The following is a 115,343-nucleotide window of genomic DNA, read 5'->3' as shown; positions in this document are numbered from 1 at the left end:
ACCTTGTTGCGCAATTCGTGGGTGAGTGGAAGCGACGATCGCGCACATAGAGAGTGCATTGCGGAGCTTCCCCTTCCAAATTTGCCAATGAACACTTTGCCGTGAACAGAGGTTCCCAAGGATCGTTCTTGAGGCGCGAGTCCCGCATGAGCAACCAATTGTTTGACGGTCTTGAAGCGCTTGATATCAACAATCTCTGCCAATACGAAATTTTGGTAATTTCGCACTCCGGAAAGGGTCGGGAGCAGCGTGCAGCCTTCGTTCACGTACGTGTTCAGAGGAAGCAAAAACCACGGGATGCGCAACGAGATAAACTCAAGTAAAGAGAAAAGAAAACGTCATCCCTTGAAGTCTTCACGTGCTTTCACATCTGGTGAGATGTGAAAGCACGTGAGCAGGGATCAGCTTTCCCGTTTAGCTAGCATGGAGAAGGGCTCATGCTGCGCGAAGAGGGCGGTAGAAGGTCCGCAGTTCCTCAGCTAGCAGTTGAGGTTCCTCCAGCGCAGCAAAATGCCCTCCCCGTGGCATTTCCGTCCAGCGCTCGATACGCAAACTGCGCTCCCCCCATTCACGTGGTGGAAGATTGGCTTCTTTGGGAAAGAGAGCTACCCCTGCCGGAACCTCAATGCGCTGCCCCGCTTGAAGTTTCGGAGGCAGGTGGATATTCTCGTAATACGTGCGAATCGAGGAATTGATTGTTTCGGTGACCCAGTAAATCATAATATTGGTCAGCAGTTCATCTTTACTGAAGCTCCGCTCAACCTCGCCATCGCAGTCGCTGAGCGTTTGAAACTTTTCCACAATCCAGCCAGCCAGACCAATCGGCGAGTCATTCAAACCGTAGGCGAGCGTTTGCGGCTTCGTCGATTGAATCATCGCATACCCACCTTCGCTCATCATCCACTGTTGAACGGCACTCAGATATCGCTGCTCAGCTTCCGAGAGGTGAGACTGGTCGGCGTGCAGAGTAGGAAACCCAAGGTAGGTGAGATGGATGCCGATGAGTAGATCGGGATGCGAGAGCGCCAGCAGCCGTGTGACACCGCTCCCAAAGTCCCCACCTGCGGCAGCGAACCGCTGGTAGCCAAGCTCGTTGCTCATCAAGCGCGCCCACAACTCGGCGGTTTTGGGGAGTTGCCAGCCACGCTCACGTGGACGGTCGGAAAAGCCGAATCCCGGCAGCGATGGCACGACCACATCGAAGGCATCGGCAGGGTCACTACCATAACGCGCCGGATCAGTGAGCAGCGGAATGATCTTGAGCATCTCGAAGAACGAGCTGGGCCAGCCGTGGGTAAGAATGATCGGCAGCGGGTTGGGTCCTTTGCCGCGCTCGTGGATGAAGTGAATACCCAGGCCATCAATATCTGCACGAAACTGCGCGAATTGATTGAGTCTCGTTTCCTGTGCTCTCCAGTCGAACTCATGCTGCCAGTAGTCTGCCAGTTCCTTGAGATAGTCCAGGTTCGTGCCATAGTCCCAACTTGCTCCCTCCACCTGATCGGGCCAGCGGGTTTGGCTCAAGCGTACGAGCAAGTCGTCGAGGGTTCCTTGGGGAATGGCTATAGTAAAAGATTGGATACTCATGAAACGTTTCTCCTTCGGAATCTTGGTTGTGATGAGGGACAACTTGTCCCTCCCGAGTGTTGTGAAGTGCTCTTGTGAAGCGCCCTTAGGCAAGCAGGCACATAGTCCCTTTCCTCCGCCCCTCTCTTTGTCTCTGGCATAAGAGCGCATCTCGCTTGACTCGCCTATGATTGAGAGTATAACCGAGAAGTGGGTCAGAATAGGCCCTCGTTTAGAAAAGATCCATTGAAAATTGCATGATGTGCAGAGCGTTCTCATGTGGCATTCAACCAACCGCGCCCGCTTGGGGCACCGACGCTTCCAGGGACTCCTCGCGCCGCGCGTGACGAGCACGGAGTATATCGAGGCACACCCGTGCGACTACTGTCATCAACCATGCGCCCAGGTTCGCGAGGCGGCTGGGATCGGAGCCGCTGAGGCGCAGCCAGGACTCCTGCACGGCATCGTCCACCTCGTCGAGCCGACCCAGCAGCCGATAGGCCACTGCCCGCAGGTGGGGGCGCTCGGCCTCGAAGCGCTGCGCTAATCAGGTGTATATTCGTCCATCAGTCACATTCCTTCGTTTTGTTTCGTCGAAGTAATGGCGAAGGAAACCCGGCCGATGTGACAGGGGAGACGCACTCCCCGATGACCCGCCGACTGGGCAACCCTGTCAAGATCAAGATGCGCCGATGGTGGGTGTTCTCCACCGGCCAGAGGATACACACAACGAACCAGGTGTAAAAGTGAAAGGAAATGTTCCCATGAAAGTAGCGATTTCCCATACCAAAGTGAAGCCCGACAAGCGCGCCGAAATCGATGCGGCGGGCAAGCGCGTGCTGGAGGCGCTTGAACGAGAACGACCGCAGGGCATTCTGTATGCCATCTGCCTCTTTAGGACTGCGAGCCCCAGGGATGTTTGTGGCACTCCTGAAGCGCACCGTTACAAGCACGGGCGGCACCCTGGTGGCGCGTCCCAACACGCACAACCGCATTGAGCCAATGGTGCCATGCTGTGGCAAGCGGGTGAAGAAACCGCTCTCAGAGTGGTGGCATCAGTGCTCCTGTGAAGGAGCTCATACAGAGGGGCTATGCTTCCTCAGCCGCATTTCGTGGAGACCTGCTTCTGGATCGACGCTTCTTTTTCCCCCTCTCAGATTAGGTATTTTTCCTGAAGAAAAGGGAGAGGTGCTCCAGTCACGAGTCGGGTGCGCCATTATCCTCTCGACATTGCGTATAAGCATTACATCCCTGCTCCGATCAGAAGGAGCGTAGCGGGCACAACGATCACGAGCATGCCATAGAGAATCAAGGCCAGCGCCGCGAATTGGGCGATGCGCGCTCCCAACGGGAAGCATTTTTCCGCGAAGATCAGGATCGAAAGCCCCATCATGGCTGCAATGTTCATGATTCCCAGGGGAAAAAGAAGGACGAAGAGCAACCAGTAACTTACCAGGCAATAGATGCCATACTTCAATCCCATCCGAAAAGAGGCGGAGTATCCTTTCCCGAGGATGAAATCCTGAGGTGCGCGGCATTTCGCCAGGCAGTCACGCTTGAGGGATGTCATCTGGTAGATTCCAGCAAGTACGAGGATGCCACCACCGATGCGGGCTGCGTTCATCATGATCCAGGGAACCTGCTGGGCCAGATCTGATGCGACGAGAGCGCCGAGATACGCGAGCCCTCCGAAGAGCGTCCAGACCAGCAAGTACGCGCCAACGAAGACCCACAGGGGCGCAAAGGCGGCTCTCTCGCTTCCCGTGTCACGCTGGACTCGTGCAACGGCCAGGATCACGGGAAGAGCAGAAGGAACCATCATGGCTGCCATCATCACGACCCAGATCGCCAGGAACAGCGCGGCCTCCATGCCCATGGTCAATCCGCCACCCATCCCCTGTGTTGTCCAGGACTGCCAGATCAGGATCGCCCACGATACGACAACCAGGGCCAGCAGCGTGAGGATAACAGTACGTTCTCGTTGCAATCTCACATTCTCCTTCCTCAAGGAACGCTGTCGCGCCTTAATGCACTTTAAAAATGGAATCAGGGATCATTTGTGTATGAACATAAGGGCGCGGCAGCTCCCAAACCAGTGTCTGTGTGCTCAGCTCTTGTATCTGTCGTGGTATCGAACCCAGGCCTGTGTGAATTCCAGGCCCTCCTCATCTCGCCCTTTCGGAACCAGATCGAGATAGTTGTAAGCAGCGTTCAGCATATCGATTCCCCGCGCGTGGCACGAGTAGGTGTGAAAGATCGCGCCGCTCTCGTCTTTGTAGAACACGCTGGCCCCCTCACGATCCAGGGAGCCGGGATTCGTTTTCACATAGTTGTAGAACGCCGTCCCACTGCTAGCTTCCTCCGAGGTAAATGACGCCTGATAGTCGTAGTTGAAATCGTTGTGGAATGAGGAAACCCATTTGAAGCTCCATCCCATTCTCTGTTTGAACGGCTCGATTTTGGTTAGAGGTGCCCTGGAAATGGCCACAAAGCTCACGTCCCGCTGCTTGAGGTGCACCACACTGCCATTGAACGAGTCGGCCCAGAACGAGCAGCTCTTGCACCCTTCATCCCATTCGGGAGCAAACATAAAGTGATAGACAATCAACTGGCTCCGTTGTTCAAAGAGGTCGGCCAGGGTCTGCTGGCCGTCCGGTCCCTCAAAGACATACCGTTTGTCCACCTTTTCCCAGGGAATGGCGCGCCGCTGCCGGCTCAATTCGTCCCGCAACCGGGTGAGCTCCTTTTCTCTGGCAAGCAGAGCTTTTCGCGCGGAAAGCCATTCCTCGTGTGAAACGATGAGATGATTTTTTATGTCGTCTGAATTGTTTTTCATGTCCTTGCCTTTTCTTGTTCGTGTCTGTCTTCTGTTCAGAAACAACGCCCCGGGCTCTCCAGGGGCATGTTCTGAACCATGCCCCTGGATCAACCTTTCATTTCTGATGACCGAAAAACGCTGCTCACCGCAATAACGAGCATACAACCGTATTTCAATACGTCCAGTCTACATGATGAACGCTCGTACGAAGTGGCGAACCGAATGCATATGCGTTGCATCAGGGAGACAGATCACGAGTTCCTGGATATCAGCGGCCTCATAGGCTGCTAGACGCTGGCCGATGGTCTCCACGCCATATGACCCACTATCTCCAGGAAAAACGTCACCTGCCCATCCTGAGATCTGAGTCCTGGCCCGCTCATCGGTCTCACCAATGATACAGAGTGTCAGGGCTGTCCGATGAATGCTCTCGTCGTCTCGCCGGGCGGGCTGGCAATTTACTCATGACTTGTCCCCCTCTGCAGCTACGAGGGTCGCATTCTGGCGCTCAAGCTCCTTGACCGCACCGCTGCGCCAGCTCTCTGCCAAGGACTCAGACATGGGGTCGGGAAAGATTTCTTCCTCTCCCTTCTCCACTCCGTCGAAGATAGCTCGCGCGACGGACTCTGGAGGGGCCTTCGGTATGTCCAGGGATCGGGACATCTCGGTATCTATGGGTCCAGGTAGGACGGCTTGAACGCTTACGCCCTGCCCAGCCAACAAAGCGCGTAGCGATTGTGTCAGGTTGAACGCGGCTGCCTTTGCGATTGAGTAGGGCGGAACGACCGGCAAGGCGGCCAAGGCTGCCACGGATAGGACATTGACGATGGCTCCCCGAGAACGAGTGAGAAGCGGCAGGAAGGCCTGGGTCATGTCGTATGTGCCGAAGAAGACGACGGCGAGATGCTGCTCGATCGCGGTCCGATCGCTCAAGTCGTCAGACAGCGCAATACTGGCATTGTTGATGAGGATATCAAGAGATTTGACCTTCTCGACAACTTCCTGAATCTGGGCCGCATTCGTTATGTCCAGGGTCAAAGGCGTGACACGCTTATCTGAATGTTCCATTGGTACACGCGCACTGGCATACACCTGCTTAGCGCCTCTCCTCAAGGCTTCCTCAACCAGTGCCTTCCCAAGGCCGCGATTGGTGCCTGTTATCAAAATTGTTTTGCCTGTGATGTTCATGAGATTTTTACTCCTTCTTTCCTCTCCCTCTTGAATACGGGATGGCTCATAGTTCTCTCCTTGCAAGTTGCAGCGAGATCTATTCTCTTGGCAGAGAAAGAAAAAACTTCTCCGACCTTGCTCTTTTCCAGGTACAAATGAGATCGTTCTATGTTGTCGTCCTGTGATAATGGTGTGTTGTAAAACATGGGTTCTTCCCTGCCCGAAAAGCTTGCAACAAGCTGATTGAGCAATATTCCATTACGACATCTCCTTTTGGGTATTCGCTCTGGCATTGGTTTCTTGCTCCTGCGCGGAGGATGTGCCTGGTTCCTCAAGCAGATAGCTCCGCAGAGCAGCAAGACGCTGATCCCATTGGGCTTCAATGGCCCCAATCCAGGTCGTGACGGCCTGCAATGCCTCTGGCCGTGGCACATACCGCCGCTCCCGACCCGTCTCGCGGGCCGTCACGAGACCAGCCTGCTCTAAGGTCACCAGGTGCTTGATAATTGCTTGACGCGTGATGGGCAAACGGGTGGCAAAGCTCGCTGCTGTCCCTGAACCTTCTTCGCATAATTGTTGAAGCAAGAGACGACGCGTGGGATCAGCCAGAGCAAGAAAGACTCGCTGTGTCTGTGAATCGGTCATCACCTGTTTCTCCTCTCCGTCTTCGCGAGATGCTCTTCCGCATCACCTCCAACAAGTAAGCATCTTCGGACCAGGACTACACGACTTCCTGGTTCTGGAGGTAGACATGCAACCCGTTCAGGCACTCTTGCCAGCCATCAGAATTGTCGCGATAGGCTTCCTTTGCCGGCACAGGCTGAGGCAGGGAAGCAAACCCCGACTCGACCAGCGTCAAGAGGGTCCCTTCGGCCCGTTCTTCCAGGGTAATTTCCACCAACGTACTGGGTGCGGTGGCAAACGTGAGCCTGGGATGGCTCACAGCATAGGAAGGCCAACGAAAGGCAAAACGCTGCTCTGGCTCAATGACCTCGATCACGCCAGGATAGGGGCATGGTTCATTTTCCCAGATAAATTGGATGGCACCGCCTACGCGAAAATCCATGTCACGCACCACCCCAAACCAACGGGCAAGCTGTTCTGGTTTCGTGACGGCATCCCAGACACGCTCACGCGGGACGGGCAAAAGCATGGTTCGTTCGATACGATCAGAAAGGGTCATAGGATCTCCTCTCAGGTGACGCAAAATGCGCAGTTTTTATAGGCAACTCTCAGGTTGCCTATAGGACAGTATACCAGAAAAAACCGCTATAGGCAACCAAAAGGTTGCTTTTTTTGGGGATATCAGAAACAAGAGCAAGATTCGAGAAGTGGTGGGAGCGGACCTTTGGAAGCGGGCCTACGATACCAGCTTGACCCCTGCACCAGAAACCAGGAACGCCTTTCCTGCTCTCTCTTGTGGATCGCTTGCACACTCGACCACCGCACGGGCGACGTCCTCTGTTGTCGGCGCCGCTCTCATGTTTTTGATAAAGTCGGCCGGTGAAATGCCCAGAGAGGAAGCGTAGGCTTCGACCCCCACTCTTCCCAGTTCGGTCGTAGGCATCATCCCTCCGGGCACAAGCGCCAGAAACCACAAACCAAGATGCAAGCGATCGGCTTCCTTCTGAGCATACTTCGCCAGAAACATCTGCATGCGCTTGGCTCCTGCATAGCCGCCTGAAAGCGGCGAATCCCCCATGGCCGCGCCGCTGGAAATGAGGATCACGGTCCCCCCCGCAGGCAGCGGTGAGGTCAAGGCGGCCTGAGAGAAGAGCAAGGACAGCTTCACATCGCTATTCCAGTTGCGGGAAAACTGCTCCCATGTTTGCCCCACCAGGGGCGCCATATGAGGGATAGCACCTGCGCAAATGATGAGGACATCTGGCGCAAGCGTCTCAAACACCTTTGCAGGAGCACCCTCCTCCGTCGCGTCCAGCGCGAGGACTTCTACACCCGGAAATGCCGCGGCAAGTTGCTTGAGCGGCTCGGCCTTTCGCGCAACGGCAAGCACCCGCGCGCCCTCAGCGTACACCGCAGCCACAATGCTGCGCCCCAGCCCCCTGCTGCCTCCAATGACGACCACATTCTTGTCCAGTAAACGCTGTGTCTGACTTGATTCATTCATAGCACACTCCTTTTGAACCTCCTGGTATCCCTTCGTAAAAAACACGTATGGGCTTATTATCCTTTCTCTCCCGGAGCCTCGCTCCTCTCGCTTGAGACGAGCGTCAGACCGAGCCGGGTTCTCTGACAGAGCCCCCCATGCAACGCAGCCTGAACGGGCCTCGATCCAGAAAGCAAGGTCGTTCCAGCAGCCTGATGCTCCATCAAGCGTCTATGGCCCCGACTTCACGACTCAACCACGTCAAATTCCGAAAAGCCCTCTTTTTGAGCCATTCTCTACGCTCCTCCGAAATGGCCCGATTCCCCGCGAAAATCGGCGGCATGGCGATGCGCAAACTCGGCGAAGGTGGTGGGACGAATGCTCAACGCGATGTGCGTCTCGGGATGCACCACTTCTTCACCATTGCCCTCCCGACGCAATCTTGACTGCACATCGAGCGCGTCTACGACATAGGCGGGAATGCCTGCCGCGAGCTGTGCTCGCTTCCTTTCTTCCGGAGAGATGTTGACATACCGTATAGTCTTGCCAATGGCAAGGGAGATCTGTTCGGCAACCTCTGTCATGCTCAGTGCTTCTGGACCCGAAATCATATAGGTCTTGCCCTCATGCCCTGGTGTGGTCAGCAGCGCAAAAGCGGCTTTCGCGATGTCCTCCAGATCCACGGGGGTGAGCTTTGCATCCTCGAAAGGAAGGAAAAACGCACGTTCGGCGACGATGGTGGGCACTTCCCGCAAATACTCCGTCATGAATTGGCTGGGACGCAAGTAGGTCCAGGCGAGCTCGGAGCGTTCGAGATAGCGCCCGATTTCTGCGTGCATCCGCGAAAAGAGAAAGGGCGAATCCAATGACGTCGTCACGCCGGAAAGCTTGACCATATGGCGAACGCCCGCCTTTTTGGCGGCATCGATGAACGTACATTGGGTCTCCACCATCTGCTGGTTGGGAGAGGAGATCAGCAAAACGCGGTCTATCCCAGAGAGCGCGTTTGCGAGCGTCTCAGGGCGCAGCATGTCACCTTCCACAAGTTCCACCGTGGGGGATGCCTCTAATGCCTGTGCCTTCGTACGACTCCTGACGAGCGCCCTGACAGGGGCGTGCACTCGTGCGAACTCACGAATGACAGCAGAACCGGCCAGGCCATTTGCACCTGTAACAAGAATCATGATATCCTCCTCGCCAGCAGGGTTCGCATGGTCTAGGAAGAGAGAAGTGCCTCTCGAAAAGCCCTCTCATGTGAACCATGCTCCCCTGCTGCGCTCTACTCTTGAAGAAGTAACCAGGTCACTGTTTCCTCCGCGCTGAGCCGCGGTCTCATGATCAGATCCCAAAGGTAGCGACTCTTGCGGGGTCAAGTGATCTTCTCGATAGGCAGAGTATACCCTTGAACGCTGAGGCAATCTATGCTAAATTGTCTTAAATAATTGTCTGATCGTCTCAAAAGAGGAGAATGGCATGGATGTGCTCACCGATGTGCTGAGTGTACTCGAACTGAAAGGGTGGATCTCTGCGCGCAGGGAGCTGACGCCTCCCTGGCGCTATGACTTTGCGGCCAGTCAAGATATGATCTTTCACTTGCTCGGCTCTGGGAGTGGCTATCTCTTTTTCAAAGGGGACCCTACGCCTCTGCGAGTCGAAGAGGGAGCAGTCCTGCTCTTCCCTTTCGGGCACGCGCACTCGATCTGTGACGAACCGGCTTCACCTCTGACGCAAGTCCTGCATGTGGACTATGACGAGCAACGCGAGTATCAGGGCTTTGCAGGTGCATCCGATGAGTCAAAGATGAGTGTCCTCTGTGGCGCGTTCCATGTGGAGCATCCCGGAGCTTTTCCCTTGCTCCACAGCTTGCCCCAAGTGATTCATATTCCCGCAGAACAGGGCCGCACGGTGCCGGGCTTCACCGAGATTGTGCAGTTGATCGCACGCGAAGCGACCACGCCTCGGCTGGGCACGCAGGTGATGCTCAGGCGATTAACCGAACTGCTCTTCATTCACGTGATCCGGGTTTGGGTTGAGCAACAAGCGGCATCGACGCCCGGATGGGTAGCGGCGCTCCGCGATCAGCCGATCAGCACAGCACTTGGCCTGATTCATCAATCGCCCGAACAGAGGTGGACGGTCGAGGAACTGGCAGAGGCAGTGGCCCTCTCCCGCTCAGTCTTCTCCGCTCGCTTTACCCGTCTTGTGGGTGAGCCCCCTATCACGTATCTCACTCATTGGCGCATGCACAGAGCAACCCGCTTGCTCAAGGACAACGTCGAGATAGAAAAGATCGCAGAGCTTCTCGGCTATGAATCGGCAGTAGCCTTTCACAAAGCCTTCAAGCGAGAAGTCGGCAAGACCCCGGCCAGGTATCGAAAGCTCGGGTAACCAGTCGTAACGCCCGCCTCGATCCCACTCCCGCGCGAAGCTTTCGCTTGATCGACCCCAGATGCGCAAGCGGGTCACCATGCGCAGGTGTTTGCGTTCATTGAGGATGTATGGGAGCGTACTCTTTGTGACACAATCCTCTGGATGGATGCGGGTCAGGGACGTCTTGGAGGGCGTTCATCTCGCCGCTCTTCTCCATCCTTCATGATTTATGTGTAAGTGTCAGTGCTTTAGCGCAGTATTTTCCTCGTTTTCATACATTTTTGATAACTGTCGACTTCTCCCCTTGATTTTGGGCGATGCCGCTATCCTATCATCCCTGCTGAAATAGAGGCGCAAGCGCGGCGTAGGTTGCACGGTAGCGCGCATAGCCCTCGTCATAGATGGCGCGCACGCCGGGATTGGGTTCGACGACCTGTCCGGGATAAACCATGGCCTGGCTGGCGGAACGCAGATCGGTGAACGCGCCCGCGCCAACCGCCGCGCAGATGGCACTGCCGAGGGCGACGGCATCAGGAACCATAGTCAGGGTAATCGGTAGGCCAGCGACATCAGCCAGGACTTGCAACCAGAGCGAACTACGTGTGCCTCCACCGCAGGCCACAATCTGCCGGGTTGCTACTCCCAATTCGTTCAGTTTCTCGAGAATATGGCGATTGCCGTAGGCGGTGCCCTCGTAGACTGCGCGCAAAAGATGGCCGGGGCCATGAGCGGGCGTCAGGCCCCAGATAGTTCCCCTGGCACGCGGATCTTTAATCGGCGTACGGCTGCCCTGCCAGAAGTCCAGCAGAACCAACCCTTCCGCGCCGGGCGAGATCGCCGATGCGGCGGCATCGGCGGCGGCGTAGCGCTCCTCGCCGACTGGTAGAGCGCCGCCCAGAGTGTCGAGCAGCCAGCGCACAGTCCCCCCGGTGCTTGCCTGGCCCGCCTCCAGCGTCCATTCTCCAGTCATTACCGCATCCTGAAATGGTCCCCACAGGCCGTTGTCGAAGACTGGCCGAGCAGATTGCGCGAGTTGGCAGGTTGAAGTGCCGGTGATCAGCGCCAGCTTACCCGGCGCCAGCACATTCAAACCAAGCATACCGGCATGCGCATCAATTCCGCTCATAGCCACAGCAGTACCTGCGGGCAAACCCAGTTCACCGGCAGCCTGCCGCGTCAGCTCGCCGGCCTTCGCGCCCATAGCAAGTGGTTGACCGGGAACTTTTTCAGGCAAATCCTCCAGACCAACCTCCACTAGCAGGCGCTCTGGCCAGCCGGTGGGAGAGTCCGCGTCGGCGGCGGTGCGATAGTGCCACTTGGCGGCGGCGCTATTCAGCGGAATCGCCAGGACGCCAGTCAAGCGATGGGTCAACCAGCTCATTTGTTCGACCAGGTAAGCAGCCTGCTCCCAGGATTTGAACCGCTGTTGTTTGAGCCAGAGAGCCTTGGGAACCGGCCACTCGGCAGGCACATCGCCGCCGCAATAGCGCAACACTGGATCGCCGGTCATACTCAGCATCTGAGCCTGGGCTGTGGCGCGCAAATCCATCCAGATCAGGCTCGCGCTCAGTGGTTCGCCGTTCTGATCGGTGAAGAGAATATTACATGGAGCATCGATCGCCAGGCCGATGACCTTCTCTGGCCTGGCCTTGCTAATTTCCAGGCAGCCGCGCACCACCTGAACCAGCGCCCTCCACCAGTCGGACGGCTGCTGTTCCGCCCAGCCCGGCTGTGGATACCTCGTGGGATAGCTCTGATCGCAAAAGCCACGCGGCTGACCTCGCAGATTAAAGAGGCCAGCGCGCATGCCAGCCGTCCCGGCGTCAATACCGATCACCAAGTCCTCGTTCATCTAGCAGTTCCTTTCATTCTATTACGCCTTTTCTCCATAGACACGTGCTTCGATGCACAATTGCTCTGCAACCTCGCGCAATTCATCTATCCAGTCGCCATCGACTGCGTGGATGTGATTACTGGCATAGGTTGCTAAGAACTCGTCAGCAAAGCAGGTATAACGAGCAAAGGCGTGGGGCCACTCCAGTGTTGTCTGCTTCATCAGTTCCATGTTCTTCTCGTCAGTGTAGCGCACAAATTCGCTGCACAGGATTGCCATAGCTGCCCTGCATAGTTGTGTTTTCATACCGCCACTATGCCAGAAGGACACTGCTACATATCTCCTTTGGGCAAGTTGACAGTACCACTTTAACTATGCTGCCGAAATATCACGTCGTCACGCAATAGGTGGTTCTGTGTACACTGCAAAGCGTATCCATCCTTTATCAACAAAACCGGAGAAGTCTGGTCATTCCGACTTCTCCGGTTTATATCATTTGGGGTCAGGGCGAACTAGGGTTGACTATAGACGTGGACATAATCAAAGTATGCGGGAATGGTATTGACAGGTCCAGAAGAGAAGCCAAACAGACCAATCTTGATGGGGTATGCTGACGATACCGGGTCAAGATCCCATGCATTTCCTCTGATCCAGTGAACGCCATCCACGCTGCTATAGGGCGTATAGGCATTCCCATTACGATAGACACGCAACCAGGTGGTTACAGTCGGCTTTGTCGCCGTACTACCATTCTGGGTCGGATGGGGATTTGAGAGGTAATCCCAACTCTCGCCTTCCAGCGGACATTGCTGCGTGGTATAGGTCTTGACAGCAATGTTGCTGGTGGGTGATGGCTGTACATCGCAGGTCTTTTGATCGCCTGGAGCGGGGTCCAGCGTTTCATGACCAGCGATGACTTTGTTTAACGATTCATGGTGCGTCACGCCAACTTTAATATAGTGGTCATCATCACTATATATGAGCAAGCCTGCTTGCTGGTAATTAGTATTTGGATCAAACGTGAGCTTGGTTTCCATCATATAGTTACCGGCAGGCTGATTCTCTAGCAGAAGATTGGTTGCACTGTTCTGATTGCGATAAAGATCACCATTGATGGTGATTGAGAGTTGTCCATTGACGAACGAGTGCCGGGCTGCATCTTCATGTGCCCATGACCACTGCGCTCCCAGTTTCCCGTTGAACTCGTCAGAGTACGGCGAGAGCAGGGTACCAGCCCGTGGTGCTTGCTGTGGTGGCGCGACATGATGATTCAAGGATGCGGTAGCAATATTGTCGAAGTCGGCCTGCGCATTCTCAGTGATAAAGCCAACCTTGCCATCATTCACACGGAAAGAAGCAGGTAGCGTTCGCTCCTGTACCGCGAGCGGATCGCGCTGCGTGTCAGAGAGCGTAAAACGGAAGCGCGCCTGATCTAACTGGCCGCTTTCATCATCGATGATCAGGTGATGCCAGTCTGAGGGATCGAAATTGGCAGGCAGCGGCGTGGCCTGCTCACCCTGGATAGCGTGTCCATTCTGATAGGGAACGGTCACCAGCGTATTGTGAACGGGATCAATGAAGGCCGCAATAAAGGCTGAATTGTTGTCCCCTTCCTCGCGATAGGAGACTACTCCTCCATAGCGCCCGGCAGGTCCAGCTTTTTCCAGACGGAGATCTAGCTCTGTACGGTATCCCTGGGGAATCGTCATCTGGCTGACGAGCAAGCCTTGGCCATTCTGCCCTGTTTGCGTGGCAAAACCGCCAGTGGTGGCATCTCCGGCATTGCTCTGCCAGTTTCCGCTCAGCCTATTCCAGTTCACATTCAAAGAGCTGTTCGTCACATTAAAGTTATCACCAAAGGTTGGCGTGGTAACTGGAGCAACATTGGTGAGCGATGGCCCCTTGCCATCGTTAACAATCGGCCAGCCATCCGCCGTCCAGTCTACGCGATCCATAAACAACTGACGGAATGAGATGCCTGAGCCTTTTACCCAGCCATCATTCTCATCGACACCATGATAGATGATCCAATCCTGCCCGGAGAGGTCCGTAATCATGGCGTTATGTCCAATACCTCGCCACTTGTTACCATTCTGCTTGAGCGTGGGGTAGCCACCACCCTGCGCTCCACTGTTGACGCCAGCGGGATCAGTAGAAGGGCGCTGAGTCGGTACAGGCTGTATGGATGGCGTCTCCATAGGATAGCCGTTCTGATCGACAAACGGTCCTAACGGCGAGGTGGCGCGGCTAACTACGACGCTATAGGGGCTTTCGGGGCCATTGCAACAATTGCCCGAGGAAGAGAAGTTGTAGTAATACGCCTTGCCGTTGACATCATGGCGTATCACATAGGTACCTTCATAGCGGTCCCAATGTCCAATCTGGTACGAAGACCCGGTCACTTGCAAACCGTCAGGTGCTAATTTCTGGACCAGGGTTCCGCCGAAAAAGCTGCCATAGTACATATAACGCTGACCATCGTGGTCGGTAAAGACGGCGGGATCAATAGTCCAGTAGTAGCAGTTAGGGTCGGTATTGAAGACACAGGCACGTGGGGGAACAATCGGCCCGTGCTGGAAACTTCCACCAGCCGAAGGGCCCGCGTCCTGCCATGGCCCAGCCGGGCTATCAGCCACCGCGACGCCTATCGAGCTGGGACCAGCCGCCGTGCCATACTTGGGCAAAGTCTTAGTATTCGACACAGTATAGTACATATAGTACTTATGATTAAAATACTGGATATCAGGTGCCCAGAGGCCAGCAGTGGGATCAACCCAATCGGGCCGAGTCGGGAAGGCATCGCCCACAAATTGCCAGTGAACGAGGTCCGTTGAGCGCTGGATGGGAAGAATGTGGAACGAACCATCGGACCAGAGATCCGAGGTCGCAACGACATAGTAATATCCATCAAGCCCCTTGGTAATCGTTGGATCTGCGGCTGTCTGGGCAATGATCGGATTGCTATAGGCATTGTTTACCTGCTTATTTGCTTGTGCCTGGGCGCTACGCGTTACGGAAGCGGCCTGGGCGCTGGCAGAAAGCGGAAACAACAGTAGCATGATCAGCAGAGCAATGCTATAGCGGGGGAAACGTTTAAATAGCGACGATTTCGCTATTGCAAATAATCGTGGCATGTGCAACTCCTTTGCCTGAGGATGCCTCCTTGCAAGTTTATCGTCTCCGTTTTACAACGTTGTAAACAAATGTAACATGCAAAATTTACCTTTGTCAATATATGTAGGAAGATATCCCAGGGCTTTTTGAAAAACAGAATTGCTGCAATGGCTTCCTGGTCGGTGAAATCGTCCGAATAGGCAGATACTCGATGACTCCAGTGTTGGTCGAGAAAAAAGCGCGTCTCGTCATCGGACAAATGGGTCCATCTGCCTCCACAAATTTGCCCTGGTGCGCAGATTGGCTGCCTCAACCAGATACGAAAGTGCAAGCATTCAAGGGGTGACTGGAGCCCGCTCTAAACCTTCATATGTACGCAGGAGGAGTCCAATGACTTCCTCTTCTGCGAGACGATTGAGGCCGAGGAGCCGATTACAATGCATATGTACATAGCTACTATAAAGTGATGTGAATGACTGAGAGAGGGCCTCTTGCGCATGGAGGGCAGCCAGCTGTTCAGCAACAGGAAGTACCTCTTCACGACGCTTCCCTAGTACCAGAAGCACCTCCCGACCACCTGCAAGCGTCGCCAGAAATGATGCTGGATCATTGAGCAACGAGCGCAATGACACACGTTTTTGCCGGTACGTTTTTCCCACCTGCTTCCTCTCTTTCACCCTTTGGCGATACCACTTCAGCCTCATTGGCCCGGAGGCTCCCAGGCTGGCGAGCAGATCATCAACACTAAGAGCAGCCAGTAGATCTTTTTCCAGTTCTAACGTGTGCGCCTGGCTGAGGAGAGCCACAAGGTCTGCAGCGGCGCGGCTATCAGCACCGAAGAGGCGCTCGGCAAGTCCGATGCCTGATAAACCACCATAGCGCTCGATCTCGCGGTCATAGGTATCGAAAGCAAAACGCAAACACGTGCCTCTCATCATGAGCGAGGAACTCCATTGGCAGACCAGGGGTAGTAATCTCTCTCTCAATATCCTGGGATCGCCAGAGAAGCGCAGGCGAATATGGGGATCGGGATCGCTATAGCGGATGAAGAACCAGTCCTGAGCAAGGCCTTCCTTGAGTGCGTCATGGGCAAAGGAGCGCAGTGGTCCAGCAATCAAATCTTCTTGCAGATTGAGGCCCACGTAAAGCTTTACAAACAGCCATTCACTGCCAGGCGCTTTAAGGCGCTGTTCGCGTAGTATCAGATTTTTTGACGCAGCAGAGTCGGTGGAGGCCGCTGTGCTGTGGCTGGTATTTGGCTTCTCGCGTCTGATTAAGGGAACCACGCACTCGGTGATATAGTGTCTACCCGGACCGTGGACCCATGCCTGATCCAGCGCAGGAAAGACTTCTTGCAAGATGAGGGCACCGTTTGGAGGCAGACTCTGTAGTTCTGTGCGGAGTTCATCGCATTGCTCCAGATTTTCAAGATCAAGCAAGAGGCGATTATCCATCATGCTCAGATAGACATAGCGAGGAACGTTCCAGCAGGTACGCCAGGTGGTGAGCGCCGCTCGAAATGTCTCGAGCGAGGAGGAAGAGAGTTCTCGATCACGCATATCAGTGCTGATGCGCCACCGGGCCAGCGAGAGTACCAGGCGATCCACCTGCACTCTGGGCAGAAAGGGAAAGGTAGCCGCGCCACCCCAATTGAAAGGAGTAAGCAAAGGGGTTCCATCAAGACCAATGCTCGTGAGGAGACGAATAAGAGGCGGCGCACTCGTCGAGGTAAGCATATGACTCACGCGTGGAATGACCTCAACGTCCTTCTGTGGCCAGCGCAAAAAGAACGTATCGTTACGAAGCCCAACGACCAGCTCATCGAGGGGAATCGTGCGCTCAAAAGCCGTTCCAGGAGAGGTTGCATAACAGAGCTCATGGGAATAGACGTTTGGACGAATGGCAACATTGCTTGCACGGCCCTGCTGTGGAAGATAGACCATCTCGGCCAGCAGTTTTCCTGAGGTCAACTGACTCACGCGAGTCGCCGTCTCACGAAGAATTTGCAACCCCTCGCGGGGATCAACCACAATCAGGCGGGCTCCCTTGTCGCGTGCGCGCCAGATCCATTGCATGGCAACGGGAAAACATTCCGCGACATTGGAACCAAAGATCATAATACATTTGGCCAGTTCGATGTCTGGTAGAGGAAGCGATGAGCGATCAACGCCAAAGGCCCTGCTATAGGCCACCGCCGCCGAGGACATACACAGGCGGCCATTGTAATCGATGTGGCGGGAACGCAAACCAGCACGGGCAAACTTACCCATGATATAGCACTTTTCGTTCGTCATGGAGGAGCCGCTATAGATCGAGACGGCATCGCGTCCATACTGCTGCTGAATCTGCTGCCAGCGGCCCGCGATATAGTCCAGGGCTTCATCCCAACTGACTCGCTCCAGGGGGCTTCCCTTCCCGCCCTTACGCATGAGTGGATAGCGCAGGCGATCAGGGTGATTCGCCTGCTGATAAGCGACAACCCCTTTGGGACAGAGTGAGCCACGATTATGTGGGTACAGGCGTGGTTCGACGCCAATAACCTTTCCATGGTGGACCTTGAGGTGCATCCCACATTGCACACCACAGAAGGAACAATGGGTGGGGACAAGATGCTCCGCCATGCGATCGGCCTCACTCCATTCCACCTCCGGGCGACCAACTGATTGAAAATCATAATTTGGCTTCCGTCCCACCTCAAAAATATCTTTATTGACAGACATGAATATTACCTTTCTCGCATACTCGTTCCACTACAGGAAGCGTTTCCCCATCATGTGATAATAGGCCTGGCCCCGCAACAGACGTTTGCAGGTTGGACAGTAATCGTGTAGCGAGTCGTGCTCCTTATTGAGGGTATAATCCTGCCCCAGGTCGCGAAGCACCCCCTTGAGGCCGGCAATAAATTGTTCGGAGGGCAGCTCATGGCCACAGCGTTTACACTGTCCGGTGCCTATTGTGTGCTTGTCATCAGTATGCTGCGCGTAGTGGTCAACATCCTGGTTGACTGTCTGGTAGAGCGTGACACCGATACTGGCGGGTCGCTGGATGATGTGAAAGAACTTGCCAAAGGGAAGCATGAGTAGCCAGAGGACGACCGTCATCTGGTGGGTCAACGAGATAAACCAGTAGAATTGTCCCCCCCACCAGAGAGAAGAGGCGGTGAGCCCCAGGCCAGTCACGCAGATCGCAAAGAGCAGGATCAGAGGGAGCAAGTCAAAACCGAAACGCTGCGTGAGGAAGAGCCCCGTCTCTTTTAAGCGTCGCCAGAAGGCTATCGCCAGCCCCACGATGAGCAGTGTTGCGCTAAAATCCAGCCCATGATAGATCGCAAAACCAATCCCCGTCTCTATGGGAAAGATAACGGTGGGAAAGCCAAAAAATCAGATCTGGTACTGGGCAGGCGACACCAGTGTAAAGCGTAACCAGCCAAAGGTGAGAGGAAAAGTGATCATCAATGAGATAATCACTCCCCAGAAGATGCACATATGCATGATCCAGCGCAAGAAGCTACGCTTCAGAATAAAGGTCTGGGCAAAGATATCCGTCCACCAGGCTTGGGGGATCAGGAGTGTATAGCGGCGAAAGTTGCGTAGCGACAGGAAATTGACCCAGCCAGCTTTAAAATAACGCCATGTAGGCGGACGACCAATCCAGAGTGTGTAGCGATACGCCAGCGCTCCAATCATAAAGACGGAGGAGACGGCGTAGCCAATGAGTGCAGCGTCAAAATCCCGTAGGCCACGCGAGCCAACCACGATAAGGACAATGAGGATTGCTGTGGCAAGCAGCGCGACCACCAGCGCCGAGAGGCGAGGGCGGCTCCCTCTCTCCTGTTTGATATTCCTCTCCATTCATTCGACTCATTTCTAGCAAAGCAGGGCCCTTTATAAGGGACAGGCTGTTTTTTTCCTCTAGTATAGGTAATTATCACGAATATCCTATCGTATCAAGGTACAAATTGCAGATAAGCCCTCTTTCTCTGATACCTGGCGCTGATCGTATCTCAGAGACGCAGAGAGAGACTCCTGCGCCTCTGAGATACTTGATTCACATGGTGTAGCTCTCCAGAGAATCCGTCTTATGCGGCGTGCCCGTTTCACCATGATGGAGCGGCGCGCGCAGGCGTTTGCGGAAAACCCAGTAGGTCCAGGCCTGGTAGGCCAGCACGATGGGAACCATGGTCAGGGCAATCCAGCTCATCACGGTCAGCGTATAGGGGCTCGAAGAGGCATTGTAGATTGTGAGATCCCAGGCATGATTGAGGCTGGAGATCATCACGCGTGGGTAGAGACCCTGGAAGATGGTCAAGGTCGAGAGGATGATGGTCAGGCTAGTCATACCAAAGGCCCAGCCGCTCTGACGGCGATAGACCAGCCAGCCGCATGCCAGCAGGGCCGCACCAGCTCCTAGCGGCGCGACTCCCGGATCAATACCCAGACGGGTAAAGATATCCGTTGTGACATAGCCCGCAATGACGAAAGCAAAGACCAGGAGCGTGACACTGAGCCAGAGTGTTTTTGCCATCATCTGGGCTTTCAAGCGTACGTCCCCTTCGGTGCGCAAGCTCAAGAAGAGAGCACCATGCAAGGTGAACAGGCCCACAAAGGCCATCCCTCCCAGCAGGGCATAGGGATTGAGCAGGTTCCAGAAACCGCCAACATAGTTCATGTGCGCGTCAATGGGTACGCCCTCCATGATATTGGCGATCGCTACACCCCACAGGAATCCCGGCAGCACGCTCCCGCCGAAAAGCATCCAGTCCCAGAAGGTGCGCCAGCGCGTCCCCTGGTCACGGTTGCGAAATTCCAGGGCGGCCCCGCGCAGAATCAAGGCCACCAGCAGCAGTAAGAGCGCCACATAGAAGCCGCTGAAAAGGGTCGCGTACCAGTTGGGGAAGGCCGCGAACATCGCACCACCCGCGGTAATCATCCAGACCTCGTTGCCGTCCCAGAAGGGGCCAATGGCATCAAGCATGATACGCCGCTCGTCATCATTCTTGCCGATGAAAGGCAGGAGGATACCTACGCCAAAGTCGAAGCCCTCCAGGAAGAAAAAGCCTGTGAAGAGCACGGTAATCAAGAGAAACCAGAGCGTATTCAGATCCATGACTAGTATCCTCCTACCAGAATGGCCGCGTCTTCGTCGACCTGTTTTGCATCCTCAGCGGCGACAGGATCAGCAACACGTGCGTACTTCAGCAACAGATAGCCATCGACAAGGGCAAGACCACCATAGAGAAGCGTATACACTACAAGGGAGAGGAGCACAGTTGGCGCCGTGACGTTTGGCGAGACCGCCTGGGCCGTTTTGAGCAGGCCAAAGACAATCCATGGTTGGCGACCAATTTCCGTCATAATCCAGCCAGCGCTATTGGCGAGGTAGGGGAGTATGGTCGCGGCGACGAGCAACCAGAGGAACCAGCGCGTCTGCTCAAGGCGTTTACGCCAGACCAGGAAGAGGGCCGCCAACGAGAGCAGGATCATGACCACGCCCGCCCCCACCATCAAGCGGAAGCTCCAGTAGGTAACGGCAACGGGCGGGACATAGTCGCCAGGGCCATACTTCGCTACATATTGCGCTTGTAAGTTGTTAATCCCCTGGATCTGTCCACCGGCTTCGTTGTACGCCAGGATGCTTAACAAATCGGGAATGCGAATAGCAAACACATCGCTGCGATTCTTCTCATCTCCAATCGTAAAGATGGAGAAGGCGGCGGGATCTTCGCTATTCCACAGGGCCTCTGCCGCGGCCATTTTCATAGGTTGTACGCGTACCATGTGCTGAGCCTGGGTATGGCCGACGAGAGCGACCAGGAAACTCCCCAACAGGGCCGCGATCAGGCCAATAGTAAACGAGCGGCGGAAAAACTCCTTGTTGCTGTGCTTTCTCAGAAGATGATAGGCGCTGATACCCAGGAGAAAGAACGCCCCTGTGACCACGCCGCTAAAGAAAACGTGCGGGAATTGCACCAACACATTGGGATTGGTGATGAGCGCGAAGAAATTGGTCATCTCGGCTCGCCCATTGTGCATGGTGTAGCCCACCGGCTCCTGCATAAAAGAGTTCGCGATCAGAATCCAGAGCGCCGAGATATTTGAGCCGAGAACAATCATCCAGGCACAGAGCAGGTGCAGGCGTGGCGAGAAGCGTCCCCAGCCAAAGTGCCAGAGACCGATAAAGGTGGACTCCAGGAAGAACGCGAGGAGAGCCTCGATCGCGAGTGGAGCACCAAAGATATCGCCGACGAAGCGGGAATAGTCAGACCAGTTCATGCCGAATTGAAACTCTTGCACCAGGCCGGTGACTACGCCCAGGGCAAAGTTGATCAGAAAGAGACGACCCCAGAACTGGGTCATCCGTTTATACATTTCATTGTGGGTACTGACATACAAGGTTTCCATGATGGCAACCAGCAACACAAGCCCTAGCGTCAGTGGAACAAAGAAAAAATGATAGATGGTTGTGATACCAAATTGCCAGCGAGAGAGAGCCAGGACATCCATACTTCCTCCTCCTTATACGTGCACAAGGCCGCTCTTTGATATACAGGCGAGCGTGCTCTTCTGGTCGTCGTCTATAACTCTTCCTAACAATAGCCTGCGCGTCTCTCGACGAAATCTCGGCTCTCCTGACCAGTATCACAAAGCGCTTACAGGTTGTCTTGTTGTCGTTCGTGAAACTTGCACTCCAGTCGCTGGAGCAAGACCAATATCGTATGGGCTATATAGAGGTGAAACCGATGTCCAGCTCAAAGCTGGTTTCTGCGTGAGGAGAGCGCAGCAGTTCCTGACGGGACGTCAGCGGAAGTGAGCCTCCCGTCACATTTGTAGCGGCTGTAATTGCTGGCACGCCAGATACCATCGCATGTCGTGATGACGCTGTGATATCCCCGGGCAAGAGCGAGAAAGGCGTGTGATATACAGCCTCTACACTCCTAGTGAAGCTCACTGTTAACATCTTGATGCCGCTCCTCAATGTGCGTCAAGGTCCGAGTGGATGAAGGAGATTACCTATGTTTCAACGCATGCTTATCCCGCTAGATGGCTCAACACGTGCTGAAGAGGCATTGCCCATGGCGGCATACCTGGCACGCGCAACCGGCGCCTCGCTGCTTCTGGTAAAAGTCATCGCGCCAGAGCTTCTCTATACCGGCCTCTATCCCACGGTACCCGGCTATATGGCTGAACAAGTTAGCACAACATTCATCAATGATGCTGAAACGTATCTCAAGCACATCATTCGCATCTCGAAAATGGAGGATATCTCAGTCTCTACAGAGGTAATTGTTGGCATCCCAGGTGCGACCATTGCGCAGGTCGCAGGAGAACACCAGGCAGACCTTATCGTGATGCGTAGCCAGGGGCAGACAGGGGTCGCACGCTGGCTCTTTGGCAGTGTCGCACAGTATGTTCTTCGCCACAGCCCGGTCCCAGTTCTGGTCATGCGCGATGGATGTTCTCCGTTGATGCTTCAGCCTGCTCAGTCATTCCATGTGCCCCGGGTATTGGTGCCGCTGGACGGCTCACCCCAGGCTGAGGCAGCCCTGGAGCCCGCGGCTGAGATGGCACGCCTCCTGGCGGGAAGCACACAAGGGCAGATCCATCTCACCTGTGCAGTTCGCTCCGTTACCGCTCATGAACATTTCACCATCGCCCAGGCGGAGCAGCAAAACAAGGCTGTGCAGGCGGAAGCGGAGGCCTACCTGGCCGCTATCGCCACGCGCCTGCGCACAGGCGAGTTCGCCTCATCGGCACTGACGACAACCTATTCCGTGGTAACGTATACGCGTGAAGAGGAGATCTGGAAACGCATTTTTCGCGAAAGCGAGTGCATTGGCGATGTCCCGGGATATGCGGGCTGCGATCTCATTGCCATGTCTACCCATGGCAGAACTGGTCTGCAACACCTCTTGCATGGGAGTATTACAGAGCATGTTCTGGATAGGACAATGGTGCCCCTGCTGATTGTGCATGCGCATACCGCGCCCAAAGAGTATACCCCGAGCGCTACGAAGGTTTCACATCAGCAGATATAAGAAAGAAACGTTTGCCTTAAAGGTATGCTAGTGGGATCTCACTGGAGTCACTGCATAGCAGGTCATCCATTGTGATAGTTTTGTGCGGAGGAGTGGGGCTCCTGTGATAAGGCGGTGAATATGCTGGTCTATGCTTGTGAAAGGCAGCAGGGAAACGTCTTTCACAGCCTTTTCCAGAGAACGGCAGTATATTGTAACCATTGTCACAAGGGAGGAGCGCACGTATGTTTCGCCAAATTCTTGTTCCACTCGATGGCTCCCGGCGCGCGGAGCACGCTATCCCTATCGCGGCCCAGATGGCTCAGGCCCAGCATGGAAGCCTTGTGTTATTACGCGTCGTCACGCCAGCGATTGAGTGGTGGCCCGCGTCTCTGGCGCTTCCGGCATCAGCTCAAATTGCGACGGCCTCCGCGTGTGAGGAAGCAAGCGCCTACCTGGATACCCTGCTCGCCTTACCCTGGTTGCAACATTGTCCAGTTGAACCCCTGGTCGTGGTTGGACCTGTTGTCTCAACGCTTCTCGATGTGGCGCGTACGCACGAATGCGATGCTATTATCTTGTGCACCCGCGACCACGAGTCTTTGTCTTACCGGGTGAGCAGGAGCGTGACCAGGGAGGTACTGCGCCACACAGCATTACCCGTCCTCATCTTGCATGAGCATGGACCACATCCACACATGGGACCTGACCAGACACAGCAACCATTACGCCTGTACGTGGCCGCGAACGAGCGAACTCATGCCCGCTCTGTGTTCCAGGCAACAGCGTTCCTGGCCAGGGTGCTTGCCGCCGGGAGGACGGTTGTTCATCTGGTGGGGACGGTGCAAATCAGCCCTGCCAGGGAGCCTCTGGAGAGACGGCTTTCCTCCGCGCAGGAGCACCTGCAGGCCATCAAGGACTCCATGTTTGATGATAGCGCCGGTAGCCATCTCCCCGTCACCTGGAGCCTTGATGTTGGCAGCGACATCACGGACCTATTGGTACGGCGCGCCGAAAACAGGGAAGCTTCAGAGAAAGCAAGCACAGCCGGAGCCCCTGATGCCATCCTGCTCCTCATGAAGGATGAGGCCTATGGAACCACGCCCTGGCCGATGGGTGATGTGATTGAACGTGTGCTGGTCCAGACGAACCTGCCCCTCCTCGTTATCGAGGCGAATGAGCAGCGATCAAAGGAGGGAAGGATCTGTGAGGGCACTGCGGCAAGAGGCGCTGTGTTGCAGGCATAGTAGGATAAGCGCTTGACGATGAGGGTCATCGTAGACCATGACGAAAAGCGAAGGGAAGAGCCTGTACTGCCTGATACCGTAGACAGGCGCTTTTCTTAACAATAAGAAGAAGGAGTTGTCTTATGATGAGACGGATTCTTGTTCCCCTGGATGGTTCAACGCGAGCGGAAGGCGCATTGCTTCCCGCGGCACAGCTGGCACGGAAGACTGGCGGATCGCTCTTCCTGGTGCGCGCGACATTGCTTCCTACGGAGTATGCGTGGATCTCTGCTGATACAACGATGATCCTGGCCGATGCTCTAGAAGCCGACCAGAAAAGCGCGCACGATTACCTCAATCAGGTCACGACCTTTCCCTGTTTGGAGGGCCTTGAAGTGGCCACGAGCGTTGTTCAGGGTGATCCCGCGACCGCGATTCTGGAGTATGTCCAGCAAGAGGAGGCGGACCTGATTGTCATGTGCCGTCACGGCAAAGGAGATGCGAAACGCTGGGAAGCGTCGCCCAAAAGGTCGTGCGCCATAGCCAGGTCCCGGTCCTGGTGTTCCATGAAGAGGATACCCTTGACATGTTCTCTACGAACCAGGAGATAGCGGTACTCGTTCCCCTGGATGGATCGGCGCTGGCTGAAGAGGCGTTGCAGCCGGCAATCGAATTGAGTCAAGCCTTCTCACTCTCGGGCACGGCCACGCTACATCTCTTGTGTGTCCTCCCGCTTTTTGTGCAATACGGCGTAACGGATAAAGAGGGCTCGCCGCTGATGCACGATGCCCAGCGCTACCTGAAAGAGCTTGAGGTGCGACTTCTTCGTGAATGTCCACCAACGATGCACTTACATCTGACCTCCTCACTACATTATGATATCGAGGTTGCCCAGGCCATCCTCGACGCCAGCGAGAAGGGGCACCTGGCAGACCAGAATACCCCTGGCTGTGAGTGCATCGCCATGGCGACCCATGGGCGCAAGGGGCTGGCGCGCTGGGCAATAGGAAGCATTACCGAGCTGGTGCTCTCAAGAGCCAGTCGACCACTACTCATCGTGCGACCAGCGAGCATACGCAAAGCCCATTCTGGTCCTCACGAGATACAACTGAAAAACGGAAAAACGCAAGAGGAGTGGCAACAACACCCCTTCGTGGGATTGTTCTAGTGCTATTAAAGGGGAGGCGGTGATCATAATCACCGCCTCCCCTTTTTCCCTCAAAGAAGTACACACGTGTGCTAGTGAACCGTGACAAGCGCGTGTTGGCGGACCTCTGTAATGGCAGAGCTGAGCGGGGATATGCCCACGTAGATGAACTTAAAACGCGGGCTTTACCTGTGTGAGATGGTATCTGCGGTATCCTGTGTTGCCAATGGAAGCGTCAGGAAGAAGGTCGTGCCCTTCCCTTCTTTGGACTCAAACCAGAGCCGTCCTCCATGTTGCTCGATGAGCGTACGACAGAGATAGAGACCCAGGCCAGTGCCAGTGATGCCAGCGGCCTTCGCATTATCGGCACGCATAAACCGGCCAAAGATTTGGGCCTGTTGCTGTTGAGGGATGCCAATACCAGCATCCTGCACGCAGATGTCGACCGATTGGGCTGCAATATTCGCTTCAAGCTGCACAATCACTGGCCCGCCTTGTGGACTATATTTGATTGCATTGGTGAGCAGATTCGTTAATACCTGTTCGATGCGCCTGGGATCGATAGGGGCTTCGAGGGTTGTGTGTTCTGTTCGCAATTCCAGGTGATGCCGGGTCGCCGTCTGACGGAAACGTTCCACAACCCGTTGTGCCAGGGAAAGCACGTTTGTCGGAGCACGCTGTAAGACAATCTGGCCTGCTTGCAAGCGAGTGACATCGAGAAGGTCTTCGGTCAGATCCGTGAGGCGATCAGTCGCATACTCGATATCCTGTAACATCTCCTGTTGCCAGTCAGCCAGTTGTGGACCATGACCACGTGCCGTTTGCATGATCATGCTACTCACGGATGTTTTGAGGATCGCCAGGGGCGTACGCAATTCATGGGCCGCGATGCCAATAAATTCGTCCTTGAGATATTCCGTCTCTTTTAATGCGCTGACATCCTGGTGAATGACCAGGGCCAGCGGCTCCTGTTCCTGGGGCTGACTTTCTTGCGTCTCTGGCGTCTCTACACTGTGCCAGTATGCTGAAGTCAGCGGCACGGCATTGACCAGAATAGGGAGGCTTTTCCCCGTGGGCTGACGAATAAATTCCTGATGTTGAAAGACGGTTTCCCCATGCAGGAGCGCGCGCATGGTCGCCCAGGCCTCAGAAGGGAACTGTTGTCCTTGCTGATCAACAATAGAAATAGTGTGCGTCTCGAGAAACGTCTGCATAGGCTGCTCGAGAGGCCAGACAGCACCCCAGATCGTGGCAGCCGCACGATTCGCCAGCACCAGGCGCGCATCCTTCCCATGGACGACATAGATACTGCTTGGTAAGCTATCGAGAATTTGTTGGAGAAAGGTGCGCTGGGATATGGTGGTAGCGTGGATCCGCGATTGGGCCTGTTCTACTTGCCTCCGCTCAGTAATGTCCCGGTTGATCTCTAAGATAGCTGTTGCTGATCCCTGTGGATTACGAATAAGAACCTGCCGGCTTTCTACAATCACGACATGGCCGTCACGATGGATATGGTGAAGTTCTCCCTCCCATCGACCCTCTCGCTCAAGCTGTGCATCAATGGTCGCTTGACTCCCTGAAAAGCGGGTTTTCAGCAAGGCGTGCGTTATGCGCCCAAGAACTTCTTGAGCCGTCCAGCCGTAGAGTTCTTCCGCTCCATGGTTCCAGGAGAGGATGCGATTAATGGGATCTCGTACGAAAATAGCGTCGCGCGAGAGATTGATGAGATCGGCTTGCATACGGAGACGCTCGGCTTGCTGTAGGCGCTCCTGCTCCAGAAGACGCTGGAGGGTCATATCACGAATCGCGCCAATGACATGCACTGTTTCTCCCACGAGAACCGGGCGCAGGCTAATATCCACGGGAAATTCGCTTCCATCTTTCCGCTTCCCAAACAGATTGAGTCCGGCTCCCATAGGTCGCATACCTGGTGCAGCAGTATACGTGGTGCGATGGGCGACATGTGCTGTCCGAAAACGTTCAGGAAGCAAGCACTCTAGAGGTTGACCAATCAACTCCTCTTGGCGATAGCCAAACAGGACCACCATCTGCTCATTTGCATGAATGATGGAGCCTTCATGACTGACCACAATCAATGCGTCAGGAGAGAGACGCAGCAGATCTCGTAACGTTGCCATCGTCGTACACTCAAAAGCACTCGCATCTTTCACCTCGATGAAGTGCGTTGCTTCTGCGGCATATATATCGCTATGCTGTTGGTGATGAGCGTGGCGATTCTGATTCATGAGCAAAAACCTCTTTGAGATATGGTTGATTGTAGTTTGGTCGCTCTCTTCACCCGTGACTTTTCAACTATTTCCCAGCTTTGCTGGAACGAGAGGTGCGTTTGTCATTTGTCAGCACCCCTGTCTATCTTTTTCTCTATACTACCACATGAGGTTAATTATTCGGTAGGGGATGATACATGGACAAGGTTTTCTTGGCCGAGTGCTGCAAGCCTATTCTGGCTGTGATGTGCTCGTAATCAACGGTGACAATAGTCGCTTTTTCGCGGACATATGTTGCTTATCCTTCTTTACCTGACAGGCAAATAGCTGGGTTCATCAGAAGTGAGAGAGGGATCTCACCACACAGCCTGCCCAGGGCAAGCTGTCTCTTTGTCACTGGTCGTTTACAAGGATCAGGCGACGTGCAGGCAATGTGAGGCTCGTATACTCATTGTGTGCTTGTGCCCCATTTTTTGTGAGTAGATCGTGTCATCACTGCGCTATCCTCTCTAGAGAACCAGTAATTAGGTAGACACATTTCACAAGGAGAATATGATGTCACTGCTTGATCCGGCATATCTTGATTTGCTCCATCGCTATTGGAATGCAGCGAACTATCTCACTATCGGACAAATTTACTTGCGGGAGAATCCTTTATTACAGGAACCGCTACGCCCCGAACATATCAAGCCGCGACTCCTCGGCCATTGGGGAACATCACCGGGTCTGAGCTTCATCTACGTGCACCTGAATCGCCTTATTAAAGAATATGACGCCAATATGCTGTATCTGGTCGGCCCTGGACATGGTGGGCCTGCGATCTTAGCGAATGTCTATCTGGAAGGTACGTATTCGGAGATCTATCCTCACATCACACAGGATGCTGAGGGCATGCGTCATCTCTTCCGCCAGTTCTCAACACCGGGGGGCGTCCCAAGCCATGTCAGTGTCCCAACCCCAGGCTCTATTCACGAAGGAGGAGAGCTTGGTTACGTGCTTTCGCATGCCTTCGGCGCGGCATTTGACAATCCGGATGTGATTGTCGCCGCTGTTATCGGTGATGGAGAGGCAGAGACAGCGCCACTAGAGGGGGCCTGGAAAAGCATCAAGTTTTTGAACCCGGCTCGTGATGGAGCTGTGCTTCCTATTCTCCATCTCAATGGATATAAGATCTCTGGTCCAACTGTGCTGGGACGTAGCAGTAACGACGAGATAGCCAGTCTCATCGCGGGTTATGGCTATGAGGCCCATTTCGTTGAAGGCGACGATCCTCTGCACATGCACCAGGTTTTTGCTGAGACGCTCGATACCTGTTATCAGCAGATCCGTTCTACGCAAGAGGAGGCGCGCAGGAATGGTGTCAGCATGCGACCAAAGTGGCCTGCCATTATTCTACGTACCCCTAAAGGATGGACAGGGCCGAAAGAAGTCGATGGTCTCCCCATTGAAGGGTCGTTTCGCTCACACCAGGTGCCGGTAGCGGAGGTCAAAACAAAGAGCGAGCACTTGCGTCTGCTTGAGCAGTGGATGCGCAGCTATAAACCGGAAGAGCTTTTTGACGAGCACGGGCGTCTTCTTCCCGAGCTTGCAGCGCTCGCCCCCGTAGGAGAGCGTCGCATGGGAGCCAATCCGCATGCAAATGGAGGGAAGGTGCTCGTTGACCTGGATCTTCCACGCTTTACGGATTACGCTCTTGAGGTGCAGCAGCCTGCACGTGAACGCCACGAATCAACCCGTCAGCTCGGCAAAGTAATGCGTGACATCTTTACAAGAAATGCGCAGCAGCACAATTTTCGTCTCTTTTGCCCTGATGAAACCAATTCCAACCGCCTTGGGAACGTGTTTGAAGTTGAGAATCGCTGCTCGGTTGAAACCATCATGGCCAATGATGATCATATCGCCGCAGACGGACGCGTCATGGAAGTGCTGAGCGAGCACCTGTGCCAGGGCTGGTTAGAAGGCTATCTGCTGACAGGGCGACATGGCATCTTTGCAACGTATGAAGCCTTCTCGATGGTCTCGGCCTCCATGACCATTCAGCACGCAAAATGGTTGGAGGAGCAGATCAAACTCCCCTGGCGCGAGCCAATTGCATCGCTCAACATTCTGTTGACATCAACCTGCTGGCGCAATGACCACAATGGGTTTAGTCACCAGGGCCCTGGACTCATCGATACAGTGCTTTCAAAAAAAGGGACGGTGGCGCGCATTTACTTACCACCGGATGCCAACTCGTTACTCTCTGTGGCCGATCATTGCTTCCGCAGTCGCAACTATGTGAACTTGATCGTGATTGATAAGCAGCCACAATTGCAATGGCTGAATATGCAGGATGCGGTCGCGCATTGCGCGCGAGGATTGTCGACCTGGCACTGGGCCAGTAACGATGACCAGGTCGAGCCAGATGTCGTGCTTGCCTGTGCCGGTGACATTCCCACGCAGGAAACGATTGCGGCAGCCTGGTGGTTACGTCGACACATCCCAGAATTGAAAGTGCGTGTCGTGAATGTCGTTGATCTCATGACGCTCTATCATCCCTACCTGCACCCGCATGGCCTGGATGAGGCGACATTTGCCGAGCACTTTACGCAGGATAAGCCAGTGGTGTTCGCTTTCCATGGGTATCCACGAGCGATTCATGAGATCATACACGGGCGTCCCAACACGCCTCGCTTCCATGTGCGTGGCTTCAACGAGGAGGGCACGACGACGACGCCCTTTGACATGGTAGTGCTGAATGGCATGAGCCGTTATCACCTCTGTATCGAGGCGATGCGACGTGCTCCTCGTGTGCGAGCGCTCACCCCTCCTCTTATCGCTGAGTGCAACGATCAGCTTGCTCAGCACAAAGCCTATGTGAGAGCCAATTTTGAAGATATGCCGCACGTACGTGATTGGGTATGGACTGACTGAGAGAGTATTCGCATCCACTAGGAAGACGCAATGCTTGTCAAGCCATGGAGGAATGGGTGGTCCTGGCAAGCATTGTTGTGTTCCGCTGGTAATCTATCCTCAAGGAGGAGCCTGGTGAATATCCTGGTGTTAAACGCAGGATCAAGTAGTTTGAAATGCTGCCTGTACGTTGTCTCTGGCAACTTGCCAGGTGAGCCACCGGCAGCAACGTGGGCCGCTCATCTGGAGCAGATGGGCAGTGAACAGATGCAACTGCATGTGGTAACCAGCGCTGGTCGCAGCTCTGAACAGACCTTTACGGACAAGATAGACTGGTCCCTTGCCGTAGCATATACTATCAGGACCCTGTGGAGTGGTCCTATGAAATCGCCATTGAGGTAAGCGAGCATTGGCGTGGGCTAGGTATTGCCCGGCGTTTGCTCGCCTTTGCTCTTGAGTTGGAGACAGTGGAGGATCTCATTTTATGCGCGCTGGGTCTCTCCTGGCACTGGGATATCGAAGGACTCCACACTACCCACCATCGCTACCGAGAAATGCTCGTTCACCTGTTCACTTCTCAGGGATTCACCGAGTTTGCGACCACGGAGCTCGATATCACGATGGATCCGGTCAACGTCTTGTTGGTGCGGATTGGCAAATGGGTTGATACGCGCGATGTTGAAACCTTTCGCCAGGTCGTCCAACGCCCCCTTCCGTGCCGGTGTAATGTATTTTCAGGAGAAGGAACCCGTTGTGCGATGTCGGTGTCGCGCTCTCACCACTGGAGAAGACAAGAACCATGAGCGGCCCGGCTCTTGCATACAACACAAGAAGAGGGTCCACGCGCCATCAAGGCTCCCTGATGGCGCGTGGACCCTCTTCTTGAAACAGAAAACCTTTTAGACATTGGGATGCGGCTCAGTAGGTGCCTGTGCCGTGGCATAGCTCACTTCTATAGGCACAGTCTGGATCTGCTGGGTATGCCATTCGCCAAGGAGCTCGAGATTCAGCTCGAGCTGGACCCCGCAGTGGAGCAGGACCTGGTGATGCGCCTTGACAATGAGAGCCAGGATATCACTCGACGTTGCCCCACCTAGATTGACGATATAATTGGCGTCTTTGGGCGAGATCTGCGCCTTGCCGTAACATGCACCACGCAGACCAACCTGGGCGATGAGCTCATCGGCCCGCCTTCCAGGAGGATCAATAAAGACTGAGCCGATGTGTCGCTGCTCCGGCTCCGCTTGCTGGCGCGCCTGCTTCTGCCTCTCAATGAAGGAACTGAGCACGCCAGAATCCTCTCGCTGGAGATGCAGGCCCAAGCGTACCACAATCTCCCCGGGCTCAATCAGTCCTCGCGGGATCAATACCAGGTGTCCCTCGGCGTCTATTGTGGCGCGGCGCTGCTGCCGGAAGCGGCTCGTGCGATAACCGAGCGCCAGTTCCGCATGTTGATAACGCCGCATAATAGCGACGGCATCTTCGCCTTGCGCCTTCAAATTACACCCGCGCGCATCCAGGACCTCTATCCAGTTCAAGACATCGCCGAGACTCTGTGTATGAGAGCCTGCGTTGCTGACGACGCCTCCACCCAGTGTTCCCGGGATACCCACGCCGAACTCAAGACCACCCCAGCCCAGAGAGGCTGTGCGCCTCAGCAAACGTTCCCAGCGGACTCCAGCATCGGCAAGCACAAGGGCCTCTTGCTCAGACAGAGGCTCAATGTCATAGGAGGATAGCCCCATCTCCGCAACAATACCACGGATCCCAGCATCAGCGTAGAGGATGTTAGAGCCTGCGCCGACTATCAGGAGCGGCCAGTTCTCTTTCGTACAGAGTTGGACCATTTTTGCGAGCTCTTCTCGCGTCTTCAGGGTGAGCCAGAGATCAGCGGTCCCACCTGTGCCAAATGAGTTATGCCTGGCCAGAGGCTCCTGCTTATGAATACGTTGCTGAAAATGGGGAGAAAGCATCTTATAGGAGTTGTCGATGTCAAACGCTCTCATCATGTGTCCCTTTCTGCCTCTCTGTCCTACAAATACGCTCTCCTTTGGGGTTGCGTGAGCGTTGTCTGATAGGGAAGAGCATATGTGGTGTACTGATCCTCTACCAAGCAGAGGCCATACCCCCTCACAGGAATGATACAGAAACCAACAAGAGATCAGGTGCCGATCACAAAGAGCACCCCCCCTCTTCCTGGTAGGCAGGAAGGATCACATGGACAGTGCTCCCCACGCCTAACGTGCTCTCAATCCAGATCAGTCCCCGGTGCTTATGAATGATATATTTACAAAGGGTCAGTCCTAGCCCTAGCCCGCTCACTTCACGTGTCAGACTCCTATCGACCCGGTGAAAGCGGTGAAAAATGCGCTGCAACTGCTGAGCCGGAATGCCAATACCATGGTCGCGCACACAGAGCTCGATGAAGGCTTCTGTCGTCTCATGCGCTTCCTGGGCGCTCCCTTGCGGTTCAAACCTGTCCCGCTCTTGCCCGAGCAGGAGAGTGGTGGGTAAGGGGTGACGCAGGAGAATCTCGATCTCGCCTCCCTGGGGCGAATATTTGACTGTGTTGTCGAGCAACATATCCACGACATAGCGCAGCCGTTGTGAGTCAGCATACACCAGCGGCTCCCCCAACGGGTCTTCATCCTCCAGGCGCAACGAGAAGCGAAGCTGCTGCGCATGCGCATACATATGCTGTTCCCAGCGTGACCGAGCCCCTAGCAGGGCTTGTTCAGCGACCGTCACCAGATTGGTAGGGCTAAACTCAAAAAGAAGAGTCCCCGTCTCCAGTTGGGAGAGCTCGATGAGCTGATCGACCAGGCTTGCGAGATGGCTGCTTGCCTCATCGATCTCCTGGAGAAACTCACGCCGTTCCTCAGGCTGAATACGGTGTTCATAGCGCAGCAAGGTATGGGTGTAGCCCTTGATTGCCGCAAGTGGGCTACGTAACTCGTGGCTGAGGGTCTCTTGAGATTCAGCCTGGATAAAATTCCCTCCAGAAGAAGATGTATGCAGACTAAAGAGTGCGAGAAACATCATCATAAGAGCGACTCCTGCGGCCTCCTGAATGCAGGGCGACAGTATATTGGAGGGAGTCGGCTCTATGATACGCTGCGTATCGCCCGTCGTTTGCATCATGAGCAACGTGGCAGAGGGTGGCAAATGGAAAAATGACGCTGGAACCGCTTCGCCGTGCTCATTCGCATGCTCACCCACATACGCCTCCAGCACAACATGAGAAGGCAGCGTGATTGGCAGAGGATAGGAGATGCTTCCCTCTGTGAGAGGCGTTGCCCGCATGGTGGCATCCTGTGCGTGAAGAGAAGGAAGTATCTGCAAGAGATGCTGCATACTAATCCCTGCAAGGACAGAAGATACCACTGCCCATGCGTAGTGAGACCTCCTATGAGTGGAAAGTGAAGCGCCAGAACATGGGCAACTTCGCGAGAGTGCTGCTCGGGTAGGCAAAGGAGAAGCGCTCCCTGGTGCTGAGGTGTACAACGCAAGAGCATGTGAAGCAGGCGCGCTGCCGCTGTGGCTGCATCGATTTCTCCGGCAAACACTTGTTTCCCTAGCAATCGTGCATACACCATCAGATCCAAGCATGAGGTTGTTGGTGTGGTCCCCAAGCTCTCTCCAGGCACAGAAAAGCAGCCACACGTTTGTAGCATTGGAGCATTCACGGCATTTCCTTTTGTTGGCTAGTAGATCGTCACTGATGTGACTGTAGTATAGCCCGGGGAGATACACAAGCACGTCACTCGCACATGACGAGATATCACAATGCTGACACAAACATGCCGGGTTTGATGGCATCCCTTCACAAAGAAGGAGGTGGGAAAGATGGGAGAGAAGAGCTGGAACTTATGTGGCAGACACGTTCTCGCCCTGCGACACATCCCCAATGGGAAGAGTCAGGAAGAAGGTTGAGCCTTTCCCTTCCTCTGAGGTGAACCAGAGGCGTCCCCCGTGTTGCTCAACGAGCGTTCGGCTGAGATAGAGACCTAACCCTGTTCCGCTGATGCCCGCGGCCTTCGCGTTGTCAGCGCGGATAAAGCGCCCAAAGATACTTGCCTGCTGCTGTTGGGGAATGCCTATCCCGGTATCCTGGACCTGAATCTCCAGCATATTCTCGGCTGGTCTGGCAGCAAAGCGGACAATCACTGATCCTCTTTGCGGGCTATATTTGATGGCATTTGAGAGTAAATTCGTGAGGACTTGCTCAATACGTTTCGCGTCGATAGTGACTTCAAGGGCCTCTTGTGCGGTTTGTAGTTCTATATGGTGCTGCGTTATCGTCTGGGCAAAACGCTCGACCACGCGCCGGGTGAGCGCGACAATATTGGTGGGAGCCCGTTGGAGGACGTTGCGGCCTGACTGTAAACGGGTCACGTCCAGCAGGTCTTTCGTTAAATCGGTTAAGCGATTGGTCGCCTGCTCAACATCCTCGAGCATTTCCAGTTGCCAGTCTTCGAGTGGGGTGCCGTGCCCACGCGCCGCTTGACGAATTAAACTACTCACGGCTGTTTTGAGGATTGCGAGCGGCGTACGTAGCTCATGGGCCGCGATGCCAATAAATTCATCTTTGAGATACTCGGCCTGCTTGAGCACACTCACATCCTGGTGAATCACCAGGGCCAGGCATTCTTGCTCGCATTGATCCAGGGTGTGATGCTCTGAGGGCTCCATACTGTGCCAATGAGAAGAAGAGAGTGGGACAGCGTTGACCAGGATAGGCAGGCGCTTCCCACAAGGTTGTTGGATAATTTCCTGATGCTGATACACCGTTTCGTCTTGCAGGAGTGCGCGCGTGGTTGCCCATGTTTCTGGAGGGAGGTGCCCCCCTTGCGCATCCAGAATTTCAATATGATTGGTAGCCAGAAAGAGCTGCATAGGTTGCTCGAGCGGCCATTGCGCTCCCCAGATAGTAGTCGCAGTTTGATTGGCAAGCAACAAACGCGCATCTTTTCCATGAACAACGTAAATACTACTGGGAAGCGCGTCCAGAAGATGCTGGAGGAAGGCGCGCTGAGCAAGGGTGGTCTCATGGGCGCTTGATTGTGCCTGCTCCAATTGCCGTCGCCTGGTAATATCCCGATTGATTTCTAGAACTGCGGTCGTGGTCCCCTCTGCATTCCGGATTACTACCTGGCGGCTCTCCACAATGACCACGTGGCCATTGCGATGGGTATGGGTCAGCTCGCCCTCCCAGCATCCCTCACGCTCCAGTTGGGTGTCGATCTCCACCAGGCTCACCGGAAAACGCGTCTGGAGGAGGGTGTGGGTAACCCGGCCGAGCGCCTCCTGCGCTGTCCAACCGTAGAGCTCTTGCGCGCCATGATTCCAGGAGAGGATGCGGTTGATCGGATCACGGATGAGGATCGCGTCGTGTGAGAGGTTGATGAGATCAGACTGAATACGCAGGCGCTCGGCATGCTGGAGGCGTTGCTGTTCCAACTCATATTGAATTGTCATGTCGCGGATGGCCGCGATGACGATATTGGTCTGATCGAGGCGTATAGGGCGCAAACTGATATCAAGAGGAAACTCGCTGCCGTCTTTTCTCCGGCCAAACAGGTGGAGCCCTGTCCGCATGGGACGCCGACGTGGAGCCGCCGCATAGGCCAAACGGTGAGTGAGATGGGACTGGCGGAAACGCTCGGGAAGCAGGCACTCCAATACCTGACCAGGCAATTCATCCTGCTGATAACCAAATAAGATTGCTGCCTCTCCGTTTGCTGCGGTAATGTTCCCATCCATGTCAACGACGAGGAGGGCATCAGGTGAGAAGGAGAGCACATCAGCCAGAGTCGTTGACGTAATCGTTGGCAAATCCGTCATAGTGGTCTCCTGCGTCCCTTGTCCCTGCTCTGCGACACTTTTTTGCGCTGTCTGCAAATCTTGCGCCCGGTGTTCGTGTGTCATTTGTCCCTGACCTCTGAAAGAGTCTACCTCTCCTGGCGTGTGTGAGAAGCACACCCTGTATAGATCCACACCCGCCAGGAAAGCGCCGCCTGGGGAGGCGCACCTGTATCCCTTCTTTATACTACCATATTTGGGAGGCAGACAGGAAAGCACTTATGAAGCGATTTTCTGCATGTGATGCGGCTGTGATACCACTTTCCCTGGCTGTGACGGGTGAGAGACCCCTACCGGATATGCTTATCACTGTCAGGGAGGTAACAACCGAGGGCGCCGATCTACTGGTACTGGTGAGCAAGGATTGTTCTTCTCTGGGGTATCATCCGTCTTCGTTCAATCGAGAGTACACATCGTTTCAGGGAGGAAACATCATGCAGATGTTGAAAACACTTCAACCACGCGCGTCAACTCAAATTGCCGAGCCGCCAGTGGCGCGGTTCCTGTTCGCGGACACACGCATGGCCTGGCTCTGGATCATCGTTCGCTTGTATGTTGGCTATGAGTGGCTCACCGCTGGCCTGGAGAAACTGACGGGCCGGTCCTTTACGCTCGACGCGTCTTTCGGCCAGGCCGTCAAGGGAGGAGCCTGGGTCTTCAGCGGCCACGATGGGGCAGGGCTTAAGGGCTTTATCGCAGGGGCGCTGGCCCAGGCAGGAGGCCCTCATCCAGCGGTGCAGGGCTGGTATGCTGCCTTTCTCCAACACTTCGTCCTGCCCAACACTGCCATCTTTTCCTATATAGTCACCTTCGGCGAAGTCTGCATTGGCCTGGGCTTGATCTTCGGAGTATTGACAGGTATCGCCGCCTTCTTCGGTGTCTTCATGAACCTGAACTTCATGCTGGCGGGCGCGGTAAGTATCAACCCCGTCATTGGAACATTGGCTCTCTTCCTGGTGCTGGCCTGGCGGATCGCAGGCTACTACGGCATTGACCGCTACCTGCTCCCGTTACTGGGAACGCCCTGGACAGGCTCGCTCGCGAAAAAACAGGCACCTCTTCCCAAGGTTGCCACAAGTTAAACAGAGGAATCACAAACACTCTCAACGAGGAGTTGCGTCGACGCTGGCCTGGTAGCAAGCCGCTACCAGGCCAGCGTCGACGCAACTCCTCGTTTGTTCATCACGTTGGTTCGCAAGCTCCCCTTTATAGCGTGGGCTGCGGGTCGACGAGGAGATAGCCAATGCCGATTCTGGTCAGGAGATAGCGTGGTTGAGACGGTGTTGGTTCGATTTTCTGCCGGAGGCGGTTCACATTGACCTGGAGCATGTGGCTCTCTCCCAGATATTCGCTGCCCCAGACATGTTCCAACAATTGATCATGCGTCAGGACGCGCCCAACGTTCTGCGCCATATAAGCAAAGAGACGATACTCGACAGGGGTGAGCACAATGTCCGTTGCCCCTCGCTTGACCAGATGTTGCGCGTAATCGATGGTCAGCTCGCCGATCTTCGTCGTGGCTTGCATCCCTTTCCCCTCGGTCGTCGCGAAGGAGGTACGCCGAAGAACGGCGCGAATACGCGCCAGGAGTTCATCGACACTAAAGGGTTTGGTCAGATAATCATCGGCTCCTAAATCCAGCCCGAGGACCTTGTCCTTGTCCTGGCCCCTGGCGGTCATGACAATGATGGGAACGGTGGAGAACTCGCGTATCCGCGTGCAGACCATAAAGCCATCGAGTTTGGGCATCATCACATCTAAAAGCACAAGATCGGGCATTCTGGTTTCCACAGCCTGAAGAGCTTGCTCTCCATCTTGGGTAGCAATGACCTCATAGCCCTCAAGTTCAAGGCTGCGTGACACGAGCCGCAGCAAACGCGGATCATCATCAGCAGTCACAACGGTGGTTTTCTTTGCAGCCATAGCTGTCTATCCTCTCGAGGCGGCGTTCCCATGAGAAGTAATCACGTGATGAACCATGTCCTGGGAACAAGCACAACTCATCTCTCTCTGGCACGAATGTGTGCCCTTAGTATATCCCACACCACTCATTAAAGAAAAGCCGTGCCCGTGCTGCCCTCGATCAAACTCAGCCACCACCCCTGCAAAGGTACAGGCTCCTGTCTTCGTTAAGAAACAGTTCTTTGTCCGTGCGGGTAATGAAACCAAAGAGGCTCTTGGACACATTGGTATTGGTGGCAAAATCCAGTGAACCTTGAGATTGACCCGTTTTGATGGAAGGTATTGTCAACTTAGCGAGAGAAAGGAAGCGTTCTCTTGAAAAGATGAGCAAACGGAGAGGGCCGGGCATCATTGTCCGGCAGGACCACAAGTGACCCCGCCATGTAAGGGACATGGGAAGGAATATCACAGATGAAAGGGAAGATGCCGGTGCTGCTCGCGACAAAGTGTGTAGTCGGCGTTGCCTGAGCAGGAAGGGCCAGGGCAACATGGAAGGCCGGGAGGACAAAGGTATGCGCATCATCTTCGGGATTCACAAAGACGATGTTGACGGTATCTCCTTGATAGACCGTCAAGGTTTCGGGCTGAAAGCGATAGACTTCTTTCCCTGAAGCACACCACCTTGAGCAAAATCCCTGGACAAATATGGGTAGATAGGGCGCAGTTCCTTGGTGAGAACCGGAACCATGATAATGGTAAAATTACGTGTTTGAGGCGTGTATGATACAGCTCCCGTTCTGAGAAAAGGCTGTCTTCCAAGCAAGAACGCGATGTTGCTCACAACTATCAGGATGGGGAACCATGTTTTCATGCGTTTCTCATTTCACGAATGAAGGATGCTCCTGGGCGTGCGAGCACCTTCCAAGGGGGTTCCTCCCTTGTCATCATCGTTCCAGCGATGCTATGATCATGTCACGAAACGATATCGGCAAACGTTTCTTGGCTGCAGGCGGAGCGATTGCAGGGAGCCTCCGACGTTGGTGTGTTCTTGCAACCAACTTGCAAGATAGAAGAGAAGAAACAAAGAAAAGCATACTAATGCTGATTGGTGATAACCGTTTGCATAGGAGCTTTGTTTCCCTTCACAAACATGCTCATGGACTGAGCACTATGCTAGAAAGCATATTGAAGAAAAGTGCGTCTCTCTGGTAATATCAAAGTGCGATATCGAGGAATGATACGATGTTGCGAGACTTTTTTTTAGGCTTTATCAAAATTCATGTGTTACATCACGCAGCCCAGGAACCCATCTATGGGGTTGCCATGATCGCGGAACTGGCCCGTCACGGCTACGATCTCTCACCTGGGACCCTCTATCCGCTGCTGCATAGCCTGACAGAGCAGGGCTATCTGACGCGGACGGAAAGGATTGTCGATGGTCGTATACGCAAGTATTACGTCATCACGGACGAGGGGCGTGTTGCCCTGCACGAAGCGAAGCACAAAATTGCGGAGTTGGTTCAGGAAGTGTTAGAAGACGAGGATGAGCGGGGACCTTCTCCCACGCAGCCTGGGTAAGCTAGAGGAAGGCCATTGGCAAGCGAAGGGAACAGCGCTGATGCACCACCGTGAAGCCAGTGCAGACAGAAGTGTTTTGCTGATGGAGACGCTCGCGTGTGTTTCTCGTTTGTCCATCTGGTGTCAGTGGCCCCGGTTGCTTCTTCCTATCCCATCGCAGGATATTCCTGGATCGCGCTCTACCGGAACCAAAGCGATGCCGAGAAAGGGAAAGCGCTGGCCCACTTGCTCTGGTGGATGGTGCATCAAGGGCAGGGATATGCGAAGCCGCTTTCGTATGCGCCGCTCCCAGCCGTGATGGTCAACCACGACGAAAGACAAATTCGCGAACTGACTTGTGGAAGCACCCATCAGTCCTGTTATCAGGGAACGTGAACCACCAATGACTGCACGCGCTGCGCTTCCTATCTTTCCTGAAAAGAGGAGGGGGGAAGCACGGCGCATGGGCTCCCCAGCCAATGTCAGTATGCGTCACCTCCCACGAATAAGACCTCTCTTGAGAGGAAAAATCTAGAGAAAATGGGAAAAACGTTTATGGAAGTACCAACAACAAACCCAGCCGTCCCTCCCCAGCCGCCCCCTTCCCATCACGCACTCAGGGAAGTCCTCTGGCTCTTTTTGCGCCTGGGCTTTACCGCCTTTGGAGGACCTGCTGCTCATATCGCCATGATGCGTGAGGAGGTTGTCCGGCGGCGCCACTGGATCAGTGATGAACGATTCGTCGATCTAATCGGTGTGACGAACCTTATTCCCGGCCCCTCGTCCACGGAACTGGCGATCTACCTGGGCTACCTACGAGCGGGATGGCCCGGCTTGCTGGTAGCCGGAGTCTGCTTTATCGGTCCAGCTATGCTGATTGTGCTCGCTTTGGCCTGGGCCTATGTTACTTATGGAGCCTTGCCTCAGATCGGCTGGCTCTTTTATGGCATTCAGCCGGTCGTTGTGGCTATTGTCGCACAAGCTATCTGGAATCTGGGACGAACAATTTTCAAAGGGCCACTTGCGGTGGGCCTCGCGCTTGTGGTGCTAGTCTGTTATTTCCTGGGCGTCAATGTACTGATCTTGTTGTTCGGAGGGGCCGCGCTCTATGGTGTGCTTCGTTTGCTCATCTCGCGCAAGCGCACAAAAACGCCTGTTGTGAGTGTAGCAGTCCCATTGCTGGCTACAAACCTGCGAGCTGATCTGCAGCCGCTCATTGCTCGGCTTGGTGCCGGAGCCGTTGCCGCAGCCCCCCCGTCAGTTTAGGTCTGGTCTTTCTGACCTTTCTCAAACTTGGATCAGTGGTGTATGGAAGTGGCTATACCTTGCTGGCGTTCCTGCGTACTGATCTGGTGCAAAACCTCCATTGGTTGACGGACAAGCAGTTGCTCGATGCGATTTCCATCGGGCAGTTTACACCAGGCCCGGTTTTCACAACGGCAACCTTTATTGGGTATGTCATCGGTGGGTGGCCCGCAGCCCTGCTGGCAACGCTGGCGATGTTTCTGCCTTCGTTTGTCTTGATTGCCCTCATTCATCCCGTGGCTTCGCGTTTACGCCAGGCAACCTGGACCGCCACACTGCTTGATGGGGTCAATGCTGCCGCGCTGGCGTTAATGACTGGTGTGCTTGTTCAACTGGGACAACATGCACTCACCGATATCTTGACGGTAGCGATCGCCATCCTCGCCTTTGTGATTCTGCTGCGTTTCAAGCTCAATTCCGTGTGGCTGATTCTGGCAGGAGCCGTCATCGGTCTGCTCCGGTTCTGGATTGTAGGGATGTGAAGAGAAGGGAGCCAGGGCTGAAGAAAAGGTGGGAAACCAACCTCTCTGGGTTGCTTCCCACCTTTTCTTCGGTCAGCACTGCAATGACCCTGGCCTGCTTCGAGCCTTGCATCAAAAAAGGATGCCAATGTACGAGGGAGGGGTGGAAGAAACAAGATCGGAATCGATTGCTCAGGCACGGTACTCGCCAGATCTCCATTTTAGGGCATCGCCTCCGTCCCTTTCATCACAAAAACGAACAGGTATGGGTTCTCCAACAAGTTGGGTGGAAAGCGTTGAGAGCAGCCAGATTGGCCCAGTGGCCTCCTTCTTAGTGCTGAGCCAGAAAATACTGTAACGGTTCCCGATATCGTCTCGTGTTCCTTACGAAGAGACAATGTATGGACAAAACATGAAAAGATGGTTCAGTCTTATGATCCTATCATGTTGTCTCTCACTGCTCATCGTATAGAGCGGGACAACAATCATACCAGCAACTTACACGTTGTGACGAGAGAATCAGACCATGACAATGCATAACCCTGTCACACCTGATGCCATTTTCCAGATTGCGAGTGGTTTTATGGCGTCGAAACATCTGTTTGCCGCCAGCGAACTCGGATTTTTTGAGCACCTGGCCGAGGGCCCCATGACATTAGAGCTTCTGGCGCAAAGGATAGGGCTTGCCTGCCGAAGACTACGTATCATTGCTGATGCAATGGTGGCTCTGGGTTTGGTCGAATGCCACAATCAGTGGTATCAGAATAGTCCAGTGGCTACTGCCTTTCTCAGTGGAGATTCCTCTCCTGATCTCCGCCCATTCCTGCGCTTCTGGAACCAGATCAGTTATCCGGCATGGCAGCAGTTTGAAGCACGTCTTCGTACCGGTCAGGCCACATTTGAACCTGCAGACGAAGAGGGGATCAGGATTTTCTCGGAAGGGGTGGAGGCCATCACCAGTGGGGCGGGCCAGGCACTCGCCTGCACCTATAACTTTGGTCGCCATCGCCAGGTGCTCGATCTTGGCGGAGGAACCGGATCGTTTCTGCTGGCGCTCTTAGGCCAGTACCCTGCCCTCAAGACCACCCTCTTTGAGCTTCCACGTGTGGCAAGACTGGCACGCAAGCGCCTGGAGACGGCCCCTGTAGTTGAGCAGATTACCATAGTTGAGGGAGATTTCTTTCAAGATCCCCTTCCACCTGATCATGATTGTGTTCTTCTTGCCCACGCTGTGCATATGTTCTCACCAGAACGGAACCTGACCTTGCTCCAGCGCATCCATGCCGCTGTTTCTTCTGGTACGCGCCTGTTGCTGGTCGATTTCTGGACCGATACCACCCATACCCATCCCCTGTTTGCCACGCTCATCGCTGGCGAGTTTCTGGTTGCCACTGGCGAAGGCGATGTGTATAGCGAGGAAGAGGTACGTACATGGCTGCGGCAAAGCGGCTGGTGCTACCTGACGCATCTGCCTCTCTCAGGAGCCTCCAGCCTCATCGTTGCCGAAGCACAACAATGAGTGGACCTGAGAAGAGCAACAGGTAAGCAGGACCTTGGGATACAACGCTCTCCTACACATCTAGGATGGGACTGCTTGATTCCTCCGAGCAGAAGCCGGTCTCTTTGTCTTTTTCCCTCTCGAAGCTCTCGAAAAGAGGCCTCTTTAAGAGAGAAGAATATCGAGAAACGAACAAAACTCCCCTATCTCGCCGTGATTATCGGAGCTGACCCGGTGGGCTGGGCCGCAGCGGCGCACCTGATGCGCAAAGGAGAAACACCGCTGCCATAGCCATGGTCCACGTCTCATCAGAAGGACATCGCTCAGTGCGTATCACTCTCTACGATGTGCCTCCTTCCCAGAGAGGAGATTTCCTCCTCGCCACAATGCTCCGCGTTTCCAGCTCTTATTCTTCTATGCGAAGCGCCTCTGGTTCTGGTTGAGGGACAGATGGCGCCAGGGAGGTCGTCATCGGCAGACGCAACCACTGGTAGAGGATAGCCCCTAGACAGGTACCAAGGAGAGGACCAAGCCAATACACCCAGTGTCCGTTCCAGGCACCGGAGAGGAGCGCGGGACCAAAGGAACGGGCAGGGTTCATTGACGCTCCGCTGATAGGACCTCCCCACATGGCATCGAGGGCAACGGTGGCGCCAATGGCGAGCGCGGCTAATTGACCCACGGCTCGGGTATCGGTCGCAACGGAAATAATGACCACCATCAGCACGGCAGACAGCAAGATCTCCAGACCAAAGGACTGCCACACGCTCCCATGGGGAAGCGTGGCACCAAGATCGGCCACCGGACCAAAGAGCAGACGGAGGGTTCCAGCTCCCAGGATCGCCCCCAGGAGTTGCCCACCAATATAAACGGGAACCTCTTTCCAGGCGAAGTGACGGGTCAGGGCAAAGGCAACAGTCACAGCAGGATTGAAGTGTGCGCCGGAAAGATGGCCCATCGCAGCAATCATCACGGTGATAATGAGTCCAAAGGTGAGCGCTACCCCAACATGGGTCAACGCGCCTGTGAGGCGATCCACCATGATCGCACCACAGCCAGCGGTCACCAGGGCATAGGCGCCAAGCAATTCTGCGCTGGCGCGACGTAGTAGCGATGTTGTCTTCATACACATACATCCTTTTGCAAAATAATAAGAGGAGAACCTCTCATGCCATCTCCAGTTTCGCCTGTTACGAAGCGGAACGGGCTGCAAGCAATTCTTCTTCGATGTGCTTTCGGAGAGCATCACGTACCTGACGATAGACGGCAAGTTGCTCCTCGTGGCTGCCAGTAGCTTGCGACGGGTCTGGCAAGGACCAGTGGCGTCGGTGCCTGGCATAGGGAAAGAACGGGCAGGTTTCAGCGGCGGCATCACAGACCGTAATCACCTCGTCAAATGACTCCTGCACATAGCGATCGAGCCTTTTGGAAGACTGGCCTGAAATATCGATGCCCAGTTCAGCCATGGCTTCTATCGCGAGCGGGCGCACAGCCGTTGCCTCTGTTCCCGCGCTATAGGCCTCGAACTGCCCCTGCCCCAATGCCCTGAGCAGTCCTTCGGCCATCTGAGAACGGGCCGAGTTATGGGTACACAGAAATAAGACACGTTGTGTCATGGGAGTACCAGTCCTTTCTCTCGTTCAAGAAGGGGAAGAAGGAAACGGAGACGGGTTGTCAGTTGCAGCGCGGTCTGCTCGAAGGCGGCGCGCACCTGTTCTTCGGTCCCTTGCGTCCTGGCAGGATCAGGAACGCTCCAATGAATACGCTCTGGATCTCCTGGAAACGTCGGGCACACTTCATGGAGAGAGTCGCAAACGGTAATGATGGCATCAAAGCGCTCACTCTGAAAGAGGTCAAGGTGCTTTGGAACTGCCAGGCTCATATCAATGCCCATCCTCTCCATACACTGCCGAGCCTGGGGGTGAATTTGCTCAGCAGGGGTGCTCCCAACGCTGAATGCTTCCACCATTCCGTGACTCAAGTGACGCAGGAGGGCCTCGGCCATCTGGGAGCGAGCGCTGTTTTCCGTACAGAGAAACAGGATACGCAATGGCTGGTGTGGTCTCTGCTTCTCGTTTGTGAGTGCTTGCTCTGGCGAAAGGGTGATCGCTGGATGCAGCATATCTCCAGCTTGCCAATACAGCTGCTGAAGTCGCTCAACCTCTAAGCGATAAAAGACTTCACGTTCGTCAGCACTACTATGGCGTTCACGCACCAGTTGTCCCTGGCGAAGCAGCTTTAGATGATACGAGATCAGATTTTGTGGTAGCTGTAATCTGTCCACAAGATCTTGCACACGGTAGTCGCTGCGAGCAAGGCAGCGAAGGAGATTCCAACGAACTTCATGAGCTACCAGTTTGAGCAGAGAAGGAGGTGGGGCCAAAGCATTTTCCATGCATTCTTCCTTTTATTGCATCAATATTATTTAAATCAAAATAGATTGATGCAATCATAACAAAGAAAAGGAGGAAATTACAAGCGATTTGACACTCCCCCGGATAAATCCAGGGGGATTCTTCTTTCATCCAGGCGACTTACTGACTCCCATTACTGAGAGTCAGTAGCGGTCTTCCTGTCCAGAAGCGTTTCATGCACTCACTGGTGCATCAGTTCCCATATGCCCTATAGTCGGGAGGGGATTTTTCAGAGCCTCATCGGGCTGGAAGACTTGACCCACATTCGCGAACGAACCAGGCGCAAGCGAGGAAAGAAGGCCAGCAAGAAGCAGCGGCGAGCCAACCGGCATGCCTCCTCGTGGGCATTCGCCGAGTTGCATGGGTATATCGCCTACAAGGCGCTGCTTTCGGGGAGCATGGCCATCAAGGTGGATGCCTACCACACCGGTCAGGCGTGTCCCAGATGTGGCCATACCTCTGAGGACAACCGCCCCAACAAGAGGTTGCTCTTTGTGTGCCATCTGGTGTCCTGCGTCATGTAGCGAGCCTGTTTAGGAATATTCCTTGTGATGGTTTTGTGTGGAGGAAGAGATGTCCTGTGACAAGGTGGTGAATATGCCAGTCTATGCTTGTTAAAGACGGCGGAGAAACATACTCCTCGGTAGGATAGCTACTTTATGCTGATGGTCATCGTGGTCCTGGCCGAAAGTAAAGGGAGTGAGCCGTACTGCGCCATAGCGTAGGCAGGCGCATTCCTCGATAATGAAGAAGGAGTTGTCTTATGATGAGACGCATTATTGTTCCACTAGATGGTTCAACGCGAGCGGAAGGGGCTTTGCTACCTGCGGCACACCTGGCGAGGTCGACAGGAGGATCGCTCTTCCTGGTACGTGCAACCATGCTGCCTATGGAGTATGCCTGGATCTCAGCTGATACAACGATGATTCTGGCTGATGCCATAGAAGCCGAACAGAAAGAGGCACAAGATTACCTCAATCATGTTTTAACCTTTCCCTGTTTAGAAGGTCTTGGAGTGAGCACCAGTGTTGTCCAGGGCGATCCCGCGACTGTGATTTTGGAGTATGCCCAACAAGAGGAGGGGGACCTGATTGTTATGTGCCGTCATGGCAAAGGAGAGGCAAAACGCTGGCTGCTGGGAAGCGTTGCTCAGAAGATTGCGCGCCATAGCCTGGTCCCTGTCCTGATTTTCCGTGAAGAGGATGCCCTTGATCTGTTCTCGACAAGCCGGGGGATGTCAGTCCTCGTCCCTCTGGATGGATCAGAGTTGGCCGAAGAGGCATTGCAACCAGCAATTGAATTGAGTCATGCCTTCTCGCCCTCCGACACTGCGGCACTTCATCTCTTGTGCGTTCTTCCTCTCTTTGTGCAGTATGACATAACGGATAAAGAGGAGTCTCCTCTGATGCACGAGGCCCAGCGTTACCTGAAAGAGCTTGAAGAAAGGCTGCTACGTGAGTGTCCGCCAACGCTGCATCTGCACCTCACCTCATCACTGCATTGTGATATCGAGGTTGCTCAGGCCATCCTCGACGCCAGTGCAAAGGGGCATCTGGCAGACCAGAACATCCCTGGCTGTGAATGTATTGCAATGGCAACTCATGGGCGTAAAGGCCTGGCTCGCTGGGCGATGGGGAGCATTACAGAGCGTGTGCTCTCAGAAGCCAAACGACCACTGTTCATCGTACGGCCAACAAGCATACGCAAGATGCATTCAGGTTTCCACGGATTTCACGAAGTAGACGCGAAAAACGGGAAAATGCAAGAGGAATGGCAACAACCATTTGTGGGATTGTTCTAGTGCTAGTAAAAGGCGGTAGAGCCTGAAATCAGGCTCTACCGCCTTTCTTCCTTTAAGCCCACAAAAGATGTTGAGTGGTTCATAGAGTGTCATTGCAATCCCCCTTTTCTCAGCTCATAGATGCTGCTAGATGGTTGGTATTGGTGCTGCTCTTTCACACATCGCGGACGGGAGATATGTGCATGCGATCCACTCAAACTGCAAGTCGTGCTTACACCAACATCAATACTTTCTTCCTAATACCAGCATAGGATCCTATGCTCACGATGGGATCACAAGCAGAGAAAAGACTTTGCTCAAAGCGATCACCATTCCAACCAACTTGTGGAAGGAAGTCGTGATACTAGAAGCTCTACTTTGATACATTTGTGATTGCAGATACCCATGCTCTACGTCAGGAATTTATCCATTTAACGCGTAGGACACAAATGTTGGATAGACAAAGCGCTGAATGGGCAGAAAAGGTTGCAGGGTAGCGCAGATCAGTAGCGCAAATTCCTGACCACAGCTAGCGCAGAAAAAGCCACCCTGATTATGACGTTGCCCTCCCATAGCCGTCAGATGGTGTTCTGCTGGTTTGCCGCACCATTCACAACAACGTCCTGGTGGCACCAGGTCAGTAGCGATAGCGCAAGAGAAATCTGTGCTCTTCATGACAAACACCTTCTCTCCTTCTCATAGCTACAATAACTTCACTGGATTTCTATTACTTTCATACTGCATGAAGCTCACGAACGGGTCTCGCATCCGCCTCTCTCTCTCTCAAGCACATAACAATAAGGAAGCTGAGCTTCTGGTTACGATTTGAGAAAGGTTTGTGAACTGAGGGGCAAGGGCCGTTATAGATACGTAATGTACACCACTGAACTGGCGGGCATTCCGCTTGAAACAGATATCGAGCTGGGTGCTACAACTCCAGCCATCGAATCTGCTGCACGCCTGGAGCAGGCCGATATGATTGTGCTATGCAGCCGAGGGAAAACATGTCTGGCAAGCTGGGTGTTAGGCAGTGTCGCACGCCGACTCACACGCCGCAGTCTCATCCCTATCCTGATTCTTAATGCGCATGGACGTCCATCCGTATTCCCCACAACCCCATCCTGGCGCATCACCATTCCCCTGGACGGCTCGAAACTAGCCGAGAGTGCTCTAGAGCCAGCACTCCAGTTTGCCGCTCTACTTTGTTCCACGACACCATGGGAACTCCATCTCGTCCAGGCTGTCGCTCTTCCACGCGTGACCAACAGCAAATGGAGACACCAACAGGTGGAAAAGGCGATGCTAGCAGCTGAAGACTATCTGCAAACGGTCATCGCGCGCCTCAAACAGAGTCTTCTCGCCTCTCAGCATGTACTGTTTACCACCTCTGTTCTAGGCGCTACCGACATTGGCTCAGCCATTGTTCAGCACGTGGAGCACACTCAAAGTCTCATTGAGGGTGAGTACGCCAACTTGATTGCCATGACAACACATGGCCGAAGCGGAGTCCAGCACGTCCTGCTAGGAAGCATCGCTGAAAAGGTTCTCAGTACCACAAAGTGTCCGGTACTCATTACCAGACCCATTACGCAAAACGGGAAGGATACATCTAAGCACAAAGAGCGCTCGATGCCCCGTCTATTCTAAGTCTTAGCCAGGTCTTAGAACCGCTTACTCGACGAATGCCAGGGAAGATGCACTAATGTGAGAAGGTCGTGTCAGCCAGGCCACCTTTGAGAGGTCTATGAGAGCCGTTCCTGCTACGCTTTACAGTAGGACTGTCAGGGATGATGACAACGTCTAGAAGTAATTGTTTTGAGACAACCCTTCTTGTAACTGGATGTCAGGAGGAATAGGTATGAGCGTACATACTTCTATACTGGCTAAACAGCCGTTTCTCGAACATATGGAGCAACGATATGTACGAATGATGAGCGATTGCGGGGTAATGCAAACATATGATGCCGGCACGCACATCTTTCAGAGCGGCGATCCTGCTACCCATCTTTATCTCATCACTCAGGGAAAAGTCATACTGGAGCTAGATGTGCCGCCACACAGTTCAGCACCTTTCGAGACACTTGGCCCTGGTGACATTCTTGGCTGGGGCTGGCTTATACCCCCTTATCGCTGGTCTTTTCACGCGTATGCACTTACATCTGCTGAAATCATTGCACTCGATGGAGAGTGCTTGCGGCACGAGGCTCAGGACGATCTGCATTTTGGCTTTGCCTTATTGGATCGCTTCACACGCATCTTGCTCAACAGGTTGGAGGCACGCAGCGAACGCCGCAAGCCGGGAGGGTGTAATATGTTGTGTTTTCAAGAGAAAGAACTCGTTATGCGGTAATGGCATTGTGCTATCACCGCCAGAGAGGAACAACTTATGGACACGTCTGATACATCTGCTGCTCCCACAATGCAAGAAGGAGCTTTTCCTCGTGAGGGGTCAATCGCGGAAAAACTCCAGTTCATCCTACACTATGCAGCCCTGGCTCCCTCCGAATATAACATTCAGCCCTGGCTCTTCCAGGTGCATAATAAAACGCTTGAGGTCTATGCCGACCTCAAGCGTCGCCTGCCAATTGCTGATCCCCAGGGACGCGAGGTCCTGATCAGTTGTGGGGCCGCCTGTATGAACATACGCGTGGCGTTACGCTACTTTGGCTTACAGGAGACGCTCACGTTTCTCCCCGACCCACAATGCGCCAATCTGGTTGCCAGAATGACGGTCATCTCTTCTTACGAGCCAAACGAAGAGGATCGGCGCCTCTTTCATGCGCTGCCATGGCGCCACACGTATCGCGGGGAGGTCTCCCCTAAGCCCATACCACGCTCATCCCTTGACAATTTTATCAAGCAAGCAGGTCAGGAAGGAACCTGGATACGATTTGTGGAGGGAGGGTTGCGCCAGCGCCTCATGGAGTTTATCCTGGAAGGAGATCGCCAACAATGGGCCCATAAGGACTTTCGCGCTGAGCTGGCGCAGTGGTTACGACCAGCCTCTGCCCCCGATGGTATGCCTATCTCGGCTCACCCACGCGGAGAAGGTCATCCCTTCTGGGTGCGAACACTGAATCTCAGCCACAGTGAGGAGAACAAAATACAGCATGCCTTGCAGCAAGCCCCTGCATTAGCGATCCTGGGAACCTTTGGCGACTCGTCGCTGGACTGGTTGCTGGCAGGCGAGGCCCTGGAGCGAGTCTTGCTGACAGCATGTGCAGAGGGGATCCAGGCCTCGTTTTTCAACCAGCCCCTGGAGATACCAGAGCTACGCACACGGCTACAAACGCTTTTAGGGCCATCCGACTATCCACAAATGATTATGCGCATGGGGTATACATTCTCCGCTACTCCCACGCCGCGCCGCGCCATGACGGATATGGTGCTCACGCAGGAGCCATGAGTAGCTCAGGTTCTCGCGTTTAATATATGAGGAGGGACCTGTTTGCCTTAGTGACAAACAGGTCCCTCCTCATAGCATAGCACCTTTTAGGGATGGATAGTTTCTTGGCATGGCGAACTCCATTGCCAGCATGTTGTCTATATACTTCGAGTATACTCCATAGCATGGCTCTTTCTTTAGTGCTTGGACAGGAACAGTTGAACAGACCTTATGGCGATGTCAAAGAACTGCCTGAGTCTGCTTGTGATGAAAGGAACTGGTGCGATGGAAGCATGCGTGTTTTGCCAGATTGTCCGTGGTGAAGCGCCCTGTCACCTGATATGGGAAGATGATGAACATCTGGCCTTCCTCTCTATCTTCCCCAATACAAAGGGCTTTTCAGTCGTTATTCCCAAGGTACACATTTCTAGCTATGCCTTCCAGGCGGAGGATGGAGTGCTACAGAAATTCATCCTGGCTGCGAAACAGGTTGCTTTGCTCCTGGATGGCAAGTTTGTTGATGTTGGGCGAACTGGACTGATCCTGGAAGGCTTTGGAGTAGATCACCTGCATGCCAAGCTCGTTCCAATGCATGGAACAGGGCATCTGACATCCTGGCAGCGACTAAGCGTTCCCCAGGACAAGTATTTTACGGTGTACGAGGGGTATATTGCATCTCATGATTACAAGCGCGCCGATGATCAAGACCTGGCAGATCTGGCTCAATATCTGCGCTCATAGCATCACTTTGGTACGCACAGTCATTCCCGTATAGCAATGTTTTGCAAGGGGGCAGGCCTCCATAGCACAATCACTGTTGGGCCTTGACCCACCATGCGGTATTCAATCGACCCCTTCTCTGTCTGAGCAAGCGTTTTCATCGGTTTTTCTCTTTCCAATGGCAAAGATGTGCTTGAACAAATAGCTCTTCAAATCGTCAACATTACGAGAAAAAACGTTGTGTGACACTCCGCATGGGCTCAAGCCCAGCAGCTTCTGACACAGCACCGTACGCGCCTGCGTGAGACCTGTCCCGTAGGGACTACTCAAAATGGAGGCGTAATGTGGTCGCTATATCGGAGAGGCGCGCACCCATCCGGCGCAATCCCCTCTGGGTGGTGCCAGACCCGTTGGCGTGATCTCCTTGCCTGGCTTGAGCAATAGATGGTTGCCCTTCGCGTTCGGCATCCTGGGAGATCCCAACACCTGGGTCTTTCGACCCCCTCGTCGCACGTCGCGAACGAGCATGTGGCTTTTCCTTCAAGGGTTCTTGCGTGCGCTCAAGCAAGCGCTGCCCGATTCTCAGACTGGCATTGCGGTCAGCATGGGTGTGCATCTGGCATCGTGGGCACAGACACAGTGGCGCTCCGGGCGTGTATCCCTCAACCGGCTCGCTCTCATTATAGCGAATGACGGGCGCCTGACAGCGATGGCATTCCCGGCTCGTATGGCGCGGATTGACACGGCACGTGATGATACCATCTGCATTCCACGCCTTGTACTTCGAGTACTTGAAGATGCGCCCTTTCATCCAGTAGGCGCGTTTGAGGTTGCTGCGGCGCGAATACCTCCCTTTTTCCGGGCGCAGGTTGCCCAGATGCTCGAAGACCAGGATGCTGGCTTGCTGCTCGATGGCGAACTGGACAATGCGGGCGCTCACCTGGTGCGCGATGTGCTCATCGACATGCCTGATCTTGCGCCAGAGAGCCACATTGTCCTGTTCCCCTTGGGCAATGATGCCTGTCTGAGATCGGTTGCGTGCAATTCGTCCGAGCAATCGCTTCCTAAAGCCCGCTATCGCTGTGCCATTTCCAATGAAAGAAGTGGCCAGGATGGTGCCTTCGACGGTCTGAACGGTGCACACGGCGAGATGCTGGTCGAGGTTGACATCGACCGCGCAGAGACGGGTTTGCGTGGAGGCGATCTGTTCAACCACTTTGGCGGGGGCCTCCAACGCTTTCTCGATGGGAGTATGCAACCACCAGCGGTTGCCCTTGCAAACCAGGGACGGGCTTGCAAGGGCATACCCCTCGGGAAGATCGCGAGGAAGCGTCCCTATTTTGAGCCAGGACCAGCACGAGCCAGTCCACACTTTGAGCATGATGGAGTGGCCCGTGCGTTCTTTCCACAAGCCCGCGTAGAAGGGCGCGGATCGGTTCCAGGTGCGCGGCGGGACCGGTGGGCGCTCTCTGAACGGCAGCTTCTTCTTGCCCTTTTTGCATGGTTTGGCCTCGTGCCTTTCTTTGCGAACGCGCCATGTGTTGAGCGAGGAGAAAAAGGCGCGAGCGGAGCCAAGGGCTGCATTGATGGCGGCGCGTCGGAACATCGCGGGGAGATCTGGAGCGAGATCGGAGAGGGGCACAAGGGGATGAGGGTTCTTCTCCGTCGCATGGGTGAGGTGCTCCAGGGCGGTGAGGGCCTGCTTGTTCTTGAGAGAGAGGAGGCCCTCATGGGCCTGGATGACCTCAAAGTAGAAGGTCACGACACGGTTGTAGAGCGCCTGATGCTCTGTAAAAGCGTGGGCGAACTGGGGTGGATACTGCAACGCTTGCCTGATGGTTTTCGTGGCTTTTGCCATGTTTCGTCTGTTTCTCTCAAAAAATATATTGTGTCTCTTGTAGAGTATACTCCAATGCGTTGGAGGTGTCAAACATACGTTCTACGTTGTGCTATGCAAGGGCTAAAGCCGGGACACGCCTCACTGCCGCCGTTGAAACGGCACAGCTTGCGGCGGGCTAAAGCCCGTTTCGTCATTTTCTGGAGTGGGTTACGTGGGGCACTTTCTCTGGCATTGGTGTTGGCGTTGCCAATGGAGATTCCCAATCGTTCAGTTTTACTGATCTCGACCTATGCCGTGGTCTTCTTTACACTCCTCATACAAGGAATTACGCTTCGCTGGTTGCTGAAACACCTGCCTTCTTTGCAACAATCTTCATCAACTGATGAGGACTCTCTCTCATCAAGCGAGTCTCTGTCAGAGACACCAGTGTAAAATAAGAAACACTTATGAGCTTCCCTCAGTTTGGGAGAGCTAGAGAAGATGAAATAGACTATCACTAGAGGCTGTTATGAAGAGAAAGAGCAGTGACTCATCAAGAGAGCAAAGCGATGATCGCAAAAGCCAGCAGGTGAAGACCAGCCAACGTCTCCGGCAAACGTTCATAATCGCGAGCCAGGCGACGAAAACGGGTCATCCAGGCAAAGCTGCGCTCTACCACCCATCGGCATGGCAAGAGCACGAAGCCATGCTTGGTTTCTGGCAATTTGACGACCTCCAGGCGCATCCCTTATTCCTGAGCCTCCTGAGCGGTATTCTCGCCCGTGTATCCTTGATCGACAAAGGCCACCTCCACATGCTGGCCTGTCACGTCTTGAACACCGGCGGTCAGTTTGCCAACCTGAGCCCGATTCTGCTCGTCGGCGGGCGTCACATGCAGTATCAGAAGCTGACCCAGGGCGGCAAGTCGTGAGGCATCATGCGCCATTGAACTCCCGTGCGCACGCGTCCCTCGCAAGCCGTTGAACACCTCACGCAGGTCGCGCTCTCGTTGGGACGCCTCTTCGTTCATCAAGGTCAGGTAGGGAGCCGACATCCGCCCCATTCTTCATCGCTTACATCACTGGGGTATGCTTTTCTTTCCATACTCCTCGTCTAACTATTGTTCATAACAGCCTCTAGGGAATGGATCCTGGTTATCAAGATCTAAAGACTTCTGCGTGTTATATTTTACCTTTGTTTATCTTATAATTGCACCAAACCTTTCTTTAGCAGTATGGGAACACAAGTTTTGCACTATTATTGTGCAGTGTTGTTTAGCAGAATACAATACTAAACTGAACACTCCAGGAAATTGATTGAATTTATGTATAGAAGATGAAAAACATTTATTTATTGCTACTTGTTCGTCTGATGGCGCCTTGGAGTTCCCCACGGCGTTCCTATTATTGTAGAGGTGGCATGTATCAAGGAGTCATTTTCATCCAGGCCTGATCAAGCTGTGATCTGTGAGGAAGACAAAGATCAAATTGCCCTCTGAGAGCCATTTGTGAGATGGTAGCCAACGCTGTGAGATGCCCGTGATCTTAAATAAGATATACTAAGAGCACACGTTAGGTGCCAGAGATTTGAGTTGTGCTCTCTCAAAGAGAATGATCACGAGGTTGATCATTTCTCTTTGAGAGAGCAGCCCCGAGAGGATAGACAGGTATGGCTGCAAAGAAGACGACCATTGTGACTGCTGACGATGATCCGCGTTTGTTGCGACTAGTTTCACGCAATCTAGAGCTAGAGGGCTATGAGGTAATCGCCACACAAGATGGCGAGCAAGCGCTCCAGGCAGTCGAAACCAGAATGCCTGATCTCGTGCTCTTAGATGTGATGATGCCGAAGATGGATGGCTTTACAGTCTGCACACATATTCGTGAGTTCTCTACTGTCCCTGTCATCGTTATGACTGCCAGGGGGCAGGACAAGGACAAGGTTCTAGGCCTGGATTTAGGAGCTGATGACTACCTGACGAAACCCTTTAGCGTTGATGAACTCCTGGCCCGTATTCGCGCTGTCCTCAGGCGTACCTCCTTTGCTGTGACCGAGAGTAAAGGAATGCAGCCCCCCCTGAGGATCGGGGAGCTAACCATTGATTACACACAGCACCAGGTCAAGCGTGGGGCAGAGGAAATTCTACTTACGCCAGTTGAGTATCGTCTATTCGTCTATATGGCGCGTAACGTCGGGCGGGTTCTGACACATGATCAGTTATTGGAACATGTTTGGGGCTCGGAATATCTCGGAGAGAGTCATATGCTCCAGGTCAACATGAATCGCTTGCGTCATAAGATCGAGCCGAATCCGGCTCAACCACGCTACCTCCTGACCAGGATTGGAGTGGGCTATACCTTCGTTGACCCACAGCCAACTCAGTCGGCTTCTTGATTCTGCATTTTACCAACGTCAGCATCCCCCCTTGCGCCACGCCACTTTATACTGCAAGCTGGCGAGCCAGGAACGAGAAGATTGGGTGGTTGGCAGAGAGAAACGTCCCTGGCAGAACATTGCTGCCAGGGACGTTTCTCTCTGCCAACCGAGGCTGTGTATGATGCCATTGTTTAGCTTGTAGCGACTTTGGGAAGATGGGCTTGATTTTTTCTGAGCGAGCCTGTCCAGGGTGTTCCCAGTAATGGAAGCAGGTAACGGTCTACGCCATAGTAGCCCGCGATACGCCAGGCCAGGACCAGGAAGAGGGCCAGGGTTCCAATGACGGGGTTGATACTCACCGCGCCCACCAGCAGGAAGTTCAGGTTCATGAAGAGTCCGAAGAAGGCGGCGACCCTGGCTACTCGCGCCTATCGTGCACTCAATCGCGTCTGCCTGGGCAAAGCCACACGCGTGCGCTTTAAGAGCCGAGGACGCGGCTTCTCCAGTCTCGAGAACAAGCGCAACGATACCAGCCTGCGCTTTGTCCTTCAACCACCCGAAGCCGGAAACGCGGGCTTTCTCCTCTGGAGATGAGCTGAATGCTTTGCTCTCATCAGAACCGGTTCCCTCAACGAGGGTAGTGGAAGGAAAACGTCAGGCTCTCGTCGCGGAACGAACGTTGCAAGAGGCATTCTACGCATGCCCTCCCTCTGCACCGGGCACCTGTTTTGATACAGACGGTCTCCCCCGCCTTCCACGCGAACGAGTGCTTTACATCTATCTTCCACGAATGCAACAGGCCCATCTGGTCTCTCTTCTCCTGGCACACCACGTGCTCATTCTGACGCTGCCAGAAACGCAGCCACGGGTGTTCAACGGTTGGACACCCGTGGCTGCGTTTCTCAATTACTCCATAAATTCAGCCGTCCGAATGTTCTGCTCCTTGCCCTCAGTACTCTCATGGAGCGCGTGCAGTGCTTCCCTGATGCCATAGTAGACGATGACCAAGGACGCGAGTGGATCAGCCCACCACCAGCCAAAAAGCGCATTGAGGACCAGGCCCAGCAGCACTGCTCCCGCCAGATAGGCATCCACCAGCGTCACACGCCCTTCCGTGAGTAACACCTCATTCTTCAATTGCCGTCCCGTGACCCGTTTTCCAAAGGAAAGCCCCAGCATGACGATGAAGGTCGCAGCGATCCAGACAATACCTCCGACCGAAGTCGCTGCACGCGTGCCAGTCAGAAGCGTGAAGAGCAGTTGGGCCACAATGTAGATCACCAGCGCAATGAAAGCGATCCCGATGAGACGAAGTGCCATCCGCTCACGCTGCTGGTTGACGCCCCGCAGTTGCCAGATAACCACCACGGAGGCAAAGATTTCAATGAGCGAGTCGAGGCCAAAACCAGCCAGAGCCACGGACCGTGCGGCATAGGCTGCTATAATAACGATAATCACTCCAACCACATTCCATCCCAACGTGATATATTCGAGCCATAATCCTCGTTTGAGAAGCGTCGTTTGTTGCAAAAAGACCTCCATATATTTTCTTAGAAAAACTTTTTGTGTACATTTCACCTGTCGAGATGTCACTGCCGTGATCGTGATGCCTCTTGCTCGGGTAGGAGCAGATCATCATCATCGATATCAACCGATCCACTCCGATCCTTGAGCGGCTGCGTCAGTGTCCGTGACGTTCTCCTTCCCGGTTGACGTTGCACCCAGTGGAGACACCATTGCCCAAGCCAGTCGCCAAACAGAATAACGGCACTTCCTCCTGCCATACTCACGATAAGATAGAGGAGCGCTGGTAGCCATGCATCATGGGTCAGGAGTAAGACATCGCCCATGGCCAGGCTGCTAAAGGTCGTATAGGCACCCAGGAAGCCAACGTTGACAAAAAGGCGCCTGGTGGGGCCAAGTAAGAACGTCGCATCTGCAGGGTCTCCTGGAGAAGCGCGCTCTGGTATGTCGTTCGCTGTTCACTCGACGTTCTCCCTTCTCTCCTATGAATACACCCCTCGATTGCCTGCACAGATCTGGGCCGCGCGTCGCCAGGCCGTCATCTCCTCCCCGCGCGGCTCCTCCAGGAAACGATAATCATGTTTCCGAATCTGCTCCTCGACCTCCTCTTGCAACCGACGCAAGCACCCTTGCTGGCATAAATCTCATGATAGATGAGGGCCAGTTGAAATGCATTGTTCTTCTCGGCCAATTGCCAGGTATGAAGAGGGCAAAAACCCTGGTCACGCCGCCATTGCCGGCGTAATTGCCCATCGCTAAATCCTTCATAGTTCCAGCCACCCATGACACGAGCCATCCCTTCTCCAATGGCCGCACAGACAGGGCAACCTTCGTGACAAGAGGCCTGCACCAGCGCATGCTCACTCGCTGAGTGTGCTCGCAGGTGCGTATGCGGTTGCATCATTGATCCCTCCGTGACGTGCAGACAAACAAAAAGCTTCTACCATGTCTCACACATCGTCATCTGCTCTTAGCGCGTGTGGAAACCAGGTAGAAGCTATTAGCCAATATCGGCGTTACGCGAGCCTCATCGCGAGAATACATGCTTGTTTTCTTGCTCGTAGTATACCCAGGAACAGAAAGGGACGTCAAGCACAGGTGGTTCACACGTGAGGCGATGATGGTGGCTCAAGTACGTCATCCTCCTCAACGCGAGCACCGACTACCATCTGTTCCTCTCTGGTCGTCTGAGCAACAGAGCGAGGGAGAAACCAGGCTTGCGCGATCATCGTTGGGATTAAGGCCGAGCCAATGACCACGGTGACAAGGATCGTGTATTGCGTCTGGGTGATGATCCCATGCGTGAGTCCATACAACGCGGAGATGCTGCCAAAGGTAAGTCCCGTGGACATAAGCAGTGTTGTGTAGTTACCCTCACGCACGCTCATACGGAACAACCGCGTCAGCGGCCAGACGCCCACAAACTTGGTCGCAATTTTGAGCGCGAGGAGCATCACAATAAGCAGCACGCTCGCCAGGAGTGGTGGCAAAGAGCACGCCCAGTGCCAAGACGGTGCAAAAGTCCGTGACGAAACAGGCCGCGAGAATGAGTTTCCCTAGCTCGGTACCATTAAGACCTGTTTCAATCATGACCGCATACACGACCGCAACAGAGGTCGTTGAGAGGGCAATACCCGCTATCTCCGCCGCGTGCAGCGGCCAGTGCAAAGCCCAGATTGACTTTCTTCTCTTCTTATGTTACCTTTTTCCTTAGGCGATGTGTCAGAACTCCATCAATGCTTTTTGTACATCGTTTTCCATGTACCTTCACACGCGGCTCCTCTTCTAATGTTATGTTGTATTTTCAGGAGGACTTTGCATGGATGCGTTTCGTCGTGGGCGTGGACGCTCACTCGTTCCCTTCTCGCTTCTACTTGTCTGTTTGCTCGCGCTCGCCTTTCCACAGCATGCCAGCGCAGCCACCACCCTCGTTCAACTCAGTTCCGATCCAAAGCACAAGAGCTTTCTGGCTCGTTTACGGTAAAGAGACTTCCTTCCCACTTCGTCAGGTTTTTTGTCTTTTCTCACCTTTCGCGCACCCTCTCCTCCGTTCACCCGTGCAGCAAAAACAGCACAAATACATATATATTTTATAAGAGAATTTTTGTCTGTAGGGACCTCGCCAGCGAATAGGTAACGCCATTAGTCAGTGAGAATGGCAGATACCATTTGAGCGTCAAAAATCTTTATCTTCTCATATCGGCTATCCACATGGCGCTAGCCCCCCCGCTGCCTTTCCGCATAACTCGACCCCCAGGTCGCCTACCCGCATAGCGCTAGCCTCCTCGATATCGCCTATCCTGGGTGGACTCGCTCCCATCATCGTCTATTTTGGCTACAGCCCATCTATCGTCTATCCTGGCTACAGTTCATCCATCGTCTATCCTGGCCACAGCCCTTCCATCGTCTATCTATAGAGCGGTCCTTCCGCAGACATCGCCTATCCTGGCTAGAACCTATCCATCATGTATCCAAACGGCTAAAGACTCCTCCCTTTGCCTAGTCTTACACGAGGTTGCATATCCTGCTCTTGCTGAGCACCACTTCTGCGGGAGAGCCGTATATCAGGTACCACAGACATCTCAAAAGAGGTTCATTATCCTGTCCATGACGTCGCCGGAGGCCAGTTCGCTATCACAGATTCTCAGGGCAGGCGACGCGGAAATGAGCCGGCAATGAGCGCGTTTGTGTTCCCACCCGCCACCTGTAACGTTTAAAAGGACAACGGCATCCCGATCTATATGACCGGCCCGTAGCTCACTCAAAAGCGTGGCAAACGCGACTCCAGCGGCGGGATCGATATCAATTCCTTCAGCCGTATAAAAAGTGTTCATGGCCTGCTGTATTTCTTGATTATTGGCCACCAGCATATCGCCCTGGCTTTCTACCAGTACATCAAACACTCCACCACGTACCGCGTATGGTGGCTTCTGATTCGAAAGTACTTTCGAAACAATGCTTTGAATCTGGCGTTTGCCTTCATCACTACTAAACTCTATTAAACTGCTTCGCTTCGCCTTCCAGGAATGATAGATAGGCGCGAAGGGCTTGTTTTGACCCAACATTAAGCGAGGATACCGATTGCCAAAGCACAATACGTTAATGAGGTATTTCCTCTTCCTCCCTTGAAGTAAATCTGAGATGAGGGAATAATCCCCAGAAGGTGGCTTGGCGTACCCTGTTCTGCATTGGACGGCTTCGACACGATTACCTAGCCTCTCATCAGGGCGCGCCAGCCAACTCGTACGATCATCCCTGTTGCCAGTAGCTATTGTCGCTACCGGCAACAGGGCGCGCCACGCGCAACCACCGGTCATCCTCGACGCCATCACGAAATAATCTAACCTGAGATAGAGGCATAATCCAACCTGAGATAGGCCCGTTTGATCACGCCCTCGGTTATACTCTCCGAAGACAACACAAAAACAATAAATCAGGCAAAACACACGATAGCGAAACGCATCCTTTACACGGCTTTATTATCCTTAGAAAGGATCAAGCTCATGTCCATTGTCGATAATGGCCCTACCAATTATCAGCTACCTGGTTCACCGTTAATACAGGTTGAACACCTTACGCGCATCATCACCAATCGCACACAAAAGACGACCCTTCTTCATGATGTTACGTTCGCAGTGCCAGCCCAAAAACTCTTAACCATTAATGGCCCATCGGGAAGCGGCAAGTCTACCCTGCTGAATATGCTCACCGGTATTGATAAACCAACCGAAGGGCGCGTGGTCTTTGCCGGACAGGAATTAAAAGCCCAGGGTGAAAATGCCCTGGCCCGCTGGCGTGGCCGCAACGTGGGTATCATCTTCCAATTCTTCCAACTCATCTCAACACTTACTGCCTTTGAGAATGTCCTACTCGCTCTGGAATTGGGTGGAGGTGGCGGGCTACCTCGTAATGCCTGGCGTAAGCGCGCACAGGACTGCCTGGAGATCGTGGATCTCGGCTCATTTGCCCATCGCTTACCCAGTGAACTCTCTGGCGGCCAGCAGCAACGCGTGGCCATCGCCCGCGCGTTAGCCAACAATCCGCCCGTGCTCATTGCTGATGAGCCAACCGGTAATCTGGACTCTAAAACGGCATACTCCGTCTTCAATATCCTGGCCGGACTCACCGAGCAGGGAAAGACCGTGATCTATGTCACCCACGATTCCCAACTCGCTTCATACGCCGATGCTCGCATTAATCTGCTCGATGGTCGTATTGTCAGCGCGCACGGAACCCAGGCCATCGTTACGGCCAAACAGGAAGAGGTGCATTCATGAGCGCAGGCATGAAGAAGATCATAGCTGACATGAAAATGAGGAAAGGCCGCACGCTGCTCGTTATCATCGGCATTCTCATTGGCGTCTTCGGCCTGACGGGCATCAATTTCACGCAGGATACGCTCTTCTCGGCCTTTTCCTACACCATCGAAAGCCATGATACACAGCCCGATATCACGATGATTGTGGACAAATTAGACCCCACACTCGTGCCCGCCTTGAAGGATGTGCCGAATATAAAAGCGGTACAAACTGAGACACGCGTTTCTGCCCTATGGCGCATTAATAAGGCACCAGGATACACGACAATTAAAATCGTTAGCTATCCAAATTTACAGACTCCCTCGCTCGCTCCATTCGAAATTGTCAGCGGTCGCTATCCTCAAGCGGGCGAAATCGTAATGGAATACGGCGATATTGCCCTGGCGGATGTCAAAATTGGCGATACGGTCAAGCTTGACACAACACATGGGCAGGTACCACTACGCGTCGTGGGTATGGCTCGGACCGCTGGTGTCGATCCCGCGACCTCAGGCAAAGCGCAGGCCTATATGAGTGACGAGGGCGTCCGTCAATTGGATGTGCTTACCAACACCAACGAACCGAATCATCCAGCGCGCCAATTCATGATCCACTATAAAGTGAATCGCATCGGCCAGGTTGACGCAACCGCCAAAGCGCTACAGAAAGTGCTAAAAGACAAACACATACAGATCTTCGCGACAGCCTTTCCTGGTCCAGGCATCGTCCCCCTGCAACAAATCAGTGGTATCTTTGCGCTACTCATAGTGCTGGTCTTTATGGCGGTACTCATGAGCGCCATCCTCATTTTCAATACGGTCACGACCCTGATTACAGAGCAAACGGCTGTCATTGGCACCATGAAAACGCTAGGAGGCACGCAGTGGCAGATCATGCGCAGTTACCTGATCTTTGTGCTCATTTGTAGCTCGCTTGCGACTATCCCTGGCCTGATACTGGGCATTGCGGGCGGATATATAGTGGCCTCGACGCTGGCTCCAACCATTCCGCTGGCCTTGGGACCATTCACCCTGCCACTAAATCTGATTCTTCTCGGCTTGCTCGTTGGCTTTGGTGTACCCCTACTCGCGGCTCTCCTCCCATTGTGGAATGGCACGCGCATCACCATTCGCGAAGCCCTTTCCGCCTATGGCATCAGTACGGGAAGAAGAAATACGGCGCTCACTCGCTTCGCCCAGCGGATCACCTGGGTTTCGCAGACCGTATGGCTGGGACTGCGCAGTTTCTTCCGCAAGAAATGGCGAGCCACCTTAACCATTTTCATGCTTAGCATTGCAGGCACAAGCTTCTTAATCGTACAAACCCTCACCACCTCGGTGAATTCTACAGTAAGCTCGGTCTTTACAAACTTTGGGGCCGATGTAGAGGTTGACCTCGGCCCACAAATGAAGTTGAGTCAAATTAAGATGGATCTGAGTACCATCAAGGACATTAACGTCCTTGAGCGGTATGGACAGGGTGGGGCAAATACGCAGTGGGGACGCCTGGCTCTCTGGGGTATCGAGCCTCAAACCAAAATCTACCACCACCACATGGTCAGTGGGTACTGGTTCCAACCAGGTGACACCAATGTCGTGCTCATTAGTAGCCATTTCGCGGAGAAGACAGGGCTGCAAATAGGCAATAACCTCGAAGTCAACAATACCAACAACCAGCCCACAACCTGGCGCATCATCGGCATTATTGATGAGAATGTCAATGGCCTGGGTCAAATGGGAGCCGCCGTCGTCCCCGTGAATACCCTCTATCAGTTTCAGGGCATACCTGAGAATGCCGTACAAGATGCCGCGACACGTGTCCTACTGCAAGCAAAGGACCACTCGGCGGCGACCACGCAAACAATCGTACAGCAAATAGGCAAAATCGCCCTCGACGCAACCACGAGTGGTTCAGTGGAGCGTGGTGGAGGCATTGTTAATACCTATATGGTACAGGACGAGGTGCTTCGTCACCAGCGTAGCTGGTTTGTCTCCTACATATTACTCTATAGCGTCGCGATCATTATCGGTATCGCCGCTATTATCGGGCTGGCTAATGAACTAACGTCCTCAGTCCTCGAACGTCGCCGTGAAATTGGCATGTTACGAGCAATGGGAGCGAGCTCCTGGCGTGTGGCGCAGGTCTTCTGGGTCCAGGGGCAATCGCTAGGTCTTATCGCCTGGCTGCTTGGTGCCATTCTGGGACTCCCCCTGGCGTATGCCTTCCTACGCCTCTTCAGCCAGTTTGTGATGCCAGTTGATTTCGTCATAGACCCTCTCGCCTTCGTAGTGATGCTCCTGGCGCTGCTGGGAATCGCGACACTCGCCAGTATTACACCGGCGCAAAACGCGGCCCGCTTACGCATTGCTGACTTGATGCGCTACGAATAACCATATACCCATCCCTCTAGAAGAAGAAAGGATTTAATATCATGAAAACGTCTGCACGACAGTCAAAGGGCTTCTGGTCGCTTCTTGGCCTCGTAATGGTTCTCACCAGCATAGCCTTTACTGCCTGTTCATTCGATAACTCATCCAGGCCATCGGCCCAATATACCACACCCAATCCTCCAACCGCGCTTCCGGCTGAGTACTACAAAACGGTCAAAGAGCAGGTCGCGAAAGCCCTGCGGCTCAGCGTATCTCAGACGGCGGACAAGATTAAAACAGATCCTGATGGCCTGTTTGGAGTCGCAAACCACCAGGGGATATCACAGGAACAATTCACCAAAATCCAGCTTGACGCCATGCAAACAGCGGGCAAGCAAATGGTAACCATAGCGAAATGGACACAACAACAGGCGGATAATGACTTTAAATACTGGCAGGCGCGAAGCGAGAAAGCCTTAAATGGCGACATTAGCACCTGGTTCGTCGATAACAAATAGCGCCAGTTCTCACTGGCAACATACGCGTAACAAACATATAATGGAACGACAATACAACACTGTATACTCACCGTAAGGAGCTAGACACCCATGCAGGCAATACGTTGGCGCTTTGGTGGCCTCTTCTGGCGACTCACCATGTCGTACTTGATGGTCACCCTCATCGCTGCCCTGGCAATTGAGTGCGCAATCACCCTCATTCCATTATTGAGGGATCTTCAGCAAGCCAACGTGTCGCCACTGCAAACAGTAGAGAAACAGGGAGCTACACGAATAGCTCCCTATATGGACAATATATCAACCACATCGGATGCGCAAGCCCTCCGCTACGCGCTTGCCATCCCGCTTTTTGATGAGATAAGCCATGATGATCCCCGGCTTACGTTTGTTGCTATTCTCAATCAAGCTGGACAGCCTCTCACTTCAACATCTTGCGCAAGCTCCCAATTGCTTTCTCTGGGCACGCAAAAGTGCGCGCAACAAACGCAGCAGAAGCTCACCACGCTGCAATCCTACGAAACAACGCAACGCACAATACGCGAAATAACCAGCCCCAATCGTTCTTCAACGCAGGTCATTCATAGCCTTCCAACTGGCGAGTCTCTTATTGCCGTCTCCATACAGAGCCACGGCAAGCAAACAGCAGTCACACTCCTCGTCGTGATCAATGGCCCCGTCGTCACGCAAAGCGCACGTACCATACAACTACAACAGGTCATTTCTACATTATGGCATTACTGGCAGCCCACAGGCTTTTACTTCATCTTTTTATCTACCGCCCTGGGCACAAGCGCTGGCATGCTTATCTCGCATAATCTTACCCGTCGCTTGCGTCGTATCGCTCAGGCAACAAAAGAGTGGAGCCGGGGAGAATTTCAGATGACCATCCATGATCACGCTCACGATGAGGTAGGGCAATTAAGCAAAGACCTCAATAATATGGCGGAACAACTTCAGATGCTACTTCTGACCCGGCGAAAACTGGCTATCATGGAGGAGCGCACACGTTTAAAACGGGACTTACATGACGCGGTCAAGCAGCACCTGTTCGCGGTCCAGATGCAGCTATCAGCGGTACGGGTACTCTTTCCGAAAGACGCGAATACCTCTTATCGTCACCTCGTTGAGGCTGAAAAGCTGGCCCTGCTAGCCCAACAAGAGTTAGCCACGCTGATTGAAGAGCTACGTCCAGCGGGGCTGGCAAATAAGAACCTTGCTCTTGCTATTGAGGAGATGAGTCATGATTGGTCACGCCGCACGGCCATCGCTATCTATGTGCGTATTGAGCAGGAACATCCTCTCCCGGTCGAAATTGAGCAGGCACTCTTTCGCGTCACGCAGGAGGCTCTTTCCAATATCGCCCGGCATAGCGGAGCACGTACCGTGAACCTTGAGCTGCTAGGCCAAGTACACGCGATCACCCTTACCATAAAAGATGATGGACACGGCTTCGACCTCTCCGTTGCTCGTCAGCAGAAACACAGCATAGGACTACGAAGCATGTATGAACGCATTAAAGACGTCCATGGTATATTCTCCCTTGAGAGTACAGCTAACGGAACGTCTATCAAAGCGTATGTTCCAATACCAGCGACAGCAACAGCAATAGTAGCAGAATAAGAAAGAGGAGAATGTCATGGAAGAGGTAATTCGGGTGTGTATTGTGGATGATCATATCGTAGTTCGCCAGGGGGTGCAGGCTTTCTTAGCAACACAGCCCGATATTGAGGTGGTGGGGGAGGCAGGTTCGGGCGAGGAGGCTATTCAATTGGTCAGAGAGCTGGCACCAGACGTTCTTCTCCTCGATCTTGCCATGCCAGGATTAGATGGTGTGGAGACGACGCGCCGCGTGAAGCAGGTCAGCCCCCAAACACATGTTGTGGTTCTCACCTCGTATGTACAGGATGAGTATATCTTCCCTGCCATCCGCGCTGGCGCGCTTTCATACCTACTCAAAGAATCCGGTGGGGAAGAGATTGTTAACGCGATCCATAAAGCCGCTCGTGGTGAAGCTATTCTCCATCCACGTATCGCTTCACGCGTAGTACAGGAATTGCAAGAAAAACGTCAGACAGAGATCAACCCATTTAGCGAACTCAGTGAGCGCGAGATGGAAGTGCTGCACTTGATTGCCAACGGATTCAATAACGCGGCAATCGCCGAACGCCTGGTTATCAGCGAGGGAACCGTGAAGAGCCACGTCAACAACATCCTGAGCAAACTCCACCTCACTGACCGAACACAGGCCGCGATCTTTGCCTGGCGCGAAGGCATCGTCAGAAAGTAATGATGAACTTTAAATAGCATCCTTCGATCTGCTATGCTTTCGCCTGGTACAACGCCAGAGATGTTTCGGGATGAGGTCTGCCGCTGGCCTTGATAAGCTCGATAAGGCTCCTGACGTCAAATGGGACATGAAGAAATTCTATATTGTTCCGCCCGCCTTCAGAGGTAACAATAGCATACTCAGCCCAGGGGTCGGCATGAAAGGTGTCAGCCGGAAGCGTCCAGTTATAAGCCAGGCCGACGCTACCAGGATTGACATACCAGGCATCTCCCAGCCGCCTCAATTGCTGGGTATGGGTGTGTCCTCCGCTGAAAAGAGCCGCCTCAAAACCTCCCAGGAGTGTTTGCAAGACCTCTTCAGAGGTATTCGGCAAAATAAGATCATCAAACGAACGAGGAGAGCCATGGAAACAGAGCAACTTTTTGTCAGTCTCCAGCGCGATCTCCACTGTGGGGGCGAACTGGCCGATAAATACCCGGTCATCCTCTGATAATTGCGCCAGGGACCACTCCCTGACAGCCATCTGTTGAGAAGAGACCTGTTCATGCGGGCTGGTTTCTTCACCTGTGAGCAGCCAGGCATCTGCATTGCCCATAACCACCGGACAAGCCAACTCGCGCAAACGTTGGAGTGTCTCGGCTGGCTGAGGTCCTCCCTGGATAGCATCTCCCAGGCAAACAATCTGATCAATAGAACGCAGACGAATATCTTCCAGGACAGCATCAAACGCAAGACAGTTCCCGTGGATATCAGAAATAATGGCAATACGCATGGCATCTCCCTTTCTTACTCGGGAAACCGTTGGAGCTTCAGAAATAACAAAGAGGGAAACACTTCCCGGTTGCCCTCCCGAAGCACTGTGGTTGTTGCATCTAGGTGAATGATAAAAGAGGGTACCTGGCCCTTCTCGCCCGAAGTAGGCGAGTCAAAGCGGTGCTGTGAGGATCTGGCTTCCATACCATCATATTGCATGTGTCAAGAAATACGCATCGTCCATTGTGCCGATGTTTTTTCGTTTCTGCTAGGGTATGCTCTGCATATCTTCTGTTTCTACCGACTCTTTCTGGTCAAAGGAAATGCGCATGCATATACCATTTCATGCCTATGCTCATCTATTACATACCTCTCTTGACATAATTTTCGCATCTCAGTATACTTCTACTTAGCTAATTCGATATACATCAAAACAGCAAGAGAGAGAAGCATGGGACAGGAAGAACTCAAGAGAATGCTCGATTTCTTTAAAGGGCTGGCAGACGAGAATCGGCTCAAAATGTTAGGGCTACTCGCCAATCAGGAATACAGTGTGGACGAGCTGGCAACGCTCCTGAATTTAAAGCCCCCAACCGTTTCACACCACCTGACGAAACTGAAGACATTGGAACTCGTCGAGATGCAGGCCGAGGGGAATACGCATTTCTACCGCCTCAACACCTCCACATTAAGTGCGGTTAATAAACTGCTTCTCACTCAGGAGAGAATGGCCTCTCTGGTTGATGGTATCGAGGGTGATGAGTGGGAGAAGAGAGTCATTCGAGACCTGTTTGATGGAGCGCGCTTGAAGGCTGTTCCTACAAACACGAAGAAGCGGGCCGTCGTTCTGAAGTGGTTCGCCAGCCAGTTTGAGTATGGGATGCGCTACCAGGAAGCTGAAGTCAATGAGATCATTAAGCGTCATCACCCAGACTGGGCATTCTGGCGCCGTGAGTTAGTAGGCGCTCGGCTCCTGGCACGTGAGAGAGGCATCTATTGGCGCATACCGGAGGAAGGGAGCAAGTCTTAAGCATGAATCTTCTAGGAAATAATCTTACACTTATCTCTGCGGGTGTCGAGTCAGCGGAGGAACTCCTCCCGGCTTTTAATGGCGATGCGCAGTTTCTCCGTTGGAGTGGGTATTCGTCCGGAATGATGTCACTTTCCCAGGTGCGAGACGATATTCAGGAAACGTCTGCCTTGCCAGGTGGTTCCACCTGGCGCATTGCTGATCGAGAAGGAAGGCTTATCGGCGTCGCTGAGACAGCTTTTCATCCTTCAGCGAGCATAGGTTGGATTGCTTTACTGATTATTCGGCGCGAATTTCAGGGACGCGGATATGGACGCGAGGTCGCTGCCCTGCTGAAAGACCACCTGTTTTCCTCCCCGGAGGTGACAGAGATTGGGTTGGGAGTATTGGTACAGAATACTCCAGCCCAGGCTTTCTGGAAGAGCTGCGGCTATGTCCGCAACGCACGTCACCGCGATGCCCATGGTAATGACTGCTACATGTACCGCTTCCTTCGTACTACAGCTGTAACATAGCTCATACGTAGATGAAGCCAAGCGATAACTCGGCATATTCATGTGACAATATCTCATAGCAGCATGACTTTCAGCCCCCTCTATCAAGTGGACTCTTGCCAATCCGAGCTTCGCGGGTAGTGACTTTTGTGCGTTCATAGACCTCGGCCTCGGTCCGTAATTGACCGATATCACGACCAAGGATGGCAGAAAGCGCCCAGTCTACCACGAGACGTATGCGCTTCACCCATGATGGATTGCGCACCAGGTACGCGAGGTGCCACAAGAGAAACGCCACGACGCCATCAAAAGTCCAGGGACCAAGTTCAGCAACGCCTTTGTAGTGACCAAGCAAAGCCAGGTGCCCAAGCGTGGTATAGCGGAAGGCAGGCACAGGCTTCCCGGATTCTTCCAGGGTGATAGCCTTACCTACATAATCTCCCTGATGAGAGGCAGCCTGAGCCGTGGCTGGAATCGGAGCACCCGTGGTTGAGTCATAGGCCCAGGAGGAATCTCCGATCACATAGACCTCTGGAAATCCAGGAATACGTAGGAAATTATCGACCTTAATAGCACCATTCCTCGCTTGCGGCACGGCCAGTTGACGTACCACCTCTGGAGCAGTGATGCCTGCTGCCCAGAAGAGGGTGCGAGCAGGAATGGTTTCGTGAGTTGTCTCTACCGCCTTTTCGCTTGCCGCCGTAATCGAACGTCCGGTCAGTACAGTGATGCCTTCCTGTTCAAGTACAAAGTGAATCAGGCTGGAGGTCTGGGGCTTACTGGTGGGAAGAACACGTTCTGAACGCCCAACGACAACAATACGTACTGAAGCATCGACAAGCCAGGGATATTCTCTAAACAATCCAGCATGCAGGTAGTCATGAATAATCGCCGCCAGCTCTACCCCGGTATCTCCCGCACCTCCAACGACAAAGGTGAGCCAGGACTGACACTCAAAGGGGTCAATGGTGCGATGAGCAGCCTCTACCGCATCCACCAGGCGATTGCGCAATAGTAAGGCATCTGAGGGGGTGTAGAATGGAATTGCATGGGCGCGTAAGCCGGGCAAATCAGGCACAGAGGTAGAACTGCCCAGAGCAATCACAAGCCTATCATAAGGACGAATACCAGCGGAGGTGTGCACCTCTTTGCGTTGAAGATCGATGCGCTCAATTTCGGCATGCAGAACATGAAATCGCCTGCCCCGCTGAAAATCTCGAATGGGGACCACCACATTATTAGGGCTGATGCGGCCATTGGCCACTAACCACAGAAGCGGCGTAAAAAGCATATCATTGTCACGATCCACGACCAGAACACTACACGTATCTTGTTGTCCAAGTTCCCTATCAAGCCGAAGAGCGGTCGAGAGTCCACCAAAACCACTTCCCAGTATGAGGATGCGCAGACGTGCCTGGCGATAAGCATCCTCCGTCTCACTTATATGGATACGTTGATTTTTACCATGTCTCCTCCAATATCTGCCCGCGAAAACTGCTCCAGCGGTTATAGCTGCAATGAGATTTAGATATTTTCGCATTTTCAACTCCTCAGCATACACTCAGCAGATGTCTATTCCAGCTTTCATCTTACGTTTACGCCACACCACAAGCTGAAGTGAGACGATGGTGTAATCATGGCCCATCTTTGTGGAGTTGATGTCAAGAGAGATAAAGGAGTGGAGGCAACTCGCAAGTTTGCCTATGCTTTGAGCATAGAATTTGCCTTGTAAGTTATGCAGAGAGCAGTTTATTCTAAAGAGGAAACCACACACTTTTGTTATATCTGAAATCAGGGGAATTTCATGCCTGCTCGTTCTTCTGTCGTCGAATCACGCACTAACAACGGTGACTTCTGGAAATTCTGGACGGGACAAACGATCTCGACCTTGGGAAGTTCGTTTACCAGCTTCGCTTTACCTTTGTTGATTTTCAAGCTCACCGGTTCTTCTCTTTTCCTCGCCTTGACACTCACTGCCACTACTCTCCCGTATCTTCTCTTCGGTCTGATTATCGGAGCCTGGGCGGATCGAATCGATCGCAAACGCTTGATGATAGTGACAGATATCATTCGTGCGCTCATGGTTGCTTCTCTTCCGTTTGGTGCTCTCCTGGGATTCCTCTCCGTTTGGTGGATCTATGTCGTCGCATTTCTTCAATCTACCATGAGCATCTGCTTTGATGCCGCAAATTTTGCCGCGATCCCGAGTCTCGTTTCTCAAGAGGATCTTGTAACAGCCAATGGACGTATTCAAGCTGGATACTCGACAGCCAAAGTTATCGGACCGCTTTTGGGGGGTCTGTTGATTGTTGTTGTTCCTCTTCCTCTACTCTTCTGCATTGATGCCGCATCGTTCCTTCTCTCTGCCGGTTCTCTTTTGCTCATCCGCACCAGTTTTCAGAACAGTCCTAGTGAGCAGAAACCTCCAACAAGTCTACGCCAGGACGTGATCGAGGGTCTACACTACGTGTTGAAACATCCAATCTTATCCTGGATCACACTCCTGCTTCTTCTGGTCAACTTCATCCTTCCAACGTCGAGTGCGCAATTGGTGCTCTTTACCAAGCAATGGTTTGCTGCAAGCGATTTCCAGATTGGACTGTTGTACGCAAGCGGAAGCCTTGGGACGGTTATTCTCTCGTTAACAGCAAAGCACTTTCATAAGCGCTGGTCCCTCGGAGCGATTGCTCTGGGAGCACTCATGATAGAGGGAGGATTGACAGCTCTGACGGCTCTGACACACTCGTATTGGGCCTTATTGCTGTTATGGACATTGCGTGGTGGTGCAGATATTCTCTTTCTGATCCATGCATACAGCCTGACACAGACAACGGTGCCTCATCGGTTGCTTGGCCGTGTTATTACCGTGACTAGAGTCTTGACCTGGTCAACGGCATCACTAGGAGCCTTGCTTGGTGGCTTCGTCATTGCACAAACTGGTCAGGTTGCTCTGATCTACGCAGTAGTTGGTTTGCTCATCCTTGGCATTGCATTCACGTTCTTCTTCACCCCTTTGGGGCAGAGCGAACAGTACCTTGCAAAGGATACAGCCTCATAGAAGCAGAGAGAGGGACACAGATTACCCCTCATTATCGACAAAAAATTTAGGCATCGGAAGGACCGGGGAACCACCCAGTAGATGTAGGTGTGGGCGGTGGCCATTATAGCAAGCTTCTAGCCAGCCGTTATATCGGGCAAAAGTAGAAGGAGAGCAGAGCCAGGGAAAGATAATCCAGCGCTGTCGGGCTGCCTTTCCCTGGCTAATAAAGAAACGGATTGGTATAGACTCATCAGGCTTGCAAGGCGAATCTAAGGGGTTAAGTATTTTAAAACCTGTGGCTATGCGATATACTGAAGTATCAATGCATGCAAATGTTTGATTATGGAGTAGCCGCGTACGCAAGGAGCGAGCTCGCTCCTTGCGTACGCGGCTACTCCATACCAGAGCGAGCGCCGCAGGCGCGAGAAGTCACGTACAGTATGTGCATATCGCATTATCTATCCAAGGAGCGAAAACGTTGGCAGACCTATCTCACATTCAGCGCATCCGCGAGCAGTTGCCCGCGACATCAAGCAATATTTATCTTAATACTGGCACCTTTGGTCCCCTGCCCACTCTGTGTATCCAGGCCGTTCAGGACCACTTTGAGCGCGAGTTGCGGGAGGGACGTATTGGAACCAAAAGCTTTGAGAATACGGGCAACACCTATAAGCGGGCGCGCCAGAATATCGCGCGCCTACTCAATGCCGATGAAGAAGAGATCGCTCTGACCGATAACACTGGTGAGGGCCTCAACATCGTCGCCAATGGCATTAACTGGAAGGCGGGCGACGAGGTCATCACCACCGATCACGAGCATATCAGCGCCCTGGCCCCACTCTACCAGCTCCGCGACCGCTATGGCATTACCATTCGCTTCGCGGAACTGGGCCTGCACGCCGACCGCCCGGTCGACGAGGCTATCGCACCGCTCATCAACGAGCACACACGCCTGATTCTCATCTCACATGTGACCTGGACCACGGGTGCCGTGCTCAATGTACGCGCCGTCAATCGCCTGGGGCACGAACACAATATTCCCGTGCTCATCGATGGTGCTCAGTCCGCCGGGGCCATTCCCCTGGATATGCAAGAACTTGAGGCCGATTTCTACGCCATTCCCATGCAGAAGTGGCTCTGCGGTCCCGAGGGCACGGGTGGTCTCTTCGCCAGCCGAGAAGCGCTCAAGCATATCACCTCAACCTACGTCGGCTACTGGTCGGCCAAGAACTTTCACGGCGATTGGGCCTTGATCGAGAGTGCGCAGCGCTTCGAGCTGGGGGGCAGACAGACGGCGGCCATCTCAGGCCAGAGCGCTTCCCTGGAATGGTTTGAAAAGGAAGTCGGACATCAGTGGATGTTCGAGCGCATCAGTCAGCTCAATATCTACGCCAGCCAGGCCCTGCAAAGCATCCCCGGCCTGATCCTGCTCACACCCACGCCCGGCGCCAGCGGTCTCCTCTCCTTCACTATCGAAGGCAAGTCCGACGAAGAGATCGTCACCGCCCTGCGCGAGCGCAACATCTTGATCCGCAACATCCCCGAAACCCGGTCCCTGCGCATCTCCACCGGCTTCTACAACACCGAAGAGGAGATCGACACACTGGTTAAAGCGTTGCAGGAGCTGTAGAAGGGCGCTACTGACGTACGCACCCTACGCCATTGTTGCCTGGCAAATGGGAGACTCACCCATACCTGGGGTCCCACCAACATTTTACCGAAAATATACGCTAAGCCCTGAATCGAGTCTGGCTTGGCGTTTTTTCTTACTCTAAGCTGAAACAGAGCGAAAATTCCACTTTAAGGAGAGCAATATTACATTCCTTCGACGGTTCTGGAATTTTCCTCTACTTTCACAGACATGTAAACGTCTATGAGATCCTCACTTTCAACTTTAAAACCAAACCGTTCATAAAGACGTCTAGCAGAACTTCCTTGTAAGACATTTAATGTTACACGTTTTCCTTTTACATAATTTTGTTCAAGCAGATTTTTTAATACTTGACTACCGACCCCTTTACCTTGGTAATTGGGATAAATATAAAAATGTTCCAATAAATAACCATCTAACGTCGGTTTAAAAGCTATGCAGCCAACAAAAGAAGAATCTGCCTCAATGATCCAAGTATGAACTGAGTCAAATGTATTACGGAAGCGTTGGCGAACCTTCTCTTCATCAAACCGTCCTAACCTAGTTAAATCATTACGTAGTACAATCGCCCGTAAATTAGCAATTGTCTCAACATCGGAATTTTGGGATTGGCGAAGAGTAATCTGTTTCATCTGACGTAACAGCTCCTTATTCTTTTTTTAAGACAATTGAAATCATTTATTCTTACCTCTAGTGAAATCCAGCATAGAGGCATACGTCGGTAGAACCCGGCTCACATTACCTGGCCTTTACTAGTTCAGACCTGGTCGCGTGATGCCTTTGGTTCGCCAGATACTGCTGCTACAATTTCGTCAGTTGAGCGGATGCGACCCATTCTCGGCAAGATATAGGTACAAGTATGCCTATGTTCTTCTTCTGAATACGCATTCATAGCATCGGTTGCAAATACCTGGTTGTAGCCATGCTGATAGGCTTCACGAGCGGTGGTCTCAACGCCAATATTGGTCGAGATACCACAAAGGACAATCGTGTCGATATTCCGACGACGGAGCTGAAGATCCAGGTCGGTACCAAAGAATGCTCCCCATTGATGTTTCGTCACCAGATGGTCCAATGGGTGAGATCCCAGCGCTGGAAGAATATCTGACCAGTCCTCCGGTTCTTCAGCCAGTGCATGGGGAAGCAGTGTGCTGGGTAGAGGATCAGTAATCGGATCTAGAAAATCTTTACCATCAACTGAAGCAACACGCACAAGAACGACAAAACTTTCTGCCTGTCGAAATGCATTGACCAAACGCGTTGTTTGACTCACTACTTCCTGGATGGGATGGGGCTGACTTTCCCAGGAGAACACTCGTTTCATTATATCAATGACAACCAATGCTGTCCTGTTCGAGTCTAACTCAAAAGACATGGAAAAATCTCCTTCGCGTTTCTTCGAGACCGATTACGTCGGCCTCGAACTCTTGTATTGTAACATGAAAGAGGGAGCATTATGGATGAAGGTAAGGGCTAAAACTTACCATTTCTAGCACCTAGAACGTCAGATGGAACATTTCAATGAATGAAGTTGTTTTTTTCAGACCGCCATCACCAGGATATTATGAACCCAAAGCCCTATTAGAGGCTGTTCGTTTCAGCGTGGCCTGGCGGCTTGCGTGGTTCTTCTCGCTCCTGGCAAAAGACACGACAAACGAATGGGTTCAGGGTGCCTTGAGACGCTGGCAGCGCTGGTATGCCATCAGTGAAGATATTGCACGCCTGGCCCATGAAACTATAGGCCGGAGTGGTTAGCAGATTTCGTACAAAGTATTTCTGGTTTAAGGTGTGGGGCGTCCTGCCAGCCCGCAGGCTGGCAGGACGCCCCACACCTTAAACCAGAACAGGTTATTTAGCGTTCGTGGACAGCGACGGCCTCTTCGAGGCGGATGGAGAGCATGCGCGAGACGCTGTCGCGCATGGAGACGCCATAGATGACCTGGGCTGCGGTCATGGTGACGCGGTTGTGCGTGATGACGATAAACTGCGTCTTCTGCGCCAGTTGTCTGAGAATGTCGCAGAAGCGCGCGACATTGGATTCGTCGAGCGCGGCATCGACCTCGTCGAGAAGACAGAAAGGCGGCGGATTGATCTCCAGAAGGGAAAAGAGCAGCGCCGCCGAGACCAGCGCACGCTCACCACCCGAGAGCAGCGAGAGGTCCTGCACCTTCTTTCCAGGTGGCTGGACAATTACCTCGACACCAGCGGGCATGCTCGTGGGCGGGGCCGAGCTAGCGCCCTCCTCTTCGCTGCCCTTGGTGCTGATCAACTCCAAGCGGGCGCTACCACCGTTGAAGAGGGTGGTAAAGTGCTCGCGGAAGCGGGCGTTGACGGCCTGGAAGGTGGCCTCAAACTGCCGGGCCATGGTGGCGTCAAGCTGATCGATGATGGTGCGGAGCTGGAGCGCGGCCTGGTCGAGGTCCGTGATCTGCGAGGTCAGGAACTCGTAGCGCGTCTTCGTCTCCTCGTAGAGTTGAGGGGCATTCTCGTCACAGCCGCCCATGGCTTTGAGACGGCTGCGCAGGGCGTCTACGCGCCGCCGTAGCTTGCGCAGGTGCGCCTCCTCCTCTTCGGTGAGACTCCCATCTGCCTCTGGCGCGGCGGGATGGCTCCCGTTGGTGCCTGGCGTAGACTCGGTCTCGATGCTCTCGATACGCTCGGCCTGCCGCGCCAGTTCCTGGGGATCTTCGATGCCCATCTCGTCACGCAACTGTTCGAGTAAGGTCTCGATGGCATCGCGCGCCTTCTGGCTGTCGAGCAGGGCCTTACGATAGACGCCCTCTTGCTCACTCATCTCGCGCTGCATACGATTGCGCTGCTGCTCGATACTGGCGATCTGTTGCTCAACCTGGGCCAGTTGTCCCTCGACCTCATGTAGCTGTGTCTGCTGCGCCTTGGCCTGGATACGGGCCTGCTCCAACTGCTGGCGCTGGCCCTCGATGCTCTCACGCAACTGCTGCTGGCGTTGCTCAAGCTCTTTGGCGCGCGCCACCTGCTGACCAATCTGCGCCTTGAGATCCTGGGCCTGTGTGTTCTGCTGCGCGAGCTGCTGGCGCAGGGCCTTGGCCTCCTGGCGCTTGACCGCGAGGGCTGTGCGCGCCCGGCCTAGCTCATCCTGCTGGCGACGATAGGAGGTGGCCCGCTCCTCCATCTCGTACTGTAGCTCCTCCACCAGGCCAGACATCTCACGCTGCTTCTTCTCATGCGCTTGAACACGTTCCTGGCCCGCGACGACCTCTTGCTCCAGGCCCGCGACCTCGGCGGCGAGCTGCTGCTCAATGGAGGCTGAGAGCCTGATCTCGGTCTGCGAGCGCTCCTGATCGCGCTGTGTGTTCGTCACAATCTTATTCTGCTCATTAGCGCGAGCTGAGAGCTTCTGGAGCTGCTTATCGAGGGCGTTCTGCTCGACACGTCGCCCCTCCTGGGCGCGCTGCACCTCGCTGAGCGAGGCATTAAGGCCATCGAGCTGCTCCTTCTGCTCATCGAGTTGCAGGGGAAGCTCGCGCAATTCGCGCTCATAGGCAAGTAGCCCTTGCTGCGCGCCGCCCTTGCTCGCACCACCGGAGAGCCAGCCATCCACGTGCAGGACATCGCCCTTCAGCGTGACAATGGAGGTAAAAGGAAGGTCACTGACGGAGGAGAGACTCAGGGGGAGCGCCCAGTCCAGGAGTTCGCGCGCGGCATCGAGGTCCTGCGCTATGACGACGCCACGCAGCAGACGCGCAAAGAGGGGCTGGTAGCGTGCCTCACACTGGACCAGTTTCGCCGCGAAGCCCTTGACGCGCGATTGCAACTCGGGCTTCTGCGCCAAAAAGCGCTGTAAAACAGCCTCTTCAACCTGGCCCTGGATGCCGCTGACCTCCAGGCCTCCCTCGTCTTCACCATCGCGCTCCAACCAGACGATCATGGCTTTACCACTATTCGAGCTTTGCAGGTACTGCTGGCAACCCAGGGCATTATCTAACGTCTCGACCACAACGGCCTGCATATAGGGTCCCAAAGCGGCCTCCAGGGCCTGCTCCATCCCCTCGGGGACAACACCCAGTTGCGGCACCGGGCCAAGCATGCCATTGAGCTTGCCAACGGGGGCGCGCAGGAGGGCACGGACGCCATCGCTATAGCCACTCAGGCTCTGGCGCCAGTTCTTGAGCATGTTCAGGCGGTCGGAGATCGTGCGACGCTTGCGCTCGGCGTCCGCGATCAAGCCTTTGAGCCGCTCCATCTCCTGCTGCCCCTCGGCGATGGATTTGGCGATGCCCTGCTTCTGCTGCTGGACCTGCTGCTCTTCGTCGCGTACGGCCTGCAGACGCGCCCGCTCCTCGACGAGCTTTCCTTCAAGAGTACGCAGCGTCTGCTGGGCCTCGGCGATGGTATTGCGCCGGGCGGCCAGGGTCCGGTTGCGCTCGCCCACTTGCTTCTGTAAGCGTCCTAGCTCGGTCTGGCTGGAGCCCAGGCGTGCCTGGACCTGGACGAGATCGTTCTGCGCGGCCCGCAGACGGCGCTCATCCAGCTCATACTCCTTCTGCGCACGCGAGACTTTCATTTCCAGGTCGGCCAGTTTCGCCGAACCCTCGTCAACCGCCTCGTCGGCCAGGTCGCACTGCTCCTCAAGGTCGATAAGCTGCTTTTGCAAGGTGATCAGGCGCTCACGCAGGCGGCGCTCCTCCTGCTGCATATCACCCCGTTGACGCTCCAGGCCCCCAATACGTTCCTCATTGACCGCCAGGTCTCGCTCACTACGCTGGACGACCTCGTTGGCCTCGTTCCAGGCCCGGCGCAGTTCCGCGATGCGGGCCTGGGTCTGCTGGCGCGTGGCGCGATAGCCCATGCCCTGGTCAACAACGAACTGCAAGGACTGCTCCAGTTCACGTACCTTGCGTGCCTGCTCCTGTTCTAGATGCTCCGTGCGCTCGCTGTTGACGCGCAGGCGCCGCCACTGCAAGGTATACCAGGCCAACAGCACCTCTTGCAGTTCGGCACTGACCTGCTTATACTCCACGGCGCGCTTCGCCTGAATCTCCAGCGGCCCCAGGCGCGGCTCGATCTCGCTGACGATGTCGCGCACGCGGTCCAGGTTCATCTCCGTCTGCTTGAGACGGTTATCGGCGTCGGTGCGCTGCACCTGAAAGGGGCGAATGCCTGCCGCGTTCTCAAAGAGTCCACGCCGCTCCTCGGCACGCAGGCTCAGCGCGGCATCGATCAGGCCCTGACCGATAACGGTATAGGAATCGTGTCCGATGCGGGCCTGGGCCAGCAGTAAGAGGACATCCTTGAGACGTACCTTCTGTTTATTAATTAAATACTCGTTCTCGCCCGAACGAAACGAACGGCGCGTGACCGTAATCTCGCTATAATCTGAGGGCACCCAGCCCGTGCTGTTATCAATGGTTAGTGATACCTCGGCCATACCCAGCGCCGCCTTCCCCTGTCCACCCACAAAAATAATATCGTCGCTCTTCTTTCCACGCAGCTGGCGCATATTCTGCTCGCCAAGCACCCAGCGCATCGCGTCGGCGACGTTCGACTTGCCCGACCCATTGGGTCCCACCACCGCCGTAATCCCTGGACTAAACTCCAGAACCGTACGCGAGGCAAAACTCTTGAAGCCAAGCATTTCCAGGCGTTTTAAATACACAACGCGATCCCTTCCTCCAAGAAAAGACTCTGAGAATTCACGTCGATCATACCATAGCCCGTCTATTACCGCCAAGTGCTCAAAAAAATACCAGAAAGAGAGAAGAGGCGGGAGATCTTCCCTCTTTCTGGCATTCGCGGAAAGTGAGGCAAACAGTCACAGTACATGAGTGATGGGCAGGTCATCTATTGCATACCCTTACATAGCAAGCATACCCCTCCAACTAAATCATTCATCCACCTCTATACATACTGCCTGTATACTCAGTAGCGCCTCTATCAAACACAACATATTCCTGATCGATCACACTCTTCGCGAGATCGTCATCTTACTCTGATGTTACTACTATTTTAAAGCGACCAAATAGATCCTTGATATTTACCTTTTATGTGAGGCTGGCATATGTGGTCAAGACTCTTTTCCGGCAGAAGCACATTGGTAAGGAAGGTGAAGAGAATGGTACAATTATCACGCGACCAGGAGATTGTCAAACGCTTCCACTGTCGGGCAGATTCCCCACTTGCAAGAGTTCTATCAGCTCTATCTCGGCGGCGTTTTTGCTCTGGACGAACTCTTTACGCAAAACCCAGACCTCACATACCGAGCCTCGATGGGCCAGGGGAAAGACGGGCTGGGACGTGGTTGGAGGAGAAAGCTTGTGAGGTGGATTTACACAGTTGCTTGATGTCTTTTTCGCGAAAGGATCTTTTCTCATGGGACTCACACTGAGAGGCGGTTCTCAATCGGCAAAAGTGGTTGCCATGCGCGCTGCTTCATCCCTACGTGCCAGCATCACCACCCTCCTTCGCCGCGCCGACCTCGCTCCCGCCGTGCTGATCATCGCTGGCATCTCGTTTCTGGCCCATATCCTGGTCGGCGACAATTACGGGTATTTCCGGGATGAACTCTATGTTCTGGCAATGAGCCAACATCCCACCTTTGGCTATGTGGATGTCCCGCCGCTAGTTCCCTGGATCACGCTGATTCCCCGCTTGCTCACCGGCAATGCCCTCTGGGCCATCCATGTGATCTCGGCCCTGGTCTGTGCCGGGACGATCATCCTGACCGGACTGATGGCCCGGCTCCTCGGCGGCACGAGGTGGGTCCAGGGACTCGCTGCCCTGGGATCGGCGACGGCCCTCGTCCTGATGGCAAACGGCTCAATCTACACTTACGATGTCTTCGATGTATTCTGGTGGTCGGCTTCTGCCACCATCCTCATCGTCCTGCTGCGCGATGAACGCCCCCGCGACTTCCTCGCGTTCGGCCTGGTGGCTGGCCTGGGATTATTGACGAAGGAGACCATCCTCTTCTGGGGGTTCGCACTGATCCTCGGATTGCTGCTGACCCGACAACGCAGCCTGCTGTTCACTCGCTGGACGGTGTTTGGGGGCCTGATCGCCTTCGCTCTCGTCTTGCCATTCCTGATCTGGAATGCCACGAATGGCTGGGCGTCGGTGCAGTATTGGGCGGGCTATTCCCAAAATCACAGTGCAGGTGGGTCGCCCCTCGATTTCCTGATCAACCAGATCCTCGGCATGAATCCCCTCTCGGTGCTCTTGTGGGGGGCAGGACTGTGGTACTTCTTCTCCGCACGCGGTGCGCGCTTTCGAGTCTTCGGGTGGGCGTATCTCATCCTCTTCGTTCTCTTCAGCGCGATTCAGGGGAAAATCTATTTTCTGGCACCAGCCTATCCACCTTTGTATGCTGGTGGGGCGGTGCTGCTCGGTCAGTGGCGGGTGCGCTGGCCAAGGTGGGTCGCGGCCTACCCCGTGCTGCTGGTCGTGAGTGCGGTGCTGCTGGCCCCCGCGGTGATGCCAGTGTTGCCACCCGCCGTGTATGGACATATTTATGGCAAGGGTGGCAACGCAGGGTCGCAGCAGGACGCAGGTGATATCGACGGCTTGCCACAAGCCCTGGCGGATCGCTTTGGCTGGGAGGGACAGATCGCGTTGATTGCTCAGGTATATCACAGCCTACCAATGGATGAGCAGCGGGTTGCCTGCATCTTTACCTCCAATTATGGTGAGGCTGGTGCGCTCGTGCAATTCGGTGGGCGCTATCATCTGCCCCCACCGATCAGCGGACACAACGCCTTCTATCTCTGGGGACCGCAAGGGTGTACCGGCCAGGTCATCATCACGATCAATATTTCTCCCCAGGACGCTGCACAGGGGTTCAACTCGGTGACATTGGCCGCCAGGACTTCCTGCGATGATTGTGTAGACTTTGAGAATCATGCTCCTATCCTGATCTTGCGGCAGCCGAAGGCGAAGGTACCATTCGCGGTACTCTGGGCGCAGGCTAAGCATTACGATTGAGGCCAGGCAGGGTTGGGGGCGCGACAGTTTTTCCTCGCGCATCCAGGCTTCAGTGGAGTTGTTTTCCTGGCAATAAGCCGTGCGCGAGCGCTATGGCTACCTGACCCAGAAGATGCGGGTAGAGTATAGTGGTCGTATGGTATGATGCTTATATATGCAATCATTGGAGGTCGGCTGTGAAGAACATCTTGAAGTACCGCCAACGCATCATCCTTCTTCTCATCCTCCCATTTCTCTGCCTACTTTCGCTGGGTCTCTTGCTCTATACAGGTCTGCTCTGGCCAAACGCTCTCTTCGCGTCCAGTTACCAGGTGCGGGGCTTAGATGTCTCAAGCTACCAGCAAAAGATTGACTGGAAACTCGTGTCACAGACTGGCACCTATACATTTGTGTTTATGAAGGCGACCGAGGGCAAATATTATAAAGACCCATTCTTTCAAACCAACTGGCAAGGCGCCAGGACATACGGCATCCTTCGAGGCGCCTATCACTACTACACCGAGTATCGAACTGGTGCTGAGCAGGCTGATAACTATATCAGCATGGTGCCTAAAGAGGCAGATATGCTTCCACCTGTACTGGACCTGGAGGTATCTGGCCCGGACCACGCGATTATGCTGAAGGAAATCAAGGTCTTTCTGGACCGTATAGAGGCCTACTACGGGGTCAAGCCCATTATCTATACCGATCACACTCGCTACGACGAGTATATCAAAGGCAACTTTACAAATTATGCCATCTGGATACGCGATATCCTTATGCCAGCCCAGTGGAGCCAGAAGAATGGCTGGACCTTCTGGCAGTATAGTAGTCGCGGGCATATTCCCGGCGTCCCCGGCTTTGTTGATCTCAACGTCTTCTTCGGTGATAAGGCCAAACTGCAAGAACTCACCAGCAAAAATGACAAAAGCCGCTAGGAGAGGCCGAAGAGTGAGGCAAGCGTGTCGGCATGCCTGTTGTCTGCCTGTTTGAGTACAGCGAGATAGCGGCCCGTGGTGGCTAGCGATTCATGTCCCAGGCGGGCCTGGATCTAGCAGAGAACAGAGGTTCTTGTCTACGTGGGTGCATATTTCTCAGCTCGATCCAGAATCATGGTGATCTCCTGGACATGAGGAATAGCCCGCAATTGATCCAGCGCTTTTGTCATATGCAGCGTCCCTGGTGCAATGCATTCCAGGTGCACCTGCTGGCCTGCTTGCTGCTGCTGAAGATGGAGCATCTTCAGCTCTATCTTCTGTTGAGCACAGATAGAATGAATAGCATTTGCCAGATTAGAGGTATCGGTCTGGGCGGAGAACGTCATATCAATAGTGTAGTTTAAAGGTGCCAGGCCCAGAAGATGTGTTCGCTCCAGGTAGCGCAGCGCAATCAAGACAAATAAGGCAATAACGGTTGCCACAAGGGCTTCCCAGAGCATACCCACACCACAGGCCATGCCAATCGCGGCGACTACCCAGATTGCGGCGGCGGATGTCAGCCCTTTGACATGTTGATGATCCTTACTGATATAGATCGCGCCGCCACCCAGAAAACCGATGCCCGCAACCACGTAGGAGGCGATACGCGTTGGGTCTAGCTGGATATGTTGTCTATTCAGCAGATCATAAAAGCCATAGCCAGAAATAAGGGTAAAGAAGGCACAACCCAGCCCAACCAGGGCATTCGTGCGCATCCCGGCAGCCTGACCTCGATTCTCGCGCTCCCAGCCGATAGTGGCTCCCAGGAGCAAGGCCACACAGAGGCGTAAGATGATGAGAGGGAATGGAAGCATAGACTGTTTCCCTGCCTTTTCTAGCAACCAACTATCGCGCTATTCCCTATAGATAGGTGCATTGCGCTCTTTACTATAGAGCAATTCTCAGAGAATGCAAACTGCACAATTTCCGTTTCACCCCGAGCGCATTGGCACACTCTTTCTTGTATATATACACGATTGTGAGCGAGCGAACGATGAAGTCCGGACGACAATTGTGATATGCTACCCGTAACGGACAGGTGGCGGCGCAGAATGAGAAGAAGATCGCCAGTTATCAAGCCTGAAAGTTCCCTCATTGGGGAATGAGGGTCATTATTGTGTTTTTGGAAGAGGAGATGAGAACTCATGGAACGTTTGCGGTTCGGCATTATTGGCTGCGGTGTGATTGGACAGATGCATGCAGAAGCCATTGCCTCCTTGCCCGACGCGCAATTAGTAGCGGTCGCGGACACCATTGTCGCGAGTGCGGAGAAGCTCGGAGCAAAATATGGGGCGACCCCCTATGCCGAGTACCAGCAGATGCTGGCAGAGGCACCCATCGACGCGGTGTGTATTTGTACACCTAGTGGGCAACACGGACAGCCCGCCTGCGAGGCCATGCGGGCTGGAAAACATGTGGTGGTAGAGAAGCCCATGGAGATACGGCTTGAGCGTATTCAGGAAATGCTAGCAGTCCAGCGCGAGACCGGACGCAAGCTGACGGTTATTAGCCAGCATCGCTTTGATGCCGCGTCTCAGCAGGTGCATCAACTGGTCGAGGAGGGTGCGTTTGGACGTCTAGTACTTGGCAATGCAGCGATTCCCTGGTGGCGCTCGCAAGCCTATTATGATAGTGGCGCCTGGCGCGGCACCTGGGAGTTAGATGGAGGTGGGGTCTTGATGAATCAGTCTATTCACTCTATCGATCTCCTTCAATGGTTTATGGGGCCGGTCAAGAGTCTGCAGGCCTATACCGATACGCTGGCCCATACGATGGAGACCGAGGACGTTGCCGTGGCTATTTTGCGCTTCGCCAATGGCGCGCTAGGTACTATTAACGCGACCACGGGTGCCTATCCTGGTGTAACCACGCGTATCGAAGTATTTGGCGACCGGGGTTCGGCCGTCATTGAGAATGACAAACTGCGCTTCCTACGCCTGGCTCGCGACGAAAAAGAAGAGGTTGGTGCCTATGGGAGCGCAGGGTCAAGCCATCCGGAGCCAGAGGATAATGGCGCCGGGGCCTCCGATCCTACAAATATCCAGACCTCAACCCATGCCGCGCAGATCGCGGACTTTATCAACGCCATCCGCGAAGATCGGACGCCTGCTATTGATGGGTATGCCGCGCGCCATCCCGTGGAAATTATTCTGGGTATCTATGAATCGGCGCGTACCAAAAAGGAGGTCTCCTTCTCATGATTCGTCTCTCAGCCTTTGCCGATGAAATCTCGCCCGACCTGGGAGAGCAGATCGCGGTTCTCCAGGAAGAGCAGATCCACTTCATTGATTTGCGCGGGGCCTGGAATAGCAATGTGCTCGACCTGAGCGATCAGCAGCTCCAGGAGGTCAAGCAGGCACTTGAAACGGCTGGTATTGGGGTGGCGGCGATTGGCTCACCGATTGGAAAAGTTCCGATTACCAGCGATTTTGCGGAGCACATGCAGCGCTTTGAACGTGCTCTGTATGTGGCAGAGTACCTGGGATCCCCCTATGTACGTATCTTTTCCTTTTATCCGCCTACTCTGAGCGAGGCCCTCCACCAGGATCAACAAGACGAGCCTGGGATCGATGCCTATAGAGCAGATGTGCTCCAACGCTTGTCAGCGCTCACTGAAAAAGCAGCCAAAGCTGGTATCACACTGGTGCATGAGAATGAGAAGATGATTTATGGGGATACAATTGCGCGCAACATTGATCTCCTGCAAAGCGTCAATCATCCACGCCTGCGCGCGGTCTTTGATCCCGCGAACTACCTTGAGTGTCAGCAGGTGCCATATCCCCAGGCCTATGAAGCGGTGAAGCCCTGGCTGGAATACGTGCATGTGAAGGATGTGAACGCGCAGGGAACGCTCGTGGTCGCTGGCGAGGGAGAGGCCCGCTGGCCAGATATCCTGCAGCGGCTGCGTAGCGATGGGTATGATGGCTTTCTCTCGCTTGAGCCACACCTGGCGGCCGCGGGCCAGTTCCAGGGTTTCAGCGGGGCGGATCGTTTTCGCCAGGCCTCCCAGGCGCTCCAGCGTCTGCTGCGCGAGATCAACTGGGAATACGCATAAGTAGATACAAACAAAAAAGTGCTCGGGGGTAAGACCCGAGCACTTTTTTGTTTTTCTTACCGATAAGCAGTGTGTTCTTTTTGCTTGTTTCCAGTCTCTCCTCCACTCCTGCGCACACGGAGCACCGAGGCCACAATCGCCAGAGCCAGAACGATGGCGATAACTAAAAGCGAGAGCGCGGTTGGAATATGAAAGATGTCCGCTAGCAGCATCTTCACGCCGACATAGGTCAAAATGACGGCCAGTCCTGCTTTCAGGTAATAAAACTTATGAATCACGTTGGCAAAAACGAAGTAGAGCGAACGCAGGCCCAGAATAGCAAAGACGTTTGAGGTATAGACAATAAACGGGTCATTGGTAACCGCGAAAATGGCGGGGATGGAATCAACCGCGAAAACGAGGTCGGTTGCCTCTACCACAATAAGCACAAGCAGCAATGGTGTCGCGAGAAGCCGTCCATTGTGGCGGGTAAAGAAGCGGCCTTCATCGTAGTCCTGTGAGACGGGGAGAATGCGTCGCAGAAGCTTAAGCACGGGATTACGCTCCGGATGCACCGCCTCATCTTTCTGTAGGCCCATACGAATACCTGTAAAGACCAGGAAGGCCCCAAAGAGGTAGATGATCCAGTGGAATGTCTCTAACAACACTGTGCCAACGCCGATCAGCAGGCCGCGCATTATGAGTGCGCCTAACACGCCCCAGAAGAGAATACGATGTTGATGCCTGGGAGCAACGGCAAAGTAGGTAAACAGTAGAACGAAGACGAATATGTTATCGACGCTCAACGACTTCTCGATGAGATAGCCAGTCAAAAATTGCAAGGCGAGGTCTGGCCCCTGAAAGATGTAGATACCCAGGTTGAAGGCCAGAGCCAGGCCAATCCAGACCGCGCTCCAGATCAATGCCTCTCTGGTTGAGACGGTGTGTGAGTGACGATGAAAGACACCTAGATCTAATGCCAAAAGCACCACAACAAAGGCGTTAAACAACACCCATGGCCAGATCCCCTGTGTAAAGAACATGCTTCTCTCTCCCTAATTAACCCATATATAGCTTTGTGCGTGACTTCTCGCGCCTGCGGCAGCCAGCATCCACCACACTCACTACCCAAAAACAACGTAACATATGGGCATAAGGTGGGGCTGTGAGGAGGCTGAATCGCAGGTAAGAAGCTTGGATCTACACAGCGAGTGGGAGCCAGACATAGAATGTGCTGCCTTCTCCGGGCTGGCTCTCAGCGGTAATGCGCCCATTCAGCTGCTCTACCAGGGTGTGTGCTATCGCCAGGCCTAAGCCAGTGCCCTCCCGAGAGCGGGCGCGATCCGCGCGATAGAAGCGCTCGAAGATATGGGGGAGATCACCAGGTTCAATACCAATGCCGTTATCTCTTACCTGGAGAAGAGCTTCCTGGCCTTTTCGCTCTAACGAGACGGTAATGATACCGCCATGCCCATTTTCCTTGGCAGGTGCATATTTGAGCGCGTTATCAAGCAGGATCAGCATGATGCGGCGGAGGTTTTCTTCATTGCCATAGACGCGCACAGGCTCGATATGGCTCACTTTGAGCTGGAAACTCGACTGATCCATAGCCAGTCGTCCACGCAGTTGACGAACCAGTTGCAAGAGAGAGTGGTCCAGCTCGACTGGTTGCTCACGGAGGTTTCCGCGTGGCGCGGCCACCGCTGGTTTCTGTTCCTGCTCAATAGGAGGAGGCGGGACGATGGTATCGGCGCTTACGTCCGCGCGTGCCAGCAGAAGGAGTTCGTCGACAAGACGTGCGAGGCGCAGGGTTTCGCTGTGGGCGTCCAGGAGCATTGTTTTGCGCTCTTCGGCGGGCAGCTCATCGCTATGCCGCTGGAGAAAGGCCAGGTTTCCCTGGATGGTCGTCAGTGGGGCACGCAACTCGTGTGAAGCGTCTGCAATAAAGCGATGTTGGGCCGTGGTAGCCTTCTCCAGAGCGGCCAGCATCTCATTAAAGGTATCTACGACCTCGACCATTTCATCATGCCCCTTCGGGCGTTGGACCCGCTGGTGCAAATTGCCCACATGCACGCCACGGGCCTCATTCGCGATATCACGCGCGGTCTTCACCATATCGGAGAGCGGATGTAAGACATTGGTCGTAATCCCCCAGCCGATGCCCAGCGCTGTAATCAGCACCAGAGCTCCCGTGGTACAGAGGAGAAAGAGCAATTGGGTTTTGGTGGCCTCCTCCGGACTGAGCGACCTGGCCACCAGGAGCATGCCAATCACGGGACCCGGCTGGCCCCCTGGGGCGACCTGGGGTTTATGAATTGGTTCAACCAGAATGCGCAGAGATTCCTTATTCGGGCCGGATACCGTATATGGTTGGGGATTGTCTGCATTTTGCAGGGCGTGCTGATACATCTCTGCTGTAGGCGTGATATTAAGAGGCTCGTTCTTCGAGGCATATTGTAAGTGATGCGCCTGGTCGAAGACCTTGACGGTGATCCCTAGCGTATCTTTAGAGAGGCTATGGGTATCGATCACACTCAACGAGAGGGGAGTGGGCCAATCGCTGTCTGCATGCAAACGTTGATGGCGCAGGAGTTCGGCACGAATGTTGGCCTGGGCAGCTCCTGCCTCTGCGCGTAGAGATGCGTCCACGCTATTGGAGAGCGACTGTGAGGTTAACAGGAAAACGAGCACACCAAAAAAGAGGAGCGAAACCGCGACCAGTCCTCCATACCAGGTAATCAAGCGCAGCCGTAACAGCCGAGGACGCTTGTTGGGAAAAGGAGAGACAGTGTCGTCACTCTGCTGCTTCTGGCGTAGCGATGGGTTATTATTCTTTAAAGACATAGCCAATACCACGAATGGTGTGAATCAGGCGCGCCTCGCCATCTGCTTCGAGCATGTTTCGCAGATAGCCGATATAGACCTCAAGCACATTGGATGACCCCTCGAAGTCCAGTCCCCAGACACGATCCATGATGACATCCCTTGTCAATACCTGGCGTGGACGACGCAAGAAGAGCGCCAGGAGCTCATATTCCGTAGGTGAGAGCTCTATTTCACGGGGTCCACGGTGAGCGACACGTGTTCCTGTATCGAGTTGCACATCGGCATAGTGCAAGATCTCGTGTCGCTCAACCTGATTTCTTCTCAGCAAGGCCTTGATACGCGCCACCAGTTCTTCGGGGGCAAACGGTTTGACGACATAGTCATCAGCGCCAATCTCAAACCCCTTCACACGGTCCGCGACGGTATCGCGTGCCGTAAGCAGTAAGATAGGTACATTATCTCCTGCTACGCGTAAACGCTGTACGACCTCCAGACCGTTGAGTCCTGGAAGCATGACATCTAAGACGATAAGATCCGGCGCACGCTCTAATGTCCTCTTGAGCGCATCATCACCACTGGTAGCGACGGCAACACTGTATCCTTCATAGGCCAGAATTCGTCGCAATAAGTCGGTAATGCGTGGGTCATCATCAACAACCAGTAAATGTGCTTTCATTGTTGTATTCTCTTCTCCAGTTTGCAAAGGGGTATCGCCGCTAGAATTGCGGCAAGGGTGCCCTCGGCTTGAACCGTAGGGAAAATTGCCACCAATGCCACATAGAAAATTGGACACCACACCAGTTTAGTGGTAAAATGCGTGCATGCTGATACAACGAACCGTTCCCATTGTGATAGAGCCTGACAGCGATGTTGAGCGCACCATCGAGGTGTTTCGGGAGGTTCAACATGCCCTCTCTGAACCATGCTTCAATGGTGGGAAACCTCTTGGTGCTCTCGCGTTGCAACGGGCTTGTTACCACCAGGTGAAGGGTTCGCTCTCGGCACAAATGACGATCTCCGCTATTCGCCTTGTCTCCGCTGCATATGCTTCTGCCAAGTCCAACAAGAAACCTGCTCAGCGCCCCTTCCTCTTCAAGAAAGCGCGTGCTCTGTTCCTGGTCGGCAAACGTGAGCGTGATGCTGACTTTCGCAAGGATGGCACCCTCTCCATCTGGACTGTCGCAGGGCGCAAACACCTCACCTATTCCATTCCTCGAGATTTTGAGACAACGTTGAAGAACGCCACTGAGATTGACAGCCTCACCATTCTCAAGCGCAACGGCAAGCTCATTGGGCGTGTCACGCTTACCCTCGACGCCCCAGAACCTCAAGGCGTTCTCCCGGTCGGCATTGATCTGAATGAGACAAATGCCCTTGTCGCCGTTGACCCCGATGGGCACACCCTCTTTGTGAGTGGAAAAGACATCAAAGTCAAAAACCGACGTACCGCCAAGACGCGCGCTCGTCTCCAGCGTAAACACGCGACCCGTAAGGCAGAGAAGAAAGATACACGCAGTCTTCGGCGTCTTCTCAAACGGTTAGGTCGCACACAACGCAACCGCACACGCACCTTTGCACAGCAAACAGCGAAACAACTGATCACCTTTACCCCTGAGAAGGCCGTGCTCGTCTTTGAGGACTTGCATCTGCCCAAACCAGAGAAGGGCAAGCTCAAAGGCAAGGCACTTCGACGTCGAATGTCGCTGTGGCAACGGCGTCTCATTCGTACCTGTGTGGAGAATAAAGCCCAGGAATGCGGGCTGACGGTCACACAGGTGAACCCTGCCTACACGAGTAAGAATTGCTCTCGTTGTGGCTTGCGTGGTGTGCGCAAGCGTCATGCCTTCTCCTGTCCTCACTGTGGTCACACCGACCATGCTGACAGAAACGCGGCGGTAAACATTCGCAACCGCTATACTGCCTTTCGGGGTAGTGGGCTGCTGTCAATCAGCCCTGAAGCCCAGTCCTAGGATGTGGGCAAGCCCTTGCATGTATGCGGGGGTTATTGACAGTAGTATATCACTGCACACTGATACCTGACTAAGAGAAGTCTGAGACCAGACTGAGAAGTTTTTCCCCTTCCATCAAGGCAAGGCTATGTTGTAGACTTAAAAGGCAAAGGGGGGGAGAAGTTCTCATATGCCATGGGGCATGAAGAGCCCACCTTGTTCACTCGTATCAAGCCGAAGATACGCGTATGACTGTAACATACATGACGGAGGTCCGTTCTTGGGAAAAGTAAACGTAGGCATTATTGGTTGTGGCGCGATTAGTTCTATCTATCTTGAGGCGCCAGAGAAATTTGATATCTTAAACATCACTGCATGCGCAGATATCGATCTTGAACGTGCCCAGGCCCAGGCCGCGAAATACCATGTGCCCAAGGTCTATACGGTCGAGGAATTACTGGCAGATCCAGAGATCGATATTGTACTCAACCTGACGATTCCCAAAGTCCATGCGGAGATCGCACGGGCGGCCATCGCAGCAGGGAAATCGACCTATAGCGAAAAGCCGTTAGGCATCAACCGCACAGAGGCGGCGGCGCTGTTAGAAGAGGCGCGCGAGAAGAAGTTGCTTGTGGGGTGCGCTCCAGATACCTTCCTGGGTGGGGGGCTTCAAACATGTATTAAACTGATTGATGATGGAGCTATCGGTGCGCCTATCGCGTCCACGGCCTTTATGCTGGGCCATGGTCCGGAGAACTGGCATCCCAATCCAGATTTTTATTATCAACTGGGCGGTGGTCCCATGTTTGATATGGGTCCATACTACCTGACCGCCCTCATTGCCATGATGGGACCCGTGCGCCGCGTCACTGGCTCCACTCGCATCACCTTCCCAGAGCGCAAGATTACCAGCAAGCCCTTCTATGGACAGACGATCACTGTTAATACGCCTACCCATGTGACGGGAACGCTGGACTTTGCCAGCGGCGCGATTGGCACGATTATTACCAGCTTTGATGTCTGGTCGCATCGCCTGCCCCTGATTGAAATCTATGGGACAGAGGGGACACTGAGCGTTCCTGATCCAAATACATTCGGTGGTCCCGTTCGCGTACGCCGCTTTGACGATAATGAGTGGAGAGACGTCGAGCTAACGCATGGCAATACCGTGAACTCCCGGGGCATCGGTATTGCCGACATGGCGCATGCGCTCCAGTCTGGTAGCTTCCCGCATCGCGCGAGTGGCGAACTGGCCTATCACGTGCTTGACATCATGCAAGCTATTCATGATTCCTCTAATGAGGGGAAACACATTGAGCTTAGCAGCCAGTGTGAGCGTCCTCTGCCCTTGCCAGTTGGACCCAAGCTCTGGTAATAAAGGCTATCCATTCTATCTATCATTGTAGAGTTCTTATTCCGAAACCCAACATCACTCTCGTGGCTAGCGCTTCCCCCATTTGGGGACAAGCGCGCTCAGGATTTCGGATAAGAAGATAGTAACCAATGGAGGGAAACGATCAATGTCACAGATCAAAGGACCTGCGATATTTCTTGCTCAGTTTGCCCAGGATACGGCGCCTTATAATACTCTGGCAAACATCAGCCAGTGGGCAAAGGGCCTGGGCTACGCAGGCGTCCAGATTCCAGCCTGGGATGCGCATTTTATTGACCTGGACAAAGCCGCCGAGTCAAAGCAATATTGTGAGGATCTCAAGGGTCAGACCAATGGCCTGGCGATTACCGAGCTTGCGACCCACTTAATTGGGCAACTGGTCGCGGTTCACCCTGCCTTCGATATCATGTTTGATGCCTTTGCCCCTGCCGAGCTGCATAACAATCCCAAGGAGCGTCAGAAGTGGGCAACCGGGCAGATGATCAAAGCCATCAAGGCCTCGCGCAACCTGGGCCTGGATGTCCTGCCAACCTTCTCCGGCGCGTTGCTCTGGCATACCATGTATCCCTGGCCACAGCGTCCCCAGGGCCTGGTGGAGCTAGGCTTTAAAGAGCTGGCGAAGCTTTGGGAGCCAATCCTCAATGTCGCCGATGAGTATGGCATCGATCTCGCCTATGAAATCCATCCCGGCGAGGATCTCCATGACGGCGTCACCTTCGAGCGCTTCCTGGCCGCGACGGGGAATCATTCCCGTGTGCATATCCTATATGATCCCTCACACTTCGTGCTCCAACAACTCGATTACATCGGCTACATTGAGTACTATAAGGACCATATCAAGGCCTTCCATGTCAAAGACGCCGAGTTTAATTCCTCACCTCGCTCGGGTGTCTACGGTGGTTACCAGGACTGGCAGGATCGCCCTGGTCGCTTCCGCAGCCTGGGGGATGGCCAGGTTGACTTCAAGCGCGTCTTCTCCCAGCTCACACAGATTGGCTACTCCAGTTGGGCTGTGCTTGAATGGGAGTGCTGCATTAAGGACTCTGAGCAGGGCGCACGTGAGGGCGCGGAGTTCATCAAGAGCATGCTGATCGATACTCCCACCAGGGCCTTCGATGACTTCGCTGGTGGCGCGGCCGATGATGCGACCAATCGTCGTATCCTGGGTCTTGACTAGGTTCTTATTCCGAAATCCAATGTCACTCTCGTGACGAGCGCTCAGCGCTCAGGATTTCGGATAAGTAGTAGGTAGAAGGAGAGAGAAACGATGGCTAGAGAGGTTGCCAATCGCAGGCTACGAGCCGGTATCGTTGGCGGGGGCCAGGGGTCCTTCATCGGCGCGGTCCATCGTATCGCCGCCGAGCTTGACGGACAGGCCGAGGTCATCGCGGGTGCGATGTCGACTAATCCTGAGCGCGCCCGTGCCTCTGCGGCAAGCTGGTACCTGCAACGTTCATACGATAGCTATGAAGAGATGGCACGCGCAGAAGCACAACGCGCCGACGGCATCGATTTCGCGATTGTTGCCACGCCGAACCATATGCACTTTCCCGTAGTGAAAGCCTTCCTTGAGCAGGGCATTCACGTCGTCTGTGATAAGCCTATGACCTTTAGCCTGGAGGAGGCGCAGCAGCTCGTCTCCCTGGTAGAGGGGAAGCAACTGGTCTTCGCTCTCACCCATAACTATACCGGGTATCCTACCGTGCGTCATGCGCGTGACCTGGTACGCCAGGGGGCGCTAGGTGAGGTTCGCAAGGTGCTCGTTGAGTATGTCCAGGACTGGCTGCTCGACGCACTCGAAAAAGAGGGGAACAAGCAGGCTTCCTGGCGCACGGATCCAACGAAATCGGGTATTGCGGGTAGCGTCGGTGATATTGGAACGCATGCCGAGAACCTGCTGGAGTTCGTTACCGGGTTAAAGATCACCTCGCTCTGTGCCGACCTGACCACCTTTGTGGAGGGACGTGCCCTCGACGATGATGCCAACATGCTCCTGCGCCTGGAGAATGGTGGCAAGGGCTTCCTGACCTGCTCGCAGATCGCGGCTGGCGAGGAAAACAACCTGACGCTTCGTGTCTATGGCACAAAAGCGGGCCTGGAATGGCACCAGCAGGAGCCGAATACGCTCATCTTCAAGCCCCATGGTCAGCCGCAGCAGATCCTGCGTACCAACCAGGGGTATATGAGTGATGAGTCCAAAGCACTCTCGCGCCTTCCTGGCGGGCATCCCGAGGGCTTCTACGAGGCCTTCGCCAACATCTACCGCCTGGCAATCGCCGACATCCGCCGGGCCGAGTCAGGTGAGCAGACGCAGGGTGGGTATCCCAATGTGTATGATGGCCTACGCGGTCTGAACTTTATCGTGAAAGCGGTGGAGAGCTCACAGAAGGGTGCCGTCTGGGTCGAACTGTAGAGTAAATACTCGACAGGCACTATAGCACAGGCATCCAAAGGGTCTGGATGAAGCGTTTCAACAGAGCGTTTTATCCAGACCCTTTCTAGGAGGAATACACAATTTATCTCTAGAAAATGAGCACACTTTTATCGACTATAAGAATCAGTGTTTCTCCTGGCCAACATGATGAGATAACCTCTGCTTCTCTGTTTTGACGACGGTTGTGCCCACCGCCCTCCCTACTAATAGAGGTTCCGCGAGCACGTCTGCCGCTGAGGCGCCGATGTCGGGACGGGCCGCGATCACTTTATAGGCCTCAAATTCCAGGCGGCGAGATGTCTTGCCGATATGCGAGACACGCCCTTTCACCTCTACAAAATCTCCTGCATAGAGCGGCGCGAGAAATTCCACATGCTCATAACTTACCAGCAACCCCTCATCCCCATCACAGAGGATGGCCAGTTCCGTCGCGGCATCACCAAATAAAGATAACATGTGGGCCCCATTTACCAGTTGTCCCCCGTAATGGGCATCATGGGCGCTTAAACGCACACGCAGCAGTGAAGTATACTCAGACGTGACAACCATGGATGGCTCCCTTCACGATATATCTAACAAACGTTTGTTAGTATCTAGGTCCAATATACCTCAGCAAGAAAAAGTATTTTTGCATAGCTAGTGTCCATTATGTACAAAATTTACTTAGAAAGCAAGAGTTTGAAAGATATCCCTTTTGCTTCTTTGCACCTGTGACGCTCGACATACCTTACTTAATATTGATACTGCAACCCTTTTAAGACTATAAGAAATGCGTATATGATACAATACAGAGGAATACTTTTATTTGGGAGTTATGTTTATGCTAACCTATACTCATGCGCCACAGCTTACGGGCGCCTATCTTGGCGAGGTCTGGGAACGCCTCCCTCCTGCTCTACGCTCCACCTTCTTTGTAGCCGATCCCACGCTCTCGCAGCAACTTCGCTGCGAAGTGACAATTGTGAGCGAAACCTTTCAGTACACGGGCAGCTTTAAGTTTCGTGCAGCCTATAACCTGCTCGCCAGTATTCCTCATCAGCATGTGATTACGGCCTCGTCAGGCAATTTTGGCCAGGCGGTCGCCTATGCAAGCAAGTTGCTTGGAAAAACCTGTACCGTTGTTATGCCAACAACATCAGCTCAGGTAAAGATCGAGGCGGTACGCGCCTATGGCGGGACGGTCGAGCTTGTGGACGTGCGCCAGGTCAGCAGGGCCGAGCGTGTCGCTCAGTTAATGCAACAACATCCAGAGGCCTTCCAGGCCCCCGCCTACGATGACTTCCGCGTCGTCGCAGGTAACTCGACGCTCGGGATGGAGATCTTTGCGGCCCTTGATCCCGATGTTATCCTGGTACCCGTTGGCGGCGGCGGACTGAGTTCTGGCCTGGTGATTGCTCGGGACTATTTGCAGAAAGAAACGGAGATTCTGGGAGCTGAACCCTTATTGGGCAATGATGCCGCGCGCTCACTACATCAGGGGACGCTTATAAGCAATACAGATGAACCCACGACGGTGGCCGATGGAGCACGCACACTTAGCCTGGGCCAACTTAACTGGGAAATCTTGCGCCAGGGCATGAGTGACATCCTTGAGGTACCAGATACAGCGATCCTGGCAGGACTCCGCCATAGCTTCCGTTACCTAAATCTGAAGGTGGAACCCACAGGTGCACTCTCCCTGGGGGCACTCCTAAGCGAGCCAGGGCGCTTTGAGGGGAAACGCGTCTGCTGCGTCGTGAGTGGTGGCAATGTTGATCCGCGACTCTATGCTCAGTATCTCACCGCAGAATAAAGAAGAGGGGCGCGAAAGAATCGCGCCCCTCTTCTTTATTCCACACCTCGCCTCCTATTGAGGAGGAAAGATTGCAAGATTCGTAAATTGTGCCTCAGCCCCTGGTTTTGTCTTGGGCAGGTTCGAGACAAAGAACGCGATAGAACCACTTAAGTAGCTGTTATCAGAGATCGTTTTAATGGTCTGTCCATTCACAATGAAAGTCATCGTGGATCCCTTGGCCTTCACCACAATCTGATTGGTCTTACCCATCGGTTGAATAGCCGGATTCGCGGCATTAGGCACAAGCGTTTGAGCCTCAAGTACCGTCGTCTGAGCCACGTCAGACTGGCCCTTGAAAATGGTATAGGTGCCATCGCCATACAACTCAAGGCGATAGAAGGTCGCCAGTGAGCCGTTTTGCACCGCTGTGGTGCGAATAACCACACCATAGCCACCACCACCCGACTGTGGATTCGGGTCGCCTTTGCTAAGCGTTGCATTCACAAACAACTGGAAATCCCCATATGGCTTGCTATCGGGTAGTGTCTCGGTGAAGAGCTTATTATCGTTGTCGTTCAGGGTAAGAGCGCCGTTGCTCAGAGACGTTGAAAACGCGCCTTTGGCATCCTTTTCCAGGTGCCAGCCATTATTATTGTTTGCGAACGTGTCGGCAAACAATGGCTTACCGGTCGGGGTGGGTAATGGCTTGAGTGTATTGACCGTCGCGGTACTCTTGTTTGTACCGGTATTGCCCCCATGAGAGAAAATGAACACGCCACCAACACTTGCGATAATCACAACCAATACCAGCACAACTGCGCTAATAATCATACCCCAGCGAGGACGTTTCTTCTGCTCCGAGAGCGCAAAGGGATCAAGAGCGGGCGAGAAAGGAATCGCGTTCCCGGTATGACGCTCACTGCCTTGATTTCCAGCGAAAGGAGAACCGCTCTCCATGCCGTTCTGTCCCCACTGGGTCCCAGTGCTAGCGTTAGGAGTCTGAGGCTGTCCCCACTGCATACCTGATCCAGTGGGTACCTGGGGCTGTCCCCACTGTCCGGAGCCCATTGGCGTTTGGGGCTGGTTCCACTGTCCAGAACCCATTGATGTTTGGGGCTGATCCCATTGTGTGCCTGAACCAGCGGGCGTTTGGGGTTGGTTCCACTGTCCAGAACCCATTGATGTTTGGGGTTGGTTCCACTGCATTCCAGAACCTGTTTGGGGCTGCGCCTGGTTCCATTGTGTGCCTGAACCGGGTGCAGCGTTAGCAGGTGCTCCCCATGGCGCATTTACATTCGCTGGTTCCTGCGCCGGGGCTGATTTTCCCCATTGAGGGGGCGCAAATTGTCCCCCCAGGGGACGCGAGGCCCCGCTCTCTGGCAGTGAAGCGGGTGCATTTGTCGGTTGATTCCAACCCGGGCCACCTCCCTGGTTGAGTCCAGGCATTGAAGGAGTAAAATTATTTCCAAATGGTGACCCACCGTTCCCTTGATTTCCCATCGCAGGTCCCGATTCAAAGAGCAATCCGCAATTTCGACAACGCCCCTCATTCATAGGCGATGCCGCGCCGCAGCGTGGACATTGACGTCCTTGTATATTAAATACCGACGAGGACATGGAAACCTCCAATAACAACCGACATGCTTAACGCTGAGTATCGCATAGATCCACAAGAAAGTCCAACACACTCCTGAAAGATGGTATCTTTAGGTCGATTGGCGAATTCTACACAATTGATCTGCTGTATCTACTCCGGACTTCTCGCCACTCCGTGGCTCGCAGGGGTTAGAGGGTGCGGTGCCAGCCTAGCACCGCACCCTCTAACCCCTGCGAAGCGTCGCAGACGCTGAGAACACCTCGCAAAGAGAGGAACTGAGTAGTTACAACCTGCTTTATAAAGGACTTATATACATAGAGAAATACGCGAGAAAGCCAAAGAAGTGTGTATGCTTACCAGAGATAAGCGCGCAACGAGCGTAGGTTATACTTATAGCAATGCGGTCGATACTACAAAAATCGTACAAAAAATATCCCTTTAACGCAGGAAATACAACAATCCTCCGTAAAACATTCTTCCTACTAGAAATATATCGCAAAGGCAACCAGATATATTACAAATCTAGGAAAAAAGGCACGGTAGCTGGGCACACGACAACTAATCAGATTTTTTCGCTTGGGCTTATAGTATCATAAAGTCAGCAATAAGTGGTATCTTTTCGCCAAAAAAGTGGGGTGAGAGTGGGACGACGCTGCTAAAGCACGCGTCTACATATAACAATCATATGTAGACGCGTGCTTTAGCAGCGTCGCACCTTCCCGCACTACCGCTAATTGCTTGCTTCCTAGCGCATACTGAGCACTGGTATCTCTCGGCGGATCTCAAAATGGAGACAGCGATGCGCCTGCCGCAGTGCCTCCTCCACCTGGACTGGAGTTTCACCGCGCGCGAAGATAAAACCCAGGTAGCTGGCCCCCTCTGGCAATGGCACCAGGGGATGATGCACCTTTGCCGTGATCTCGACGCCTGTAATCAAGGGAACAGCAGCCGCCTCTTCCACACCTGTCACCCCTTTGAGTATGCCCGCGGAGGGAATAGGAATCATCATCACGCCAGTCGCGTGCGTGTCACGTTCAAGCGTTTGAATTTCTTCGCCGATGGCATGCCGCAAAATCAGCTCTTCAAGGCACATGCCTGAACCAAACTCAAGGATGGTAGAACAGAGACCCCCTATCGAGCGGCCAGCAATTTCGAGCATCCAGGGTCCGGACTCATTGACACGAAGCTCGGCATGCACCGGCCCATGGCGCAGCCCCAATGAAGATGCAGCCGTCGAGACACAGTCTGCGATGGCTTGCTGTACCTCCAGAGAGAGACGCGAGGGCGTGGTATAGATCGTCTCCTCGAAGAAAGGGCCATCCAGGGGATCTGGCTTATCAAAGAGTGTCAGGACTTTGAGCGCCCCATGCGTCAGGATACCTTCAAGCGCGACCTCGACCCCGGGGATAAAGTCCTCCACCAGGAAGGTCGTCTCTTCCTCTGCATATCCCTCACTCAGCACGATCCGCTTCAGGCGATAAAAGGCCTGGAGAAACTCCGCTGGATTATTGGCACGTATCACCCCACGGCTACCGGAGAGGCGACGTGGCTTCAATACGCAGGGATAACTTACGCGTTGCGCGATCTCTTCCGGCGCTTCCTGTAAACTAAAATCGCGGAACGCCGGGCAGGGCGCGCCCCCCTCCGACATCAGGCGTCGCATCAAGAGTTTATCACGCGCGGCTTCTGCCGCACCGGGCGAGTTATGAGGAAGCCCCAGGGCGGCACAGGCTTGAGCGGCCAGCTCGCTGGCGCTATCATCCACTGAGAGTATGGCGGTGATAGGGTGCTCCCGCGCATAGTCCGTAATGGTACGCACCGATGTTGGAGTATCGGAGAAATCAATTCCCAGCGGCACATGCCAGTAGTCCGCCAGCGATTCAGGAAGATCGATCCCTACAACCACCTCCAGTTGTAACTGTTGCGCGGCGCTCAAAAACGCACCAGCGCGATAGGTTGAGGGCGACATAAGCAAGAGAACACGCTTTGGGGCCTCTTCTCTTGCATACATACTACGTACATTGCTCATAGACGTTACTCATCCTGCTCTACATCTACAACAAGACCCTTTGATTTCAAGGCAGCCGCCAGCCCGAAGAGGCGCGCATCGCCGCGCACCGTCCAGAGGAGTTCCTGGGAGGACAACGCCGATTTCTGGCTCTCCTCCCAATGACATTCATAGGCCCCCTGCCAGTTCCTATGCTGCACACGTCCCTGGTAGTGCCAGGGCGCGGTCATCGGGCGACGATGGTTAAAACCCAGGCCAGCACCATCAATGCTGGCAAAATCTTTACTGCGAAAGATGACCTTCATGCTTCCAAACCTCGTGCGGATTCCTATGCTTAGCTTATCATAGCAGCAACCAGCTCTTATGAAAACAATTTCGCGCGCCAAAAGCTGTCATCTATACACCACATTATTACATTTTCGTAGTAGAATAGTTCCAAAAACCATGGCGTTTTGTAGCGAAAGAGAGGGTGCCTTGGTCGCTTGCTTGCGTTCCTCTTGTCCTTCAGTGTATCGCGCGATATCCTGGATGACAAGAAGGATGCTGAACGCGCTTGAGTCGGAAGAACTTCAGCCCCCATTGGCAAGAAGGCCAAGCATCCGCGCATGTGCCACCGCCTGGGTGCGATTGGTAACGTCGAGTTTGGTGAGGATATTGCTGACATGATGCTTCACCGTGTCGATGGCAAGCACCAATGTTTCCGCAATCTTCTGGTTCGAGGCACCACGTGCGAGCAGGTATAACACTTCCTGTTCCCGCGCGCTTAACGGGTCCAACAATATCGGAGATGGCTCGCTTTCCGGATGGGGCGGTTGGGTCTCCGGCTGCTGGCTGAACGCACGCACCAGCGTCTCCAGATACGGGAGATCTTCCTTCTGGGGCTGCTGTTCTCTGAGTTGGGAGAGCAAACCAGCCATGAGTGGTCCTTCGTCCACAAAGCGACGGATGTAGCCTTCTGGGGCCCCCAAGTGCACAGCCTGTGCCAGCAGCGCCAATGCTTCTTGCTGTTGCTGAAGCAGGTGATATGCCTGCACCTGCAAGAGCCACATTTCCAGCACATAGTACCTCCGCTGCGTGGCCGTTGCCCGTTTCACGAGGGGGAGAAGCAGGTGCAAGGCATGCTCTGGTTGGGATTCGGCCAGCAACAGGCGGACGAACGCAACGCTCTGGCGCTCCCGCGCCAGAGGAGAAACTAGCGGCGCTTCCCGCTCCATATCGCTCACCCAGCGTCGTGCCTGCTCCAGCTCGCTACCTGCCAACCAGAAGCGCATCTGATCGACACAATCCCAGAGCGCTGCGCGACACGGCGAAGAAATTATTCGCCAAACGTATTCCAGCTGTTGAGAGACTTTTTGGGCCTCCTCCCATCTCCCTTGCGAGAGGGCAATTCGCAACAACACGGTATATGTGAGGGGTAAAAACGCCAGGATTTCGGTCTGTTCGCCCAGCTGGATCGCCTGCTCGACCAGGTGTTGGGCTTCTTCTAACCTGTCCCACTCGTGCAAGATTCCGGCCTGGAGCGTATAGGGCCAGCAGAGCAGAGCCGACTGGTGCCCTCCAGGGTTTGGAGCGCGTCGATCGCCTGCTGGCTCCATTGCCATGCCTGGTGCAGTTTCCCCGCCATCGTTAGCTCCTGTGTTGCCTCACACAAGTAGAGATTCTCGAGCACATGATCTCCCTCCGCTTTACTCCGGCTCCATCCGGTCTGCACGTACTGCATCGCACGCTCGAAATCTCCCTGAGAGAAGCTCGCCCGAGCCTGGGCAAACGTCACCTGGAGCTGTGCTGCCCATTGTTGCTCCTCCAGATGGGTCAGCGCATCCTGACAGAAAGCATGCGTTGCTCCTGCATCCCCATGACAGAGACTCGCAATGGTCGCCTGTAATGCTGCGATTTCCCCCAGCAGAGAGGTTGGTGCTTCTGGTTCGTGTCTGCCTCGCACGCTGCCGGCCTGTGCTTCCCGCTGATGAACGTGTGTCCAGGCGTTTCTGGCATCGCGCACCCAGCGTTCTGTGACCACTGGCGGAGTATTCCAGAACAGGCTCTGGGCCGAGGCCAGGCATAAACGAGGACGCTCACGCACGACCTCGCTGGGAAGCTGCTCAATCCAGGATAGGAGCAACGGGTCTTTGCAGCGACCCCAGATGTGCTGACTGGGGATCTGTTCCAGAAGCCACGCGGCCCAGGACCACTCGTGCGCCTGCAACGCGTGCTGGATCGCTTCGCTGGGCATCGGACGGGCCCCATACCAATACCACTGACTGGCCCGCAGATGTAGCAGCGGCACCTCGGTGGGAGCAGTCTGCTCCAACTGATAACGCAGGGCCGAGGCCCAGAGGGGGTGGTAGGCATACCATTGGTGCTCCTCATCCAGGGGATTGAGAAAGAGATTGGACCGCTCTAATTCCTCCAGGAAGCACTGACTATCTTGCCGCTTCAGGACCGCATTACACAGGGAGTTGCACAGGTAGGGGAGGATGGACGTGTGCAAGAGGAAGCTCTGCACCTGCTCTGGTTGGCGGTTCAGCACTTCCTGCACCAGGTACTCGAAAAGGACGGGCTGGGTTCCCAGGGGCGCTTGCAGCAGACCTTTCGGAGGTGCCTTTGCCTTGAAGGCGAGCGCTGCCATTTGTAGGCCCGCCCACCAGCCCTGGAGGCGTGTGTCCACGTCCTGGATGCTCTGCTCGGATAGTCGAAGATCCATCACGTTGTGGAGAAAGGCAGTCATTTCCTCTCTGGTTGCACGCAACTGCTCGGTGTGTAATTCCAGGATCTGTGCCTGAGCGCGTAGCCGAGCAAGAGAAAAAGGAGGGTCAGTCCGTGTCGCCAGCACCACACACAAGGTGGGTGGTAGGCGATTGATCAGCGAGGCAAGCAGGGCATGGATCGCTGGCTCCGTAATCTCCTCATAATTATCCAGCACCAGCACCAGGGGTTCGCTTTGCCGGGCGAGGCCATTGATCAGTTCCGTGAGCATTGCTTGCCAGGAAGGTTGCGGGGTATCGTCCAGGAAAGCGACTTGGAGTGCCGCAAAGGGAAGCAGCGAGAGTCCAGGTTGGCACTGCTCCAGTGCCGTCAGCACATAGGTCCAAAACTTCAAGGGAACATTGTCGCCCGCATCAAGCGACACCCAGGCCACGGGCGGGTGGCCTGGAGCAAACGAACGAACCCAGTTGGCAAGCAGCGTGGTCTTCCCAGAGCCTGCAGCAGCGGAGATGAGCATGACGCGTCGGTGGAGGCCAGCATTGAGCAGGGCCAGGAGACGAGGGCGAGGAATGATCTCGTGGGAAGATGTCGGGAGAAGGAACTTGGTCGCAAGCAGTGAGCCTATGATGGGATCAGGCGCGTTGCTGTGGTGCCCATGGTTTTTAATGTCCATGATGGTTCTTCCTTTCTTGCATCTCCTTTGCTTTTTGTCACAAGCAGGTCAATCTTTTGCGAAAACGCCTTGCCACCACACAGGAAGGTGATCCCTGCGCCTTGTCGCTCTCGCGTCGTTCTCCTGATGAGTTGTACCGCCGCGTATTTGCTTCAGTGGACAGCGATCGCTAGCACTTTCGTGTCGGTTTTCAGCGATCATTGCCCCCTGAGAATAGCTCTTTCTCGCCATGATTTTCCCTTTTCATTCCAGTATACTCCGGTTGTCGTTGAACGGAGACGTTCGAGAGATCGGAAACTAACCCGTCAAGTGACTCATCTGAAATATATCAACACACAGGAGAACTCTTATGGACACCCAAATTAATACAACAATACAGACTCAGTCCGCCATTCGTCCCTTCCGCATCAACATTCCCGAAGAGGAACTCGTCGAGCTGCGCCGGCGCATCGCGGCCACACGCTGGCCCGAGAAGGAGACCGTCGCAGATCAGTCGCAGGGCGTGCAACTCGCGACGATTCAGGAACTCGCGCGCTATTGGGCGACAGAGTACGACTGGCGCAAGGTCGAGGCGAAGCTGAACGCCCTCCCGCAGTTCATCACCGAGATCGATGGGCTCGACATTCACTTCATTCACGTTCGCTCCAAGCATGCAGATGCGTTGCCGCTCATCGTCACGCACGGATGGCCCGGCTCAGTCGTCGAGCAGCTCAAGATTGTCGAGCCACTGACCAATCCCACGGCCCATGGCGGCAGCGCATTGGACGCTTTCCATCTGGTGATCCCGTCGATGCCTGGCTACGGTTTTTCAGGCAAGCCGACCATGACCGGCTGGGGCCCCGACCGCATCGCACGTGCCTGGGTCGAGCTGATGAAGCGCCTTGGATACACGCAATTTGTGGCGCAGGGCGGCGATTGGGGTGCGATTATCACAGAACTCATGGCTGTGCAGGCGCCTCCGGAACTGCTTGGCATTCACACCAACATGGCTGGCGTGTTTCCACCCGACGTTGCAAAGACGTTCGATGTGTTCCAGCCCAGCAATCCGCCATCCGGTCTCTCTGCCGACGAAAGACGCGCGTATGAGCAGATGGACTACTTCTATAAGCACGTCGGCTACGCAGTCATGATGGGGACACGCCCGCAAACGTTAACCGGATTGGCGGATTCCCCCGTCGGCCTGGCAGCCTTTATGATTGACCACGACACGCGCAGTTACGAGTTGATCGCACGTGCCTTTGCCGGAAACCCCGGCGGCCTGACACGAGACGACGTGCTCGACAACATCACGCTCTTCTGGTTGACGAACACGGCTATTTCTGCGGCTCGTCTCTACCGGGAAAATAAGTTCGGCTTTTTCGACGTCAAGGGCATCACCATCCCTGTTGCCGTGAGCGTCTTCCCTGACGAGCTCTATCAAGCCCCGCGCAGTTGGGCCGAGCGGGCATTTCCCAAACTGGTCCATTACAACGCGCTTGACAAAGGCGGGCACTTTGCGGCCTGGGAACAGCCGCAACTCTTTGCAGAAGAGGTTCGCGCGGGCTTCAGATCCCTGCGCTAGTTGTGGAGGGGACGGCGGGCACGACGTGTGCCCACCGTCCCACACCACAGGGCACCATTGCTAGCGCATCCACCTGATCTAAAGCGGCACAAAACTATCAAGGTGAAAACGAATAACAAAAAGGGACTACCGATGAAACAAGAGAACGAGCTATACAGCAGGACGTCTGTACCTGCAACCATGGTGCTCAAGAAGACCATCGCTCAGAAGAGAGAAGGCAGAATGCACGAGAACAGACACATATAGCAAGAGGAGATGAAACAGGAGAGGCTCAAGATGGATCTCGGCAGGCATAGTATCAGCTTGTCTTACGAATATATAGTTGAGGAGGACATGTTCAAAAAGCACCAAAATTTCGGGAGACCCGGCATCATGTGAGTCGATGTCTTGCCCCCCTTTACGTAACATTTGACCGGTGAGATAATGTGATCGAAGTACGAGATTCAACCTATCAAGTTCTCATAGGGACTTGGTTTATGGCTGAAAAACTGTTCTCGAATGCTGGAAAATGCTGTGTTTCGCCATATTTCCTGGGACATAGTTTTGTATACATCAATGAAAGACGAATGACCTGCCTGATCACTTATCGCAACAGAGCGTCTCAAAGGCCATTGCTTTCTGTCCCGGCTCGCAAGCTCGCCGGAGGGAGGAGGGATGGGTGTGTGGCACGGGTGTTTCGCCCGTGCCACACACCCATCCCTCCTCCCCCTGAGTGCAGTAGGCACGAAAACATATGAACGATTGTGCGATACACGTGTCAGTAGAAGAAACGAAAGAGATTCCCATGTCTACACTTACATTCTGGATAGATGTTGATAATACCCTCATTGATAATGACAGGGTCAAACAAGATCTTTTTGATCAGCTACAAAATCTTCTCGGCGAGAAACTCAACACACGTTTCTGGGAAGTCTATGAAGAGGTGCGCGAGGAGAAAAGCGTCGTTGATATCCCACTTACACTGGAGCGCCTGCGTGAAGAGACACCTCTTACAGAGATGAACGCCGAAACCTATAAACGCGCACATGCCATATTTGACGACTATCCCTTTGACGAGCGGCTCTATCCTCATACGTTGGAGACGCTGGCCCACCTGGGCTCCCTGGGAACAACGGTCATCGTCTCAGATGGCGACCAGGTGTTTCAAGATAATAAGATCCGCCAGAGCGGGCTGGCCCAGGCCGTTGAGGGACGCGTCCTCATCTATGGGCATAAACAGAGGCACCTCGACGAAATCATTGCGCGCTACCCGGCGGACCACTTTGTGATGATCGATGATAAACCCCAGATTCTGCATGAAACGAAGGCCATTCTAGGCCAGCGCCTGACGACCGTCTTCGTCCAGCAAGGCAAGTATGCACATGCCAACCCACCCGAGGGCTTTACACCAACCATCACGGTCTCCACCATCGCCGACCTGCGCACCTACACTACAGAACAATTCCTAAAGAACTAGGTCCCCTGTCGGGTCCATGCAAGCGTGGACCCGACAAGAAGGCTTTATGCCTCGGGGGAGGTCAGATGGACGCGGAAGGTTTTAATCTCGAAGGGGCGCACGGCGAAGGACAGAGTCTTGCCTTCATACTGTGCCTCTCCCTGTGGCTTCTCCAGCAGGTTACACTCCTGCGCGGAAACGATGGAGGAGGCAAAGCGCAAAGTGGCCTTTCCACGCCGATTGTGTGCTTCATAAAGACGCACGATGAGACCATCGCCATCCTCTGCAGGCTTGACCGTCTCCACAATAATATGTGGGCAGTCGGTCTGCAAGAATGAAGCCGACGACGTTGCTCTGGCAGCAGTGGGCTGGGTCGTCCCCTGCGCCAGCAGCACCGGAACATTTAGCTCATACGCACGGCGCTCCACACCCGCTTCGCGCCAATCTCCCTGGTGTGGCAAGAGGCTATAGGTGAAGCGATGCAACCCCTGGTCAGCCTCTGGATCTGGACTGATGCCAGATTTCAAGAGCGTCAGGCGCATGACATTATCATGCACATCATGGCCATACTTGCTATCGTTCAGCAGGCTCACGCCATAGCCGCTCTCGCTGAGATCAATCCAGCGATGGGCGCAGACCTCGAAGCGCGCCATATCCCACGAAGTATTGCGATGCGTCGGTCGCTGAATATGCCCAAACTGGATCTCATACGTCGCCTGGGCACTGTTAATCGCTACGGGGAAGGCGGCTTTCAGGACGGTCTGGTGTTCATGCCAATCAATCTCTGTCACGAAATCGATACGCGCCGAGTGGCGCCAGAGAGAGATGCGCTGGGTGACACGTGAGGCCATGAAGGGGCGCACCACCTCAACCGTCGCCCGGATGGGACCCTCCTCGATCACGCGCACGCTCGCCGCCTCCAACAAGGGATAAGGCTTCTCTTCATAGAAGAGATCGATATCCCAGGCATCAAAGTTCAAGGGACGATCCTCAAACGCAATCAACTGATTGCCCGTTTGCCCCTGCGCCAGCACATCGCGCTCAGCCAGTTTATCATAGAGGCGCTCAATCTCGCCGTTTGCCGTCAAGTTCAGCTCATAGTAGGCGTTCTGGAGGGTAATCTGTCCATTGGCATCCACAGAAGCCCGGCAGGCGCTCTCCGATACCCCAGTTTCAGCGGCCTCAAGCGTGGCAAAGCCCATTGAAGGGACCTTAACCGTATCAAGTAAGAGATACTTCTGGCCGTCCCAGTCTTCCACCTGCTGTCCCTCTGGCAGCGTCTCCGCGTCGACAGCAGTCAGCACGATCTGGACGGGATCGGTGCGCTCCCAGGGAAGCGTATTCAGTAAGCCTGGTTGTGCCGCCCTCCAGCCCAGGGAACTGGCCAGGCATGTGATAGCCTCGTCGCGTACCTCGGAGGCAATCGCATGCGCCTCCTGATAGAGGCGCAAGGCGTCCTCATAGACCTCGGCAATCGACGAGCCGGGCAGGACATCATGGAACTGATTCAGTAGCACCAGTTTCCAGGCCTCATTCACGCGCTCCTGGCGCGTTTGCATGCCATAGAGGCTTCCCCAGGCATTGAGCAGTTCAACCTCGCGCAGATAGAGTTCGGCCCGGCGATTGCCCTGCTTGGTGCGTGCCTGCGAGGTATAGGTTCCCCGGTGATACTCAAGGTAGAGCTCGCCCACCCAGTTTGGCAATTCGGGATGCTCCCAGACGCGCTCATAGAGATCATCGAAGTAGCGATCCACGCGTCCCATCTCCACCGTGGGGAAGCCTGGCAAGTCACGAAGTACAAGCGAGCGCTCAAGCTGATGCTCTTCGGGACCACCACCACCATCACCCCAACCACAGAGGTAGAGTAATTCGTCATTGATCTGCTGCTGGCGATAATTCTTCCAGGTCCCCCAGATATCCGAGGCGCGGAAGGGACCATTATAGGTATAGTAGGTGCTGACCGTTGAGACGTCGGGCGCGGTCACAAAGTGCGTCAGCACCTCTGTCCCATCGATACCACGCCAGCGGAAGGTATCGCATGGCATACGGTTAAATTGGTTCCAGCTGATCTTCGTGGTCATAAAGACCGGGATATCACAGCCGCGCATGATCTGAGGCATTGCCGCGCTATAGCCAAAGACATCCGGCAGCCAGATATAGCGTGGCGCATAACCAAATTCCTCTTCCATAAAGCGCGTGCCGTGCAGCACCTGGCGTACCAGCGATTCGCCCGAAGTCAGGTTACAATCGGCCTCAACCCACATGGCGCCCACCAGCTCGATCCGCCCCTCCGCAATACGCTGCTTCACCCGCTCGTAGAGCTCAGGCAGATCTTCTTTGACCCATTGCAGCGCCTGGGGCTGGCTATGGGCATAATAGTAATCGGGATAGCGCTCCATCAAGCTCAGCACATTGGCGAGCGTATGGGAGATCTTCTGGTGCGAGCGCCAGTACGGCCATTGCCAGGCCAGGTCCAGGTGCGCGTGTCCTGTAACGATCATATGGGGGCGCGTCCCCGCGTTCAAGCCGTCCGCGAGCTGCTCCTGGAGAAGCTTCAAGGCCTCTTGAGCCGATTGAATGAAGCGCGCACTCGCATACCCTTCGCGGAGATCAAGCAGCGTATGCGCCTGATTTAAGCGTTCAGTGAAGGTGTGGCGCACAAGGTCATTTTCGTCAAGCGACAGCGCCGCTTCAAAGACTGTGTGCAGCGTATGGTAGAGTTGCCATACTGTTTCGTTGCGCGCATGCAACGTCAAGCCCTCAAAAAGCAGCGGGATATAGGTATAGACCTGGATCATGAGCTGGTGCGCTTGCCCATCACCCACCTGCTCAGGCAGCAGCAACTGCCGGTGGCGCCAGTCAAAGGCGCCGATGGCCTGCCCATCCAGAAAGACTGTCGCTTCCAGGCGCAGTAACAGAGCATCATCCTCCGACTGCGGCCAATGCAACTGTAGCACGAGGGCCTGGCCTTGCCACGAGTCAGGAGCCTGCACGGAGGTCTGTAGCCAGGTTGTCGCGTGTTTACGTCCCCACACCTGGCCGAGTTCTAAAGGTTGCCACGCCGCATCATCTGGAGGGGGGGTGGCGTCATTGGGCCAGTAGCCGGGGCATGCAGAATGGGTTGGAGTTGACGGCGCGGTCCCTCCATCGCTTGAGCCATACGCTTAATCGCAGCCCTTAGCTTTTTCTCGGTAAGCGGCATAAATATTTTCTATCCTCTCTTTCCCATTGCTTCCTTTCGAAAACCTGAGCGCGCTTGTCCCCGAATGGGGGGAGCGCTAGCCACGACAGTGGCGCTGTGCCCCGAATGGGGGTTGGCTTTCGCATAAGAAGGATTTGGGGTTCCTGTGCGAACATTGTAGCATCGAGTCCCGCAAGGCAACAATTAACGCTTGGTCGATATGCTATAGTATCTGTGCTATTGCCTTTAAAAGGACAAAGCTTTCATCAAACGGATATGCGCTCGCTATGTGGCATTTGCTATTAGAAAAGTAGTAGAATCAACACCATCATGAAAAAGCAGCAACGTTCTTCCCATACCCATATCATCCTCAGCCAGGAGGCTCGGGAGGAGATATATCAAGATGTGCATCAGCGCGCACATATTGAAGCCTGTGGTGCCCTCCTGGGGATCATGGATGAGGAGGGCAACTGGTGTATAGAACACGCGCATCCACTGGCCAATACCGCAAACTCGCCTGTCTACTTCGAGTTTGATCCTCAGGAACTCTTAACAGTAGAGATGAGCTATCCGGGACGACTCATTGGGGTCTACCACAGTCACCCAACAGGCTATGCTCAGGCCAGCAGTACGGATAGCGACAACATGCGCCGCGTCAACGCTGAACAGGGCATTCCCTGGGCCTGGCTGATTGTCTGCGGACCCTTCAACCAGGCCCAGGAGTTGGCAAACGAGAAGCTGCTAGGCTATTTTCACTATGAACGCGAGGGCCTGCAACGCCTGGAGATCATTTTCCAATAACAAAGCATGCTTATGCGAGCTGGAACATCTTGCGCGCAAAGCGATATTTCTCTTCATCGTGAATGACGCTCCCACCCTCATGGCCATTAAACGGGTAGACTTTGAGCTCTTTCTCACCACCAAGATGGTTATAGACGGCGAACCCGCTTGAGGGGGGCAGATCGTATCCAGCAGGGCAATGGAGAGTAAGACCGGGCAGGTGATGCGCGGCGCAAAGTTCATCCCATCGAAATAGCTCAATGTTTGATAACTCGCTTCGACCGTGTGGGGGCGCCGCTTCCAGAGGTCCACAAGTTCGTGATAGGGACCCGCGCCGAATACCTCGATAGAGCGCTGGAAGTGGCAGAGGAAAGGCACATCTGGCATAGCCGCGACAATCCCTTTGTTCTGAGCCAGTGCCGCCACCGCCAGGGTCAGGCCGCCCCCCTGACTTCCACCCGTGATGATAATGTCGCCAGTCTCGGGCAGCGAACGCACAACATCAATAGCACGCACACAATCGATATATGCATGCCGGTAGTAATACTCACGCGGATCGCTGAGACCCTTGGTCATAAAACCAACGAAGCCACCACCAGAATAGGGGTAGTTATCGGGCGTCTGGCCGTCCTGGCCACGCGTATCGACCGTCAATACCGCGTAGCCCTGTAAGGCCCAGTGCAGATATGATGCGATATGTCCCCGACCGCCAGAATACCCATGATACTGCACAATCGTCGGGATTTTGCCATCTTTCTCCAGGCGATAGCCTTCGTTCGGCACAATGTACCATCCTGCGACACGCGTCCGCTCATCATACGCGTTGTAACGCACATCATAGGCCGTTACCCGGTCGACGACATAGGGCTGGACTTCAAACTGGGCGTCCAGGGGCCGGGCATCGCTTTCGGCCAGCGTCGCCTGCCAGAAGGCGTCAAAATCGACTGAGGCGGTGAGCGCGGGACGGTACTGCTCAAGTTCCGCGAGAGGCATATCAACGATCATGTAAAGATCTCCCTCTAACAAATACTATGTGGGCATGACATAGATGCCTGCATCGATGACAGGCAAACATTTTTCCAGTATACAATACGTGGGAGGCTTTATGGAGTGCGGCGTTGCCTTTGGCGTATTCATTCTTAGGCATGGGGTTAAGAGGGCTCAAAATAAATATAAATTATTCTTCACCGAAACCGCCGCAGGATGCCCCTGCCCTTTCAGGCATGGGGAGGAATGCGGCGTTCCTTTGTCGGTGGCTTGGGTGAGAGACACCGTAGACATTCTTTCATCTGCTCCTTTTCTATTGACAGGTAGATGAAAACTATGATATGCTCTAAAGCATGAAAACGGTGTTAACAGCGAAACTCAAATTGAATACAACACCCGAGCAATTCAAGGCATTACGTGAGACACAACTGGCATATCGTGATGCTCTCAATTATGTCAGTACATATGCCTTTGAGAATGGCAAGATGAGTAATGCTGTTCGTCTGCAAGATGGCACGTATGATGAGATTCGCCTCCGTTTTCACCTTCCCTCACAAATGGCCTGTTCTGTTCCTCGCCAAGTCGGAGCCACTTATAAAGCTCTCTGGACAAAGGTGAAGAACAATGCTGCCCATCGTAAGGCAAAGACGACCAAAAAGCGGTACAAAGGGCTTGATAAGGCTCCTACGTTTCTCTCCCCCACGTTGACCTACCAGTATAAGAAGGACTACACGTTCAAGAAAGAGCAGCAGGTGAGTCTCCTCACTCTTGAGGGACGGGTCAAGGTTCCCTATACTGGCTATGACAAGCACGTGGCATTGATCCAGCGTGGTACGGAGATAGGTGCATCGAAACTTTGGTATGACAAGCCCAAGAAGCAGTTTTACTTGCTCGTCACCCTGGAAGTGGAGACGGCTGATCCTACCCCAGAAACGCACAAGCAAGTCGTTGGCGTGGATGTGGGGATGCGATACCTTGCCGTCACGGCGACGATGCAAGGCGATTGCACCTTCCATGCTGACATCTCTCCTATTACCAGGTCTCACCACTACGCACGACTGAGAAAGCGTCTGCAAAAGAAAGGCACTCGTTCCGCGACGAGAAGGCTCGTCGCCATCAGTGGACGAGAGAGACGGTTGAAAGCCAACGCCAATCATGTAGTGAGTAAACGGATTGTTACCCACTATTCTCAAAGCTTGATTGGACTGGAGCATCTGACAGACATTCGAGAGCGGACCACACGACGGAAAGGCAAACAAGCCAGTGCCAAACAGCGAAAAGCCAATCGTACCTTCTCCAAATGGGCTTTTGGTGAGTTGCACGCGATGATCGCCTATAAAGCGCTCTTGCATCAAAGTATGGCAATCAAGGTGGATGCCAACTATACCTCGCAGTCTTGCCCCAAATGTGGGCACACCTGCAAAGAGAATCGCCCTCACAAGGGCTTGCTCTTTCTCTGTCAGAATTGTCAGTACACGCTCCATGCCGATCTGGTTGGTGCAAGAAACATTGCGATGCGAACGCTTCTTATCCGGCAAGACTGGATAGGAACGGGCCTCTTGTCAGTACGCCCTGATGTGTCGGACGATGAAGCCAAAGCAGCACGCCTGAAAAGGTATGCTGAGTTGCGGTGGAGTTCAGACACAACTCCAAGCCCTCGGCTTTCGCCGTAGGGTACTGACTGCAAATCAAACACAAAGAACACAAAGAAACACCTGGTTACTGCAACAAAAACAGAGCGTGCGCCGAAAAGCCTTTACAGCACAATTTCTCTAGAATTTCGCGATTTCATGTATTAGAATCTCATATTTTTCTTGCACTATCTATTTGAGATGGTTGACAAACTGAATAAATAAATGTATACAATATATATGAGAAATATATTGTAGTGTATCCTGGTATCGTCCCTCTAGATTCTACTGGGCGAGGCATGAAGCACACTACCAATACACTAAGCATTCTCACGGCTTCTCAGGCTGCAACGCAGCCTATCCCACAATATGTAAGTCTCAATTATGCGGATTTGTTTAAGATCCAACATATCCGCAATCCCTTCGTTCTCAATCCCGTCAGCTACTCAACCCTGGCCTCTTACCTGGAGTGTCCTTGCTGCTCCCTCGAACAACGTCGTAAACGGCGACCTAAAGAGCCTAGGCAGTTTACCATGGTCCGCCAGCAAGGCCTTTTTTCAGGTGGCGAACCTGATCCCCGCCTGGTTGGTACCCTTCTCCATACACTCATCAACCTGCTCCATGAACCCAAAGGCACACTCTCCGAAGAGCAACAGGCCTCCCTCCTCACCCACCCCTCCGAACTCGTTGATTTTCTCCATACCGAGGCGCTCGGCGCGCTACAGGCAGCGGGCAAGCTCCGCCTGGCCATGTTTTATGCAGAGCTTTGCGCGCATGAAGGGCGCTTCTATACACTTATCATCCATCCCCTTTTACTCTATCAACGCGAACTCGCGATCACTGGCGCCACCGTTCTGGCAACATCGGAACGCTTCCAGCTAAAACTGCTCTCAACCAGGCATACCTTCGAGGGCCATACAGATTGGGGAGGCCATGTAGGGTTGGTCGGCGAGTTCGACCAGGTACGCATGCAACGCCTGGAACAGGGCGGATCTGTAAGCCAGAGGCCCGCCATCATTGAGTTTAAGAAGGGACTGGGGGTGCGTAAGCGAAAAGACGAGCCGCTACCAGGCCTCTTTGCGGGTCTGGCTGAGAAGCAGGAGCGAGACGAGAAATACGCCGCGAACGCGCAGCCAAACGAGTTTCATGCCATGCAATTGATGGTCTACTGGCTCGCATTCCAGACCCGCTGGAATGTGCTTGACTATATCAAAACCGAGAAAGGCATGCTTGAGGACATACGAATGTCCTTGTATCAGGAACTAGATCTCATCATTTACAACCTCAATGATAGTTGCCAGTACCGTCTCTGTCCAACAAACTTTCAAAGCGCGTTGCAAGCCATGACCAATTGCATTTTCTATCTCGACTGGGCACTTAAAAGCGGCTATGCTGTGCAAGCGCCAGATCATGACTGCGCCAAAACAAGCCCGTTGGCGGTCCCCAACCCTCGCATACAGGTTGGGAACGCCATGCTCACCTCGGAAGAATGCTACACGCATGCCCAGGCCTCGTTCGCCGCCTTCAAAAATACCATTCAGTGGGAGGCGTTTTCATTCAGGTAACGCTTTTCTACCGTCTTCTCGCTAAAAAAATAGTCGGGATAGCGCAGGCGTAAGACATCTTCAGCCAGCTTTGCACTGAGCTCCTCTTCGACCCAGGGATAGAGCTGAGGCTGCTCATAAAACACCACCATCATGGCATGCTCTTGCTCGAAAGCGAGAAAGTCATTCCAGGGCATCCCAATACGACATGCCCTGGTACTGAGCAACGCTTGCGCACGCTCCTTCTCTATCAGGAGACCACCATGTATCGCCGTTGTAACCCAGTATACGCCCTCATCAAGCTGCTGTTTTGTCTGGGCTTTTCCCCATGGGGTGTGCATTGCATCTTTCCCTCATCAACAAATAAATAACATCACAGTCTTCGCGCCCTTCATCATAAACCTTGCAAGTAAGCTGTATTTAGATAGCAAACAGAAATAAGGCCATAAAAAGCGTCTTACACAAAGAACGGGGGAACTGCTCTATAGTCTAGCATATCCAGCACAGTTTTGTTGCTAGCAGCAATGCCATTGTACAGATGAAAGCAAATACGCTATAATGAGCGCCAAGAATACCCGGTCCAAATTCAGAGAATTCCAGGAGCGAGGATATCACCATGAGATGTTCCAGGTGTGGCAATGAGGTAAGCCAGGAGGAGGTCTATTGTGGACAGTGCGGGGCAGCAGTGAGGTCCAGTGCGACAAGATTGACAAATTCCAATCCCTCAAATGCAAACCACGATACATACCACACACAACTGCCATTTGAATCAAACCCCTCCCAACCATTGCGTTCGGGATTACTCTCGCAGTCCGGTCTACGGCCCACACCACTACCATCAACACCGAATTCAGCCTCTGGATCCGGAATTCCATATCCCCCTGGAACTGGGGCGCTACCATCGCCAGGACAACAGCAGCAGCAGACGGGCTTCTATCGCGATGCCACGGAGGCCATGTCAGCGCTTCCGGGGCAGGAGTACCAACAGCCCGTTCCCCACACACCAATGTTCTTAAGTGGGCAATCAGCAGCCCCAAACCCTACTCAGCCCTATCCTGGCTCTCACCCATCTCAGTTTCGCCAGCAAAACTCTACCCATTTAGGGGGGGCGAGCAATCCCGGAAACTATCCAGAGCAGCGTAGTGGCGGTTACTATGCAAATCAGACGCAGTTCAATCCAACGCCAGCACTGCCCCCACGCACGGGTAACAGCAATACACCACTGTTTATCGCCCTGGCCTGCGCGGGACTGGTACTTGTCTGTATTGTTGGGCTTATAGCCGTTTTTGCCAACCAGGGGGCGCATCCAGGTCCAAGCGCACAAGTAACAGCGACGGCGACAAAGGCACCCACCCCGACACCCAAACCGTCCCCTACACCCAGCCCAAT

95 protein-coding genes and 9 pseudogenes (2 of these 104 running past the window's edge) are annotated in these 115,343 nt (G+C 54.1%); 49 read left to right on the top strand and 55 right to left on the bottom strand.

The window, feature by feature from the left end:
* From KTE_RS49745 to KTE_RS26485, 3 genes and pseudogenes are all read right to left on the bottom strand, one after another.
* A protein-coding gene (locus KTE_RS49745; RefSeq protein WP_374226826.1) for a transposase crosses the window boundary here: on the bottom strand, window positions 1-227 show its 5' portion. It extends 16 nt beyond the left edge of the window; 227 of the gene's 243 nt are visible here — the first part of the coding sequence; the start codon lies at window positions 225-227; its stop codon lies beyond the left edge, outside the window.
* A 208-nt stretch (window positions 228-435) separates the two neighbouring features.
* Entirely contained in the window at window positions 436-1,587 is a 1,152-nt protein-coding gene (locus tag KTE_RS26490; RefSeq protein ID WP_201386323.1) for an epoxide hydrolase family protein, read from the bottom strand.
* Between the two features lie 286 nt (window positions 1,588-1,873).
* Window positions 1,874-2,080, bottom strand: a pseudogene (locus tag KTE_RS26485) (sigma factor); the annotation flags it as partial.
* 377 nt (window positions 2,081-2,457) lie between these two features.
* Between KTE_RS26485 and KTE_RS47765 the strand changes: the two are divergent.
* A pseudogene (locus KTE_RS47765) lies at window positions 2,458-2,634 on the top strand (AAA family ATPase); the annotation flags it as partial.
* 175 nt (window positions 2,635-2,809) lie between these two features.
* On the opposite strand, the gene KTE_RS26475 reads toward KTE_RS47765, so the two are convergent.
* The 7 genes from KTE_RS26475 to KTE_RS26445 form a co-directional block, all read right to left on the bottom strand.
* On the bottom strand, window positions 2,810-3,559 hold the full coding sequence (locus KTE_RS26475; RefSeq protein WP_201386320.1) for a DUF2182 domain-containing protein: 750 nt from the start codon (window positions 3,557-3,559) through the stop codon (window positions 2,810-2,812).
* 114 nt (window positions 3,560-3,673) lie between these two features.
* Window positions 3,674-4,402: a thioredoxin family protein gene (locus tag KTE_RS26470; RefSeq protein ID WP_201386318.1), complete on the bottom strand. Its 729-nt coding sequence runs from the start codon at window positions 4,400-4,402 to the stop codon at window positions 3,674-3,676.
* Window positions 4,403-4,846: 444 nt separating this feature from the next.
* On the bottom strand, window positions 4,847-5,572 hold the full coding sequence (locus KTE_RS26465; protein WP_201386316.1) for an SDR family NAD(P)-dependent oxidoreductase: 726 nt from the start codon (window positions 5,570-5,572) through the stop codon (window positions 4,847-4,849).
* 240 nt (window positions 5,573-5,812) lie between these two features.
* The gene (locus KTE_RS26460) at window positions 5,813-6,199 is read right to left on the bottom strand and encodes a helix-turn-helix transcriptional regulator (protein WP_201386311.1); all 387 of its coding nucleotides are present in this window, start codon (window positions 6,197-6,199) and stop codon (window positions 5,813-5,815) included.
* A 76-nt stretch (window positions 6,200-6,275) separates the two neighbouring features.
* The gene (locus tag KTE_RS26455; RefSeq protein ID WP_201386310.1) at window positions 6,276-6,737 is read right to left on the bottom strand and encodes an SRPBCC domain-containing protein; all 462 of its coding nucleotides are present in this window, start codon (window positions 6,735-6,737) and stop codon (window positions 6,276-6,278) included.
* A gap of 177 nt (window positions 6,738-6,914) precedes the next feature.
* The gene (locus KTE_RS26450) at window positions 6,915-7,682 is read right to left on the bottom strand and encodes an SDR family oxidoreductase (RefSeq protein ID WP_201386306.1); all 768 of its coding nucleotides are present in this window, start codon (window positions 7,680-7,682) and stop codon (window positions 6,915-6,917) included.
* Window positions 7,683-7,957: 275 nt separating this feature from the next.
* Window positions 7,958-8,845: an SDR family oxidoreductase gene (locus KTE_RS26445; protein ID WP_201386303.1), complete on the bottom strand. Its 888-nt coding sequence runs from the start codon at window positions 8,843-8,845 to the stop codon at window positions 7,958-7,960.
* Window positions 8,846-9,134: 289 nt separating this feature from the next.
* Between KTE_RS26445 and KTE_RS26440 the strand changes: the two genes are divergently transcribed.
* Window positions 9,135-10,049, top strand: a complete 915-nt coding sequence (locus tag KTE_RS26440) for an AraC family transcriptional regulator (RefSeq protein ID WP_201386301.1) — start codon at window positions 9,135-9,137, stop codon at window positions 10,047-10,049.
* A 313-nt stretch (window positions 10,050-10,362) separates the two neighbouring features.
* Here the strand turns inward: KTE_RS26440 and KTE_RS26435 are convergent, their stop codons facing one another.
* The 8 genes from KTE_RS26435 to KTE_RS26400 form a co-directional block, all read right to left on the bottom strand.
* Window positions 10,363-11,883, bottom strand: a complete 1,521-nt coding sequence (locus KTE_RS26435) for a ribulokinase (RefSeq protein ID WP_201386299.1) — start codon at window positions 11,881-11,883, stop codon at window positions 10,363-10,365.
* A gap of 21 nt (window positions 11,884-11,904) precedes the next feature.
* Entirely contained in the window at window positions 11,905-12,171 is a 267-nt protein-coding gene (locus tag KTE_RS26430) for a hypothetical protein (RefSeq protein WP_255552989.1), read from the bottom strand.
* A gap of 206 nt (window positions 12,172-12,377) precedes the next feature.
* Window positions 12,378-14,999, bottom strand: coding sequence for a family 43 glycosylhydrolase (locus KTE_RS26425; RefSeq protein ID WP_201386295.1), 2,622 nt, complete (start codon window positions 14,997-14,999; stop codon window positions 12,378-12,380).
* Window positions 15,000-15,314: 315 nt separating this feature from the next.
* Window positions 15,315-17,699: a thiopeptide-type bacteriocin biosynthesis protein gene (locus KTE_RS26420; protein ID WP_201386287.1), complete on the bottom strand. Its 2,385-nt coding sequence runs from the start codon at window positions 17,697-17,699 to the stop codon at window positions 15,315-15,317.
* Between the two features lie 30 nt (window positions 17,700-17,729).
* Window positions 17,730-18,266 (bottom strand): hypothetical protein, encoded by a 537-nt coding sequence (locus KTE_RS26415; protein ID WP_201386278.1) that lies wholly within the window; start codon window positions 18,264-18,266, stop codon window positions 17,730-17,732.
* Between the two features lie 93 nt (window positions 18,267-18,359).
* Window positions 18,360-18,830, bottom strand: coding sequence for a hypothetical protein (locus KTE_RS26410; RefSeq protein WP_201386276.1), 471 nt, complete (start codon window positions 18,828-18,830; stop codon window positions 18,360-18,362).
* A 196-nt stretch (window positions 18,831-19,026) separates the two neighbouring features.
* A complete protein-coding gene (gene cydB, locus KTE_RS26405; RefSeq protein WP_201386273.1) occupies window positions 19,027-20,085 on the bottom strand; it encodes a cytochrome d ubiquinol oxidase subunit II in 1,059 nt (352 codons plus the stop codon).
* Between the two features lie 2 nt (window positions 20,086-20,087).
* The gene (locus tag KTE_RS26400) at window positions 20,088-21,482 is read right to left on the bottom strand and encodes a cytochrome ubiquinol oxidase subunit I (RefSeq protein WP_201386272.1); all 1,395 of its coding nucleotides are present in this window, start codon (window positions 21,480-21,482) and stop codon (window positions 20,088-20,090) included.
* 509 nt (window positions 21,483-21,991) lie between these two features.
* Here KTE_RS26400 and KTE_RS26395 point away from each other — a divergent pair.
* The 4 genes and pseudogenes from KTE_RS26395 (at window position 21,992) to KTE_RS26380 (ending at window position 25,387) form a co-directional block, all read left to right on the top strand.
* On the top strand, window positions 21,992-23,014 hold the full coding sequence (locus tag KTE_RS26395; RefSeq protein WP_201386271.1) for a universal stress protein: 1,023 nt from the start codon (window positions 21,992-21,994) through the stop codon (window positions 23,012-23,014).
* A 224-nt stretch (window positions 23,015-23,238) separates the two neighbouring features.
* Window positions 23,239-23,607: pseudogene (locus KTE_RS49740) on the top strand (universal stress protein); the annotation flags it as partial.
* A gap of 755 nt (window positions 23,608-24,362) precedes the next feature.
* Window positions 24,363-24,830, top strand: a complete 468-nt coding sequence (locus KTE_RS26385) for a universal stress protein (protein WP_201386268.1) — start codon at window positions 24,363-24,365, stop codon at window positions 24,828-24,830.
* Window positions 24,806-25,387 (top strand): universal stress protein, encoded by a 582-nt coding sequence (locus KTE_RS26380; RefSeq protein ID WP_201386266.1) that lies wholly within the window; start codon window positions 24,806-24,808, stop codon window positions 25,385-25,387. The genes KTE_RS26385 and KTE_RS26380 overlap by 25 nt, the downstream gene beginning before the upstream one ends.
* Before the next feature lie 164 nt (window positions 25,388-25,551).
* On the opposite strand, the gene KTE_RS26375 is transcribed toward KTE_RS26380, so the two are convergent.
* Entirely contained in the window at window positions 25,552-27,612 is a 2,061-nt protein-coding gene (locus KTE_RS26375; protein ID WP_201386264.1) for a PAS domain S-box protein, read from the bottom strand.
* Window positions 27,613-28,149: 537 nt separating this feature from the next.
* On the opposite strand from KTE_RS26375, the gene KTE_RS26370 reads away from it, so the two are divergent.
* On the top strand, window positions 28,150-30,507 hold the full coding sequence (locus KTE_RS26370; protein ID WP_201387250.1) for a phosphoketolase: 2,358 nt from the start codon (window positions 28,150-28,152) through the stop codon (window positions 30,505-30,507).
* Window positions 30,508-30,854: 347 nt separating this feature from the next.
* Window positions 30,855-31,289, top strand: coding sequence for a GNAT family N-acetyltransferase (locus KTE_RS26365; RefSeq protein WP_201386262.1), 435 nt, complete (start codon window positions 30,855-30,857; stop codon window positions 31,287-31,289).
* Between the two features lie 96 nt (window positions 31,290-31,385).
* Here KTE_RS26365 and murB read toward each other — a convergent pair whose 3' ends face one another.
* From murB to KTE_RS26350, 3 genes are all read right to left on the bottom strand, one after another.
* Window positions 31,386-32,495 carry a UDP-N-acetylmuramate dehydrogenase gene (gene murB, locus KTE_RS26360; RefSeq protein ID WP_201386260.1) on the bottom strand — a complete coding sequence of 370 codons (1,110 nt, stop codon included), beginning with the start codon at window positions 32,493-32,495 and terminating at the stop codon, window positions 31,386-31,388.
* Window positions 32,496-32,658: 163 nt separating this feature from the next.
* On the bottom strand, window positions 32,659-33,789 hold the full coding sequence (locus tag KTE_RS26355; RefSeq protein ID WP_201386258.1) for a cell wall metabolism sensor histidine kinase WalK: 1,131 nt from the start codon (window positions 33,787-33,789) through the stop codon (window positions 32,659-32,661).
* 564 nt (window positions 33,790-34,353) lie between these two features.
* The gene (locus KTE_RS26350; RefSeq protein WP_201386257.1) at window positions 34,354-36,414 is read right to left on the bottom strand and encodes a PAS domain S-box protein; all 2,061 of its coding nucleotides are present in this window, start codon (window positions 36,412-36,414) and stop codon (window positions 34,354-34,356) included.
* A gap of 155 nt (window positions 36,415-36,569) precedes the next feature.
* On the opposite strand from KTE_RS26350, the gene KTE_RS26345 reads away from it, so the two are divergent.
* On the top strand, window positions 36,570-37,430 hold the full coding sequence (locus tag KTE_RS26345) for a DoxX family protein (protein WP_236600578.1): 861 nt from the start codon (window positions 36,570-36,572) through the stop codon (window positions 37,428-37,430).
* A 124-nt stretch (window positions 37,431-37,554) separates the two neighbouring features.
* On the opposite strand, the gene KTE_RS26340 is transcribed toward KTE_RS26345, so the two are convergent.
* Window positions 37,555-38,271: a response regulator transcription factor gene (locus KTE_RS26340; RefSeq protein WP_201386256.1), complete on the bottom strand. Its 717-nt coding sequence runs from the start codon at window positions 38,269-38,271 to the stop codon at window positions 37,555-37,557.
* Window positions 38,272-38,600: 329 nt separating this feature from the next.
* Entirely contained in the window at window positions 38,601-38,957 is a 357-nt protein-coding gene (locus KTE_RS26335) for a cupredoxin domain-containing protein (RefSeq protein ID WP_255552988.1), read from the bottom strand.
* 535 nt (window positions 38,958-39,492) lie between these two features.
* Between KTE_RS26335 and KTE_RS26330 the strand changes: the two genes are divergently transcribed.
* The 5 genes from KTE_RS26330 (at window position 39,493) to KTE_RS26310 (ending at window position 43,092) form a co-directional block, all read left to right on the top strand.
* Window positions 39,493-39,828: a PadR family transcriptional regulator gene (locus KTE_RS26330; protein ID WP_201386254.1), complete on the top strand. Its 336-nt coding sequence runs from the start codon at window positions 39,493-39,495 to the stop codon at window positions 39,826-39,828.
* A gap of 96 nt (window positions 39,829-39,924) precedes the next feature.
* Window positions 39,925-40,203, top strand: coding sequence for a hypothetical protein (locus KTE_RS26325; protein ID WP_201386253.1), 279 nt, complete (start codon window positions 39,925-39,927; stop codon window positions 40,201-40,203).
* Between the two features lie 159 nt (window positions 40,204-40,362).
* Complete coding sequence (locus tag KTE_RS26320) at window positions 40,363-41,073, top strand: chromate transporter (protein ID WP_201386252.1); 711 nt, start codon at window positions 40,363-40,365, stop codon at window positions 41,071-41,073.
* A 59-nt stretch (window positions 41,074-41,132) separates the two neighbouring features.
* Window positions 41,133-41,594: a chromate transporter gene (locus tag KTE_RS26315; protein WP_236600577.1), complete on the top strand. Its 462-nt coding sequence runs from the start codon at window positions 41,133-41,135 to the stop codon at window positions 41,592-41,594.
* Window positions 41,595-42,099: 505 nt separating this feature from the next.
* Complete coding sequence (locus KTE_RS26310; protein ID WP_201386244.1) at window positions 42,100-43,092, top strand: methyltransferase; 993 nt, start codon at window positions 42,100-42,102, stop codon at window positions 43,090-43,092.
* A 385-nt stretch (window positions 43,093-43,477) separates the two neighbouring features.
* Here the strand turns inward: KTE_RS26310 and KTE_RS26305 are convergent, their stop codons facing one another.
* The 3 genes from KTE_RS26305 to KTE_RS26295 form a co-directional block, all read right to left on the bottom strand.
* Window positions 43,478-44,197: an MIP family channel protein gene (locus KTE_RS26305; RefSeq protein ID WP_236600576.1), complete on the bottom strand. Its 720-nt coding sequence runs from the start codon at window positions 44,195-44,197 to the stop codon at window positions 43,478-43,480.
* A 64-nt stretch (window positions 44,198-44,261) separates the two neighbouring features.
* Window positions 44,262-44,687 (bottom strand): arsenate reductase ArsC, encoded by a 426-nt coding sequence (locus KTE_RS26300; RefSeq protein WP_201386240.1) that lies wholly within the window; start codon window positions 44,685-44,687, stop codon window positions 44,262-44,264.
* The gene (locus KTE_RS26295; RefSeq protein ID WP_201386239.1) at window positions 44,684-45,466 is read right to left on the bottom strand and encodes an ArsR family transcriptional regulator; all 783 of its coding nucleotides are present in this window, start codon (window positions 45,464-45,466) and stop codon (window positions 44,684-44,686) included. The genes KTE_RS26300 and KTE_RS26295 overlap by 4 nt, the downstream gene beginning before the upstream one ends.
* Before the next feature lie 249 nt (window positions 45,467-45,715).
* Here KTE_RS26295 and KTE_RS26290 point away from each other — a divergent pair.
* Together KTE_RS26290 and KTE_RS26285 are read left to right on the top strand one after the other, a co-directional pair.
* Window positions 45,716-45,985, top strand: a pseudogene (locus KTE_RS26290) (zinc ribbon domain-containing protein); the annotation flags it as partial.
* A gap of 263 nt (window positions 45,986-46,248) precedes the next feature.
* Window positions 46,249-47,286 (top strand): universal stress protein, encoded by a 1,038-nt coding sequence (locus tag KTE_RS26285; protein WP_201386237.1) that lies wholly within the window; start codon window positions 46,249-46,251, stop codon window positions 47,284-47,286.
* 402 nt (window positions 47,287-47,688) lie between these two features.
* Here KTE_RS26285 and KTE_RS26280 read toward each other — a convergent pair whose 3' ends face one another.
* Window positions 47,689-47,940, bottom strand: a complete 252-nt coding sequence (locus KTE_RS26280; protein WP_201386234.1) for a hypothetical protein — start codon at window positions 47,938-47,940, stop codon at window positions 47,689-47,691.
* A gap of 198 nt (window positions 47,941-48,138) precedes the next feature.
* Between KTE_RS26280 and KTE_RS26275 the strand changes: the two genes are divergently transcribed.
* The 4 genes from KTE_RS26275 (at window position 48,139) to KTE_RS26260 (ending at window position 51,391) form a co-directional block, all read left to right on the top strand.
* Window positions 48,139-48,912, top strand: coding sequence for a universal stress protein (locus tag KTE_RS26275; RefSeq protein WP_201386232.1), 774 nt, complete (start codon window positions 48,139-48,141; stop codon window positions 48,910-48,912).
* Window positions 48,913-49,123: 211 nt separating this feature from the next.
* A complete protein-coding gene (locus KTE_RS26270; RefSeq protein ID WP_201386231.1) occupies window positions 49,124-49,615 on the top strand; it encodes a cyclic nucleotide-binding domain-containing protein in 492 nt (163 codons plus the stop codon).
* Between the two features lie 36 nt (window positions 49,616-49,651).
* Window positions 49,652-50,671, top strand: a complete 1,020-nt coding sequence (locus tag KTE_RS26265; RefSeq protein ID WP_201386230.1) for a hypothetical protein — start codon at window positions 49,652-49,654, stop codon at window positions 50,669-50,671.
* Between the two features lie 264 nt (window positions 50,672-50,935).
* A complete protein-coding gene (locus tag KTE_RS26260) occupies window positions 50,936-51,391 on the top strand; it encodes an HIT family protein (RefSeq protein ID WP_201386229.1) in 456 nt (151 codons plus the stop codon).
* Window positions 51,392-51,692: 301 nt separating this feature from the next.
* Here the strand turns inward: KTE_RS26260 and KTE_RS26255 are convergent, their stop codons facing one another.
* Window positions 51,693-53,228 carry a zinc ribbon domain-containing protein gene (locus tag KTE_RS26255; RefSeq protein ID WP_201386228.1) on the bottom strand — a complete coding sequence of 512 codons (1,536 nt, stop codon included), beginning with the start codon at window positions 53,226-53,228 and terminating at the stop codon, window positions 51,693-51,695.
* On the opposite strand from KTE_RS26255, the gene KTE_RS49735 reads away from it, so the two are divergent.
* Window positions 53,154-53,642, top strand: a complete 489-nt coding sequence (locus KTE_RS49735) for a cation:proton antiporter (protein ID WP_374226788.1) — start codon at window positions 53,154-53,156, stop codon at window positions 53,640-53,642. The genes KTE_RS26255 and KTE_RS49735 overlap by 75 nt on opposite strands.
* 100 nt (window positions 53,643-53,742) lie before the next feature.
* Here the strand turns inward: KTE_RS49735 and KTE_RS26245 are convergent.
* Window positions 53,743-54,293, bottom strand: a pseudogene (locus KTE_RS26245) (transposase).
* 564 nt (window positions 54,294-54,857) lie between these two features.
* On the opposite strand from KTE_RS26245, the gene KTE_RS26240 reads away from it, so the two are divergent.
* Complete coding sequence (locus tag KTE_RS26240; protein ID WP_201386224.1) at window positions 54,858-55,583, top strand: response regulator transcription factor; 726 nt, start codon at window positions 54,858-54,860, stop codon at window positions 55,581-55,583.
* 173 nt (window positions 55,584-55,756) lie between these two features.
* Here the strand turns inward: KTE_RS26240 and KTE_RS26235 are convergent, their stop codons facing one another.
* Entirely contained in the window at window positions 55,757-55,954 is a 198-nt protein-coding gene (locus KTE_RS26235) for a hypothetical protein (RefSeq protein WP_201386222.1), read from the bottom strand.
* 16 nt (window positions 55,955-55,970) lie between these two features.
* Here KTE_RS26235 and KTE_RS26230 point away from each other — a divergent pair.
* Window positions 55,971-56,153, top strand: a pseudogene (locus tag KTE_RS26230) (AAA family ATPase); the annotation flags it as partial.
* A 318-nt stretch (window positions 56,154-56,471) separates the two neighbouring features.
* Here the strand turns inward: KTE_RS26230 and KTE_RS26225 are convergent.
* From KTE_RS26225 to KTE_RS49730, 4 genes and pseudogenes are all read right to left on the bottom strand, one after another.
* Window positions 56,472-57,095, bottom strand: coding sequence for a cation transporter (locus KTE_RS26225; protein WP_201386220.1), 624 nt, complete (start codon window positions 57,093-57,095; stop codon window positions 56,472-56,474).
* A gap of 59 nt (window positions 57,096-57,154) precedes the next feature.
* Window positions 57,155-57,535: a CrcB family protein gene (locus KTE_RS26220; RefSeq protein WP_201387246.1), complete on the bottom strand. Its 381-nt coding sequence runs from the start codon at window positions 57,533-57,535 to the stop codon at window positions 57,155-57,157.
* Between the two features lie 92 nt (window positions 57,536-57,627).
* Window positions 57,628-57,993, bottom strand: coding sequence for a hypothetical protein (locus tag KTE_RS26215; protein ID WP_201386212.1), 366 nt, complete (start codon window positions 57,991-57,993; stop codon window positions 57,628-57,630).
* A 199-nt stretch (window positions 57,994-58,192) separates the two neighbouring features.
* Window positions 58,193-58,751: pseudogene (locus KTE_RS49730) on the bottom strand (hypothetical protein); the annotation flags it as partial.
* Window positions 58,752-58,908: 157 nt separating this feature from the next.
* Here KTE_RS49730 and KTE_RS26200 point away from each other — a divergent pair.
* Entirely contained in the window at window positions 58,909-59,073 is a 165-nt protein-coding gene (locus KTE_RS26200; RefSeq protein ID WP_201386199.1) for a hypothetical protein, read from the top strand.
* Between the two features lie 598 nt (window positions 59,074-59,671).
* Here the strand turns inward: KTE_RS26200 and KTE_RS26195 are convergent.
* Window positions 59,672-60,418: a pyridoxal-phosphate dependent enzyme gene (locus KTE_RS26195; protein WP_236600692.1), complete on the bottom strand. Its 747-nt coding sequence runs from the start codon at window positions 60,416-60,418 to the stop codon at window positions 59,672-59,674.
* A gap of 174 nt (window positions 60,419-60,592) precedes the next feature.
* On the opposite strand from KTE_RS26195, the gene KTE_RS26190 reads away from it, so the two are divergent.
* From KTE_RS26190 to KTE_RS26170, 5 genes are all read left to right on the top strand, one after another.
* On the top strand, window positions 60,593-61,366 hold the full coding sequence (locus KTE_RS26190) for an ABC transporter ATP-binding protein (protein WP_201386196.1): 774 nt from the start codon (window positions 60,593-60,595) through the stop codon (window positions 61,364-61,366).
* A gap of 29 nt (window positions 61,367-61,395) precedes the next feature.
* The gene (locus KTE_RS26185) at window positions 61,396-63,777 is read left to right on the top strand and encodes an ABC transporter permease (RefSeq protein ID WP_201386193.1); all 2,382 of its coding nucleotides are present in this window, start codon (window positions 61,396-61,398) and stop codon (window positions 63,775-63,777) included.
* Between the two features lie 41 nt (window positions 63,778-63,818).
* Window positions 63,819-64,274, top strand: a complete 456-nt coding sequence (locus tag KTE_RS26180; RefSeq protein WP_201386191.1) for a hypothetical protein — start codon at window positions 63,819-63,821, stop codon at window positions 64,272-64,274.
* 90 nt (window positions 64,275-64,364) lie between these two features.
* Entirely contained in the window at window positions 64,365-65,894 is a 1,530-nt protein-coding gene (locus KTE_RS26175; RefSeq protein ID WP_201386189.1) for a histidine kinase, read from the top strand.
* Between the two features lie 16 nt (window positions 65,895-65,910).
* The gene (locus KTE_RS26170; protein WP_201386187.1) at window positions 65,911-66,561 is read left to right on the top strand and encodes a response regulator transcription factor; all 651 of its coding nucleotides are present in this window, start codon (window positions 65,911-65,913) and stop codon (window positions 66,559-66,561) included.
* Between the two features lie 31 nt (window positions 66,562-66,592).
* On the opposite strand, the gene KTE_RS26165 is transcribed toward KTE_RS26170, so the two are convergent.
* The gene (locus KTE_RS26165; RefSeq protein WP_201386185.1) at window positions 66,593-67,333 is read right to left on the bottom strand and encodes a metallophosphoesterase; all 741 of its coding nucleotides are present in this window, start codon (window positions 67,331-67,333) and stop codon (window positions 66,593-66,595) included.
* Window positions 67,334-67,765: 432 nt separating this feature from the next.
* On the opposite strand from KTE_RS26165, the gene KTE_RS26160 reads away from it, so the two are divergent.
* Complete coding sequence (locus KTE_RS26160) at window positions 67,766-68,344, top strand: metalloregulator ArsR/SmtB family transcription factor (protein WP_201386183.1); 579 nt, start codon at window positions 67,766-67,768, stop codon at window positions 68,342-68,344.
* A 2-nt stretch (window positions 68,345-68,346) separates the two neighbouring features.
* Window positions 68,347-68,859 (top strand): GNAT family N-acetyltransferase, encoded by a 513-nt coding sequence (locus KTE_RS26155; RefSeq protein WP_201386175.1) that lies wholly within the window; start codon window positions 68,347-68,349, stop codon window positions 68,857-68,859.
* A gap of 70 nt (window positions 68,860-68,929) precedes the next feature.
* On the opposite strand, the gene KTE_RS26150 is transcribed toward KTE_RS26155, so the two are convergent.
* Window positions 68,930-70,378: an NAD(P)/FAD-dependent oxidoreductase gene (locus tag KTE_RS26150; RefSeq protein WP_201386168.1), complete on the bottom strand. Its 1,449-nt coding sequence runs from the start codon at window positions 70,376-70,378 to the stop codon at window positions 68,930-68,932.
* A 264-nt stretch (window positions 70,379-70,642) separates the two neighbouring features.
* Between KTE_RS26150 and KTE_RS26145 the strand changes: the two genes are divergently transcribed.
* Together KTE_RS26145 and KTE_RS26140 are read left to right on the top strand one after the other, a co-directional pair.
* Entirely contained in the window at window positions 70,643-71,896 is a 1,254-nt protein-coding gene (locus KTE_RS26145; RefSeq protein WP_201386165.1) for an MFS transporter, read from the top strand.
* A 460-nt stretch (window positions 71,897-72,356) separates the two neighbouring features.
* A complete protein-coding gene (locus KTE_RS26140; RefSeq protein ID WP_201386163.1) occupies window positions 72,357-73,508 on the top strand; it encodes an aminotransferase class V-fold PLP-dependent enzyme in 1,152 nt (383 codons plus the stop codon).
* A gap of 185 nt (window positions 73,509-73,693) precedes the next feature.
* Here KTE_RS26140 and KTE_RS26135 read toward each other — a convergent pair whose 3' ends face one another.
* Both KTE_RS26135 and KTE_RS26130 read right to left on the bottom strand, forming a co-directional pair.
* The gene (locus tag KTE_RS26135; RefSeq protein ID WP_201386161.1) at window positions 73,694-74,161 is read right to left on the bottom strand and encodes a GNAT family N-acetyltransferase; all 468 of its coding nucleotides are present in this window, start codon (window positions 74,159-74,161) and stop codon (window positions 73,694-73,696) included.
* Between the two features lie 125 nt (window positions 74,162-74,286).
* Window positions 74,287-74,904: a hydrolase gene (locus tag KTE_RS26130; protein WP_201386159.1), complete on the bottom strand. Its 618-nt coding sequence runs from the start codon at window positions 74,902-74,904 to the stop codon at window positions 74,287-74,289.
* A gap of 146 nt (window positions 74,905-75,050) precedes the next feature.
* Between KTE_RS26130 and KTE_RS26125 the strand changes: the two genes are divergently transcribed.
* Window positions 75,051-75,284, top strand: coding sequence for a hypothetical protein (locus tag KTE_RS26125; RefSeq protein ID WP_201386158.1), 234 nt, complete (start codon window positions 75,051-75,053; stop codon window positions 75,282-75,284).
* A 97-nt stretch (window positions 75,285-75,381) separates the two neighbouring features.
* Here KTE_RS26125 and smc read toward each other — a convergent pair whose 3' ends face one another.
* Complete coding sequence (gene smc / locus KTE_RS26120; RefSeq protein WP_201386156.1) at window positions 75,382-79,164, bottom strand: chromosome segregation protein SMC; 3,783 nt, start codon at window positions 79,162-79,164, stop codon at window positions 75,382-75,384.
* Window positions 79,165-79,877: 713 nt separating this feature from the next.
* On the opposite strand from smc, the gene KTE_RS26115 reads away from it, so the two are divergent.
* Window positions 79,878-81,485: a glycosyltransferase family 39 protein gene (locus tag KTE_RS26115; RefSeq protein ID WP_201386148.1), complete on the top strand. Its 1,608-nt coding sequence runs from the start codon at window positions 79,878-79,880 to the stop codon at window positions 81,483-81,485.
* Between the two features lie 176 nt (window positions 81,486-81,661).
* On the top strand, window positions 81,662-82,402 hold the full coding sequence (locus KTE_RS26110) for a GH25 family lysozyme (protein WP_201386146.1): 741 nt from the start codon (window positions 81,662-81,664) through the stop codon (window positions 82,400-82,402).
* 137 nt (window positions 82,403-82,539) lie between these two features.
* Here KTE_RS26110 and KTE_RS26105 read toward each other — a convergent pair whose 3' ends face one another.
* Window positions 82,540-83,256, bottom strand: coding sequence for an MgtC/SapB family protein (locus tag KTE_RS26105; RefSeq protein ID WP_201386144.1), 717 nt, complete (start codon window positions 83,254-83,256; stop codon window positions 82,540-82,542).
* Between the two features lie 330 nt (window positions 83,257-83,586).
* Between KTE_RS26105 and KTE_RS26100 the strand changes: the two genes are divergently transcribed.
* Window positions 83,587-84,642 (top strand): Gfo/Idh/MocA family protein, encoded by a 1,056-nt coding sequence (locus KTE_RS26100; RefSeq protein ID WP_201386142.1) that lies wholly within the window; start codon window positions 83,587-83,589, stop codon window positions 84,640-84,642.
* Window positions 84,639-85,496, top strand: coding sequence for a sugar phosphate isomerase/epimerase (locus tag KTE_RS26095; RefSeq protein WP_201386141.1), 858 nt, complete (start codon window positions 84,639-84,641; stop codon window positions 85,494-85,496). Before KTE_RS26100 ends, KTE_RS26095 begins: the two co-directional genes overlap by 4 nt.
* A 56-nt stretch (window positions 85,497-85,552) precedes the next feature.
* Here KTE_RS26095 and KTE_RS26090 read toward each other — a convergent pair whose 3' ends face one another.
* From KTE_RS26090 to KTE_RS26080, 3 genes are all read right to left on the bottom strand, one after another.
* A complete protein-coding gene (locus KTE_RS26090; protein ID WP_201386140.1) occupies window positions 85,553-86,518 on the bottom strand; it encodes a TerC family protein in 966 nt (321 codons plus the stop codon).
* 157 nt (window positions 86,519-86,675) lie between these two features.
* The gene (locus tag KTE_RS26085) at window positions 86,676-88,319 is read right to left on the bottom strand and encodes a HAMP domain-containing sensor histidine kinase (protein WP_201386139.1); all 1,644 of its coding nucleotides are present in this window, start codon (window positions 88,317-88,319) and stop codon (window positions 86,676-86,678) included.
* Complete coding sequence (locus KTE_RS26080; protein ID WP_201386138.1) at window positions 88,303-88,977, bottom strand: response regulator transcription factor; 675 nt, start codon at window positions 88,975-88,977, stop codon at window positions 88,303-88,305. Before KTE_RS26080 ends, KTE_RS26085 begins: the two co-directional genes overlap by 17 nt.
* Window positions 88,978-89,122: 145 nt before the next feature.
* On the opposite strand from KTE_RS26080, the gene KTE_RS26075 reads away from it, so the two are divergent.
* The 4 genes from KTE_RS26075 to KTE_RS26060 all read left to right on the top strand — a co-directional run bounded on the left by KTE_RS26075 (window position 89,123) and on the right by KTE_RS26060 (window position 94,056).
* Window positions 89,123-90,271 carry an RNA-guided endonuclease TnpB family protein gene (locus KTE_RS26075; RefSeq protein WP_201386137.1) on the top strand — a complete coding sequence of 383 codons (1,149 nt, stop codon included), beginning with the start codon at window positions 89,123-89,125 and terminating at the stop codon, window positions 90,269-90,271.
* Between the two features lie 259 nt (window positions 90,272-90,530).
* Entirely contained in the window at window positions 90,531-91,625 is a 1,095-nt protein-coding gene (locus KTE_RS26070; protein ID WP_201383346.1) for a Gfo/Idh/MocA family protein, read from the top strand.
* A gap of 145 nt (window positions 91,626-91,770) precedes the next feature.
* Window positions 91,771-92,820: a sugar phosphate isomerase/epimerase gene (locus tag KTE_RS26065; protein WP_201383348.1), complete on the top strand. Its 1,050-nt coding sequence runs from the start codon at window positions 91,771-91,773 to the stop codon at window positions 92,818-92,820.
* 90 nt (window positions 92,821-92,910) lie between these two features.
* Window positions 92,911-94,056 carry a Gfo/Idh/MocA family protein gene (locus KTE_RS26060; RefSeq protein WP_201386132.1) on the top strand — a complete coding sequence of 382 codons (1,146 nt, stop codon included), beginning with the start codon at window positions 92,911-92,913 and terminating at the stop codon, window positions 94,054-94,056.
* A 144-nt stretch (window positions 94,057-94,200) separates the two neighbouring features.
* Here KTE_RS26060 and KTE_RS26055 read toward each other — a convergent pair whose 3' ends face one another.
* Window positions 94,201-94,626 carry a hotdog domain-containing protein gene (locus tag KTE_RS26055; protein ID WP_201386131.1) on the bottom strand — a complete coding sequence of 142 codons (426 nt, stop codon included), beginning with the start codon at window positions 94,624-94,626 and terminating at the stop codon, window positions 94,201-94,203.
* Between the two features lie 271 nt (window positions 94,627-94,897).
* Here KTE_RS26055 and KTE_RS26050 point away from each other — a divergent pair, with 271 nt between their 5' ends.
* Window positions 94,898-95,869, top strand: coding sequence for a threonine/serine dehydratase (locus KTE_RS26050; RefSeq protein WP_201386130.1), 972 nt, complete (start codon window positions 94,898-94,900; stop codon window positions 95,867-95,869).
* Window positions 95,870-95,923: 54 nt separating this feature from the next.
* Here KTE_RS26050 and KTE_RS26045 read toward each other — a convergent pair whose 3' ends face one another.
* The 5 genes and pseudogenes from KTE_RS26045 to KTE_RS26030 all read right to left on the bottom strand — a co-directional run.
* Window positions 95,924-97,468 (bottom strand): family 16 glycoside hydrolase, encoded by a 1,545-nt coding sequence (locus KTE_RS26045; RefSeq protein WP_201386129.1) that lies wholly within the window; start codon window positions 97,466-97,468, stop codon window positions 95,924-95,926.
* Window positions 97,469-98,193: 725 nt separating this feature from the next.
* A complete protein-coding gene (locus tag KTE_RS26040) occupies window positions 98,194-99,477 on the bottom strand; it encodes an ATP-grasp domain-containing protein (RefSeq protein ID WP_201386128.1) in 1,284 nt (427 codons plus the stop codon).
* A gap of 5 nt (window positions 99,478-99,482) precedes the next feature.
* Window positions 99,483-99,761, bottom strand: a complete 279-nt coding sequence (locus KTE_RS26035) for a hypothetical protein (RefSeq protein ID WP_201376347.1) — start codon at window positions 99,759-99,761, stop codon at window positions 99,483-99,485.
* A 264-nt stretch (window positions 99,762-100,025) separates the two neighbouring features.
* Complete coding sequence (locus KTE_RS47760; RefSeq protein ID WP_236600691.1) at window positions 100,026-100,373, bottom strand: response regulator transcription factor; 348 nt, start codon at window positions 100,371-100,373, stop codon at window positions 100,026-100,028.
* Between the two features lie 27 nt (window positions 100,374-100,400).
* Window positions 100,401-102,679, bottom strand: a pseudogene (locus KTE_RS26030) (NACHT domain-containing protein); the annotation flags it as partial.
* Window positions 102,680-103,184: 505 nt separating this feature from the next.
* Here KTE_RS26030 and KTE_RS26025 point away from each other — a divergent pair.
* On the top strand, window positions 103,185-104,396 hold the full coding sequence (locus tag KTE_RS26025; protein ID WP_201386127.1) for an epoxide hydrolase family protein: 1,212 nt from the start codon (window positions 103,185-103,187) through the stop codon (window positions 104,394-104,396).
* Window positions 104,397-105,180: 784 nt separating this feature from the next.
* A complete protein-coding gene (locus tag KTE_RS26020) occupies window positions 105,181-105,852 on the top strand; it encodes an HAD family hydrolase (RefSeq protein ID WP_201386125.1) in 672 nt (223 codons plus the stop codon).
* Between the two features lie 44 nt (window positions 105,853-105,896).
* Here KTE_RS26020 and KTE_RS26015 read toward each other — a convergent pair whose 3' ends face one another.
* Window positions 105,897-108,866 carry an alpha-mannosidase gene (locus tag KTE_RS26015; protein WP_201386124.1) on the bottom strand — a complete coding sequence of 990 codons (2,970 nt, stop codon included), beginning with the start codon at window positions 108,864-108,866 and terminating at the stop codon, window positions 105,897-105,899.
* A gap of 11 nt (window positions 108,867-108,877) precedes the next feature.
* Entirely contained in the window at window positions 108,878-109,033 is a 156-nt protein-coding gene (locus tag KTE_RS26010; RefSeq protein ID WP_201386123.1) for a hypothetical protein, read from the bottom strand.
* 309 nt (window positions 109,034-109,342) lie between these two features.
* Between KTE_RS26010 and KTE_RS26005 the strand changes: the two genes are divergently transcribed.
* Entirely contained in the window at window positions 109,343-109,813 is a 471-nt protein-coding gene (locus tag KTE_RS26005) for a Mov34/MPN/PAD-1 family protein (protein ID WP_201386122.1), read from the top strand.
* Window positions 109,814-109,823: 10 nt separating this feature from the next.
* Here KTE_RS26005 and KTE_RS26000 read toward each other — a convergent pair.
* Window positions 109,824-110,785 (bottom strand): annotated as a pseudogene (locus tag KTE_RS26000) (acetylxylan esterase).
* Between the two features lie 347 nt (window positions 110,786-111,132).
* Between KTE_RS26000 and KTE_RS25995 the strand changes: the two are divergent.
* Window positions 111,133-112,452 (top strand): RNA-guided endonuclease TnpB family protein, encoded by a 1,320-nt coding sequence (locus KTE_RS25995; protein WP_201386119.1) that lies wholly within the window; start codon window positions 111,133-111,135, stop codon window positions 112,450-112,452.
* Between the two features lie 257 nt (window positions 112,453-112,709).
* Window positions 112,710-113,975, top strand: coding sequence for a hypothetical protein (locus KTE_RS25990; protein ID WP_201386118.1), 1,266 nt, complete (start codon window positions 112,710-112,712; stop codon window positions 113,973-113,975).
* Here KTE_RS25990 and KTE_RS25985 read toward each other — a convergent pair.
* Window positions 113,948-114,295: a hypothetical protein gene (locus tag KTE_RS25985; RefSeq protein WP_201386116.1), complete on the bottom strand. Its 348-nt coding sequence runs from the start codon at window positions 114,293-114,295 to the stop codon at window positions 113,948-113,950. The two genes, KTE_RS25990 and KTE_RS25985, sit on opposite strands and share 28 nt — an antisense overlap.
* A 275-nt stretch (window positions 114,296-114,570) precedes the next feature.
* On the opposite strand from KTE_RS25985, the gene KTE_RS25980 reads away from it, so the two are divergent.
* A protein-coding gene (locus tag KTE_RS25980; protein ID WP_201386115.1) for a zinc ribbon domain-containing protein crosses the window boundary here: on the top strand, window positions 114,571-115,343 show its 5' portion. It continues 517 nt past the right edge of the window; the window shows 773 of its 1,290 coding nt (coding positions 1-773); the start codon lies at window positions 114,571-114,573; the stop codon falls past the right edge of the window.

This window comes from Ktedonobacter sp. SOSP1-85 (genome assembly GCF_016587415.1).
GTDB lineage: Bacteria > Chloroflexota > Ktedonobacteria > Ktedonobacterales > Ktedonobacteraceae > Ktedonobacter.
This window is presented reverse-complemented; position numbering and strand designations above follow the sequence as displayed.

Bases quoted from the DNA above. Each gene is read 5' to 3' on its own strand.
- KTE_RS26370 (WP_201387250.1), top strand. From the start codon at position 28,150: ATGTCACTGCTTGATCCGGCATATCTTGATTTGCTCCATCGCTATTGG.
- KTE_RS26375 (WP_201386264.1), bottom strand. From the start codon at position 27,612: ATGAATCAGAATCGCCACGCTCATCACCAACAGCATAGCGATATATAT.
- KTE_RS26050 (WP_201386130.1), top strand. From the start codon at position 94,898: ATGCTAACCTATACTCATGCGCCACAGCTTACGGGCGCCTATCTTGGC.
- KTE_RS26165 (WP_201386185.1), bottom strand. From the start codon at position 67,333: ATGCGTATTGCCATTATTTCTGATATCCACGGGAACTGTCTTGCGTTT.
- murB (WP_201386260.1), bottom strand. From the start codon at position 32,495: ATGATGAGAGCGTTTGACATCGACAACTCCTATAAGATGCTTTCTCCC.
- KTE_RS26100 (WP_201386142.1), top strand. From the start codon at position 83,587: ATGGAACGTTTGCGGTTCGGCATTATTGGCTGCGGTGTGATTGGACAG.
- KTE_RS26265 (WP_201386230.1), top strand. From the start codon at position 49,652: ATGGACACGTCTGATACATCTGCTGCTCCCACAATGCAAGAAGGAGCT.
- KTE_RS26435 (WP_201386299.1), bottom strand. From the start codon at position 11,883: ATGAACGAGGACTTGGTGATCGGTATTGACGCCGGGACGGCTGGCATG.
- KTE_RS25985 (WP_201386116.1), bottom strand. From the start codon at position 114,295: ATGCACACCCCATGGGGAAAAGCCCAGACAAAACAGCAGCTTGATGAG.
- cydB (WP_201386273.1), bottom strand. From the start codon at position 20,085: ATGGATCTGAATACGCTCTGGTTTCTCTTGATTACCGTGCTCTTCACA.
- KTE_RS26400 (WP_201386272.1), bottom strand. From the start codon at position 21,482: ATGGATGTCCTGGCTCTCTCTCGCTGGCAATTTGGTATCACAACCATC.
- KTE_RS26115 (WP_201386148.1), top strand. From the start codon at position 79,878: ATGGGACTCACACTGAGAGGCGGTTCTCAATCGGCAAAAGTGGTTGCC.
- KTE_RS26455 (WP_201386310.1), bottom strand. From the start codon at position 6,737: ATGACCCTTTCTGATCGTATCGAACGAACCATGCTTTTGCCCGTCCCG.
- KTE_RS26040 (WP_201386128.1), bottom strand. From the start codon at position 99,477: ATGAGCAATGTACGTAGTATGTATGCAAGAGAAGAGGCCCCAAAGCGT.
- KTE_RS26200 (WP_201386199.1), top strand. From the start codon at position 58,909: ATGGATGCGTTTCGTCGTGGGCGTGGACGCTCACTCGTTCCCTTCTCG.
- KTE_RS26185 (WP_201386193.1), top strand. From the start codon at position 61,396: ATGAAAATGAGGAAAGGCCGCACGCTGCTCGTTATCATCGGCATTCTC.
- KTE_RS26305 (WP_236600576.1), bottom strand. From the start codon at position 44,197: ATGAAGACAACATCGCTACTACGTCGCGCCAGCGCAGAATTGCTTGGC.
- KTE_RS26355 (WP_201386258.1), bottom strand. From the start codon at position 33,789: ATGCGGGCAACGCCTCTCACAGAGGGAAGCATCTCCTATCCTCTGCCA.
- KTE_RS26280 (WP_201386234.1), bottom strand. From the start codon at position 47,940: ATGAAGAGCACAGATTTCTCTTGCGCTATCGCTACTGACCTGGTGCCA.
- KTE_RS26340 (WP_201386256.1), bottom strand. From the start codon at position 38,271: ATGGCTGCAAAGAAAACCACCGTTGTGACTGCTGATGATGATCCGCGT.
- KTE_RS26425 (WP_201386295.1), bottom strand. From the start codon at position 14,999: ATGCCACGATTATTTGCAATAGCGAAATCGTCGCTATTTAAACGTTTC.
- KTE_RS26005 (WP_201386122.1), top strand. From the start codon at position 109,343: ATGAAAAAGCAGCAACGTTCTTCCCATACCCATATCATCCTCAGCCAG.
- KTE_RS26410 (WP_201386276.1), bottom strand. From the start codon at position 18,830: ATGGAGAGGAATATCAAACAGGAGAGAGGGAGCCGCCCTCGCCTCTCG.
- KTE_RS26045 (WP_201386129.1), bottom strand. From the start codon at position 97,468: ATGTCCTCGTCGGTATTTAATATACAAGGACGTCAATGTCCACGCTGC.
- KTE_RS26125 (WP_201386158.1), top strand. From the start codon at position 75,051: ATGAATGAAGTTGTTTTTTTCAGACCGCCATCACCAGGATATTATGAA.
- KTE_RS26460 (WP_201386311.1), bottom strand. From the start codon at position 6,199: ATGACCGATTCACAGACACAGCGAGTCTTTCTTGCTCTGGCTGATCCC.
- KTE_RS26385 (WP_201386268.1), top strand. From the start codon at position 24,363: ATGATGAGACGGATTCTTGTTCCCCTGGATGGTTCAACGCGAGCGGAA.
- KTE_RS26035 (WP_201376347.1), bottom strand. From the start codon at position 99,761: ATGAAGGTCATCTTTCGCAGTAAAGATTTTGCCAGCATTGATGGTGCT.
- KTE_RS26190 (WP_201386196.1), top strand. From the start codon at position 60,593: ATGTCCATTGTCGATAATGGCCCTACCAATTATCAGCTACCTGGTTCA.
- KTE_RS26490 (WP_201386323.1), bottom strand. From the start codon at position 1,587: ATGAGTATCCAATCTTTTACTATAGCCATTCCCCAAGGAACCCTCGAC.
- KTE_RS26270 (WP_201386231.1), top strand. From the start codon at position 49,124: ATGAGCGTACATACTTCTATACTGGCTAAACAGCCGTTTCTCGAACAT.
- KTE_RS26135 (WP_201386161.1), bottom strand. From the start codon at position 74,161: ATGAAACAGATTACTCTTCGCCAATCCCAAAATTCCGATGTTGAGACA.
- KTE_RS26080 (WP_201386138.1), bottom strand. From the start codon at position 88,977: ATGAAAGCACATTTACTGGTTGTTGATGATGACCCACGCATTACCGAC.
- KTE_RS26075 (WP_201386137.1), top strand. From the start codon at position 89,123: ATGCTGATACAACGAACCGTTCCCATTGTGATAGAGCCTGACAGCGAT.
- KTE_RS26155 (WP_201386175.1), top strand. From the start codon at position 68,347: ATGAATCTTCTAGGAAATAATCTTACACTTATCTCTGCGGGTGTCGAG.
- KTE_RS26420 (WP_201386287.1), bottom strand. From the start codon at position 17,699: ATGTCTGTCAATAAAGATATTTTTGAGGTGGGACGGAAGCCAAATTAT.
- KTE_RS26090 (WP_201386140.1), bottom strand. From the start codon at position 86,518: ATGTTCTTTACACAGGGGATCTGGCCATGGGTGTTGTTTAACGCCTTT.
- KTE_RS26330 (WP_201386254.1), top strand. From the start codon at position 39,493: ATGTTGCGAGACTTTTTTTTAGGCTTTATCAAAATTCATGTGTTACAT.
- KTE_RS26310 (WP_201386244.1), top strand. From the start codon at position 42,100: ATGACAATGCATAACCCTGTCACACCTGATGCCATTTTCCAGATTGCG.
- KTE_RS26350 (WP_201386257.1), bottom strand. From the start codon at position 36,414: ATGACACACGAACACCGGGCGCAAGATTTGCAGACAGCGCAAAAAAGT.
- KTE_RS26240 (WP_201386224.1), top strand. From the start codon at position 54,858: ATGGCTGCAAAGAAGACGACCATTGTGACTGCTGACGATGATCCGCGT.
- KTE_RS26255 (WP_201386228.1), bottom strand. From the start codon at position 53,228: ATGGCAAAAGCCACGAAAACCATCAGGCAAGCGTTGCAGTATCCACCC.
- KTE_RS26295 (WP_201386239.1), bottom strand. From the start codon at position 45,466: ATGGAAAATGCTTTGGCCCCACCTCCTTCTCTGCTCAAACTGGTAGCT.
- KTE_RS26085 (WP_201386139.1), bottom strand. From the start codon at position 88,319: ATGTCTTTAAAGAATAATAACCCATCGCTACGCCAGAAGCAGCAGAGT.
- KTE_RS26065 (WP_201383348.1), top strand. From the start codon at position 91,771: ATGTCACAGATCAAAGGACCTGCGATATTTCTTGCTCAGTTTGCCCAG.
- KTE_RS26395 (WP_201386271.1), top strand. From the start codon at position 21,992: ATGTTTCAACGCATGCTTATCCCGCTAGATGGCTCAACACGTGCTGAA.
- KTE_RS26025 (WP_201386127.1), top strand. From the start codon at position 103,185: ATGGACACCCAAATTAATACAACAATACAGACTCAGTCCGCCATTCGT.
- KTE_RS26195 (WP_236600692.1), bottom strand. From the start codon at position 60,418: ATGGCGTCGAGGATGACCGGTGGTTGCGCGTGGCGCGCCCTGTTGCCG.
- KTE_RS26020 (WP_201386125.1), top strand. From the start codon at position 105,181: ATGTCTACACTTACATTCTGGATAGATGTTGATAATACCCTCATTGAT.
- KTE_RS26445 (WP_201386303.1), bottom strand. From the start codon at position 8,845: ATGATTCTTGTTACAGGTGCAAATGGCCTGGCCGGTTCTGCTGTCATT.
- KTE_RS26170 (WP_201386187.1), top strand. From the start codon at position 65,911: ATGGAAGAGGTAATTCGGGTGTGTATTGTGGATGATCATATCGTAGTT.
- KTE_RS26260 (WP_201386229.1), top strand. From the start codon at position 50,936: ATGGAAGCATGCGTGTTTTGCCAGATTGTCCGTGGTGAAGCGCCCTGT.
- KTE_RS25995 (WP_201386119.1), top strand. From the start codon at position 111,133: ATGAAAACGGTGTTAACAGCGAAACTCAAATTGAATACAACACCCGAG.
- KTE_RS26440 (WP_201386301.1), top strand. From the start codon at position 9,135: ATGGATGTGCTCACCGATGTGCTGAGTGTACTCGAACTGAAAGGGTGG.
- KTE_RS26450 (WP_201386306.1), bottom strand. From the start codon at position 7,682: ATGAATGAATCAAGTCAGACACAGCGTTTACTGGACAAGAATGTGGTC.
- KTE_RS26300 (WP_201386240.1), bottom strand. From the start codon at position 44,687: ATGACACAACGTGTCTTATTTCTGTGTACCCATAACTCGGCCCGTTCT.
- KTE_RS26430 (WP_255552989.1), bottom strand. From the start codon at position 12,171: ATGAAAACACAACTATGCAGGGCAGCTATGGCAATCCTGTGCAGCGAA.
- KTE_RS26215 (WP_201386212.1), bottom strand. From the start codon at position 57,993: ATGATGCAACCGCATACGCACCTGCGAGCACACTCAGCGAGTGAGCAT.
- KTE_RS26055 (WP_201386131.1), bottom strand. From the start codon at position 94,626: ATGGTTGTCACGTCTGAGTATACTTCACTGCTGCGTGTGCGTTTAAGC.
- KTE_RS26470 (WP_201386318.1), bottom strand. From the start codon at position 4,402: ATGAAAAACAATTCAGACGACATAAAAAATCATCTCATCGTTTCACAC.
- KTE_RS26465 (WP_201386316.1), bottom strand. From the start codon at position 5,572: ATGAACATCACAGGCAAAACAATTTTGATAACAGGCACCAATCGCGGC.
- KTE_RS26095 (WP_201386141.1), top strand. From the start codon at position 84,639: ATGATTCGTCTCTCAGCCTTTGCCGATGAAATCTCGCCCGACCTGGGA.
- KTE_RS26285 (WP_201386237.1), top strand. From the start codon at position 46,249: ATGATGAGACGCATTATTGTTCCACTAGATGGTTCAACGCGAGCGGAA.
- KTE_RS49735 (WP_374226788.1), top strand. From the start codon at position 53,154: ATGCTCTGTAAAAGCGTGGGCGAACTGGGGTGGATACTGCAACGCTTG.
- KTE_RS25990 (WP_201386118.1), top strand. From the start codon at position 112,710: ATGAAGCACACTACCAATACACTAAGCATTCTCACGGCTTCTCAGGCT.
- KTE_RS26145 (WP_201386165.1), top strand. From the start codon at position 70,643: ATGCCTGCTCGTTCTTCTGTCGTCGAATCACGCACTAACAACGGTGAC.
- KTE_RS26235 (WP_201386222.1), bottom strand. From the start codon at position 55,954: ATGAACCTGAACTTCCTGCTGGTGGGCGCGGTGAGTATCAACCCCGTC.
- KTE_RS26130 (WP_201386159.1), bottom strand. From the start codon at position 74,904: ATGTCTTTTGAGTTAGACTCGAACAGGACAGCATTGGTTGTCATTGAT.
- KTE_RS26060 (WP_201386132.1), top strand. From the start codon at position 92,911: ATGGCTAGAGAGGTTGCCAATCGCAGGCTACGAGCCGGTATCGTTGGC.
- KTE_RS26175 (WP_201386189.1), top strand. From the start codon at position 64,365: ATGCAGGCAATACGTTGGCGCTTTGGTGGCCTCTTCTGGCGACTCACC.
- KTE_RS26105 (WP_201386144.1), bottom strand. From the start codon at position 83,256: ATGCTTCCATTCCCTCTCATCATCTTACGCCTCTGTGTGGCCTTGCTC.
- KTE_RS47760 (WP_236600691.1), bottom strand. From the start codon at position 100,373: ATGGCTGGTTTGCTCTCCCAACTCAGAGAACAGCAGCCCCAGAAGGAA.
- KTE_RS26180 (WP_201386191.1), top strand. From the start codon at position 63,819: ATGAAAACGTCTGCACGACAGTCAAAGGGCTTCTGGTCGCTTCTTGGC.
- KTE_RS26160 (WP_201386183.1), top strand. From the start codon at position 67,766: ATGGGACAGGAAGAACTCAAGAGAATGCTCGATTTCTTTAAAGGGCTG.
- KTE_RS26320 (WP_201386252.1), top strand. From the start codon at position 40,363: ATGGAAGTACCAACAACAAACCCAGCCGTCCCTCCCCAGCCGCCCCCT.
- KTE_RS26380 (WP_201386266.1), top strand. From the start codon at position 24,806: ATGTTCTCTACGAACCAGGAGATAGCGGTACTCGTTCCCCTGGATGGA.
- KTE_RS26345 (WP_236600578.1), top strand. From the start codon at position 36,570: ATGAAGCGATTTTCTGCATGTGATGCGGCTGTGATACCACTTTCCCTG.
- KTE_RS26275 (WP_201386232.1), top strand. From the start codon at position 48,139: ATGTACACCACTGAACTGGCGGGCATTCCGCTTGAAACAGATATCGAG.
- KTE_RS26150 (WP_201386168.1), bottom strand. From the start codon at position 70,378: ATGCGAAAATATCTAAATCTCATTGCAGCTATAACCGCTGGAGCAGTT.
- KTE_RS26010 (WP_201386123.1), bottom strand. From the start codon at position 109,033: ATGCCGCTTACCGAGAAAAAGCTAAGGGCTGCGATTAAGCGTATGGCT.